The sequence below is a fragment of the Chitinophaga ginsengisegetis genome, assembly GCF_900168065.1.
Taxonomy (GTDB): domain Bacteria; phylum Bacteroidota; class Bacteroidia; order Chitinophagales; family Chitinophagaceae; genus Chitinophaga; species Chitinophaga ginsengisegetis.
The window spans coordinates 1-115,343 of record NZ_FUZZ01000006.1; the positions used below are offsets into that span (position 1 = coordinate 1).

A 115,343-nucleotide genomic window follows, 5' to 3' on the forward strand; every position below is an offset into this window, starting at 1 on the left:
TTGTGCGCGGATCTGATTTACGTAATATAAAACCAGTTCATCTGTAAGCAGTACTTGTTTATTATGCCAGCTGTATTCATACCAGCTATGCCTGGTTTTGCCAAACAATCCGCATAGAGTGGCCAATGCCACTCTGGAATAATCCTGTCTCATTTGGGTGACTGTTTGGCGCCAGATTTTTTTCTAATCTTAATTTTAAAATGCTGTTCAGCCAGGTCAATCATCGTTTCCAAAGCTGCTATTTTTAACTTTGCCTCTGCCAAAGCTTTTTCTAATTCCTGGGATCTGGGGTCCGGTAAGTTTGCGCTGGTCGGCAATTGTTGCATAATAGATGGATTTGTAGCGATTAAAGCTGTATCCTCCTGCCGGTACTTATGCTGCCAATTATAGATAGTGTAGGGTCCTGAAATGTTATATACGGACATGGCTTGCCGGATCGTCATTTCCCCCTGTTCAATATGTCGGAGAATACTTCTCTTCTGCTGGACTGTAAAAGAGCGGTGTTTCTTTTGCTGATATTTTTCTGAGCCATACAAACGCATCCAGTTGGCCAGACTGGACATTGATATCCCATAGTGTTCGCATACGGCCTGCCAACTTACTCCTGATTCTACGCTTGCCACGGCCTCTTTTATTAATTGTTTACTACACTTTTGACGACGATTTGTCCTTAAATCTGAACTTTTAAGACCTTGTTCTACTAACATAACACTTTTTTTAGTGTATAGTTTTTTCAGGACGGGTCAAAAACATGTTAGTAATATTTAGAATACGGCTTGTAGATATGGAATGTTTAAAAAGATTTTGAGGTTTAATTTTTTATCATAATTTAGTGAATGAATTGAAAGTGTTACCCAGATTTTTATGTGAAAGAGAATAGTTAGCCAATTTTAAATCATTTTTTTATAAACGTTAGCCCTGATCAACAGATAATGATGTAATCGATGGACTGCAGCATTAGTCTTGATTATCATTTTTATTTATCGACCCTGTACCGTAATAGCCTTGACTATGAAGTATTGTTTTTTATTTTTCTGTGCTTTTCTTGCAAGTCCTTTTACCTATTCCCAGAACATCTTTCTGTCAACCGGACCGGTAGGTATTGGTACTCACCTTATTCTTATCAGAGATCATATTACCATTTACATCAAAGCCCGCAAAGCCAGTGAAGCTAGTAAAGCCTCCTGCACCAACACCGGCACCTCCGGCGGAAACACCACCGAAGCCATCAACGCTGAGTGATATGTGTTATATTAGATAAAAATTAAATAAATGGCAAAAGGAAATGTTTTACTTCGAAAAGCTTTTGTTGAAATGCAAAAAGAATCCCCCGATTTAGGGGTTGCATTTAATCTTTTGGAACAATCTGCAAATAAGGGAAATGCAGAGGCACTTTACGCTATAGGCACTTGGTACTTATATGGAACATTTGTGAAAAAAAATCCTTCTTTAGCTGTTGAATATTTTATGAGTTCTGTAGAAGGGAATCACAGTAATGCATATTTTGATTTAGGCATTTGTTATGAAAGCGGAACAGGAGTTAAGAAAAACTATAAGAAGGTATTTGATTGTTATTTAAATGCTGCATTACTTGGGAATAATCAGGCAATATATGAGGTTGGGAGATGTTACTACTATGGAATAGGGATACCTAGAAATGAAAGAATTGCTGGCATTTGGCTTAGGCAGGCAAAGGAAAAAGGTGTAATAGACTAATTTGCGTCACATGGCACAATTCTCGATAACCTACCTGCTGAAAACCAAACCCACAGATCATGCTATCTCATCAAAATCCAATAATCCGGCATAAATTCACTGCCGATCCCACCGCAATAGTCCACAATAATACCATATACCTATACACCGGCCACGACGAAGCTCCCGTAGGAACGGAAGCTTATGTAATGAACGAGTGGTTGTGCTTCTCATCCACCAACCTCACGGAATGGACGGAACATCCTGTTCCATTAAAAGCAACAGACTTTTCATGGGCCAGCGGTAATGCTTACGCATCAAAGGTAATCGCGCACAACGATAAGTTTTATTGGTATGTGGCCGTAGCCCATGCTACCATTAAAGGTTCGGCCATTGGTGTGGCAGAGGCCACCAATCCGGCTGGTCCGTTTAAAGATGCCCGTGGATCGGCATTGATTACCCTTGATATGCTGCCATCAGGCGTTCATGAAAAAGCTAACCTGGATCCAACCGTGATGATCGACGACAACGGGCAGGCATATATTTTCTGGGGGAACGGACAGTGTTTTTATGCGAAGTTGAAACCCAATCTCACTGAACTGGACGGGCCGGTAAACACACTGGACCTGCCGGGGTTTGAAGAAGGCACACACCTGCATAAACGCAACGGCTGGTACTATCTTTCCTATGGCTACCAGATGCCCGAAAGAGTGGCTTATGCCATGAGCCGGAGTATGGAAGGCCCGTGGGAGTTTAAGGGAATATTAAGTGAGCTGGCAGGAAATTGCGAAACAAACAGGCCGGCGATACTGGATTTCAAAGGAAGGTCTTATTTTATTTATCACAACGGCGGACTGAAAAATGGAGGAAGTCACAGGCGCTCGGTGTGTATCGACTATCTGCATTACAATTCCGACGATACCATGAAACGGGTTATCATGACCTCCGAAGGAGTACAGATGGCATATTAAATGCAGTGCCTGTTATTATGAAAGTAATAGGCTCAGCCTGGAAAAGAAATAATCAACTCCAGTGAAAGGCTGCTTTCACCAGCGCTTCGTTGCTTTCTGCAATGGCGCCGGATGGGTCCAGCAAGGTATCTTCAAATCCTATTCTCAGGTCGTAGCCCTTATATTTAGCCACTTTCAGTATTTCCCAGCAGGTGCTGTCAAAACCATGCAACACCACGGTTTGATGCGGCTGCTTATCGGTAAGCTTATCTTCAATGGCTTTCACCGTTGCCAGTGCTGCCGTAAGCTCCTGCTCTTCCGGTTCAATTAACAGCCGGAAACATTCCTTCAGTAACCCGCTGCTACTGAAATTAGTGGCTGCCTGTGCGGAGTTGAGACCCGCTTCCACACCTATCTTCTTATCGAGTATTGCCTGTATGATGCGTTCAAAACCAGCTTCATGCCCGTTTACAGACACAAAGTTGGGCAGTACTTCCCACTCGCGGATATATGCAAGCCGCTGGCTGATATCGGGTACTATCCAGGCGCCGGTGCTGATGCCTACCGGGATTTCCGGCACAGCTGCCTTTACGGCTTTTACCTGTTCATTTACAAACTGTGGTTCCAGGGTTTCTTTACCGTTGTGGTCACGTACATGAAAATGAATAGCGCCCGCACCGGCAAGAACAGCGCTTGTGGCGGCTGCCACCAGTTCTGCTGTGGTAACCGGAATATCCGGATGATCGGCTTTGGACCTGGAACCATTTAATGCTGCTTTTATAAACATACTTCGTGGCTTTTTTGAGGTCACTGCATAAATGATACCTGTATTTTGATGATCAGCTTTTTCGCCGGTACCGGCGAAAGCAGGAGCGCCAGCGCTGTGGAGGAGGGTGATCAGATTGCAGTATTTTTTCCCTGAAGTGGGTATTTACCTGCTGCGGCAGCAGGGCAGGGCTTGTCTTCTTTCATCATTATTTTTAGCATACCGGTTGAGCTTTTTATCATAGCTTTAATCGTTTAAAAAGCTGCTGATGACGGATAATATTCTTACACAATCGTTAAAAGACATTACGGACCAGGAGATAAGTATCAACAAATTTATTGGAACGCAGAATAAAGAAGATTTTTACAAAAAAGCAGCACATCGCAGGGATGACCATTACCTGTTTATCTTTCAAAAAAAAGGCAGAAGTACGATCGTTATTGATTTTAAAGAGGTGGAATTAATTGAAAGTATGGTGTTGTGCGTGTTACCCGGACAAATTCATTATGGCATTGCAGCAGATAATAATACTGAAGCATGGCTGATCACACTGGATACTAATTTTGTAGAGGAAGATTACAGGAGAATTTTTGATGATTACTATTTTCAAAACACACCAGTAGCCTTATCCGGCTTAGAAAGTGCTTCTCTGAATGATTGTATTGAATTGATGGCGTCCATAGCGCAAAACCGCCGGCAATTGAATTTTATGCCCCAGGTAATGTATTCATTGATCAGCACCGGTATTGGAATGTTCGCTTCTGCTTATCGCCGGCAGGAGAATAAGGACGCATCTTTATCACGCACGCATCTTTTAACACAGCAATTTAAACGGCTACTTTTGCAACAGTTTAAAACACATAAAACTACTTCTGCTTACGCTACCCTGTTAAATATAACCCCTGCATACCTGAACGATGCCGTAAAACAGACAACAGGATTCACAGTAAGTTTCTGGATACAACAAACTATTATCGTGGAGGCAAAAAGACTATTGTATGCAACAAATGCATCTGTTAAGGAAATAGCCTGGCAGTTGGGTTTTACTGATCACGCTTATTTTACCCGCTATTTTTCTAATGCCGAAGGCCAGCCGCCACTGCAATTCCGCCACAATTGCCGCAAATAATCCAATAGTTCCCCTTATCCGTCCATTTTACGGGTGAATAGCTGCTGATAACTTTGCAGGAAAATAACAAATGGGAACCCACATCATTCTTACAGTCGGGGTAATATGCCTGTTATGGCTTTTATTCAGAGGGATAAAGTTTGTTTATCCTTATATCCGTCGCACAGATCTTAAAAAGTACCTGACGCCGGGAGCCTTTGCTGTTGTTACCGGCGCAACCGACGGAATCGGGAAGGCTATCGCTATGGCACTGGCAAAGAAAGGCTTTAATATCGTTTTACATGGCCGGAACGAAGATAAATTACAGGCGGTGAAACTGGAAATTGAAACGGATAACCCGCAGTGCAGGGTAGTTCTCCTGTTACATGATGGAAGCAGGAAAAGCCGGGTGAATGTGGAAGAAATTGAGCATTTACCTGTGACGGTACTGGTTAATAACGTAGGGATAGGGCCGATGAATGCACTCGCGGATTTTTCTGCTGACGAAATTGATGAAACAATTACGCTTAACATGGCCTTCCCATCACAGCTGACCCGTAGTTTGCTGCCACAACTGGGAAAACAGGCGCTTATATTAAATATTTCGTCGTATGCGGGCCTGTTCCCACCGCCCTATTTAGCGGTTTATGCAGGCTCAAAGGCATATAACAATGCCTTTTCCATTTCGCTGGCCCGTGAATTAGAAAATGTGGAAGTGATTTCAATAATAACCGGTAGTGTAAACACCGGGACAAATAAAAAGCCTGTCACCTTTATGAGGCCGGCCGCGGCCACCTATGCAAAACATGTGCTGGCCATTGTGGGTTGTGGCAGAAAGAGTATTATGCCCTATTGGCCTCATGCCATACAAACTTTTCTGATATCCCTGCTGCCTGAAAAGCTGATCGATAGCGCAACCAAAAGAGCCATGCAGCAGGAGTTAAAACGTCCGGGGGCTTAACCTGGCAGGCGTTTTAGTATAGCCAGAAAGGATCACATTCATCCTTTCTGGCTTACATCTTCCTGAAAAAATAATTATTTCGCTGCTACAACAGGTTTCTCATACCCATCTTTCTTCGCTTTCTCCGCCATTGTATTCATTCTTTTTTCTGTATCAGGGTGAGAAGAGAATAACTGGGAACCTTTCTTTTTATCACCACTGCTTTCCTGTGAGGCCTTCCACAATTTTTCAAAAGCCATAGACATGCCCCACGGATTGAGCTTTGCTGCTTTCAGAAATTCATAACCGTAGTTGTCGGCCTGGCTTTCCTGGTTGCGGGAATACGCGGAGTTAGCAACTGCTTCTCCCAATTCGCCGAGCTGTGAATCGCTCAGGGTACCGGCAGTACCGCCCTGTGAAGAAACGCCATCTTTCAGTGCGGAGGTCATCAGCGCTGTTTTGAACGCATCTTTGGAATCCTTGTTTTTTACATGTCCGATTTCATGTCCTATTACACCCATCACTTCATCATCTGTCATGGTTTGTAATAACCCGGCGCATACACGCACGCTGCCATCTGCACAGGCAAAAGCGTTGATATCCCTTACCAGGTACACTTTAAAGTTAAGGTTCATGCCCTCATAGCTGGTTACATGGTCGGTGAGCTTTTTCAGCCGCTGTGCCATCGGATCATCAGCCGGTGCAACGGGGTTGTGCTCATCCATCCACTGGATATACTCTTTGGTATACCTGATCACATCATCATCTGTGAGGGTGGCTGCTTTCACTGCTTTGGCGCCGGCGCCCAGTGTTTTTGCGTTTAATTTCAATTGTGCATTTGAGGCTAACGCAAATGACATAGTCAAAGCGCATACGAAACCGAATCGTGCGTAAACAGACATAATAAAGGTTTTTATTGTTGAAAAGGGTTAAATACTTAATGACTGCATTCAAGGTTACGGCGCGAAGATAAATATTGTTATGGTTCCATACAAACAATTTTAACGCCGTAAACGGCTCAAATGTTTTTAAAATATATTAATTTAGGGCATGTTGAAGATCCCTCTTTTCCCTGAATACGCAACCGTAGCAGCATTGCTCAAACTCTTGAACGGAACCACCGTTGCCTCATTTAAATCCATGTGGAACGCCATATGGGAATTGACCGGCACACCTCAAAACTCCGTAACCTGGACTGATCCCGATGCCTGGATCGAGGAACGCCTGAGCGGAACCGATAAAGCAACCGCGCTTAACATCTGGTTAGGTAGTAACAAAACCGTAAACCCCCGCTGGATCCGTGGCGATCAGTTTCTCATTAATGGTTATAAACTTATTGAAGAAGTGTCGGGGTTGTATAGTCTCACCGACAGAGGTAAGGTTTTTATCAGCAAAAAGGATAATGCAATTGCCCGGGAAATTGACAAGGAGGAAGGGCTGATTCAATTATTACTACAGGCAGCTGCACTGGATAAAGGGAAAAGGGCCGACTTCCTCGGGGAGTGGAAGAGTTACCTCGATACCAATAGTAACGTGAGAGAAGATAATGTAGTGAAGGAATACCTGCGCAGAAGGTTGATTAACCTGAAAAGCAGGGCTTACCTGAGCCGTGAAGGTAATAGCTATGCGATCACCGGCGAAGGACTGGCATATCTTAAAGCTGTCAATGAAAATAACCAGGATACTACATTATCACGATTAACGGTACTGAGCAGGGATGTGGAAAAATTTAATAAAGAACAGCGTGACCTGTTTCGTACCTACCTGGAGAAAACCACTCCTGCGCAGTTCGAGCGACTGGTAAGGGATTTGCTCAATGCAATGGGTTATGAAGATATTAAAGTCACCGCTATAACAAACGACAAAGGGGTGGATGTTACCGCCGTAAGTCAGCAGGGCATCACCACGGTGAAGGAAGTTATCCAGGTGAAAAGATTTACTAAAGCCAACGTGCAAAGGCCGGTGCTGGATAGCCTGAGAGGAAGTCTCCACCGGTTTGATGCTTTCCAGGGAACAATTATTACGCTGTCAGATTTTGCCAAAGGAGCCAGGGATGCGGCTTATGAGAAAGGGGCTGCACCCATAACGCTCATCAACGGGGAGAAACTAATTGATATGCTGATTGCTAATAATCTTATTATAAAGAAGAAACATCTGGAATATTATAGTATTGATGAAAGTTATTTTGATCATGATAGTGAGATGGAGATAGAATAAACGCATTATAAAAAAGGCACCAGCGCAGCCGGTGCCTTTTTTATAACAAGCCCAGGTAATCTACTTCAGATACACTTCTTTCAAATAATCCTTTAACGAAACAGGCGCCCGACCCAAAAGCTGTTCAAGTGTAGCATCATACACGTCATATTCGTTATTCTTTATCCCCGCAGCAAACATCGTGGAATAATAGATATCCTCCTCGCTAACACCATATTCCTTCAGCTGCAGTTTAAACACCAAAGGGTCAGGACTGGCATAGGTAATTCCTTTTCCTGAAACTTCGGAGAGCAGCTGGGCTATTTCCCTGAAAGAGTAGGACTTGCTTCCTGTAATAAGATAGGTTTGGCCTTCATGACCCGCTGATGTGAGCACATTGGCAATCGCTTCTCCCATTTCGGCCCGTTTCGCAAAAGCAGACTTTCCTTCTCCCGCAGGAAAAAAAATACCGTTGTCAAGTACCTGTTCCCCAATAAAAAATGGAATAGTTTCCGCATACAGGCAGTTCTGGAATATAGTGTAAGTTAAGCCGCTGCCGGTGATGATATCTTCCGTTAACCGGTAAGAATCCTGCATCTGACCAGGGTTAACGGGGTTCACCTGTTGGTTCAATGCCCCACTTGTATAGAAGATGTGCAGTACGTCAGCGATTTTCGCTGCTTCTACAACATTACTATGCTCTCTTAATCCATCATGGCTATTGGTAGATATCAACAGTAATTTATCCACACCCCGGAAAGCGCTGATCAATGAATCTATATTGGTGTAATCACCAATTCGCACATTTATTCCTTTTTCTTTCCATTTTGCCGCTTTGCTTTCATCCCTGGCCAGTGCAATTATTTCATCCGGATTAACGGATTTCAACAAATGTTCCATCACCGCTGTGCCTAAATGGCCGGTGGCTCCTGTAATTAATATCATGAGTTATTGTTTTTAGTTTATTCCGCCACCTAACGCCCTATAGAGATCCGTTACTGCATTTAATTTTTCCCGCCTGATAGCAATCGTTTCCAGCTCATTTTGAAGGGAGTTGTTCTGGGCTGTAATTACTTCAAGATAGGTGGCCTTGCCGCTTTGGTACAATAGTATGGCATCCCTTGTTCCTTTGCGGAGTGAAGCAGATTGCTGATTGACCAGTTCCAGCCGCTCGTCCGCATATTTCGATTTCGCCATTGCATCGGATACTTCGGCAACAGCCGTTAATACCCGCTGTTTAAATTGTGCCACCATCTTTTCCTGCTCAATAGCAGCTACTTCATACGAGGTTCTTAATGCGCGTTTCTGAAAAACAGGCTGCGCAATGTTGGCGCTGATGTTCTTCACCAACGAACCCGGCAAGTTGAACCACGTGTTAAACTTGAATGAATTAGCGCCTATGGAAGGAGTTAAGCTAAATGTGGGATACATGGCTGCTTTGGCTAAGCCCGTTTTTGAGTTGGCTGACATCACCGCATATTCAGCGGCCTTTACATCTGGCCGGCGACTCAGCAGCTGTGCGGGAACACCCGAAGAAAATGCCTCGTCGCTAACCAGGTTCGCAAAATTTCCGGTGCGCTCAATACTGCCGGGATAACTGCCGCATAAAATACTCAGCGCATTTTCCTGAACGGCAATTTGCTGTAAGGCAAGCGGCACCAACAGTTCGGCGGTTTTTTTCTGCGCCTCCGCCTGTTCTATCGCTAAAGAACTGATCAGTCCTGAATTGAATTGCAGCTGCATCATAGACAAGGTACTGTCGCTGAGCTGAATGTTATTCTTCGCAATCCTTAACTGTTCATCAAGGGTGAGGAGGTTATAGTAGGCCTGCGCAACCTGCACGATGATGCCGGTTTTTAAAGCCGACAGATTTTCTTTCTGTGCAAAAAAATCAGCCCTGGCAGCGCTTTTTTGCATTTTTGCTTTTCCCCAGATGTCCGCTTCCCACGAGAGCCGGAGTGTTGCGCTGAAATCATCCATATAGTTGGTCCCTAAAATCTGGTCGGTAAGGGAACCATTTAATGAATTTTTTGAGAGATAATTTCTGGTTGCACCAACATTAAGATCGGCTACAGGCAGTAATCCCAGCATAGCCTGTTTATAGGCCAGGTTTAACTGCTCCATATTCATCATGGCAATAGCCACCTCGTTATTTTTGTCCAGCGCTTTTTCTATCAGGCCGGTCAGTTGCGGATCTTTGAAGAAAGTACGCCATGGCAGTATGATGGTATCGCCTGTTACTGCTACTTCCTGGCGGAAGGTAGCAGGCATGTTGAGCGATGCCCGGGTATATTTTTTACTGACCGTACATGAAAAGATCGGCGACGCAACTACCAGGCTAATCGCTATGGTTTTGATATTAAATTTCATTACGCATGATTTATAGCATGAACATTCCCGGTTTTTGGAGAGATACGTTCCTGTAAGTATTGGAAAAGCATAAACAACAACGGGATCACAAATATTCCGAATACTACGCCCGATAGCATCCCGAAAGCCGCCCCGGTGCTGATCGATTTATTGCCCGCAGCGGTGCCGCCCTGCGCAATCATCAAAGGAATCATCCCTGCAATAAAGGCCAGGGAAGTCATGATGATAGGCCGCAGCCTCGCTTTGGCGCCATCGAGCGCAGCGTCGATGATACTCCACCCGGATTTACGCCGCTGCACCGCAAACTCCACAATCAGGATTGCATTCTTTGCGAGTAAGCCTACCAGCATGATCAGCCCCACCTGCACATAAATGTTATTGTCCAGCCCCGCGAGCTTAATGCCTAAAAAGGCGCCGAGTAAACCGGTGGGAATAGATAGAATCACCGACAACGGCAACAGGTAGCTTTCATACTGCGCTGCCAGCAGGAAGTAAACAAAAAGCAGCACCAGGCTGAAGATGATAAAGGTTTGGTTACCGGCAGCCTTTTCTTCCAGGCTTAACCCGGTCCATTCATAACCATAATCAGCGGGTAGTTTACCTAATACCTTTTCAATGTTTTCCATGATCTGCCCGTTGCTGTAACCAGGAAGACCAACAGCAGTAATGCTCACGGAATTGTAAAGATTATAACGGTCTACCGTTTCAGGGCCATACACTTTCTTTAAGGTGATGAGCGATTTGGCTGGTACCATCTGCCCGTCGTCGGTTCTCACAAATATTTCACTAAAGGCATCTTCGTCCATTCTGAACACGCCATCAGCCTTTACATTTACCCGGTAGAATTTGCCAAACCGCGTGAAGTTGGCCGACTGGTCGCCGGCGAAATAAGTCTGCACGGTACTCAGCAGATTTCTCACGCTCACACCCATTTGCTTTGCTTTGTCTTCATCCACTTCCAGTTCCAGTTGCGGATAATCGGCGCGGAACAACGTGTATGCGTATTGAACGCCGGGCTGTTGCATGATTTCACCAATCAGTTTGTCGGCGGTTGCTTTTAAAGCGCCGAGGTCACGACCGGCTTTGTCCTGCAATACGATCTCCGCACCACTGCTCACACCAAATCCTTCTACCGGTGGCATTCTTAAAGCCATCACCGATCCCTCTTTGATAGCGGCCAGTTTACCACTGATAATACCCATTACCTGGTCAATATCTTTAACAGCACCCCTTTCTTTTTTAGTTTTCAGTTTAATGAATCCCATCGCGTAAGCCGGACTGGCACTGTTACTCAGGATATTAAAACCGGTGATGGTTGTATTATTTTCAATCGCAGGGATATCACTCAGCAGGGTATCAATTTCCCGCACCACCTTTGTAGTGCGGTCAAGCGCAGTACCTGCCGGCATGGAAACACTGTAAACAATAAAATTATCGTCTTCCATCGGCACAAAACTTTTGGGCGTGGAAATCATCAGCCAGATAGCTACCCCGCTGATCAGCACCACGAAACCAATTGCCAGCCCCTTTCTCCGGGCAAGAAACCTAACGCCATTTACATATTTGCCGGTCAGGTTGGTAAAGCCGGAATTAAACCCGGTAAAGAAACGCTGACGGAAAGTTGTTTTGGCTTTCGTATCCCCGGCATGATTATTTTTGAGGAACAAAGCGCATAGTGCAGGCGTGAGTGTTAATGCGTTCAACGCAGATATAATAATCGCAATCGCCAATGTGTAGGCAAACTGCTTATAGAAAATACCGGAGGAACCTGTCATAAACCCAATAGGGATAAACACTGCCGACATTACCAGTGTAATGGCAATAACAGCCCCGGTGATCTCGCTCATAGCGCTGTGGGTGGCTTCCCTCCCGGAAAGATGAGTGCCTTCCATTTTACTGTGTACGGCCTCCACTACCACAATAGCATCATCTACCACAATACCGATGGCCAGTACCAATGCAAATAGCGTCAGGATATTAATGGTGAATCCAAATACAAGCAAAAAGAAAAAGGTACCTACAATGGCAACCGGTACGGCAATAGCCGGGATAATGGTGGAACGGAAATCCTGCAGGAACAGGAACACCACAATAAACACCAGTACAAATGCCTCTATTAAAGTTGATTTTACCTGGTTGGTGGCTTCATCCAACCGTTCTTTGGTACTCATCAGGCTGATGTATTTTATGCCCGGCGGAAATGCTTTCGACAGTTTTTTAAGTTCATTCCGCACACCGGTTTCAATTTCATTGGCATTGGAGCCGGTAGTTTGGATGATGGCAAGCGTAACCGCATTTTTACCGTTCGATTTATTATCGCCGCTATAAGTGATGGCCCCAAATTCTACCCTGGCTACATCTTTTAAACGTAACAGGTTACCACCATTTCTTTTTACCACTATATTTTCATATTGTTCAGGAAGATCTTTTTTGCCCTGGTAGCGCATTACATACTCCAGTGCTGCATTGGATTCCTCTCCCAGTTTGCCGGGGGCGGATTCCAGGCTCTGATCTGCTATGGCCAACCTGATGTCGTCGGGCACCAGCCCGGCATTGGCCATTTTTCTCGGGTCCAGCCAAATGCGCATGGAATAATCCTTAGAGCCAAATACCTGCGCCTGTCCCACACCGGGGATCCGTTTGATCTGTGGTATCAGGCTGATGTTCGCATAGTTCTGGAGAAACAGTTCGTCATACCGCGTATTATCATCGGTATAAAGATTAAAGATCATGATCATGCTGTTCTGCTGCTTGGAAGTAGTAAGCCCCATTTGTACTACTTCCTGCGGCAGTCGTGGCGTGGCCTGTTGCACCCTGTTCTGCACGTTCACGGCTGCCTGGTCGGCATTCACGCCCTGTTTAAATACCACGCTGATGGAAAAGGAGCCATCGTTACTTGCAGTGGATTTGATATACTGCATGTCTTCCACGCCGTTGATCAGTTCTTCCAGTGGTGTAACCACGGAACGGATCACAGCCTGGCTATTACCGCCGGGGTAGGAGCCGCTTACCATTACGGTAGGTGGCGAAATATCGGGAAACCTTGTTACGGAAAGCCGCGTAATCCCGATGATACCCAGTATGAGCAGTACCACGGAAATCACGGTGGCCAATACGGGCCTGTCTATTATCTTTTTTAACATCCTGATTAGTTTTGAGAAGAATGAGCGGAGGTTTGTTTGGCAACGGCTGGCGCAACAATTTTAGGCACCACCGGCATGCCGTCGCCCAGTGTTTCTATATTGTTTACGGCAATCCTGCTACCGGGCCTGATGCCATTACGCACCAGGTAATTTTCACCCACTCTTCCGGATATTTCAATGGGCTGCATCGTAACCTTGTTGCTGTCTGCCAGCACGAAAACAAAAAATTTGTCCTGGATATCCTTTACGCTGGCCATTGGAACCTTCAGCACGGAGGAGAGGGTTTTATTCACTACAATCCTTGCTGAACCACCGGAACGGAGCAGTTTATCCGGGTTTGGGAAAACGGCTTTAAGGGAAATGCTCCCGGTAGACCGGTCGATGTTCCCGCTGGCGGTTTCCAGTGTGCCTTTGTGGTTGTAAACACTGCCGTCTGCCATGATCAGTTCCACGGTGTTGCGGGCAGCGGTTTGCTGCTCTTTCACATAGGACAAGTATTCCGCTTCACTCATAGAGAAATAAACAAACACCTGGTCGATTTCAGAAAGGGATGTCAGCGGCACGGCATCCGCAGGTGTAACCAGGTTGCCGGTACGGTTGGGGATTCTTCCAATGTAACCGCTCACGGGTGCCTTTATGATGGCAAATGCTGCATTGATCCGGGAAGAACCTAACGTAGCCGCGGCTTGTGCCACCTGCGCAGTGGCTGCATCGTAGGCCGACTGCGCAGTTTTTAGCTGCATTTCGGATACTACTTTGCCGGCTACCAGTGGTTTTAGTTTTTCTATCTCCAGGCTGGCATTCGCCTGGGCGGCCAGCGCCGATTTCAGCGCAGCCTGGCTGCTGTTCACCTGTTCATTAAATACATCGCCTTTGATCCTGAACAGCGACTGCCCCTTGTTTACAAAATCCCCTTCTTTTACATAGATGGCTTCCAGGTAACCAGACACCTGGGCTTTGATATCCACATTCACACTTCCTTCTATGAGCCCCGGGTATTTCTTCTCCACAGTAGCATCGGTTGCAGAAGTCTGGATAAAGGCAACTTCAGGCGCACCCTGCTGCCAGGCCCCTGATTGTTGCCCGCCGGAGCCACAGGAAGCAAGTAGGCCGAGCGCTATTATACCGGGTAGCACCCTGAATTTCACCGCATTGAAAGGCTTTATAATTTGATGTGTCATCTTCATAAAAAATTAATTTCCGGAGCAAAGGAAGCTGTTAATAAGGGGGGATGATGGTTGAAATCAACTGAACCGTGAATTTTGACAGCTGAACCGATGACGGTATTACCTGATCCGGGGGAGATACAGGTGGGTTGGGCGCCTGTTTTAACGGTTCAGGCGCAGGGTTTTACAAATCAGTATCATCCTTATCGATGAAAGAGCTGATCTTCACTTATCTTTGCCCTCATTATTCTAACAAGTGATAAATTGATCTTTTGAGATGATAAATCTATATCGTAAAACAGCATTGATCGAAGCAGTATCTTATCTGATATTATTATTTGTGGCGATGCCCATGAAATACATCTTCTCTGTTCCCGAACCGGTAAAGTATTTTGGGTGGCTGCATGGTGTATTATTTATCGCATTTATTGCGCTCCTGCTTTCCTGCTGGATTAAATACAGGTGGAGCATAGTTAGGGTGGCCGGCTTTTTCGTGGGATCGCTGCTGCCGTTTGTACCCTTTATATTTGAAAAGAAACTGAAGGAAGAATACGGAAACTGATACACCTGATCAGGAATCTAACCAGGCTTTTATTAAATGCGCTTTATCCCGGCTCACAATCACTTCCACATCAGGATGTTTCTTAATCATGATTTTTAATTTCCCGTGGAAGTAGTTATGCACATGCTGGATGGAATCGATATGAAGAATGAATTGCCGGTTGGCCCGGAAGAATAATTTAGGGTCCAGCTGCAGCTCCAGTTCTTCCATACTCTGTGGAAGAATTTCTTCCATTCCATTTTTCAGCCTGGCCCTGGTGATCTTTAGTGCGGAATAGAAATATACCACTTCCTCTACCAGCACTGTCTTATAGCCGTCGCGGTACGGTAACAAAAAGCGGCTTCTGTAATCTTTGGGGCGAAGGAAATTGGCAATTCCGGCTATTGATTTATTGAGATCTACCTGTGTGTAGCGCTCCAGTTTCGAAAAAGCCGCTTCCAACTCTTCTTCTTCCACAGGTTTTAACAGGTAATCAACACTGTCAAATTTAAAAGCACGCACGGCATATTCATCATAGGCTGTGGTGAAGATGATGGCGCAATTTATTTTTACGGCATCAAAAATGTCAAAACTTAACCCGTCAGAGAGTCTTACGTCCATCATCACCAGATCCGGTGCATCGTTTTCTTCAAACCACTTGATGCTGTCGGTAATACTTTCCAGCACCGCCAAAACAGAGGCCTTCGGCCGGATGTTGCCTATCAGCCGCTTTAGCCTGTCGGCATTGGGCTTCTCATCTTCTATAATTAATACTTTTTCGATCATAATTTTATCAAGGGAATAATTACTTTAAATGAATCTGCATCATGCACAATTTCCGGCAGCCTGTCGGAAAGCAGCTGGTACCTGCTGATGATATTATGTATACCGATACCGGAAGAACTTACCTGTTTCTCAATGGGGATCAGGATATTCTCCACCACTAAATTTTCATTATCAAGATATACTTTGATGATGAGCGGATTATTTTTTACGGTCTTATTATGTTTAAGGGCGTTTTCAACCAGCAACTGCAGGGTGAGGGGCGGTACATGTAAATTATTGTTGTTGGTATCCACATTAATTTCAAAGTGTACACCGCTGCCTACCCGGTGCTCAATCAGGAAAATATAGGCAGTTAAAAATTTTAGTTCATCTGAAAGAAGAATAACGTCTTTCCTGGAATTTACCAATAAATAGCGATACACTTTGGAGAAATTCTCCGCGTACTGATAACCCAGTTGCTGGTTTTCGAGAATGAGTTCAGACAGTACACTCAGGTTGTTAAAAACAAAATGAGGATCAATTTGAAGCTTCAACGCCTGGAGCTCGGCCTCTGTGGCCGCCTGTTTATGTGTGGCAGCACTGAATTTATATTCTGCCGCCTCCATCGCCGCATTTTTCCAGTTTAAAATTAAGAAATCGCCCGTATGGATGGCAATGATCACAAATGAAATAATAACGCTGGTGACAACCCATTGAATAAGCCCCCTGATTTCTTCAATAGGCCAGTCAACATATCTTGTAACAGACTCGCCGTTTACCAGGCTATAGCAGAGTAAATTCGCCATGATGATCAACAGTACACTCACCATATTAAGACTGGTTTCTATTGCCAGCCGCTTTCCGGGATGTTCGGGCCACGGCAGGAGTTTATTGAGTTTGGCATGAATAGCAATACCAGACTCAGAAATCAGCAGGCAGGAAATGAGAGAAACCAGCCACTCTGCCAACAGCGTGAAAATATTTCTGTCGAAGTAACTCTTCCAGAAAGATGCATAAGGATCTATCACATAGGAAACGAGGTACATTAATATGAAAGCAAAAAAAACGAATAAAATCCGCTTCCCTTTGTTACTTAAAAATGTTTCCCTCTTAGTCATATGTTCTTTAAATTTTGTAGAAAGATGTGGTCCTTTATCAAAAGTTAAACGCGGTAAAGGTACATCGAATAAATTCCTGACGGCTTATCTCCGGCCGGCAGGAGTCCCTGTTCAATCCGGCAAATGTTGCATTTTACCCGCTGAAAGTGTCCACTTTATTGCCCAATCGCCGGAAATGGCTCCTGAATGTCAGCATTGGCGTATCTGAAGCAGCAGTCATCAAAAAAAACAAGCGGCAAATGGCGGTAACCGCCTTGCAGGGTGTCTACTCTAAAAGCCGTCATCACGCAATGCAGATACCACGTATAAGAAACGCCCGCCGGTTTTTTACCGGCTTACTTTGCAGCTTCTCCCTCGCCACAGCTGCGCAACAAAAAGAGCTGGTCGCCTATGCCAATACATTACAGGGCACCAATTCCGAATTTTCACTTAGTAATGGCAATACGCATCCTTCTACAGCACTGCCTTTTGGCATGCATGCCTGGTCTGCACAAACAGGCAAAAACGGCGACGGCTGGAAATATCAATATAAAGCCACTACCATCCGCGGCTTCCAGCAAACGCACCAGTGCAGCCCCTGGGTGGGCGACTATGCCGTATTCAGCCTGATGCCGGTAACGGGAAAGCTCACCGTTGGAGAAGAGGAGCGCGCTACGGCTTTCAGTCATGCGGATGAAATAGCCCGCCCGGACTACTACAAGGTAACTTTCGCCAATAAAATCACCACCGAATTATCGCCTACGGAAAGAGGTGCACACCTGCGTTTTTCTTTCCCGGCAAAGCAACCAGCCTACATTGTGCTGGACGGCTATGATGCCCTGAGTGGTGTACAAATATTTCCGTCAGAAAGAAAAATTACCGGCTACGTCACCAATGGCCGCTTTATTCCCAAAGGCTTCAGGAACTATTTTGTGATCGTGTTCGACCAGCCCTTTGAAGCCAGCGGCGCCTGGGAAAATACAAACAACCGGATCTTTGCAGATACGCTATCCGCCGAAGGAAAAGGCGTAGGTGCATTTATACGTTTTAAAAACGGCGCTGTGGTACAGGCCAGGGTTGCTTCTTCCTATATCAGTGCCCAACAGGCGGAACTTACCTGGCAACAGGAACTCAAATCCTTCACCAGGCTGGAACAAACAAGGGCGGCTGCCGCCAGAATCTGGAACACCCTCTTTGGCAGGGTGCTGGTGGAAGGTGGAACGGAAAAAGATAAAGCCACTTTTTATTCCTGTCTTTTTCGCGCCAATCTTTTCTCACATACATTCTTTGAATACAACAGCAAAGGAGAACCTTATTACTTCAGTCCATACGACGGTAAGATACACAATGGGTACATGTACACCGACAACGGCTTCTGGGATACCTTTCGCGCACAGTTCCCGCTAAACACCATCCTGCACCCCACTATGGAAGGGCGCTATATGCAGGCGCTGCTGGATGCACAACAACAATGCGGCTGGCTCCCTGCCTGGTCGTTTCCCGGCGAAACAGGCGGTATGCTCGGCAATCACGCCATTTCCCTGCTGGCCGATGCCTGGGTGAAAGGTATCCGCACCTTCAATCCCAAACAGGCGCTGGACGCCTATTTCCACGAAGCCATGAACAAAGGCCCCTGGGGCGGCGCCAATGGCCGCGCAGGTTGGAAAGAATATTATCAGCTGGGCTATGTAAGTTTCCCGGAGTCGCACGGCAGCACCTCGCAAACATTGGAATACGCATACGATGATTTCTGCGGTTATCAACTGGCGAAGCTCACCGGCAACGATTTCTATCAGTACGTTTTTGGTCGCACCATGTATAATTATAAAAACCAGTACGACAGTCTCACCGGGTTTATGCGTGGCCGTAAGCTGGATGGCGCCTGGCTGGAAAACTTTGATCCGTATGAATGGGGCGGCCCCTACACAGAAGGAAATGCCTGGCACTGGCAATGGTCGGTATTCCACGATGTACAGGGCCTGATTAACCTGATGGGAGGAAATACACCCTTCATCACAAAACTGGATTCGGTTTTCAGCGCCCCCAATAAAGTAAATGTTGGCGCTTACAAACAAACGATCCACGAAATGACGGAAATGGTAAATGCCAACATGGGACAATATGCACACGGCAACCAGCCCGTGCAACACATGATCTATCTTTATAACTATGCCGGTCAACCCTGGAAAACACAGGCGCACGTACGGAATGTAATGACCAGACTTTACAATGCAGGCGAAAACGGGTACCCCGGTGATGAAGACCAGGGGCAGATGTCGTCCTGGTACGTGATGAGCGCTATGGGCTTTTACAGCGTGTGCCCCGGCACGGATCAATACGTGATCGGCAGCCCGCTGTTTCCGAAAATGACGGTAACACTGGAAAACGGGAAGCGGTTTGTAGTGGAAGCCCGCAACAACAGCCCGGAAAATGTATATATCCAGTCGGCGGTGCTCAACGGCAAACCCTGGCCGCATAACTGGCTCCGGCATGCGGATATCGTTAATGGCGGCGTGCTGCTGCTGGAAATGGGCAATAAACCGGCTACCGGCCGGGGCATCACAAACGAGGATAAACCTTTTTCGTTAAGCAGCCGGTAATAACACGGCTGCAGGTAATTTCGTACCGACATTAAGAATTTCGTACTGAAACGATTAAATTAGCCCGTAGTTCGAATTCATGTCGATGCGAAAAGATTTTTCCACGTATACAGATGAAGAGTTGTTCCTGTTTGTAAAGCAGGGGCATAAGGATGCGTTTGAGGATATCTACAGGCGCTTCTGGCAGGAGTTACTGGATGCCGCTTACCGGCGCGTAAAAGTGCAGGAATCCGCCATGGAGCTGGTGCAAAGCCTGCTGGTAGACCTGTACCTGAAAAGGGAAACCATTTCTCTGAACACCTCGCTCCGCAATTACCTGCACACGTCACTGAAAAACAGGGTACTGAATACCATCCGTTCACAATTGGTGCGTAACACCTATCAGCAACACGTATTGAACGACAACAGCCACTATGCGTCCGATGCCGCCAGCACCCTGCAATTAAAGGAATTGCAGCGGCATATAGATGAGTCCTGCGCCAGCATGCCCGAAAAATGTAGGGAAGTATTTTACCTGAGCAGGAGAGAGCAGTTGTCGTACCAGCACATCGCGCGGCAACTGAATATTTCGGTGAACACCGTAGAGAAACATATGGTGAAAGCGCTGAAAATACTGCGCTCTCACCTGAAACAATACCACTACATCGTGTTCTGGTGCGTGGTATCCCTGTTGCTGCTGTGGGGGCAAATGTCAAACTATTTTGAATCGTGATGGCGGTAAGCCATTTTTCAGGTGTCTAATGTTAGAGAGACTATGGATATGAACAACACCCGGTTAAAAGAATTATTGGATAAATACCTGGACGGTACAGCCACTGAAGTTGAAATCAGTGAGGTGGACAATTGGTACAGGTCTTTCGAAAATGATCCGGCCTTCACCGCGCAATTCAGCCCGGAGCAACGCGCTGCGTTGGAACAGCTGATCTTCCTGCGTATCAGTCGCCAGGTAGACGCAGCGGAACCACGGGTGAGCTACCGGTCTGTTCGTTGGTGGGCTGCCGCTGCTGCTGTGGCTTTGCTCATTACCGCAGGCGCATTCTTCCTGATTCGTAAACAACCGGTTCAACCGGGAAAAACGATAGCAAGCGTAACAGAACAAACAACTAAAAAAGGTATAAAAAAGATCAGCCTGCCGGATAGCAGTATCGTGTGGTTGAATATAGACAGTAAGATCCGGTATGAAGAAGCTAAAGGCCGGGAGATCTGGCTGGATGGAGAAGCCTACTTTGAAGTAGCACCCAAACAAGGCGCTCCCTTTTTGGTACATGCCGGTACACTCAATATTAACGTACTCGGAACCAGCTTTAACATCGACGCCTATACGCCGGATGCAAAAGTAACCGTAACGGTAGCCAGCGGAAAAGTAGCCATTGGCAATGATCAGCGTAGCCATACTACATTGGCCGCCAATCAGCAGGCTATTTACCACGCTGCAAAAGATCAGCTGGAAACAAACAACATCGCTGCCGCCGACATCAGCGCCTGGACACAGGGGCAGCTGATCTTTAAGAAAGCTTTGTTCCGCGATATTGCACAAAAACTGGAACGCAGGTACGATGTACGTATCCTGTTTGCCAGCGAACAAATTGCCAACTCATTGCTCACCGCCCGGTTCGATGCCAACGTGCCGTTTAAAAACGTACTGGGTATGCTGTGTGATATCTATGGGTTTAGCTACCGGCAAACGCCGGGCAAAAACGAATACCTGGTTTACAAAAAAAGTCAACCAAATAAATAATCCGGAAGGATCAGCCACGAGGCGTGATAATTTCAAGTTATGAAAGTGAAAACAGCGGAGTGCTTGCACATGACGCCCAGGTGGCTCGCCTGCCTGGTGCTGGCATTGTGTTGCCTGTACCCGCCGCGGATCACGGCCCAACCGGGAACAACAGAACTGAAACGGACTACGGTAGATATATACGTTGTGAATGAAACACTCGATAAAGTGTTTGAACAGGTGGAAGCAGCCACCACATTCCGGTTTGTATATAACCCGTCGGAAATAGCAAAAAGCGGAAAAGTAACGATCAATAAAAAGAATATTCCGGTGGAACAGGTGCTGAAATTATTGCCAGCTGTATTACAATATGAACTGCGTGGCAGGAACCTCCTCATCACCCGGAAGGAACCGCCGCCTTTGAACCAGGCTTCGGTATTAACAGGAAAGGTAACGGATACCAACGGCAACCCACTGCCGGGTGTATATGTGATGAAGAAAGGTTTGCAGCCCCGCATCGTAACAGATCCGGACGGCTCCTTCAGCATCCATGCCGATCCGGGCGATACCCTGCGCTTCAGTCTTCCGGGCTTTGGCGAACAGGAAGTGCCGGTGGAAAGAGTGAATATGCTGTACGTTTCCCTGCTGGCAAAATATGCCTCTCTCAAAGAAGTAGTGGTGATCGGCTACGGCACTTCCAGCAAGGAAATGCTCACTACGGCCGTGGGCACCGTAAGCGGCGATGTATTAAAGGAACGCGCTACTACCATGAACCTCATGCAGGGACTGGCAGGAAAAGTTGCCGGCGTAAGCGTGATGATGAATTCCGGAAAACCCGGCGGTAACCCGATCGTAAAAATCAGGGGCACGGGTTCCATCAACGCTTACAACGGCCCGCTGTATGTGGTAGACGGGATTGTGGGCGCCGATCCGCTGATCCTTGATCCGAATATTGTGGCTTCGGTAGACGTGCTGAAAGATGCGGCTGCCTCGGCAATTTATGGCGCAAGGGGATCCAATGGCGTGATCGTGATCACCACCAGGAAAGGAACAAAAAGCAGCCCGGCTATTTCGTTCCGCAACACCCTCAGCTTTGGCTCACTGGCCCGCAAAGTAAAGCTGATGAATGCAGAAGAAGCACTGGAGATGTTTAAACGGGAGTATGAATATCTTCCCGGCCGCACAGCGCCGCATCTCGATGCCTCCTGGCAGTTTCCGCGGAAGGAAGAACTTTTCAATGCGGATGGTACGCCTAAATATCATACGGACTGGCAAAAGGAAGCAAGTCGCCTCGCAGTGTCCCACGAACATTCGTTGTCGCTGTCTGCGGGAAAGGATGGCTTCTCTGCCCTTGTCAATCTTTCTTACAACGACCAGCAGGGAATCCTGATCAATAGCTACTCCCGGCAAATCAACGGCTTTATCAACCTCGGCTGGGATGTTACAAAATGGCTGCACGTACAGGCAGTGATCAACAGCGGCGCCGCGAAACAAAATAATGTCGACATCAATACATTCGGACTGAATGCTGTGCGCCAGATCTATGAGTTTCTGCCCTTCCTGCCGGTACGTTATGCCGATGGCACGTATTCGCGCAAAGGGGATTACCCGGGTGCAGAGGATTCTGAAAACCCGGTAAGACTCATGCGGGAAGTGAAGTCGGTGGCCGGCCGCACGTACACGATGGGCAACCTGATCACTACCATCCGCCTGAACAGTAAACTGCATATCACAGCAGGTTTGAGCGGGCAAACAGGCGCCACCTACAACCTGTATTATTCCGGCCGGGATATCCGTGGCTATTCTGATACACAACAGGGCGTGGCCACCCGTGCAAATGGAAATTCCGGTTCGTGGACTTCGGAAGATTACCTGACCTGGAACAACCAGTTTGGCAAACATAAAGTCACCGCCGTGGCTGGCGCCAGCTGGTACTATTTCGGGAACATGAGCACCCAGGCAGGAAGCGAAGGCTTCTTCGATGATTTCTTTTCCTACAACAGCCTGCAAACAGGGCTGGTGCCGCAACGGCCACAGTCGGGAACAAGCAATACAGCGATGAACTCCTATTATATGCGGTTTAATTACGACTACGACAGCCGCTACCTGTTTGGGTTTTCTTTCCGCGCAGATGGGTCTTCGCGTTTCGGCGCCAATAACGTGTACGGCTATTTCCCCAGTTTCTCAGGCGCGTGGCGGTTGTCGTCGGAGCCTTTCCTCCGGCACGTGCGCAGCATCAACGACCTGAAGATACGCGGCAGCTATGGCATTGTAGGCAATGCGGACATCGGCGATTATGTAACGCAGGACAGGCTGAGGAGCGGCCAGGTAGCATTCAATGGTCAGGCCGCACCGGCCGTGATGCTGGAAGCATTGGGCAACAAAAATCTTAAATGGGAAAAAGCCCACCAGCTGAATATCGGCGTCGATGTTTCACTGCTGGATAACAGGATACAATTTACCGGCGACGTTTATAACCGCGTAACAAAAGACCTGTTGTATTACAGGTTGATGCCTGCTACTACCGGCTACGAGGGCGTGTTTGACAATATCGGTTCTATCCGCAACAGGGGCGTTGAACTGTCGCTGGTCACCAACAACATCCGGCGCAAACAGTTTTCATGGAACACTTCCCTGATCTATTCCATGAACCGCTCCCGCGTGCTGGAACTGAATGGCGATATCATGTATCCCTGGGGTGGCCGCATCATGGAAGGACGCCCGTTAAACGAATTTTATGGCTACCGCCGGCTGGGCACCTGGGGCACAGCTGAAGCGCCCGAAGCAGCTGCCTATGGCAAAAAGCCAGGCGATGTGAAATATGCAGATGGAAACAATAATAAAGTGAAAGATGCCAACGACCGTACGGTACTGGGCAACGGCATGCCCGGTTTTGAAGCAAGCCTGAGTAATACGTTTACCTATAAAAATTTTTCGCTGTTGGTAGATGTGCAAACGATTTATGGACACAGCCTGGCAAATTTTACCAGGATGCTCATGGAAAATGCAGCGCCCACCACCAACAGCTACCGCAACCTCCTCAACGCCTGGACGCCGCAACAGCAGGGTGGCATGAACCCGGCGCTGCGGCTGCCACAGGACGGACTGGATAATGAGATGGACAGTTACTACATAGAGAAAGGCACGTTCCTGCGTATACGCAATATCGCGCTGGCGTACCGGCTGAAGGAAGACTGGCTCGCACGGTATCATATAAAGTCCGCCGCCATCAGTGTCAGCGCAGAAAATTATTTCCTGTTCACAAAGTACAAAGGGTATGATCCTGAAGCCTCCTCATTCGATGGCGACTTTAACCAGGGAGTGGATATGTATCAGTACCCGAAAGCGAAAACACTGGCGTTCACATTAAATGTTACATTCTGAATAAAGGAATTGAAATATGAAACAACTGGTCCTGTTGGGGATGATCATATTGATTACTTCCTGCAACAAATTCCTGGAAGAGGAACCCTCAGGTTCTCTCAGCCTCACACATTACTACAAAACACGGGAGCAGGTGAGCGCCGCGGTAAACGGTACATACGATGGTCTTGCTACTCCTTTCGTAGTAAACATCGGCGTAGCCGTAAGCCCTGTGTATTCACTGGAATATATCACCGGCTACAGCCGCCGGCCACGGCCATCAGGTTTTGAGGACGACCAGTTCCTGCGGTTAGACAGGCTCGATAATGCCAATTCAAAATTACAGGCATGGTGGAATGCTACTTATTACCCGGTGGAAAACTGCAACAGCGTTATTGAAAACGTGAGCGTAACATTGGTGGTAGACGAATTAACAAAGCAGCGTTATCTCGGTGAAGCGCATTTCCTGCGGGCATGGTATTACTTCCAGGCAGTACGGCTTTTTGGTGATATCCCCCTGAAGCTGACCACTACGAAAGATATTAATGATGTGAAGATTCGCCGCTCGCCAAAAGAAGCCGTGTATGAACAGATTGTGAAAGACCTTACAGCAGCAGAAAACGCTGGCCTCTCCTGGACGGATCAGAGCGGGCATGTAAGCCTGGGCGCTGTAAAATCTTTGCTGGCGAAAGTATACATCACCATGGCAGGCTATCCTTTGCAGAAAGGAATGCCCTATTACCGGATGGCATATGATAAAGCGATGGAAGTGATCGACAGCCACCAGTTTTCCCTGTTTGAGCAATACAGCGATCTGCGCAACCCCGCCGTGCAAAATACGAGGGAGCATATTTTTATGCTGCAACGTCATCCTACGGTGGCAGTGAGTAATATTCACTGGGCGTATCTTCCATATCCCGGTCAGCCGGTTTCTATTCAACCGGCCTATGGCGGGGCAATGGCGCCGGCCCCTGCATTCTATAATTCATATGCAGCAGATGATGGACGCAAACAGGAAAAGGCTTTTTTCTACACAAAATATCCGCGTTATGGCAATCCGGCCGAAACCATCTTTTTCTCCGAACCCTACATCTTCAAATTCTGGGATGAAGAAGCAGAGAAAACCGGCCGCTCAGGAGCTAACTTTCCGCTGATACGTTATGCAGATGTACTGCTTTTATGTGCAGAAGCAAAAAGCATGATCGACGGTGGTACTACTTCGGATGCCGCCGCTATCGACGCGTATTATTCGGTGCGCCACCGGGCCTTTCCCGCGGCGCCAAAACCAGCAACTTTAACAACAGATGATATCCTGAAGGAACGATATTGGGAACTGTGTTTTGAATTCCAGACCTGGTACGATATGCTGCGCACCCGCAAAGCCTTTGATGTGGCGCATGGCAGCATGATCAACCTGGTTGGATACAAAGCCCCCAATCACCTGCGGAGCTTCGAAGAAACTGATTTTCAATTTCCATTACCATTAGCTGAAGTTCAGAAAAACCCGGACTTGGCCCTTTAACAACAGCATGAAACGAATGAATATTTGCCTGGCGGTTTTACTCACCGCTGCGGCACAGGAATCTTTTGCCCAGCAGCCTCACTTTATCGATGGCTATCACGGCGGCGTTTACGGACATTATCCCGCAGGATACACCCGGTTTATCACCGGCCAGCTGCAGGCGAATCCATACTGGAAAATTAACCTGGAAATAGAACCCGAAACCTGGGATATGGTGAAGGTCCGCGAACCGCAGGCGTATGGTGTTTTCCAACAACTGTTTGCCGATCAATCCGGCAACGGCCGCATAGAATATGTGAACCCGGGATATGGCCAGAGTTATCTTTACACCGGCTCCGGCGAAAGCATGATCCGCCAGTTCAGCTACGGCATGCAAAAAGTAAGGGAACATTTCCCCGGCGCCGTATTCACCACCTATTCAAGTGAAGAACCCTGTTTTACCAGCGCATTGCCGCAGGTGCTCCGCTCGTTCGGATTTAAATACGCTTCCCTGAAAAATCCCAATACCTGCTGGGGCGGCTATACCCGCGCATTTGGCGGTGAACTGGTACAATGGGAAGGCCCCGATGGCAGCCGGTTGTTAACCGTACCCCGATATAGTTCAGAAGCCTTATTACCCAATTCTACCTGGCAAACTACTGCGTGGAATAACAGCAAAGAATATTTAGCATCCGCCCGCGCAGCCGGCATTGCCAATCCCATTGGTATGTGCCTGCAGGATGCCGGCTGGCACAACGGCCCCTGGCTGAAACGTAATGCACAGTATGAAACGTGGCGGAATTATATCGGCAACGTGGCAAACAAAACAAATGTGCCATCGTGGAGGGTGAGCCAGGAAGATATCCAGGTAAGCCTGGTGTGGGGCGCTCAGGTATTGCAACGCATTGCGCAGCAGGTTAGAGCCGCGGAAAATAAATTGATAGCCGCCGAGAAATATGCCGCTATCACCGCTTTATATGATCATGTTCCGTGGCCGCAGCAAAAACTGGATACCGCCTGGAAATCGCTGCTGCTGGCCCAGCACCACGACTGCTGGATTGTGCCTTACAATGATACCTGGATCGATAAAGTGCAGCATTGGACAGATAACACCATCGCCGTAAGCGACAGCATCTTACAAAAAAATAATAGCGCCACTTATATACGCGTATTGAACACCACGGCACTTCCCCGTGAGGAGTGGATTGATTTGCAGGGTAATTGGAAAGTAATAGATAGTAAAGGAAGACAGGTGCCTACAGTGCCGGGAGCCGTTAAAGTTTCGGTGCCACCAATGGGATTCAGTGTTTACAGGTTGCAGCCGGTAACAGGCGGGGAAAATTACATCACGCCGGAAACCCTGGAAACAGACTTATACCGCATAACGATAGATCCCGCCAGGGGTGGCGTTATCAGCAGTTTGATTGTGAAAGCCACCGGCAAAGAAATGGTGGACACAAAAAACAACCGCGGCTTCAATGAACTCCGGGGATACTTTTACCAGGAAGGCGCCTGGCGCTCCAGTATGGACACTGCAGCGAGGATCCGCATCACGGAAAATAGCAAAGCCCGCGTGTCGGTGGAAATCAACGGCTTTATTGCCGGTCATCCATTTACGCAACAGGTTACACTCACCAATGGCCAGCGTAGAATAGATCTGAAAGTGAAAATAAACTGGAAAGGGAACCCCGGTATCGGCGCATATTCACAGGCAGATAATTATAGCACGGAAGCATATCGCAAAGCATTTTATAACGATAGCTGCAAACTGCAGGTACTGTTCCCGCTTTCTCTCTCTCCGCAAAAACTCAGTAAAGACGCACCATTTGATGTAACAGACAGCCGCCTGGAGAATACTTTCTTCAGCAGCTGGGACAGCATCAAAAATAATGTGATCCTTCACTGGGCGGATGTAACCGACGGCAATACCGGGCTGGCCCTGTTTACCGATCATACTACCAGCTACGTGCATGGGAAAGATTATCCATTGGGCCTTACGCTGCAATATGCAGGCCGTGCGCTCTGGGGGCGTAATTACGATATTACCGGACCTACGGAAGTGAATTATGCCATCGTACCGCATAATGGTAACTGGGAATCAGGAAGCATCAGCAACGAAGAAACGCGCTGGTGCGAACCGTTGCAGGTACTGTCTGCCACCGGAGGAAAAGATTTTTCATTGCTCGCCTTGCAGGACAATCATTGGCAGGTATCCACCCTGCTCATGGATGGAAAAGATTTGCTTATCAGGTTGTATAACGCCGGTGGAAACAGCGGGCAACAGCAACTGTCTTTCAACGGTAAAGCCACGCAGGCTGTGATAGAACAACTGGATGGCCAGGCTGTGGAAACCCTGCAACGCCGGCTGGTGGCCGGTAAAACAATCATCCGCCTGGCAATACCCCGTTTCGGTATCCGCACCATCCGGCTAAAAAATGTAATTGTAAATAATTAAACCACTATATGAAAAAGTTCGTGTATTCTATCGGGTTATGCCTTGCCACCTTGTTCGCGCAGGCACAGGTAAAGCCCTTTCAGCAAAATGATCGCGTGATTTTTGTAGGCAACAGCATCACCGAAGCAGGCGCCTATGTCTCGTATATTTATCTCTACTACATGACCCATTTCCCCGGAAAAAAACTGGTGATCCTCAATGGTGGAATTGGCGGCGACAAAGCCTCGGATATATACCGTCGCCTGGATTACGATATCCTGGCGAAAAAGCCAACGGTACTGGTGCTTACTTTTGGCATGAACGATACCGGCTATTACGAGTTTAACAACAGCGATGCCGCTAAAACCGCCGCTGAGCGCATAGCCGCTTCCCGCCGCAGTTACGGGCAAATAGAGCAACGGCTCCTCAAATTACCGGCGATACAAAAAATAATGATGTCGTCGCCGCCATACGATGAAACCGCGAAGATCCCGGGAAATTATTTCCCTGGAAAACAGCAGGCGATGCTGGAAATAATAAAGTTCCAGGAAGAGGCCGCACAGAAAAACAACTGGCCTTTCACTGACCTGTTCCGGCCCATGAAAGCACTGAATGAACAACTACAGCAAAAGGATTCTACTTTCACCATGATTGGCCCGGACAGAATCCATCCCGGCAACGCAGGACACCTGGTAATGGCATCCCTCTTCCTGAAAAGCCAGGGACTGAACGGCAAACCGGTTGCGGAGGTAAGCATCAACGCAGGCGCCGGTAAATTGCAGCAGGCAGTGAATTGCAGTATCAGTCAGCTCACGGCTTCTAACAACAAAGTAAGTTTCGGTTACCTGGCCGCATCATTACCTTTCCCTATAGATACGGTGGCCCGCGTTTGGGGCAATACGCAGAAACAATCTGACGCACTGAACTGGATTCCTTTTACGGAAGATTTTAACCGGGAAATGTTACAGGTAGCAGGACTATCCTCCGGAGATTATACACTGCTGATAGATGGTCATGCTATGGGGAAATGGTCCGCGGCTGCATTTGCAGAAGGTATTAACCTCGCCACATTAACCGAAACGCCGCAGTACAAACAGGCATTTTCCATCATGCAGCTCAACCTCCGCCGGGCAGAGCTGGAGAGCCGTTTACGCCGTTACTACTGGATACAGGGCAACTTTTTTGATAAAAAGAATTTATTATTGCATGATGACGCAGCTGCACTGGATAGTGTACGCACCTATGCAAAAACAGATGGTATGCTGCGTTACCACGAAGAAAATTATGAAACAGCCATGTACAAAGAACTGCGTACCGCCTGGCTGCAGGAGATCGATACCATCGTTAAACTGATCTACACTATCAACAAACCGGTGATTCATAAAATAGAGATCGTTAAAATTTAAAGATGAAAACCACTGCTTCCATATTCGTTTCGGCACTCTTCTTTGTTGCAACTACCGGCAAGGCGCAAGGTCCCGCCGCTTATGTAAATCCTTTTATAGGCGCCAGCACCAGTGAAGATGCGGCCGGCAGCTATCACGGTCTTGGTAAAACATTTCCCGGCGCCGCCACGCCTTTCGGCATGGTGCAGCTGAGTCCCAATACCATTACCGGCGGCGACAACGGCTCCGGGTACAGTTATGAACATACCACTATCGAAGGCTTTGCTTTTACGCAAATGAGCGGCATCGGCTGGTATGGTGATCTTGGTAATTTCCTGGTAATGCCTGCCACCGGCCCGCTGCAAACCGCTGCGGGTAGCCGGCAACATCCGGAGGAAGGGTATCGTTCTACCTACTCAAAAAAAGAAGAGAAGGCTACCGCAGGTTATTACACTGTTAAGCTCACTGAAAATAATATCACCGCAGAAATGACCGCTGCTCCACACAGCGGCATCATGCGCTTTACATTTCCCGCCAATCAGCAATCACGTATACAAATCGATCTGGCCCGCAGGGTAGGAGGTACTTCCACCTGGCAGGAGGTAAAAGTGATCAACGACAGCACCATTGCCGGGTACATGCAGTGTACGCCGGAAGGCGGCGGTTGGGGAAACGGCGATGGGAAAGGCAATTACACCGTATACTTCTATGCGCAGTTCAGCAAGCCGCTTTCTAAATATGGCGTGTGGAGTGCAGACATCCCCGACGGTTGGTCACGGAAACGCGAAGATGTTGAAAGCGCCCGCTATCAGCAACAGATCGCAAAGGCAACGGTAATACCCGGCGTTAAAGAAAAAGCAGGTAAGCATCTTGGCTTCTACACGGAATTTGCTACCAACGCACAGGAAGCGGTACTGATGAAAGCTGGCATCTCTTTCGTGAGCATCGACGGCGCAAAAAATAACCTGGAATCAGAGATCAGGAACTGGAACTTTGATGCCATCAGGCAACAGTCATTCGACGCATGGAACAAAGCCCTCGGCAAAATAACCGTAGCAGGAGGCACAGAAGAGGAGAAGAAAATATTCTATACGGCACTGTATCATACCATGATAGATCCCCGCAATTTTTCTGATGCGGATGGAAAATATATAGGGGGAGATGGAAAAGTTCATGCCGTGAAAAACTTCACCAAACGCACCATCTTCAGCGGCTGGGACGTATTCCGCAGCCAGATGCCCCTGCAAAGCATCATCAATCCCCGCGTGGTAAACGATATGGTAAATTCGCTGGTAACGCTGGCAGATGAAAGCGGTAACCATTACCTGGAACGCTGGGAATTCCTGAACGCATACAGCGGTTGTATGATCGGCAACCCCGCAGTGTCGGTGATGGCCGACGCGTGGGCAAAAGGGATCCGTAATTTTGATATTAACAAAGGATACGCCTTCGCCAAAAATTCTGTAGAGAAATTCGGCAATGGCAGCAAAGGATATTCCACCGGCGGGTTAAGCGTATCGCTGACTTTGGAATACGCCTATTTCGACTGGTGCCTCGGCAAACTGGCCGGCGCACTGGGCAAAAAGGAGGACGCAAAAAAATACCTGGCCCGTGGCGCCAATTATAAAAATGTATTTGATACGGGCAAAGCGTGGTTCCGTCCCCGCAACGACGACGGCACCTGGCAACCCTGGCCGGAGCAGGGCCGCATGCAGCAGGGATACGGCACTATTGAAAGTAGTCCTTACCAGCAGGGTTGGTTTGTGCCGCACGATGTACCAGGCATGGTGGCGCTCATGGGCGGAAAGGAAAAGGTATTGGCAGATCTGACTACATTCTTCGACAAAGTACCGCAAAACATGATGTGGAACGATTATTACAACCACGCCAACGAACCGGTACATCATGTACCGTTTTTATTTAACCGCCTGGGCGCCCCCTGGCTTACCCAGCAATGGACCCGTGAAATCTGCGCCCGTGCCTATCATAATTCTGTAGAAGGATTGGTAGGGAATGAAGATGTAGGACAGATGTCGGCCTGGTATGTACTGGCCGCCAGCGGACTGCATCCTGTATGTCCCGGAAGTACGCGGTACGAGATCACCAGCCCGGTGTTTGATAACATTACCATCGCCCTCGATCCTGCCTACGCCAAAGGCAAAACGTTTACCATCAGCGCCCGTAATAACACGCCTGCCAACCGCTATATTCAGCGTGCCTGGTTAAACGGGAAACCATACCAACACTGTTATATCAACCATGCCGATATCACCGCCGGCGGTACACTGGTGCTGGAAATGGGTAACCAACCGGCACAAAACTGGGGAATTAAATAAAATTTAACGGAAGAATGGCGGTACTGTCTTTTTAAGGTGTCATACCATAGGGACAAACAGTAACCAATCAAAAAAAGATCCCGCAGCACAAGCCACTGTAGAAGACTGCTTTTACAGACAGGCGATGTCATGCCACGTATGTAAATTTTTATCACCAAAAGCTGGATGCTAACACGTATTAACGTTATGAAAATGAAATTCGCGTTCACTGCTCCTGTATGCCTGTGCATAGGAATTTTTACCCTTGCTTCCTGCGGTAAAAAAAACTTCCTGGATCAGACGGAAACGACTAACCTGAACGAGCAAACGGTATTTGCCGACAGCGCCCGCACCGTCGCTTTCCTCACCAACATTTACGTAGACATTGGCTTTGCAGAAAGCGCCACCCGCTTCGGCAACGGCGGCCTCGACGCCTCCTGCGATGAGGCGGAACCACAGAAATCCGCCACCGTCACCACCTCCATACAATTTGCTACCGGTACCGTCAATCCTTCCATCATCAGCGCCGATGCCTGGAACCTGCCCTATACCAATATCCGCAGGGTGAACCAGTTGCTGAAACACCTGCCCGGCTCACCCATCCCGTCGTTTATCCGCAACGTGATGGCCGCGGAAGCACGCTTCCTGCGAGCATGGTATTATGCCGATCTGCTGAAACACTACGGAGGCGTTCCGCTACTCGGCGATTCTGTATATAAGGTAGAAGACAAGATCCCCGCAGTGCGCAATTCCTATAAGGAGTGTGTGGACTACATCATATCGGAATGCGATGCCGCAGCCGCCGTATTACCGCTGGTGCGGATCCGCGAAGACTATGGCCGCGCCAGCGGAGGAGCAGCCCTGGCGCTGAAAGCCAGGGTGCTGCTATACGCTGCCAGTCCACTCTTTAATGGTGGCGGCATCAACCCGCAGGATGCCCCTACCGGGTACCCCGACAATGTTCCGGAACGCTGGAAACTGGCTGCCGATGCTGCTGCTGCCGTAATGAATACCGCCGCTTATTCTTTGAATGAAGACAATACTACCGCACCCGGTTATGGCTTTTACAAATTATTTACCCTGCGGGTGAACCCGGAATATATCTTCGCCAGGATGCAGGGCGGCAACCGTGAACTCGAAAGCGCCTGGCAACCACCATCGCGGAACGGCGCCCAGGGAGGCTTTCCTTACCAGGGCTTTGTAGACGCCTTCGGCATGGCAAACGGCAAATCTATTACGGACCCCTCATCAGGCTACAATGCAGCCGATCCATACAGCCACCGCGATCCGCGGCTGGCCTATTCAGTGATCCGTGATCAAACGCTGCTGATCCAGAACACCGGCCTGAAAGAACCTGTCAATATTTATCTCGGCCCCGATGGCAAAGGTATCAGTCAGGATGCAGTCCACGCCGGAACCCCCACCGGTTATTACACTAATAAAATGCTCGATGAAAATATTGCGGCCAACTTTATCCACGGCTCGCAACGCTGCTTTCCGCTGATGCGCTATGCAGAAGTCCTGCTAAACTTTGCAGAAGCGCAGAACGAATACGCCGGCCCGGTGCAGGAAGTATACAATGCGGTGGAGCTGGTGCGTAAACGCGCAGGGCTGTCGCCGTATGAATTGCCCGCAGCGCTTACAAAAGAACAGATGAGAGAGGCCATCCGTGCGGAAAGGAGAGTGGAGCTGGCTTTTGAAGGCCACCGCTTCTGGGATGTAAGAAGATGGAAGATAGCAGCGCAAACGGAGAATAAACAGATGACCGGCATGGAAGTAAAACGCAATGGCGCTAACGTTACCTATACCATCTTCCCCGTACGCAAACACAATTTCCGCGAGGCCATGTACCTGTGGGCCATCCCCCAGGGAGAAACCGCGAAATCGCCTGAGTTAAAACAAAATCCATCCTGGTAAAAAGCAACATGATGAAATCAAGATTCCACATATGTTTACTGATGCCAATACTGGTACTCTTTATCAACTCCTGCCACCGCAATGAAATACTGGTGCCAGAGCCGGTAAAAGATATTGCCGGCGAATGGCGCATCGTGAAAGCAGTGCGCAATGGCGTAGATATCACTACACTCACGGACTTCACAAAGTTCAGGATACGGTTCACCACAGATCTTCAATACACCATTGAAAATCCATTGCCCTTTATAGTCAGCAAAAACGGCAGCTATGCACTGGATGATCCTAAGTATCCTTTCCGGATCAGCTTCAGTCAAACAGGTATCAGCAACCCGGTCAGCACCACCTTCACCTACCCGGTGGTGAACGGGAAACGGAACATCAATTTTACGTTCAGTCCCGGCTGCGCCGCCAACACATACGACTACACACTTGAAAGATTGAATCCCTGATCCAACACAATACAACACGTTATGAAAAATTATACATACGGTATCGTCCTGTTCCTGCTGCTGCTGGCTGGCTGCGTATTCCTCGATGGGGTAGACGAGCCCTCCGCGGCGAAAGCAGGCGAGGAAATGACCATCACCATGCACAACCGGATCGATGTGGCGGATGGTGGCCGCACCGGCGTAAGACTGATCATCGGCTTCCTGGCGCCCAAAAGCTGGGCCGCCGCAGCTAATTCTACCATCACCTATACCACCACTTCATATGGCAACGGTAAAATGGTGCCCGTGCCTTCGTCTGTTCTTGTTGGGGGCTTGCCCTGGCCCGCTGCATTGAAAAACAGGTTCGGCATGGGCGGCAACTACATGACAGATAACCTCGAATGGGTGGTGTTCTGGACAGATCAGGCATATAATGTACCACAAGGCGTAAAAGATAAGATCGATGTAACAATGGTGATCAAACCCGGTCCGGATAATATACAGTTTAAAACGGGCTATTTCCTCGGCACCAGCAGCGATGGACTTAACGATGTATTCGGTTCCAACAACGTATACAAATGCATGTTCAAAGATTGCTTCTCCATTACAGATGGTCAGGGCGATATCATCGACTTCTGTAATCCGCAGATAGCGGCAGTAAGCCCCGGGGTAGCCACCGACAATGATTTCCTCACCCTGAGCTTCGACCCGGACGTAGTGCCCACAGCGCTCAATGGCGTAGGCAATATTTACCTCTGCGCAAAAGGATATACCAGCGATGGACATATCCTCGAAGTTTGCACGCAAACGGAAACCTCAAAACTGAAAAGTTATACCGGCAATAAATCTGCTATCACTATCTGGCCCCGCTCATATTTCAACATGCAGGAAGGACAAACGCTGGAGAAGATCGAATACTTTTTTACAGATGCCACCGGCACGGTGAAAGTAGGATTTAGCAATACTGCTGCTCCTTTTGTGTACACATTCAAATGTCAATAACAATGGCTCACAGCTACATCAAAAAATATATTTCAGCCCTTGCCTGTGGTGTACTTACGCTTTGCGCAAATGCACAGGCACAGCAAACCGGTATCATTTCCGGCCGGCTGATTGATAACTATGGCCAGCCACTTGTGGGGGCAGCCATCTCCGTAAAAAATACCGGCGATACCACCAGCAGCAGTACCAACGGTACATTCAGTATCCATGCGGCACTGAACAGCACCCTTGTTATTCAATATCCCGGCTACAAGGCAATAGAACAAAAAATACGCGACACCGCAGCGCTCACACTGCGCATGGATGAACTGTTTATTCCTTTACCACCACGTATTCCCGTACTCTATGGAGAAGCCTCCCCCAAAAGTTCAGTAGGCTCCATCGCTACGGTATACACCAATCAACTGTCCACTACACCGGCTACACTGTATGCCTATGCGTTACCGGGCCGTTTGGCAGGACTCTACACCCAACAGGTAAGCGGATTCCGGAATCCGGGTACGGGTAATAATTTCGATGTAGACATCTTCATCGGGAATATTCCTAAACCAGGTGCGTCGGAACCCAACGATAACACCGAAATGAATTTATCATTACGTGGACAGGTACCGGTAACGATTATAGACGGAATCCAGCGGGATGTGTTTTCCATCGATCCTGAAAATATAGAATCGATTTCAGTACTGAAAGATGGATTGTCTACTATCATGCTCGGCCAACGCAGCTCCCGCGGCGTATTGCTGGTTACCACCAAACGGGCCCGCGCCGGCAAGCCGCGTGTATCCTTTACTGCACAAACAGGTATCCAGCAGTCGCTTAGCCTGCCAAAGCCATTACCCGCATGGCAGTATGCCTACCTGCTGAATGAAGCGCTGCAGAATGATGGTAAAGCGCCACTGTACAAGGAAGCCGACTTCCTCGCATTCCGTGATCATACAAAACCTTATACCAACCCGGATGTGAATTGGTACAACACCATCCTGAAAGATAACGTGCCAATGTCCCGCTACAACCTCAACATCAACGGCGGTGGTAATGTGGCCCGGTATTCTGTGTCACTCAATTACACCGGTCAGCAGGGTATCTTCAAAACTTCTTCCGATAATAACTATAACACCAACGCAGGATTAAAGCGTTACCTGATCAATACCGATGTGAACATCGACGTTACCCGTAACTTCAATGTAGGCATGCAGCTCTTTGGCCGCCTCCAGGAAGGAACACAGCCGGGCGCAGGAGCGAATAATATATTGAAAACACTCCTGGGAACACCCAATGGCGCATATCCTGTTTACAATCCTAATGGCAGCTGGGGCGGTACCAGTAACCTCACCAGCAACCTCCTGTCGCAAACCATCAACAGCGGCTATATACAGGACAACAGCAAAGATGTAATGGCAAATGTGGATCTGCGCTACAACCTCGGCGACTGGCTGCCCGGACTGTCCGTGAAAGGGAAAGGCAACCTGTCTATACAATCAGCAAATGCAATAGACCGCAGTAAAAATGACCTGGTATACCGGGTAACCATAACAGATGAAGACACCCTGTATACGAAGGCAGGTAATGCCGTGGCGCAGCAGAATAATTTCATCTCCGTTTTTAACGCGCAGTATTTCTTTGGACAGGTATCACTGAACTACGACAGGCAGTTTGGTCCCCACGGCGTGAATGCCGTAGTACTGGCCGATACCAGGCAAACCATCTTTAATTATGATCTGCCAGGTAAGTCTACCAACATATCAGGTAAAGTAGCTTACAACTACGCCAATAAATATTTCATAGAGGGCGCCCTCAACAGGAGCGGCTTTAACCGGTATCTGCCCGGTAAACAATACGGTACCTTCTTTGGCGGTGGTATTGGCTGGGATCTTGCGCAGGAAAGTTTTCTTAAAGAAAACAACGGTTGGTTAAACCAGTTGAAACTAAGAGGTACTTATGCACACACCGGCAACGGTATCGATAATTCCGGCTATTACATCTGGCGCCAGGATTTTAGCGAAGACAATGGCATTGGTGGCGGCATATACTCCCAGGGAACGGCGCGCTCCCCGGCTTCCGGCTTCAAAGAGAACGGCCTGGCCAATGTGAATATCTCCTGGGAAACAGCACGCAAACTGGATGTGGGAATGGACCTGTCACTCTTCAATAACAGGTTGCAGATAACAGGCGATTACTACCACGACCGCTACGAAAACCTCCTGCAGATACGTGGAAAAAGTATTGCACTCTCCGGCGCCGCTTATCCCCCGGAGAATATCGGCATTAACCTTTACCAGGGCGGAGAACTCACCGCCACTTACCAGGGCAGGATAAAGCAGCTTAACTTTTTTGTTACTGCCAACGGAAGTATTGAAGGAACCAAAGTGATATTTATGGATGAACAGCGCCGCGATTACGACTGGAACAAAAGAACCGGTCAGCCGGTAGGCATGCGCTTCGGATATGTAGCGGACGGCTTTTTTGCGTCAGCAGAAGAAGCCGCCGGCAGCGCTACCATCGCCGGTTACAAGCCATTGCCGGGCGACATACGCTACAAAGACCTCAATGGCGATGGCGTCATCAACCAGTTTGATGAAGCGCCCATAGGTACTTATAAGCCACGTATTTATTATGGCGTTAACATCGGCTTTTCGTGGAAAGGAATAGAAGCAAGCGTACTGTTACAGGGCGTTGCCAACAGGATTAATTATGTAGATAATTTTGCCACCGAAGCAGGTTTCCAGTTCCAGAACTTTACGTACGGACAGGCATATGAGCAGATCACCGGCCGGTGGACACCAGAAACAGCAGGTACCGCAACCTATCCGCGGTTAACTGCCGACGCGAATAATAACTACAATAAATTCAGCTCCTCTTTTTGGGTACGCAATGGTAATTACTTCCGTCTGAAAAATATAAACATCGCTTACAATCTCCCTTACAGCTGGACAAGCCGCGTGCGGCTCGGCAGCGTAAAGGTGTTTGCCAATGCGCAAAATCTGTTTACACATGCTGCATACGATTTCGTTGACCCCGAAGTAGGCGTGGGAGCCTATCCCATCCAGCGGGTACTGAACACCGGTATCAACATAAAATTCTAGTCAGCCATCTAAACAACGCACCATGAAACATTTCCGCATATTGATCTTCCTGGCCGGCTGTATGACAGTTGTCATCAGCTGCAGAAAAGATTACGAAGTTATTCCACTCGAAAAGGTAACCATCGAGTATGTATTTGACCAGGATGATTCACTGGGTACCTATGCCAACAAATTTCTCAACAGCATCTATTCTAAACTTCCCGGTGGCTACAACCGCGTGGGCGGCGATTTGCTCGACGCCGCATCGGACGATGCTATCTCCGGTTTGGTGGGTACCTCCGCGGTATCGCAGCTCGCAACAGGCGCGTACACTTCCTATGCGCCTATCGCCGATGAATCGCCCTGGAACAATTGCTACGCGGCCATCCGTGCTGCCAGTCTTTTTGTATCCAACATCGATGTATCGCCGGTAAAAGAAAAATTACCCAACGGCGCCTCTATTCGCTACGCATGGAAAGCAGAAGCCCGCTTTATCAGGGCCCTGTTTTATTTTGAACTGCTGAAACGCTATGGTGGTATACCATTGATGGGAGATAAAGTAAGAGAATTGGGAGATGATGTACAGATACCACGCAGCTCTTTTTCAGACTGTGTAAACTATATTGTAAGCGAATGCAATGCTATCAAAGACAGCCTGCGACCCAATCCTGTTGTGGCGCCGGAGCTGAACAGCCACCGCGCTACGAGGGGCGCTGCACTGGCTTTAAAAGCGCGCGTGTTGCTATACGCGGCCAGTCCCTTGTTCAATGGACAAAATATTGAGGCCAGTAATCCGCTGACAGGTTACAACAGTTATGATAAAGCACGCTGGAAACAGGCGGCAGATGCCGCCCGTGAACTGATCAATGAAAGAACTTTTGCGTTGGTGCCCAATTTCAAAGACGTATTCATCACCCAAAACAACAGTGAGGTTATCTTCTTCCGCCAGGGGGGAAACACTACGGAAATTGAAAGTACCAACGGACCGGTAGGTTTTGCCGCGGTAGCGAGAGGGCGCACCAATCCCACGCAGGAACTGGTAGATGCCTTCCCTACCAATGCCGGGTTGCCCATCACTGATCCTGCATCCGGCTACAACTCCAATGATCCCTATGCCCGCCGCGATCCGCGCCTGGCCATGAGTATCCTGTACAATGGCGCCCGCTGGCTCAATACAGAACTGCAAACATTTCAGGGCGGTCAGCACAGACCGGGCGGCGCAGAACCCGGCACACAAACATCTTATTACATGCGCAAGTTCATGGGCAACTTTGAAAATGCCACGCAATACAGCAACACCAGCCACGACTGGATCATCCTGCGCTACACGGAAGTATTGCTCAATTTTGCCGAAGCAGAAAATGAGTCCAACGGCCCCACGGCAGAAGTATACCAGGTGCTGAAAGACCTGCGCGCACGTGCAGGTATCGCAGCCGGCAGTAATGGTATGTACGGACTTAAAGAAAATATGACAGCAGATGAAATGCGCAACATCGTGCGCAACGAAAGAAGGATAGAACTGGCCTTTGAAGAACACCGCTTCTGGGATATCCGCCGCTGGAAAATTGCGCAGCAGATGTATGGAAAATCACTGCACGGCATGAACATCATCAAGGATGGACCAGCCTTTAACTACAACGTGGCAGCAGTATTCAAACCCGTGTTTATAGCGCCTAAAATGTATCTGTATCCCATTCCATACGATGAAGTGGTGAAGAATGATAACATGCGTCAGAATCCGGGCTGGTAAAGTCATATTCCTTACAAGAAATTTAACTGACTGAAGATGAAAAATATTATACTGTTTCTCCTGCTGCTGGTTGTTGCACCATTCTTCGCAATGGCCCAGCAAAAAAATATAAGTGGTACCGTGAAAGATGTGAATGGGGTACTGCCCGGCGCTTCTGTTTCGGAAAAAGGCGTACCCACTAACGGCGTGATAGCGGATGCCAATGGCCGGTTCAAACTCGCCCTGAAAGGTAGTTCTCACACATTGATCGTAAAACTGATCGGGTTTTCTGCCCAGGAAGTGGACATAGCCGGCCGCGATGCGGTGGATGTAGTGCTGCAGTCTTCCACGCAAGGCATCGATGAAGTAGTGGTGGTAGGGTTCAATACCGCTAAACGTATCACCAGCACCGGCGCGGTAAGCGCTATTACCGGTGCTGAAATCAGGAACGTACCTACCGCCAATGTGCAGAATGCACTGATGGGGAAGCTGCCGGGATTTGTTTCGCAACAACGTTCCGGTCAGCCGGGAAAAGATGCTTCCGATTTTTTTATCCGTGGCGTTAGCTCGCTTAACAGCGATGGTAATAAACCGCTGATTATTGTAGATGATATCGAATATTCTTACGATCAGTTGCAACAGATCAACGTGAATGAGATTGAAAGTATCTCTATCCTGAAAGATGCTTCCACCACGGCGATATATGGTATCAAAGGCGCCAACGGCGTACTGGTGGTGGCTACCCGCCGCGGTAAAGTGGGACTTCCGCAGGTAAATCTCCGCGTGGAATCAGGGCAGCAGTCGCCGGTTAAAACGCCCAGGTTTTTGAATTCCTATGATGCGGCTACGCTGGTAAATGAAGCTTACAAAAACGACGGATTAGCGCCGAAGTTTACCGCCCAGGACCTTGAATTATTCAAAACCGGCGCCGATCCCTACGGTCACCCGGACATCAACTGGTATGATGCCGTATTCAAAAAACACGCTTACCAGGCTAATACCAACGTAGATATTTCCGGCGGAACGGAAGCGGTGAAATACTTTATCTCCGGCGGGTTCCTTACACAAAACGGACTGGTAAAAGATTTCTCTGATCCAAGAAACGAAGTGAATACAAACTACTTCTTCCGCAGGTATAATTTCCGCTCCAATCTCGATATGCGCGCTACCAAAACGTTAACCATGCGGCTCAATCTCACCACCCGTTTCGGTGATATTAACCAGCCGCGGTCGGCCAACGTGGTATCGGAAGTATACAACTTTGAAAAAATACATCCCTACTCGGCGCCGTTAATGAACCCCAACGGCAGCTACGCTTATGCCGTGGATACAAAGGATGCGTTGCCCACACTCAACGCGCGGCTGGCCAACGGCGGCTACAGCCGCACCAAAAGAACGGACTTCGATGTGCTGTACGACATCACGCAGCAACTCGATTTCCTGACGAAAGGATTGTCGCTCACAGGTCGTGTGGCATACGGCGGCATCGAACAGTATGCAAGAAATTTATTCCGCGAAGCAGAACCGCCTTCGTATTATTATAACCCGGCCGATCAGTCGTATACTCTCGACCCCCGCGGTAACTACCGCCTGCAGAAATACAGGGTAACAGGGAACACAGACCTCTACAGCCGGAATGTGAATACACAGGCTTTCCTTAGCTACAACCGTATTTTCGGCGATCATACTTTTAACGCATTAGCGCTGTATAACAGGCAAAGCTATACGTCGAAGGCAGATATTCCTGCCAACTTCAGGGGTTTCTCCTTTAAGGCAGGCTACAACTACAAACAGAAATACCTGCTCGATTTTAATGGCGCCTACAATGGGTCCGACAGGTTCCAGGCGAAGAAACGCAACGGCTTCTTCCCCGCTGTGGGCGTGGGTTGGAGCATTTCGGAAGAACCCTTCTTCAAACGTAACAACAGCTTTGTAAGTCTCCTGAAAGTGCGCGGCTCATACGGTGTGGTTGGTTCCGATGTTACCTCCGGTAACCGTTACCTGTACCGCCAGGAATATATCAATGGCGGCGGTTATTCTTTCGGGGAGAATGATACACAATCCGGCTCCATCTATGAAGGCGATCTTGGCAATATGGACGTGAGCTGGGAAAAAGCAAAAAAAGCAGACGTAGGGATCGATGTAAATCTTTTTAAAGACAAACTATCTTTTACGGTAGATTATTTTCACGATATCCGCTTCGATCAGCTGGTACGTAAAGGCTCTGTGCCCAACATGATAGGCATTGGCTACAGTCCCACCAACGTGGCCAGAACCAGCAACCAGGGCTTCGACGGGCAGATCAACTACCGGGGAAATATCCGCCAGGTGAACTTTAATACCAGCCTCGTATTCCAATACTTCAAAAATAAAGTACTGTTTAAAGATGAAGCACAGCCCGCCTATCCCTGGCTGCGGCAAACAGGACTACCTATCGATCAGCCATTCGGCTACACCTTTATTGGTTTCTACACACCCGAAGATGTTCAGAAGATCCAGGCCAATACGCATGATAAACCCGCCACACCACTCAGCGAATATCCCATCCAGGCGGGCGATCTCAAATACAAAGACATTAACGGCGACGGCATAATTGATAACAACGACCAGGGGCCTATTGGCAAACCCAATCTGGCCAGCACGGTGCTGGGCCTTACGCTTGGCGCCAATTACAAAGGCTTCAGCATTAACCTGCTGTTCCAGGGTTCTTTCGGATACAGCTTTAGTGTTGTAGGCACTGGTATTGAAACTTTCCAGAGCCAGTTCCAGCCAATTCACCAGCAGCGATGGACACCGGAAAATGCAGATAAAGCGCAGTTCCCGCGACTCACCAGTAACCCTACTACGGTAAACAGTGCGCGTACATATATGTCTGATTTCTGGCTGATAGATGCGCGCTATGTAAGGCTGAAAACGGTAGACCTGGGCTATCAGCTGCCCAGCCGCTGGCTGCCGGGCCGGTTGAATAATGCGCGTGTGTACCTGAGTGCGTATAACCTGTTTACATGGACCAACTACGATAAATACCAGCAGGATCCCGAAGTGGCAAGCAATTCCGCCGGTGATGCCTACATCAATCAGCGCGTAATAAACCTGGGTCTCCAAATCAGCTTTAAATAAATAATCTTATGAACAAAATGCTATTGCTATTGATCACCGGCGGCATTTTCACTTCCTGTGTGAAGAACCCGCTCAGTGGTTATCAAAGCCAGGAACGCGCCATCATCTCTTTCCGGCTGCCGGAAGGCCAGGTGGGTACTTCAGAGATAGTAAACGGAGCAGATTCTGCTACCGTTACCGTTTGGGTAGAAGATGATGCGGACCTGAGCGCCGTCAGTCCTTTGGTAATGGTGTCTAAAAACGCTACGGTACTGCCGGCGCCGGGCGTGAAGGTGGATTTTTCTGCCAACAATAACCGTTATGCTTACCGGGTTACTTCCGAATCAGGGGAGCAAAAATACTGGTATGTGCGCATCCTGAAAAAGAACCAGGCCACAACCGGCCCGCGTTTGCAACTGCTGCAGAACAATGGTAAGTGGAACCCGGCGGTAACGGTATACAGCGATCTTGATTACAACGATTATCTCACGCGCTACCAGGGCTGGAACGGCGGCGATGGCTGCTACTCGGTATTACTGCCGGATGGCCGCCTCTTATGGTCATTCCAGGATAGCTTCTTCGGACAGGTAAGCGCCGACCGTAACCGCACCAACAACGTGATGCTCCGCAACGCTGCACACCTGCAACTGGATACCTCATTGCAAAGCTTTGTTCAGCTTAACCCCGGTTCAGGCAATGCCAGTCAAACCTGGATCAAATATGGCACCGCTCCTGAAGACCAGGACTGGTACTGGCCCGGCGCCGGACAGGTATATAATAATAAAGTGCAGATGCTGTTAAGTCATGTTAAGAAAACCGGCAGCGGCACCTGGGATTTTGCACACGTAAGCACAGATCTCGCTATTTTCGATTTGCCTTCCATGCAGCTGAACCAGTTGATCCAGGATAAAGATGTACTCAGTAACTACAGCGCCGGCAGCATGAAAGCCCCCGACGGCTATACGTATATGTACAGCACCGAAAATGGTTTTCTCACCTCCTCTATGTACGTAGCACGCGCCGCTAATCATGATCTGACAGGAACCTGGGAATATTACAACGGAACCGGATGGAGTACCACCCCGGTAAAGTACAATGTTTGTAATGACATCAGCCAGCCGAATGTGTTTTATAAAAATGGGAAGTATTACCTCGTATCACAGCAAATTATCTTCGGACTGGATATCTATATTCTTGAATCAAATACGCCGGTAGGGCCGTGGACGAATAAGCGGACACTATACCATATCCCGGATCAATACAGCGTAGGTTTCATCAGTTATAATTCGTTTGTGCATCATGCATTAAGCAGGGAAGGGGAGTTGGTGATTTCTTACAATATCAATCCTACTGATTTTTCTACCAACTTCAACAGTCCTGGTAGTGCAGACAGGTACCGGCCGTATTTTGTACGGGTGTTTAACTGGCAATAGTATTTCCCTGGAAAATTGGCTTTATTTTCGCTCTTTTATATGAATTCCGGAAAATAGAGTGAAATTAAAAGGCTTTTTACCATTGCTATTCCTTAAATAATTTAAAAAGGTGAGCGGCATTTATACAATGATGTATTGAATGCCGTTCACTCACTTTTAGCACCCCTGTTTCACTTATAGGGTCGTATAGTCTACAACGCCGGATATTTTTTCGTCTGTAAAGCCCTGTGGTAAAGGGTCCTGTGATCAAGTCCACGTCCCCTCCACGTCCCCTCTGGGTTATCTCCATGTATTAAGCATGTACTAAGTATATGCTAAGCGTATGCAAAGTAACCATGAAGCACCTTGCAGCCAATGTTTAAGCACGCTCTGTTCAGCGTGTAATTCCCGTTAATTATATATATGTATACTGCATCTGCCTAACGTTTTATTTTACTACTAAGATGAGTACCCATAGCTATCCTGTGTAAAATTTGTTAATAAAAGGTTACGAAAAAACGATACATTCATAGTCAACCAAAATCAACTGCTGCTATGAGAAATCCAGTTCTTACCGGATGCCTTATTCTGTTATGCCTGTTTATAAGCATACTAACCCATGCGCAGGTAACCACTGCCACCCTGAGTGGTACTATTCAAAGTAAGGAAGGCAAACCACTGGCCGGCGCCACCGTAAAAATTGAATACCGCGAAGCGGGCATCAGCAAAGTCATTATTACCCAGAATAATGGCTCCTTCCAGGTACCTAACCTCCGGGTAGGCGGGCCTTACAAAGTGACCGCTTCTTTCGTGGGTTATTCAGAAAAATCGGAAGAGAATATTTTCCTTGAACTGGGGCAAAACACAGCGCTGGACTTACAACTGGAACTCAGCTCTGCTAACCTGTCGGCCATCACTGTTACCGGCCGTTCCAAAATTTTTGACAACCAGCGTACAGGCGCCTCTTCCAATATCAGTTCACGGCAATTGCGTCAATTGCCAACCATTTCCCGCTCTGCGGACGATTTTACGAGGCTCACTCCCTCCGCTTCCGCAACGATCAACGGTACCTCTTTCGCCGGCCGCAACGGGCAATACAACAACTATTCACTCGATGGCGCCGTATTCAATAATCCCTTTGGCCTGGATGCGCCTACACCCGGCGGACAAACAGGCGCTCAACCCATTTCCCTGGACGCTATCGACCAGATACAGGTGAACCTGGCGCCCTATGATGTAACCCAGGCGGGCTTCACCGGCGCCGGCGTTAATACCGTTACCAAATCAGGTACCAATACTTTCGGCGGTACCGTTTATGGTTTTTATCGCAACCAGGGCATGACCGGCAAAAAAGTGGACGGCAACAAAATCGCGGTACCCGACCTCACACAGCTACAGGCCGGCTTTGCAGTGGGAGGCGCCATTGTCAAAAATAAACTTTACTATTTCGCCAATTTTGAAACGGAACAACGGGAAGATGCCGCCAGCAGCTATGTGGCCCGCACTGCCAGCAACGGCAACAATAACAATACTTCCCGTGTGCTGGAATCAGACCTGATAGCCGTAAGCGATATCCTGCGGGATAAATTCGACTATGAAACCGGTCCCTGGCAAGGTTTTAATCTCAAGCAAAAAAATTATAAGTGGCTGGCAAAACTGGATTGGGTAATCAACGAAAATCATAGCCTCGCTTTTACCTATAACGGTTTGCAGGCAACGAAAGAAAAACCAGCCCATCCCAACGCCATCCGCGATCGTGGCCCCGATTACCAAACCTTGCAATTCAGGAATTCCGGTTATGAAATCGAAAATAGATTGCAGTCGTTCGGTGCCGAGTTGAAGTCCAACTTCGGCAACCACTACGCCAATAAGCTGAGAGCGGTGTATACCACCTTCAAGGATAAGAGAACGCCTTTCTCGGAACCCTTTCCGGTACTGAATATTACCAAGTATGGTACCATGTACATCGTAGCCGGGCATGAACCGTTTTCCATCAACAACCGGCTGAACCAGGACGCCTTCCAGGTAACAGATAATTTCAATATCATTCTTCCAAAACATACTATTACGGTTGGAGGATCTTATGAGTCCTTTAAATTCGGGAACTCGTTTAACCTCACCGGTTATGGCGCCACCCTTTTCAGTGATGCGGATATCCAGGTTTTCAAAGACAGCGTTCCGGTGAGCGGCAAATATGTTTTTGGCGCATATCCCCTGGATGTTGATGTAGCGGCCGCAAGAGCCGCAGGCGCCGCCGATAAATGGAACTGGTATTACATCACTGTGGCACAGTTATCAGCCTATTTGCAGGATGAATGGAAAGCGTCCGATAACCTGCGCGTTACCTTCGGTCTCCGGATGGACATTCCGCTTTATATGAATTCCTCTTTTCAATCGCCGGACGGCAAAAAAACTTCGCCAACCATTCCTAATAATGATAACCTGACCCTCTTTGATGAACACGGAGAACCGGTTACAAACGGCCAGGGGAAACAACTGGATAATACCAGGCTTCCTTCGTCCAAGCCCCTGTTATCCCCGAGGGTTGGTTTCAACTGGGATGTAAAAGCCGACAAGAGCCTGCAGTTAAGAGGCGGTTCCGGTCTCTTTACCGGCCGCTTTCCGTTTGTTTGGATTGGTAACCAGATCGGTAACCCCACTTCCGGTTTTTATTGTGCCACCGACCGCGATTTTAAATGGCCGCAGATCTGGCGGACCAACATAGGCGCCGATATCAGAGCCGGACTGGGAACTATTTTCAGTGTGGATGTAGCCTACTCGAAAGATGTAAACGCCATGATGGTAAGAAACTACAAACTGGGTACGCCTACCGGGTCATTGAACAGCGGCATCGGTGATACACGAAGCATTTATAAAGACACCGACAAAGGCGCTGTGAATGCGTATATTTTCACCAATACAAAAACAGGCGACCAGTTCAATACCAGCTTCACCGTTCAGAAAACGTTCAGCAACAACCTGTTTTTATACGGCGCCTATAATTACCTGGTGTCGCGCGATGCAAGCTCTATTTCAGCAGAGATCAGCGGCGACGCATTCGACCGGAACCCTATTCTCAATAACGCCAACGAGGCCAGGAATACGCCTTCCCTCTATGGAAACACGCACCGCTTCGTAGTAGCCGCCAGCAAAAAGTTCAACTACGGAAAAGGTAAATATGCCACCACCGTTTCCCTCTTCGGTAACTGGAGCAGTGGCAACCGCTTCGCCTATATCTATGGAGGAGACATCAACAACGATGGTACTACCAGCAACGACCTGCTCTACGTTCCAAAGAATAGCGAAATCGACTTAATGCAGTTTGCACCCCTTACTGACGTAAACGGTGTAGTGCAGAATGCCGCAGCCCAGAAAGCAGCGTATAAAGCATTCATCGAACAGGATCATTACCTGAGAAGCCGGCGGGGGATGTATACCGAAAAATATGCAGGAGTAAGTCCCTGGTTCAGCCAGGTGGATATGCGCGTATTACAGGACTTTTATTTTAAAACCGGGGAGAAAATCAGGACGGTGCAAATCAGCCTGGATGTAGTTAACCTCGGTAACCTGATCAGCAGTAAATGGGGAGTCCGGAAGTATGCGAGCAACTCGGGGTATTTCCAGCCGATATCTGTGACCGGCGTAACCAATGGAGTACCCACTTACCAGTTCGATCCTTCCTTGAAAGAAACCTTCATTGCCAGCCCGGATTTGTTAAGCCGCTGGCAAACGCAGCTGGGGTTGCGGTTTATTTTCTAGCGAAGCAGGGTTGGCAGGAATCTTTAAATAAGTAAGCAAAAAGAAGCTACCTCGTTAATAAATGAGGTAGCTTCTTTCTTTATGTTTGCTTTAGTTATTTGGGATAACAATGAATGACAGGCCGGCTACTCTATCAGGAATTTAACAGACAGATAGTAGTATTGATCTGTAATCGGCCTGTAAGTGAGGTTTTCTTCAGATCCTGGTTCAGGAGAACTAAGATCTGTCACCGTAATAGCCGCGCCTAGTTTTCTATTGATTGCCTTTGCAATGCTGGCGGCCTTTTCTTTGCTGTCGCTAAATGCGGTCTCATACAGTTTTTTACTGTCTTTAACAGGCTTAAATTTTGACCTCGTGCTTATTATATTAACTACAACTCCGTTTGCTAATTTTGCAACTTTTAAAAGTTCATCTTTGGAGCGGGTTTCAAATGTGTATAAGCTGCCTTCCCTGTAATATTGCAACGTCTGATAACCCATTTTATCTTCTTTAAACCGGCTTTCCTCAAAACCTGCTGCTTTAGCCTGGGCAAAGAATGCCTTCTTAATATCTTCATAAGTTTTTTTTCCATCATCTTCTCTCAGTTCGTCTATTATGGCAAAATCTATCAGGTAGGATTCAACTTCCCGGTCTATTTTGGCAATACCCCTCACTTCGATAGAGCTTTCCTTTTCCTGGGAGTAGCCATTTAATGCTGCAAACAATATCATTGCAGCCAGTAGTATTTTTTTCATTGGTTTATTTTTGACTTACTGGAAAATATATACTTATGCGATCGTAAATATTAAAGAAGCTGCGATCATCCATACGCCTACGATAATGCCCAGTATTCCGAGCTTCCCTTGTTTTGGAGCAATTTTCGCCCTGATCTGTACTGCCTTTTCCATGGCTTTTTCACTTTTGGAAAGGAATAATTTGGTGATGAGCGGATATCCGAGTAAAAAACCCAGGCAGGCTTCTACCAGGCTGCCCGCCACTAACGTTCCCCACCAGATGGGCGCTGCTGTAAGCCAGCCCATATGCAGTACGGCGGTTACTATGCCCCAGATTCCCCAGAAACAGAAAATAATTCCTATCCATCCCTGGTATGGTTCCACTTTTTCCAGCAGTTCCTTTGCGTTGGGCTTTCTTGACAGTAACAGGGAAGGGACAGCGATGATGCTTAATAAGATCAATGAGATTCCGTAAATCATAGTTATTATTTTTTAGTATTAGAAATGAAAATTGCGAAAATGATGAACAGCATTACCAGGCCGGAACCGGTAAACAGGTACCAGGGGATCTTTGCCTGTTTTTTAAGGTCGCCGGCTTTTGCATGTAAGTCAGGCGGCATTTCGTTGCTGGTTAGGGCCTGCCGGCAATTGCTGCAAATGCTGTAAGTTTTTTTATAAACGGGGAATGCAGGGATCCAGAACACATGGAAGTAAACGCAGCTCGTTTGTATGTACAAACTTTTCCTTTGTGAACAATGATTGCAGGAGTGCTGGTGCACAGGCTCCAGGCTGATCTTCTTTTCCCTTATTCCAAAAAAAACTATCATGCTGTTTTATTTGAAACAAAGGTAGACCTGCACGTTGTGGGCAACAACATGGTTTCCAGTGAAAATCAATACCCTGTTTTCAGGGGGTTAGTTGAGTAGTCCCAGCTTGACGGCATACCGGGTGAGTCCTGCCAGGTTGCGTACTTTTAATTTGAGGATAAGTGTTTTGCGGTAGCTTTCAATGGTGTGTTTGCTTAAAAAGAGTTTATCGGCAATTTCCTGGGTGGTGTATTCTTCTGCAATTAATTTCAGTACATCCTTTTCCCGCGAGGTAAGCATTTCAAGGGTTTCTTTTTCCTTATAGAAAGCACTGTTGAGGTAACTCTGTTTTACGGCGTCTGAAAAGTATTTTTCACCTTTCAGGATCATTTTAATCGCTTTAAGAAATTCGTCTGAATCTGCGTTTTTTGATAAAAAGCCATCTACCTGGTGCTGAATAAGGGCATCAATCATGTTATTGTCCGTATGCATGCTTACCACCAGTGTGCTGATTTCCGGTCTTTTTTCTTTGATGTGATTATTAAGCGTTATGCCATCCACATCCGGCATACTGATATCCGTGATTACCAGGTCTACCTGCTCCTCCGGATGCTGATCCAGGTAATTCATCACCAGTTTGCCATTGTGTGCATAATACAGAACATGCAGGTCGCTCTCTTTTTCTATGAGCCTGATAAGACCTTCCAGGAATAATTTGTGATCATCTGCTAGAATAATATTATGCTTCATACCATTCTGGTTTTAAGGATATTTCAATATCTATTACCGTGCCTTTCGATGGGAATGAGTCAATAGAAAGTGCCCCATCGAATAATTTTAACCGCTCCCGTATATTCTGGAATCCAATACCATGTTTGGTTGTTTCCACAGAAAAACCTTTGCCATTGTCTTCAAACAGCAGCTTTAGCAAGCCATCGATCTTCGTTAGTTGTATTTCAACTTTTGATGCCTGGCTGTGCTTTTGTGTATTGGTGATCAGTTCCTGTATTATCTTATAGATCTCCACTTTCAGCGTAGTGCCAATCAGGTCTATTTCTTCCCTGGGATAAGCCTGGAAAGATATCTTGGCGTTCCCCGGAACATCAAATTGCCTCAGATAGCCGGCAATCAGTTCTGTAAATCCTGTATTGTTGAATTTCTGCGGAATGAGATCATGCGAAAGATCACGCACCTGGATGTAGGTGTCATCAATCTGTTTTATTACTTCTTTTAATCCATTCACACTATCCTGGTTCGAAAGGCGAAGCTTAATGGCGGCCAGGTTCCCGCCAATACTGTCATGCAATTCTTCCGCTATCCGCTTTCGTTCTTTTTCCTGTCCGCTCACAGAAGCTTTCAGCAGTGCCAGTTCTTTATCTTTTAACAGCACCGCAATTTTTTGCTGATTCATTTCATCCATTGTTGCATTCAGCTTGCTTTGTGCCTGCAACTTCTGATAATACATATACAGCAGGCCGATAACGGGTAACAGGATCACCAGGAATCCAATTAACAGGCTATATTTTATTGTTTTCTGGTGTTGCAGTTCGTTTTCTTTATTTAATATCTCTTTTTCTTTCTGGACAGTGTGGTATTTTATTTCCAGCTCATTGATCTCTTTTTTATTTTGCAGGTTTAACATTTCCCTGGAGATGCCCATATACTGCGTCATGATGGCATAGGCATTTTCATAGTCGCCGGTGGCTGCATGCACGGTTCGCAGGCTGTTCAATGCCTTCAGCTGTGCTTTCATGTCGTTCCACTGGATAGCATTTGTATATACCAGCGAAAGTAAGCGTTTGGCATCTTCATATTCCTTGTTGATAATAAGCAGATCACCCAGTCGTTGTCCTGCGTTAATATAGATATCAAAAAACTGTTGGGCTTCTGCATTATTTTTTACTTCGTTGTATATGGAAAATGCTTCTTCCGTATGCTGATTAAGTTCAGCGATAATGCCCAGAGCCAATTTTGTCTGAAGCTCGTTTTTTAGCTGGTGTTCCTGCCGGAAAAATAAGAGCGCCTTTTCAGTATACGCTTTCGCCGTGGCCAGGTCTTTTTTCTCCAGATAAATTATACCCAGTTGCTGATACGCAATATGTATCAGTTGCTCATCGTGGGAGGTATTCAGCAGATCGTTGTATGCTTCAATCGCTTTGTTGTATTCGTTCCGCGCAAAATATACATTTGCTATGCCCAGTTTATTTTCGTTAACAGCCGCATTATCGTTCAGCGCTTCTGCACACCTGATCCCTTCCAGGTAATAACGCAGCGCTTCATCATGCAAGCCCTGTTCGCTATAAGCTTTCGCTAAAGTATGATATAGTGTGGATTGATAGGAAAGCTTGTCGTGATCCTTCACCGCACTATTGTTTACCGCATCGATCATCTGCCGGGAATAAAAGATAACCGAGTCTGTTGTGCCGTGAGCAGCATGGAATGCCGTTAAAGACTGTGTGGCAAGCATTCTGGCTTTAATATCACCGGCCTGCTTCAGATGCCGCAATAACGAGTCAGGGGTTTTTACCGGAAGATTACCAAACCCCACAAAGGCTCCCTGGTTTTGCGCCAGGCAGGAAATAGAAACCAGGAGAAGACAGATAGAAAGCAACGCTCTTTTATTCATTCGCTTAATGCTGATATGATACCATTGTGTTTTGTTTCAAACATGGAAGATAATTAAACAATCCATTCCTGACAAAAGCCGCTCATTTTTACTGAATTGAATATTTTTTCTGCTGATAGGTCCTAAATGCCCGGTTACACGTCTGTTTTTACGAAAATGCCACGTTTGAAAAGATGAAACAAATGAAACATATTGGATTGCTGATCCTTAGCCTGCTGCTATGCCTCCTCGCTTCAGCGCAACGCGTAAAAATTATTTTCGATACTGATATGGATTCCGATGTGGATGATGTGGGTGCCCTGGCGATGCTCCACGGTTTCGCCAATCTCAGGGAAGCGGAAATACTGGCGGTGATGGTGTCCAGTCTCAATCCGTGGTCGCCGGGAGCAGTGGATGTGATCAACACTTATTACGGCAGGCCGGAGATTCCAATCGGTGCTGTGCAGCGGTTTGGCGTGTACCATAAATCAAAATATGCACGCCGGCTTTGCGAAGAATTTAAGCCAAACGCCAAATTGGGCGAGGATATGCCGGAAGCCACCACGCTGTACCGGAAGGTCCTCGCATCACAACCGGATACAAGTGTGGTGGTAGTGACGGTGGGCGATCTGACCAATCTTTCCAAACTGCTGGAAACGGAAGCAGACCAGTTTAGCAGCCTGAAGGGAATTGACCTGGTAAGAAAGAAAGTGAAGCACCTGGTATGTATGGGAGGCAGATACCCCGCAGACCAGGACCCGAGACCCTGGGGGAATTTCAAGTCCGATCCGCGTTCTACCCAACATGTTGCTGCAGCATGGCCCACCCGCATATACTTCACCGGCGGTGGCGCTTTCGCCGACAGCGTGCCTACCGGGAAAGTTTTTTTCAATGAAAAATATAAGCACACCCCGATGGCTCATGCGTATAAACTGTTCCTTGAAAGCTGGAAAAGAAACTGGCATCACAGCGCCGATCTCATTGCTGTTTATGTAGCGGTTAAAGGCCCCCGGCCTTATTTCAGGCTGGAAGAACGGGGGTATAACCATATTTTCGAAGACGGAACGAATTTGTGGCGTTTCGCGCCAAACGATGAGCGGCATTTCCTGGTCAGTGAATTCGCCGGGGGAATTGATCCCATGGCGATTGCCGAAAGATTCGATTCACTGATGGTGATACCCGGGCAGGCGAAATAATCTACAGCCCCAGCAATCTCTCCGCATTTCCGCCCGCTATCTTCGCTACCTCTTCAGGAGGCAGCGGAATGCTTTCCAGCAGTTGCTTTCCTGCTTCGTTTGTGCTGAAAGGATAATCTACTGAAAACATGACATTATCGATACCAAAAGTTCCCAGTGCAGCCATCAGTGGAGGTAATGTAAAAATCCCACTGGTGGTAATATGTACCTGGTCGCGTAGGGTTTGACTGACAGAACGCTGGTGATAACCTGTGCTGCTAACATTGAATTTTTCATCTAGCCGGGACATCATCATCGGTATCATTTCTCCCATATGCCCAATGATGATCTTTAACCGGGGATACCGGTCTAATGTTCCGGTGATAATTAAACGCAGTACCTGCAGGGCTGTTTCAGCATGCCATCCCCAACCGCCGCATGCAAGCATAACCCCTGTTGATCCCGGCAGATCGTTGTAATAGGCTTCGGCCACCGTTTCAGGCGGCATGCCGGGATGCAGGTAGAGAGGCATTTGTAATTGTTCCGCTTTTTGCAGCAATGGCCTGAATTCCGGGAGGTCCAGGAATTTACCATTTGTAAGCCCGTTGATCAGGGCGCCACAGAAATGATGTTCCTCTTTTGCTCTTTCCAGCTCGTTTGCCGCCGCCTCCGGGGAAGACATCGGCAGATGTGCGAATGCCTTAAACCGGGTAGGATGGGCGGCAATTCTTGCGGCAAGGATATCATTGTACCTGGAGGCAAAGCTCAGCGCTTCCCGTGTTGGTAAACTTTCTGCGCCCCTGCCTACTACAGACAATACCTGCATGTCAATACCGTTATCGTCCATCGATTTTAAGCGGGTGTCACTGATGTCGGCGAGTTGCTCCACTGCCTGCTTAGGTAGCGGCCATTGCTGTATCTCATGGGCAAACTCAGGTAAGGCAATGTGTTCTTCTAATGATATAATACGCATAGCTGATTGAATTGAGCTACAAAAGTCCAGCTATTCAGTAGGTATATTATTGATCCTGATCAAATAATCGTATGCCGGATTTTATTCTGCTGAGGGCCTCCTGGGTAATATTGAGATAATTTGCCACCAGCTTATTAGGTAAACGGAGCACCATCTGGGGATTTTCTTTCAGCAGCAATTGATAGCGCTCCCGTGGATTTAGTGTAATAAGATCTTCCAGTCTCCTGGTATTGGTTAAATAGGCAGATTCAAGAAAACCGCGATAAAATATTTCCCAACCGGGAATAGTATCCAGGAGGGAGTAAAAATCCTCGCGGTGGATATACAGCAATTCCGATTGCTCAATAGCTTGTGTATCTTCTTTGAGCAATGTACCATCAATAAAAGATGTCAGCGAAGTAGAGAAGGAGTTTTCGAAAGCAAACCGGCGTGTGGCTTCTCTTCCGTCGGGTTTTATAAAATATACCCGTAAGCATCCTTTGTTTACGAAAAACATACGTCTCGATGGTTCTCCAGTTCTTCCTACCAGCTCATTCTTTTTTGCTTTCAGGAGGTTAAAACAGGATAGCACCTTCTGCAAATTGGCTTCACTTAATTGAACCCTGTCTGTAATATATTTAGTCAGCTGTTCATACATACGGCAATATACTAAGGTAAAAGCGCATTTAACTGTTCATTATCTTTATCCAGTCTTTTACTATTTTCTGAAGATTAGCTTTGTGCTTTTTTACCTCCTCCATTGACCGGAATTTAGCATATGCTTTGCCTTTCGGCCCGGGTTCGAGAAGCCCGGTATTGTCATTTAACAGCTCACCTTTGTGAAAAATTACGGCTACAAAATCAGTCATTCGTGGATTTAATGTAGCCATTGGTTCTTTGTAGTCGAAACTAGGGCCGCCCCATTTTACGTCTTCTTCCATTTGCGGACTGGCTTCACGGATTATTTTTATGACCGATTCCATTTCGGTTTTTAGGGGATGCTTAAGCTTACTTAAAAACTCATCAATTTTATTTGTTTTGCTCATGATTATTTGTTTTTTGATTTGGTGATTTGATATGTTCTCCTTGTGACACAAATATGAGGGATCTGTTTTTTTAAAACATTTACATTTGTTGAGAAAACAAAAAAGATTATAACAAGAATTATTTTTTGGCTGAAAATATCCGGCTCACCTGGGTTGGAGTAATTCCCAGGTAGGAAGCAATGTGGTGTTTTTTTATGCGCTTAGCCAGGTGAGGGTATTTTTTAATGAAGTCTTCATACCGGTCTTGTGAAGTATCTTGTCTGAAACTAATTTCCTCTGGTTCTTTTTCAATGATCCAATGACGTTCCATGTAATGGATATAAAATCCCGCGATATCCTGATATTGCTGCGTAAGTGCTTTAAACAATCCAAAATCATATTCCCAGACTGTTGAGTTTTCTAATGCCTGGATGGTGGTTGCGCTTGGGGTTTTGCTTAAAAGTGATGTTGTAGACGCTGCGAAATAACCTTCAGAAAAGAAACGTTTGATATAAATGTTTCCATTCTCATCTGACCAGTATTGGGAAAACAAACCCCGGGAAACGAAAGAAACATTTCTTGCAATATCACCAGCTTTAACCAGGAAGCTACCTTTTTTGTATTCTTTCCGTTTAAGAATTTGTGCCCATGCAGATTCTGCCCCGGGAGTTAACTTGTGATAGTTATTTACTTTTAGAAAGAACTCTTCCATTGTATTTGAGATCAGATATCTAACTTAAAGATAAGTTTTCCGGTTAGATCTTCTAACCCTTTGTGGTATAGAGTTACATAGCTCATGCTGGTATTTACTGAATCCCTGCCAGTCGCTATTATTCTGAGGAAATAGCGCACTTTTTTTATCGCGGCTTTTAACTGCTGGTTATACTCCTGCATTTCTTTACTGGGTCATCTTCACTCCCCATTTGGCTAAACAGTCTAATAAAGTATACAAAAATAATTTAGAAATGAGTACAGTAATATAGCCTTATGAATTAATAAGGAGGTATTTTTCAGTGAATATATGTCATGAAAAAGTCATGAGATGTCTTAGTCGAATCTGCCTTTTTGCTTTGTATTTCAATAGCCGTTTGATTTTTCGTTTTAAACGCATGTGTGAATAAGTTAATGTAAATAACACATTTTGCATACTAAATACAATGATATTTGTAAGCAAAAATTGACTACATTTAATCTCGCCAGACTAAACTAATTCCGTCTAATTATTTATGCGCCTGCATTCCTAAGTAAAATGTTGTGAGTCGAGATCTGTAATTATTTTTTTATCAACCAAACCAATGACTTATGATGAAGTCAAAAAGATGTTTATTTCGAATCATTATTGCCCTTGCGGCAATCTGTAGTCCGTTCCACACGTTTGCACAAACTTCAAGAGAAGTCACCGTGAGGGTAACAGATGGAGCCAACCGGAGCCCACTTTTGGGCGTGAACATTATCGTAAAGGGTACAAAATCGGGTGGTACCACCAATGCGGAAGGACAGTTAAAATTAAAACTGAAGGAGAACGACGTATTAGTTGTTTCTTTTACCGGTTATGGCACCGCACAGGAAACGGTTGGTGGAAGAAACGTAATCGATGTTGTGCTGTCTTCCAAAGAATCTGCTTTAGGAGAGGTAGTAGTAGTCGGCTATGGTACACAAAAAAAGGTGAACCTTACCGGCGCTGTTTCCACCATAGATGCTAAAGCTATTGAAGGCAGGCCCGTAAGTAACCTTGCCAGTGCGTTGCAGGGAACTTCGCCCGGATTGATTGTTACACGAACGTCAGGACAGCCCGGAAGCGAAAACGTTGCTCTGCAGATCAGAGGCGCTACTTCTGCCAATGGTAATGTTGACCCACTGGTACTCCTGGATGGAGTAACAGTTCCTATAAGCACATTGCAAACCATGAATCCTGAAGATGTTGAAACCATGAGTGTGCTGAAGGATGCCGCCGCCGCCGCCATATATGGAGCGCAGGCTGCCGGTGGCGTTATATTGATTACCACCAAGAAAGGGAAATCAGGGAAAACAGTTTTTGAATATTCCGGCAGATATGGGAAAAGCTGGATGCAGGATGTTCCGCAAAGAATGTCTTTGCTGGATGAAGCTACTTTTGCAAACCTGTCTAACAAAAATGCTGGTATCGGACCTTCTTACGATTCAGCTACACTGGAATATATCAGGAAGGGTATTGAATATTTCGTTAACCCGGCAGATACGAGTCAATATATCTATCTCAATCAGAAGAGCTTTGTGGATCAGTTAATCCGCGACTTTACCACTATGCAAACACACAACATTTCTGCCCGTGGGGGTTCGGATAAGATAAACTACATGGCTTCTTTTGGTTTTATGGATCAGAATGGCGCTTTTAAAATTGGCCCCGATAAGCTGAAACGATATAATGCACGTATCAATATTGGCGCGCAATTATCCGATTATCTTTCCATGGACGCGAGGATGGCTTATTCAAACTCAGATCAGGAAGCTTCTTCGCAACCCGCTTCTTACTTAATGAATATGACATTACGTTATAGGCAGCGGTGGCCTATATTTACTCCGGACGGAAAGCTTAGTGGCGCTGGTGGCGGATCCGCCAACATGGCTTATGCGTATTTGAAAGAAGGTGGCTATAATAACTATAAGAACAACAACTTTGACGGGGTTGTAACCTTTAAGCTGGCTAATTTAGTAAAGGGGCTGCAAGCCAGGGCTGTATTAGGCGGACAATATGTAAGGGGAGACAGGGACTTGTTTAATAGAACTGTAACCACCTGGCAGCGTTACACGCCTACCTATTATTTGAATACCCCCAACTCATATGAAGTAACAAATGACTTAACTACGAATAAGAACGTGCAGCTGATATTGGATTATGATTTACACCTCGGGAAAAATCATGATTTTCATATAATGGGTGGTTATCAGTTTGAAGATTACAGGTATTCACAGGTATATTCAACTGCCAGAAGCCTCGCGAGCAATGATATTCCGGCACTAAACCTCGGAGATGACGCTACCAAAACCAATAGTCAGTCTATAAGTACTTACGCGAATCAGTCTTATTTCGGCAGACTGAATTATAGCTATTTCAGCAGATATCTTTTTGAGGCTACAATGAGGGTGGATGAAAGCTCAAGACTGGCGCCCGGATTAAGAACAAAAGCATTTCCCGCCGTTTCCGCAGGCTGGAACATTAACAAAGAAAACTGGTTTCCACAATCAGAACTGATTTCGGCACTTAAGTTAAGAGCATCATGGGGGCAGCTGGGAAGCGCGTTGGCCAGTATTATTGGCAACTACGATTACCTGAATATGCTCGCCAGGGCCAACTCGCTTGTTTTAGGCGGCACCAGGGCTATGTACTTTTATCAAAATGTAGTCCCTTCTTCCAGCCTGGCATGGGAAACCGTGGAAACGACCAATGGCGGTCTGGATCTGGGTTTGTTTGGAAGCAAATTGACCGTTTCAGCTGACTACTACGTTAAGTACAATCGTAACATGCTTACCCCACAATTGCTGCCTTCTACATTTGGAGTAAACACGCCCAGGAAAAATAACGGCGAATTAAAATCATGGGGCTGGGAATTAGAAGTTCAGCATAAGAATAAGCTTAATGAAAATTTCAGTTACAATATTGGATTTAACCTGTCAGACAATAGAAACAAGCTGTTACACTATGCAGGGCAGAAAGTAATATCAGCCGGCATTGTAAATATTCTGGAAGGATATCCGCTTAACTCTATCTGGGGATATAGAACCAACGGTTATTTCCAGTCTGCTGACGAAGTGCACAACGCTGCATTTCAAAATGCTTTAACAGGTCCGGGAGATGTTAAATATGTAGATATCAATGGTGATAAATTAATTAATGTAGGAAAGGCAACCCCGGAAGATCATGGCGACCTGGTTTATTTGGGAACAGACCAGCCGAGATACACTTTTGGTATTACCGGTGGATTTGCCTGGAAAGGAATTGACTTCTCCTTTTTCTTCCAGGGAGTAGGCTCAAGGACCTTTTATCCCAGTTCCGAATACATCAACCCCCAGGATGCACAATGGAATAATCCAATGTCTTTTCAAAAGGACTACTGGACAGAGGATAACAGGAATGCTGCATTTCCACGGCCGTTCCTGGGTGGAGGACATAACTACCTGAAATCGGATAAATGGGTGTTAAACGGAAGATATGTCCGCCTGAAAAACCTGCAGATCGGATACTCCCTGCCAACTACATTTATTCAGAGAATAAAAATATCCAATGCCAGAGTATTTGTAACAGGTCAGGATTTGCTCACCTGGTCAGATCTTGGAGTTTTCAAAGGTGCATTCAGCCCTGAATATAGCAATGAGGAAGGATACCAATATCCTTTGTACTCAAATATGTCTATAGGTTTAAATATCACCTTTTAGGATCATTGGTTATGTATTTCCTTAAGCAAACAATCATTAAGATGAAACTACTTAAATTTCGAAATATACTTTTCATTTTGGCGTTGCTCTCATCATGCAATATTGATAGAATGCCGGAAAATGTGGTGAGTGATGCGTCATTTTGGAAAAGTGAAAGTGATCTCAAAGCGGCAGCCAACTATCTGTATACTTTTCTGCCCACCATGCCACTTACGGCGGATAATATGTCCGACGACGGATTTGCAATGGTTGCCAACGAAATCAGTTCAGGAACATGGCAACCCCCGGCTACGTCATCAGATTTTACCACACCATATCAGTTAATCAGGGCAGCTAATAACATCATAGAAAAATCGGTTAATGCTGTTGCTGCCGGCGTGGTACCGGAAACGGTTGACAGGTATATAGCTGAAGCAAAGTTCTTTAGGGCATGGGGATATTTTTCGCTGGTACAAAGATATGGAGATGTTCCCCTGATAAAAACTACGTTGAAAGAGGATGCAGCGGAACTTACGGCCGCCAAATCCCCGCGTGAAGAAGTTGTGAGCCTGATTTATTCAGACCTGAGCGAGGCCGCCGCAATACTTCCTACTCCCACTGCGCTGGGCGCCGGATCTAACTATGGCCGCATCTCAAAAACGGCTGCTTTGGCTTTTAAAGCAAGGGTGGCATTGTATGAAGGTACCCGTGCTAAATTTCATAGCTATGGTAATCCAACCGCTCATCTTACCATTGCCGTGCAGGCAGCAAAAGCCGTAATGGAAAGTGGGGAGCACGATTTATTTTCCAATTATTTTGATTTGTTTCAATACGCGGGAAAAGGAAGACAGAATCGCGAGAATATTCTGGTAAGACAATATGGTAGCTCCATGACCGACCAGATCCTCAGTCACAATATCGGTGTTATTATCAATGGCGCCTGTAATCCAACCAGGTCGCTTGTGGATGCTTACCTTATGAAAGACGGTTTGCCTATAGATAAATCTCCTTTATACGTGGCGCCAACCCGTCACTCCGAAATATTCGTAAATCGCGATGCACGTTTAGCTGCGTCTGTTATGAAGGAAGGAGACCAGTATTTTCAAAATACGCCATATACTTTTCCACAGCTGGTGTATCAAACTACCGGTTTCTGCTATCGCAAATTCGTAAATGCAGCAGATCAGCTGCCGCCTAATAACAACCAGTCTTTTATCGACCTGCCTGTTATCAGGTATGCGGAAGTACTGTTGACCTATGCAGAAGCAACCTATGAATTGAATGGAAATATTACTGATGCCGATTTGAAAATTTCCATCAACTTGTTAAGAGCCAGGGCAAGCCTGCCTGATCTTACAAATGCCTTTGTGGCTGACCATAGCCTCAGTATGCGGGAAGAAATAAGAAGGGAACGCAGAGTGGAACTGGCTATGGAAGGCTTCCGGTATTGGGATATTATCCGTTGGAAAATTGCAGAAACTGTACTGCCAAAACCAATATTAGGTTGCTACTTTTTTCCGGGAGGATTTGGAACAGCCACTCCACAACTTACGGCCGACAATTATATTCTGGCACAAAGCGGAGCATCCCGTTCATTTAACTCTCAGAGAGATTATTTGTGGCCTTTTCCTGTAAATGAACTTGCGCTTAATCCTAACCTGGTACAAAATCCGAATTGGTAGTTATTGTATAATTTTTCTCTTATCAGCGCCTGGCATAATTAGTTTTATGCCAGGTATTCTTATTAAACATATCGCAAAAAAAATAAGCATAATGATTAAGTCCGGTTTTTTTTATAGTGTTCTTATTGGACTGCATATATTGATACCAACCTGTGTGTTGGCGCAGGAGAAAGGAAAACCGGCGGAGATTCCTGCCTATGTTGCAAAGCCTGAACGTGAGCCCGGATACCCGTTGAAGCAAAACCGGATGATTTACACAGAGAAAGATGTGCAGGTAGCTTTGAACAACATACAGCATTATGTTAAAGCTGGTAATATAAGAGATGGAATTGTACAGGAGGCAAATCAATGGCTAGGATGGAAGGATGAAGATTTAAGGTCGCTGCTGACAGATGCAGTGGTTCCCCGTGCTTTTGATTTAAATCCCCTGGGCTGTCCGCAGCATGGCGATGCCGTATTCAAAAAGGGAGGCACATACCCGTGGATAATTGATCCCCGCGAGCCCTTTAAGGTTAAATGTCCTGTTGGCGGTGAAACCTATCCGTCTAACGACTACGGAGCATATTATAAAAGCGGTTTTACTCAGAAGAAAGGATGGGATGGCGACTATACCGACAGTGGCTGGGGCTGGATAGCGCCGGATGGTGAACGCTATTGGTTTGTAGCATATGCCAATCATTGGTTATGGAAAAGTTACATTGAACCGGCAATATTAAACCTGGGCCGGGCATACCTGCTTACCGGAGATAAAAGATATGCACATAAAGCCGCCGTAATGTTATACAGACTGGCAGAAGTGTATCCTTCGATGGACCACGCGAATCAATCCAGGTATGGTTACATATTAAAGCAGCAGGGAGGAGTATATAACGGAAAAATTTTTAACCTCATTTGGGAAACCGGGTTTATACAAAATATTGCAGAAGCCTATGATGCCGTATGGGATAGTATTGATGACGATGTTGCCCTGCAAAAGCTGTATGGTAAATCGGGCAGGCAAATAAGGGCCGCTGTTGAAGCTAATGTGCTGGAAGAAGCGGTGGACGCATACCAGGAATTTAAGATACAGGGTAATTATGGTATGCATCAGGCGGCATTATTATATGTGTTGCTTGCCCGGCAGTTTATGGAAACCGGAAAGTATATCCATAAAATGGTCGACGAGCCAGGCGTAAGCCGGGTACAAACCGGTATTCGATATGCTTTGTACAATATGATTTTCAGGGATGGTACGCCACTCGAATCTCCCGGTTATAATATTCTAACAGTGGAGAAACTTGCTGTGCTGGGCGCATTGTTAAAAAGGGCCGGGAAAGACCTGTTTGGAGAAACCAGGATGAGAATGATGTTTGAAAGCCCTTTGCAGATGGTGGTCGCAAAAAAATATACGCCCGATATCGGCGATTCCGGCAGTACCCTGGGTGGCATTGTAGGATTAAACAGCAACATTTACCAGGTAGCTTATGAAAATTACGGAACATCTGAATTTTTAAACTGGTTGAAGTTCATGGATAAAACCGGTGATAACTCTTTTAATTCCTACCAGTCATTATTCAGACATGTAATTAAAGATACGCTTCGGGAAAAAATAGCGCTTGCTCCGGAGAATACCCGTTTGCTGGCAGGATATGGCATGGGGATTCTTAATAATAAAAATGATAACATAGGTGTTTCATTTAATTATGGGTATAAAGGAACGCATTATCATTGGGATTTTTTAAATGTGGAATTGTTTGCAAATGGCCAGAAAATGATGCCTGATTTGGGTTATCCGGATGCGATGAATGAATTTGTAAAGGAAGTTTATACCTGGTCCACGAATACCGTTTCTCATAGTACTGTGGTGGTAGATGCACAGGAGCAATACCTTAACACAGCGGGAAACCTGCATAGTTTTTCTGATGGTACTTTTGCAAGAAGTATGGATGCATCAACATTACCTTACGGCCAGGTCAGCGAGTACCGTAGAAATGTTGTTATGGTGGATGCCGATACCGGAAGGAGTTATTTTGTTGATTTTTTCAGAGTAACCGGAGGGCATCAGCACGATTACTCCTTACACGGACCTCCCGGGACGGAGAAAGCCATTCAGGGAAAATGGAGTGGAATACAGCCGGGAACTTTTGCCGGACCAGATATAAAGCCTGGTGAAATATATGACAATCAAAAAATGAATGCGCCGGGATACACCGGCAGTTATGGGTCATACCGGGGATCTGGCTATCAGCACTTGTTTAATGTGCAGCAGCTGAAAAGTAACTATTCTGTTACAGAATTTGCACATATCAACGATAGCAGCGCCAGGTTACGTATACATGTATTGCCCGACAAAGAACAAAGGGTTTTTAAAGCGGACGCTTTTAACAAACCACGTGCGAAAGATTATATTATTAAATACCTGCTGGTACAAGGTAAATCCGCTGGCGAACAGGACACTTTAAAAAGTATTTTTACAAGCGTATGGGAGCCATTTGCTGCTGTTCCCTTTATCAGCCATTTGGAGAAACTGCCCATTCGGGGCGGAGATGCCCGTGCTGTGAAAATAAGCAGAGATCATTTTGTTGAAATTGTTATAAACGATACCGGTAATGCTGTGAAGTATATTCCTGCGTTAGACATAGAAACAGATGCTACTACTGCAGTAGTAACACTGGGCGCCGGGAAAAAACTACACCGGGTATATTATACAAACGGTACTTTCCTTAAATGGAAAAACCGGGTGTTCAGATCATCTGTAGTGGAAGGTATTATATCTGCTGTAGACGTTAAAAATAATACTATCAGTATTATGCCCGGCAGGCCCGTTACAGATGCCGCGAAATATGAGCAGCAAATTGTGCACGTTTATAATACTTATAGAAAAACAGTACATCCTGTAGCCATCGCTGAATACAGGAACGGTATATTGAAGATTAAAACTTCAGATGATCTGTTAATTGGCAGATTAACCGCTGACAGCATAGATAACAGGAAGATTTATACGGAAACTACGCTTCCCTTTGCAGCTTTGTATAAAGGCGCTACACTGCTGGATGCCGGCTTTCAGCCGCAGGGTGTAATTACGCGGTTAACAGAAGACGGAGAAATTGAAACGACGGGGAAACTGACTATACGTAAAGGGAATGATCTATGGATCAGCAATGTGGGAACAGGCGAAAAAATTATTATACACCCCATGTTTTCATGGGTGGAAAAGTAGTGTAGTTGCGGCGAAGTGAATCTCGGAAATTTATGTTAAGATGGATAATACGTTACTCATCCATCTTAACATACTTCTGAAGGAAATTCAGGGAATTACTCCATCTGTTAACCAATACTTTTTTTTATTTGCTCAGCATTGGCATGCGTTTTCTCAATAGCTGCTGCAATATCGTCCATATCTGACCTGTTTCCCAGCAACAGGTTTTGAAACAGCCATACCGCCTCTTCATTACATAGTATATCATTTTCCGGGCAATGGTTGTTGCTGTTATATGATTGAATGTTCAGCATTTTTTTCGGATATACTTTTTTATAAAGCGACGATTGAAATACCTCGCTTAGATAAGGTTGTGTATTCAACGGTGTATAGCCGGCGGAAGCAGGTATGCCTTCTGCATTCAGCGCATTGATAAAGCCGGTCCGCGATAAACCACCAAAGGCTTCTTTTTGGTACCGGAACGCAAACAGGTGAAAAGTAGGACGCGTAACACCAGGTGAAAGCTTATAAGGGATAATACCAGGGAGGGACTCAATTTTTGAACGCAGATAGGCCGCATTTGTGTTGCGGAGATTGGTTTGTTCCTGGAAGCGGACCAGTTGTGCCAGCCCGATGGCTGCCTGGTATTCGGTCCATCTCAATTTGTTCCCCTGTCTCAGGGCGCCGGCGTCCGGTGCCCCGGTAACCGAACCATACGGATAGCCGAAATTGTGGTACGAATAACATCTGTCGATGAAGTTTTCGTTATTGCTCACAATAGCGCCACCTTCCCCCACGGGCAGATTTTTAGAATTTTGAAAACTATAACAGCCTGCATTTCCAAATGTACCTACCTGCTGGTTATTGATTTCTGCCAATGGCGCCTGGCAGGCGTCTTCAATTACAAACAGGTTATGTTTTCGTGCAATAGTCATTATCGCATTCATATCGGCCGGTAATCCCAGTACATGTACAGGCAGAATAGCTTTGGTCCGGGAGGTGATTTTTGCTTCAATTTTGCTGACATCTATCTGAAAGGTTTCCCTGTTGGTATCTACAAATACGGGCATTGCGCCATTGTTAATAATGGCAACGATAGTGCCTATAAAAGTATAGGGTGGAACCAATACTTCATCTCCCACAGTAACACCAAGCTGATTAAGTGCTACTGTTAAAGCATTTGTTCCGTTTACAACGGTTACACATCTTCTGGCGCCTACTGTTTCCGCCCATTTTTTTTCAAATTCACTCACCACAGTTGCGCGCGACCATACCCCACTTTTTAAAACTGCATCAATACGGCTGCTGTCTGTTTCCGGGTTCCAGATAGGCCAGTCGGGCCAGGTTTTGCCTTTTCTTATTGCGCTGCCGTCCAGTATTGCTGGCCTTCCTTTAATATTTGTGCAATCGATAATTGTATTGGAGAGCAAACTGGAAGCAGCTAATAAGCCCAATCCCCCCAGGCCATTTTTCCTGATGAATGCCCGCCTGGAATATTTTTGACTTGACATGTGAAAGCTGTTTTAGAGCATTGTTAATTATTATGGATGTAAAGCCCGTAATTGTACGCAAGACTTGGTACGGCATTGCGTTAATTCAGGCCAGTTTGGCCAGCTGATCACGATTCTTATGTACCTTCATGATCGCTGCTATTATGGAATCCATGTCTTTTCTTGTTCCCAGCAATGTGCCAACAGCATAAAGCCCTGCCATCTGCCCACATGCTTTATCGCATTCCGGCAGATACAGGCTTTCCTTCCATTGCTGCAGCCTCTTTTTTCCAAACATTGATTTATATCCCTGTTGCTCCATAATGTAGCCGGTCCAGGGTTCTCTGTGTAATCCCTGGGAAATATATCCTGAGAGACCTACGCCTTCTGCTCCAATGGCTTTCAGGAAGAGGCTCCTGTCTGCATTATTAAAATGCTCTTTCTGATAACTCATGCCAAACAGGTAATAAGAGGCACTATCTGTTCCTTCAAACATTTTTTGCACTTTCAGCCCCGGGAAATCCTTTAATTGCTCACGGAGATAGATGGCGTTATTATTTCGTGTGTCAAAGCGTTGCTGGATGGTGTCCTGCTGGCCATTCAATACGGAGGCCTGAAATTCATTCATCCTGTATTTTGGACCGATACGCACATGATCACCGAGAATTTTCCCATTAGCGTCCACCATCGGGGTTCTGGCAGTACCGTGATTCATCACGGTATATACTTTGTCCATCAGTTGTTTGTCGCTGCCGATAACAGCTCCGCCCTCGCCACAGGATACCTGCTTGCTCCCCTGAAAGCTGAAGCAGCCAAGGTTACCGATATTTCCCACCTTTTGACCTTTGTAAGACGCCAGGTGCGCCTGCGCAGCATCTTCTACTATATAAAGCCGGTGTTTTTTTGCAATGGCCATAATTGGTTCCATTTCACAAGGTGCGCCTAACATATGCACCGGTATAATTGCTTTCGTCCGCGCTGTTATTTTATTTTCTACATCTTTTGCATTCAGTTGAAAAGACAGGGGATCAAGATCCACAAATACAGGGAGGGCGTGACAGGTAATGATGGCTGAAACGGTGCCCATATCCGTGTATGGAGAGGTGATTACTTCGTCCCCTGGCCCAATGCCTAAGGCAAAGAGGCTGGTACTGAGAGACTGTGTACCGGAGCCGGTAGCAACAGCATATTGGGCACCTGTCATGGCAGCAAAATCTAATTCCCATTGGGATACCCTTGTTTTGTCTGCGTCAATACGGCTCCAGATGCCACTTTTGGTGGTTTCTGTCAGGTTATCTATCATTTTCTGGTTCCGGTATGGCCACTGTGGCCAGGTCATATTATCCCTCACCGGCACGCCTCCCAGTATGGCAAGTTTGTCCGGATCATTGGAGGTACGCGCAAAAGAAGGAATGCTATATGCTGCCAGGTAAGCCAGTGTGCCGGCAGAAACTTTTGCAATAAAATCTCTTCTGTCAGAATTATATTTCATAAAAACATTTTTTGAATAGGCAGATTGAATTTTAACTGAATTTTTTATCCTTGTTTCAGGCAATACAGCTTTGATTTAGCAGAGTAGTATACGGTTCCATCCGGTAATACTGTAGCAGCTCCTACTTCGCCGGGAACTTTACATATCTCTGCCATTGCGCCGGTTCTTACATTTAAGGAAATAAGTGCATCATTCGTGAAAATACCCACGGTGTCTTTGCTTAATCTGATCAGCAGATCTGTATAGTCTTCAATCGGGATTGTTTTCATGATCTCTTTTTTGCCCGGATCATAAATACTTAATTCCTTTTTATGTGAAAAGACCACCAATCCATCAATAGCCAGCAGTGCCCTGTTTAAGGCAACACCTTTTTCAAAAGGGATGTCTTTTACAATACCGGTACCTGGTTTCCAAACTACAAAATGACATTGTATACCTTCGTTATAAGGCAATCCGCTGGCATGTCCGTTAGTGGTGAAATAGATATTTTCATTATCAGCAGCGATGCCGGTTATCTGTTGTTCCGGAATAGGGTCGTACCATGATTTTACTTCCTGTGTAACGGGATTTACGCTGGACAAGCCTCCTCCGTATACGCCATATTTGGCCGACCAGCCGGTCCAGACATTTCCATCCGGCCCGAGGATACTTTTGGCTTCAGGTCTTATGAGATCAGGCGCCACGCTTCCAACCAGCTTTGGGTTTTTATTACCCAGTTGATCCCACGGTTGTTTGGGATCATAAATCATCAGGTCGCCTCCTACGTAAGCGGATAAGTGCAGTTGTTTGTTGGCGAAAACCATTCCATAGACTTCCCCTCCATTTTTGCAAACTGCCGCTGAGTTCCAGTATTTTTTTGTTTTAGGGTCAAAGGAAAAAATGGTTTGGCCAAAACCGCAGGAGCCCCATATTTTGCCGTCTTCGTCATGTGTCAGAGACATGATGGTTGTGGGGGGAGCTTCTACTGGTATGCGTTTTAATGCTACATTAACCGGAGTGGAATAGTCTGCATTATTTTTCGGAGCATCGGTAATGAAATAGTCCTGCCCGCGAACCCCCGCCAGCCGGCCATTTTTCAAAGTAATGAAAGAACACCATTCACCATTCTGAATCTTTATATGTGTTTTTTCCATTTTTTCTTCGTAGCCTTCTGTTGGTAAAGGTTGTAGCGTTTTTGCATCATAAAATGCCAACCCTGCCTTTCTCTCAACACAGATGAACTCAGTGTTCACTTCCTTGATCGTATCATCCGGTTCGCCGAAGTCTTCTATTTTCCCCGAATTGATGTGATATACTTTTATGCCTTTCGTATTGAAACCATACCAGACAAACACATATCCGGGCGCCTGGCAATACACCGGCCGGCTGTATTGGTTTTCAGGATTGTTACTGACCTTACCCAGGTTCCTGAATTCGTTGGTAGCAGGATCATATTGCGTTAGTGTGCAACCAGGATAGGTGCCGCCATAAACTTTGTCATCTGATGCCAGGCCCATTTGCCAGAAGTATGATTCTCCCTTTGAAATAATCGGCTCTGCCCATTTTCTTTTCTTCAGATCAAATACGTGAAGATATGCCTGTTCGGTGCAGGTGCCGACAATGATTTTATTATCATGCCAGTTAACAAGTCCCCAGGCGCCAGCTCCTACAGGTAACGGGAAATTTTCACCCTTTCCGGTTTTAACATCTATGAGGATAATGTTGCCTGTTTCACCATCCGCAAAGTTGGAAAGCAGGAATTTCTCCCGGTTGTCTTTGGGATCTATCACGGAAGTCCGGGCCAGGATATTGAAGTTGCGGCATGGTTGGCCAGCCAGCACAGGTTTTCCTGTTTGTGGTTCAGCGGCAAAAGCAAGGTCGCCGGCCAGGGATAAAACCATTATAGAAAGGCCTGCTTTTCCGGTCTGGTTTAAGAAGTTTCTTCTGTTCATGTTGTGTGGAAGGTTTACTTGTTATTTATAACCGGTCTGTTGTATTTTGGAAGTCTGTCCATACATGGTTTTATGACCTGCATGGCATTTTCGCCAAGTACCTTGCGTTTGATGGCAACAGGCAAGCGGGAAAAAACAACCCATCCCAGTTGTGGTCTTGGATCTCTCATGGGCAGATCTGAGCCATATAATACCTTGTCTGCTCCGGCGCCCGCAACGAGGTAATCGATGATGCCCGAAGGAACAGAGGTTAGCGTGATCTCCGCATAGATGTTCGGGAATTTTTTGATCGCGGCAATTACTTTATCTGCATAGTCATAGCTTTGCCCGGAATGTGCGACGAGCCACCTGACGTTCTTATATTTGGCCGCCAGGGTTTCATATTCTCCCATGTCACCGCGTTGGGAATGCAGCAGGGCATAGAAATGATGATCATTACCATATTTCCACCACTGCTCCCAGGAAGGATCGTCATAGTTTACACCAATATAGTGATAGGGCTTCATGCCAATGAAACGTGCGTCCTTTTCATACAAGGCCGGGATCATTTTACTTAATTCATTCTGCGTATAATGCGTGGGGTCAAAGTTCGCCAGTCCCCAGTATCCCGGGGGAGCTATGTCCAATGCTTTGCCGGTAGTGATATTTCCGGCTGGTGTATCTACGCTTACCACGCCGTTCCAGCTCATGAATCCTCCGCCCGCATAACCCAGTTTTTTGGTAAGGGCGAAAACTCCTTTAGGGTCCCCGTTTTCCATTGTATAGCTCCAGCCTGCGCCATTCATTCCTTCATGGAGCATATGCATATGCATGTCTATGATAGGTGAAGGCACTGGCCTGCCATGCCTGATGGCGGCCATCAGTTCATCTTCCTGTTTGTTCACATATTCTTTTTCAGGCTGCTGGCCTTTCAGTAACCTGGTAAGATTGCCTCCTGCGATCAGGGCTCTCGCGTCTTCCGGAATTTCTGCATAGTCGATAAATGTCCTGTGGGCGCCAACAGACATGATAGGGGCATTGGTGCCGAACACCATCTGCTTTACCAGTCCTTTACTATACATGTATTCGATTCCGTACATGTTCTGCAAACAATCAAATGTGCAATGCAGATTAGAATGGTTTTCCATCATCGGAATGAGGTTCCGCTGGTCACTCCAGTAAACGCCCGTTATCAGTACCGGTATTTTTGGGAATTGCAGAAGCAGTTCCTCCAGGTCTTGCCAGTCACCAATTTCAGATAGCTGTATAATGGTCAGTACCTGTTGCTCATTCAGCCAACGAAGAATATCCTGTTGATAGGTTGCTTTCCAGTTCCAGCCATTTGTAGCCGGATGAATGGAAACGGCGCGGACATTATGTTCCTGCATTTTGCGGCCGAGTTCCTCCGCAGAAGGGAATTCATTGGTAAGAGCGGGCATAACATTCCATACAGCAAATAGATGGGAGTATGGCTTTAGCATATTGCTCAGCTCCAGGTTGGAGTACATGGCATCGTAAAAAGTACTCATGGTATACGACACCAGTGCGCCCGATACCGAACAGTGTTCCATTTCCGAAATAAGTTCGGAAAGTTTCCAGGGCTCAGCAAGATGTTTGTATTTACGGGGACCAATGCACGTAAAGGCATCAAAATAACGTACTGGTTTGTGGCCGGCATTTGTTTGCAGGTTGTTAGCCAGTGCAGAGAATGGTATTGCCTGACTGAGTGCTAAGCCGACGCCCGCAAGAGAGTTGATCCGGAGAAAGTTCCGTCTGGACAAATTGTTTTCTGACATATTTTTCCTTTTTGAAGATGAATCGATCTCAGGGGAGTACGACTAATAGGTAGCTCTGCCTCCTGAAATATCGAAGATGAACCCCGTGTTGAAACTGGCTTCCGGCGAAATGATCCACGCTGCAATGGCGGCTACTTCCTCCACTGTGCCCAGTCTGTTCATGGGTATTTTAGCGGTCATATAAGCAAGTTGTTCAGGGGAGGTGTTTTCGTTCATGGCAGTTTTAATCACTGCAGGCGCTAATCCGTTTACGGTAATGTTACGGGTTGCATATTCTTTGCCGACACCTTTTACAAGGCCAATTACACCTGACTTCATGGAAGAGTAGCCGCACATGTTAGGATTTCCGTCTTTTCCACCGATAGACGCCATGAGCAATATCCTGCCATACCCGTTTTTTTCCATTGCCTGGACTGCATATTTCGTCATGAGGAAACTGCCACGGAGATTAATGTTATATATCTTGTCAAATGCATCTGCAGGATAGTCTGCAATAGGAGTAGAGGTTGGACCAACGATACCGGCGGAATTCACCATGATATCCAGTTTTCCATGATCCTGTAGTACCTTGTTAATGGCATCACTCACTTCATTTTCATTGGCAATATCCGCGATTTGTGTAGTTACACGATAACCCGCCTCACGAAATTCCGCTGCCGTTTTTTCCAGCAGGGATCTGTTAATGTCCAGCAGCACAACGGTGGCGCCTTCTGATGCTATACGTGCTGCAATTGCTTTGCCAATGCCGTCTGCAGCACCGGTAATTAATGCTACCTGGTTGTTAAATCTTGTGTTCATATATTATGATTGAATGAGTGTTTGTTTCTGATATCCGAGCCCCTCTGCCCATAACTCAACAATATCCCCGGCTTTAAGGAACCGCTGGGGCTTAAGTCCAAGTCCCACGCCGGGAGGTGTACCTGTGGAAATAAGATCTCCTGCTTCCAGTGTCATGAATTGAGAGAGATAGTGGACGATATGATTCATGGAAAAAATCATTCTGGACGTATTTCCTGACTGCATTTGTTCTCCGTTAACAGTAAGGCGCATGGATATGGATTGAGGGTCCGTTATTTCGTGTGGAGTAACCAGGAAAGGGCCTGTTGGGTTGAAGGTGTCGCAGGACTTCCCTTTTGTCCACTGTCCGCCCCGTTCCAGTTGAAATGCCCGTTCAGACACATCGTGGGAGATGCAGTATCCGGCAATATGTGATTTTGCATCTTCTTCGTTTTCAAGATAGGTGGCGTTTTTGCCGATGACGATCCCGATTTCTATTTCCCAGTCTGTTTTATTACTGTTCCGTGGGATGAAAACCGGGTCATAGGGCCCCACCACGGTGTTGGCTGCTTTCAGGAAAACGATGGGTTCATCCGGAATGGGCATACCTGATTCCATGGCGTGATCCGAGTAATTAAGCCCAATACATATCACCTTGCCGGGACGTGCAATACAGGCTCCCCACCGTTCACTATCAGGTACCACGGGGAAAGAAAGGAAATTGTCTTTCTGTTGTATCGCCATCAATTCACGTATGCCCTCGTGCTGGAAAAAGGAATGGTTCCAGTCTTCGAATATGGCTGACAGGTCCCGCCTGATGTTTTTCTCGTCTAGTATGCCGGGTTTCTCTTTACCGGCTTCCCCAAAGCGGATAAGTTTCATATAAAATATTATGGTTGATAAATTATTAATGCCTCCCAGGTAACTGTAATGTGGATGGCTTTTATTGTGTATGTGATTATTGACTATAAATGTATACAAAAATAAATTTACTATGAATACAATTAATGGCCAAACAAATTAAAAGTGTTGTTTTTCCATAGATGGCAAGTATTGTTTTATAGCACAAAAGCACCGGCTGTTATGATTGTGCTATGGACTATAGCAGGCGTGTAGCCAATTTTAATGGCTTTTTAGGTCTTTCTGTACCGGAGAATATATAACGTAAAAAATAATGTGATTTATTTATAAAAAACTAAAAATGTATTCAAAAGTAAATTATATTTGTAAGCAATAGATGAATGTTAGACAAAAGAGGATCGCGATCCGTTTGTAATTAAAAGCATCAACCAACGTCTCAAGTACAATTTAAAACCTGTAATCAGGCCTGCGGGAATAGTATGTCCGGCAGAAAAAAAACGGCCAGAATTTTAACAGCAAGCACTGTTCTTCAATACCTAGTATTTATTCAACAATAAATAGATCATGAAAAAACATCTATTCCGCCTGTTGGCGTTTATGCCGATGCTCGTATTCTTTCAATTTCTTGGAGGCTATGTAATAGCACAGGATGTCCCTCACACCATCCGGGGGAAAGTAGTAGATGCTCAAACCGGCCAGCCTGTAATCGGCGTAACCGTGCGTCTGCAAAATAAAAAGACCGGTGCTGCAACTAATCAGGAAGGGATGTTCACAATTGAAGCATTGTCTTCTGATATATTGCAGTTCACCTCTATCGGGTACGAAGTCTTATTGATCCCCGTTAAAGACCAGACTTTTATTGCTGCTAAACTAGGCGCCTCTAAATCCACCCTGAATGATGTGGTAGTTGTAGGCTATGGCACGCAGAAAAAAATCAATATGACAGGCGCCGTATCTACAGTTAACGCTAAAATGATTGAAGACAGGCCCATCACAACACTGGCAGGCGCATTACAGGGATCTGCTGCAGGATTGGTGATTACCAGGACTTCAGGACAGCCCGGCGCAGAAAATTTTGGGATTCAGATCCGGGGAGCCACCTCAGCAAATGGAGGCGTAAGCCCCCTGGTAATATTGGATGGAATCGCAGCATCAACTACCGTATTACTTACACTGAACCCTAATGATGTTGAGAGTGTCACCATGCTGAAAGATGCCGCAGCTGCATCCATTTATGGCGCACAGGCAGCCGGCGGTGTTATGATCATTACTACAAAAAAAGGGAAAGCCGGGAAACCTGTGTTTGAATATTCCAATCTGCTCTCCGCCCAGAAGCCACAGAACGTTCCGGAAAAATTAAGTCTGCTGGAAGAAATGTTATATGTGAACGTTTCTGCCGCCAATTCAGGCGGAAGCCCTGGCTATTCCTCCACCGATATTAACCGCGTCCGTTTAGGCTTACAGAATTATGTAGACCCCAATGACACCACCCGGTATGTTTATTATAATTCCAAAAGCCAGATAGGTCAGATACTTCGTGATAACAGTGCTATGTCTACCCATAATTTTTCCGTAAGAGGAGGAACAGAGAAAACACATTATCTGATGTCTCTCGGGTTATTTAATCAAAATGGGCTCTTTAAAATAGGTCCCGATAAGTTTAAGCGGTATAATGCGCGCATAAACGTTGGCACCCAGATCACCGATAAAATAACTTTTGATGCAAGGGTGGGTTTTAATGTTACGGATATGTTGCAACCTACGATTACACCTGATGGCACCTGGAGCACCAGCCTGTTAAACGTAATTTACCGGTTCCGCAACCGTAATCCTTTACGGACACCTGAAGGCCGTTATCACGACAATTCTGCTTCGGGTATCACCTCCTATGCTATCCTGGATGCAGGCGGACAGATTAAATCACTGGGCAGGAACCTGGATGGGGTTTTTACGATGCAGTCAAAAGACTGGCTGGTTAAAGGCCTGGACCTTACGGTGAAATATGGCGGACAATATTACAATAACGAAACGGCAAGTTTCTATAAAACAGTACAAACCTGGTTCAGATCTGTGCCGGGAGAAAAACTCCAGGACCCCAATTCATTTGACCGAAGCGTTTCAAGTAACTGGAATAGTAATGTGCAGTTTTTGGCTGATTACGACTGGTCATTTGGAAAGGATCATAGTTTTCATCTGTTGGGAGGCTACCAGTGGAATGATAACCGGTATCAATATCTGGGCGCTTCGGCCAGCAGCCTGGTGAGCAATGATCTGGGTACCCTCAACCTGGGAAATAGTCTCACCAGGGGTAATTCGGATTATATCAGCACCTCCGCCTTTCAGTCTGTATTTGGCAGGTTTAATTATGTGTTCAGGGACAAATTCCTGGTGGAAGCTACGCTTCGGTCAGACGAAAGCTCCCGCCTCTCTCCTGGACGAAGAACAAAGGTATTCCCTGCAGTATCTGCCGGATGGAAGTTACAGAATGAACCCTGGTTCGCAACGATGAAGTCCGTGTTCTCGGAATTTAAAATCAGGGGTTCCTGGGGCCGTCTCGGAAGCGCTGAAGGTGGCATCATCGGACAGTACGATTTTATTGATAAATTGTCTCAGGGCTCCAATGTTGTTTTAGGAAACACAGAAACAAAGTCCACTTATTTCTATAATGGCGCCATTCCGTCGGCAACATTAACCTGGGAAACACTGGAAACTTCCAATATAGGAGTTGATCTGGGATTGCTCAGGAGCAAACTGAATGTCAGCTTTGATTATTATGTGAAACATAATAACAACATGCTGGTGCCCCAGCAATTACCGGTGATATTAGGAATCGATGCCCCCGTTATCAACGGAGGCCGGCTCCGTTCCTGGGGCTGGGAAGTGCAGTTGACCTATGCAGACAGGACAGAAAGTGGTATCGATTACGGCGTCTCTTTCAACTTATCCGACAACCAGAACAAGCTGCTTAAATACAACAATAACAATAGCGTGTGGCTGGGAACAGTTTCGTTACTGGAAGGGTATCCTTTAAATACTATCTGGGGATATCAGACCGATGGATATATTCAGAATCAAAAAGATCTCGATAATTCACCTTTCTACAGCAGCCTGATTGGCATCGGCGATGTGAAATATGTAGACAAAGACCGTAATGGTATCCTTAATAACGGCGCAGGAACCGTTAACAAACGGGGCGACCTGGTGTATCTTGGTACCAACCAACCACGTTATACATTTGGCTGGACAGGCTCTGTTGGCTGGAAAGGAATTGATCTCCAGGTATTCTTGCAGGGAGTGCTGCAGAATACTTTCCTGGCTGAAACAGATGCTATACATCCCTCTACCGGCAGTTGGATAATTCCGCTGAAAATGCATCTTGATTACTGGACGGAAGATAACAGGAATGCGGCGTTCCCCCGCCCCAGAACCGGCACTGCCAGCTACCTGACTTCTGATAAATGGACAATGAACGGAGCGTATATGCGCCTGAAGAACATCCAGGTAGGATATAGTTTGCCTAAGCAGCTACTGGAGAAAGTACATGTTAGCCGGCTTCGTTTATTTTTCAGCGCACAGGATATCCTGACCTGGGATAAGCTGGGTATTTTCTCAAATACTTTCAATCCTGAAAGTATGAACAGTGTAGGACACAATTATCCTTTATTCGGTACCTATTCCTTTGGGGTGAATCTTTCTTTTTAATCCAGTAAAAATTCAAGAGATGAAATACATTAAATATCTGATTCTTGCAGTTATGCTAACGGGTGCGGGATCTTGTTCAGTAGACCGTGTTCCGGAAACGCAGTTAAGTGATGCTACTTTCTGGCGAAGCGAAGGGGATCTGAATTCGGCAGCCAATTACCTGTATACGTTCCTTCCTTCACTTCCTGTATATGACGATAATATGTCTATAGATGGTTTTGCAGTTTATCCGAACGAAGTTAGTAACGGAACAAGGACCGTACCTAACTGGGACGATGATTATGCAAACGCTTACAAGCTGATCAGGGCTGCCTGCAACATTATTGCCAAAGCACCCAGGGCTACATCGGCGGGGGTGGATCCGGGGATTGTAGAAAAATATGTAGCGGAAGCGAGATTTTTCAGGGCCTGGGCATATTACAATCTTGTAAAGCGGTATGGAGATGTTATCCTCGTAACAACCCCGCTTGCCAGTGATGCCAAAGAATTGACAGCGGCCAGAACAAACCGCGAAATAGTATATGATACGATCTATGCAGATCTTGAATTTGCAGCGGCCAAACTACAACTGCCCTCTGCTATGGGAGAATCGAACTACGGAAGGATTTCACGTACTGCAGTGTGGGCTGTTGAATCCAGGGCGGCGCTTTTTGAAGGCACCTGGAATAAATTTCACAATGCAGGCGAATGGCGTACCCACCTGGAAAGGGCAAAGAATGCAGCCGAAAAAGTGATCCAGTCCGGCGAGCATAGCTTGTATACAGGAGGCTATTTCAACCTGTATCAATACCAGGCGGAAGGCATGGGTAATAAAGAGAATGTTATGGTAAGACGCTATGGGGCAAACGATGCCAATATTATCAGTTATCACAATATTCCCATGGCAATAATTTCCGGCGGTGTGGTAAATCCCACCAAATACCTTGTTGATGCTTATTTAATGAAAGATGGATTACCAATTGATAAATCGCCCCTCTATAATACACCGGATTCAGCGAACCATGTGTTCAATAACCGGGATAAAAGACTGAGTGAAACGGTAATGAAAAGAGGTGATAATTTTAGTCTTACAGGAAAATTTGTGGTTTCTACCAGTTCTACCGGGTATAATTACAGGAAGTATGTTATTCAGGAAGACATGGGTAAATCCAGATCTTATATAGATTATGCCATTATCCGCTATGCAGAGGTGCTGCTGAATTACGCTGAGGCCAAATATGAGCTGGATGCCGGTATTACAGACGCCGATCTTGACCGCACAATAAACCAGTTGCGTGACCGCGGTGAAGTAGCCCACCTGACCAACGCATTTGCAACTGCCCATGGATTGAATATCCGTGAAGAGATCAGGCGGGAACGCAGAGTAGAACTGTCTATGGAAGGCTTCCGCTATTGGGATCTGTTACGCTGGAAGACGGCAGAAACTGAACTGCCGAAACCCGTATTGGGCGCTTATTTTTTTAAAGATGAATTCCTGGCGCTGGGATATTCCCTGACGCCGAATTTGAATCCGGATAACTACATTATGCCGGAATCCGGTAACATGCGCACTTTCCTTCCGCAAAGAGATTACCTGTGGCCCTTGCCGCTCACTGAGATCAGTATGAATCCAAATCTTGTGCAAAATCCTAACTGGAACTAATAAAATTTTAAGAGATGAAAAAATCAGGCTTTCTATTATCAGTAGCGCTATTGCTCGCGATAGCATGCATCGTGGGTTGCAAAAAAACTGATATTCACAGCAGTCTCCAGCCCAAGGTAGATAGTGTTAATAATATTACGCTCATCACATATACCAGGGTTAAACTGGGAGGAAGTGACAGTGTTACACTCGCCCGTGGCCGGGGGCTGGCAGCAGCTGTATCCTATGCATACAAGAACCTGGCGGGTGGATCATCCAGTATAGATCTGATATTTGATCAGGGGAAATTCTGGAATACAGACCCTCTTACCGGTAATGCTTTTACCGGAGGTAAATTCCTCGTCACTGATCTTACGCCGGCAGCATTTGATGCCCTCAATTCAAAAAGCGCGCTGGAAGCTTACGGGTTCAAAGCTACGCAGGATGCAGTTCCGCTGTCTGCAGGCAAAGTGATATTTGTTCACACAAAAGAGGGCTATGATTGCCTGGTTAAGATCATAACGCTTTTCCCGCCATCAGGCAGCGTCACTTTTGATTACAAGATCGCAGTGCTATGAGATTCTCAAAAAAACAGTTTCATTTTAACTTACTCACTATGAATAGGAAAGTATTTACGTTGGCTATCGCTACTGCATTTGCCTGGTTTGCGTTACCAGGATGTAAAAAGGATAAATCGGAAGATCTGATCCTGCTGGACTCATATGATGAAGTATGGCTTGGAGGATGGGATGGGGCCAATGGCAGCGGTTTGGATGCTGATAACGGACAAGTATATGGGTATGGCTCCTTGAGCGGCGCCAGTCGTTATGTAGATCTGTTCTTTGACCGCTCGGCGTTTTTTAGCTACGATGCAGATGGGAATGAGCTGCCGGACGTGGGAACAAGATTCGCTGCTACGAACTTTACTCCGGCACAATTTGATGCGATGGCGGATGATAGGGATTTTAGACTCCTGGAACCAACTGCTGCCAATGATTCTATCAGGTTTGCACTTAATGATGTGGTATTGTTCAAAACCAGGTGGGGTAAGAAAGGACTAATCAAGATCATTTCGATGACTGGTCCTACGGGCGATCTCAAATGTGCACTCAAGGCACAGGAACGTTAGAAAGTATTTTATCGATAAGAAGAAATTGAAAACTGATGATGATGAGATCCATAACCCGACGTTTGATACTGTTGCCAGTGCTTTTGTTCTCTAAGCCAATCGTAAATAACAGCTTCGCACAGGATAAGACGAGGTTTGAAGATTGCAGCGTATTGCTGGTTTCGGATACACTAACAATAGGGAACTCAAAAATAGAAAGAAGATTTCTCTGGAATAATGGCAACCTGATCTCCCTGGATATTACGAACCGGCAAACAGGACGGAGAACGGTGTTCGGGAACAGGGATACTGATTTCTCATTACCCGGTAAGATGCACGCCAGGGATGGAGCAGGCTCGCTGGAAACGAAGATCGGCAGGGAAGAAGATTTCCGGGAACGCCGGCTGGAAGCAATAGTACTTACAAAGGTGAATGATCTTGAAGTAAAACGGGTGTTTCGGATTTATCCGGAAACACCCGCCATTGCATGCGATTATTATTTCAAAGGTACCATGGATAGCACGGTTCAGCTCCGCTTGTCCAGCCCGGGAGATCTGGTGAACGTGGAGAATATTTCTGAAGTCAACAAAGAACAGCTTCCGGTAATGCGATTGGATAGAATGGGGTTATCCGGTAATCACTGGAAGGTAAGGGCTGTGCAGTTTTTTGATATCACTGACCGGCATACAACGACCGTAAAATTCACAGATCAGCTGGCCTATATTTTTGGAAACCAGCTGGTAGGTAATCTGTTATTGATGAACAGTGGAATAGGTAAGGAAGGGCTCTTCTGGTTAAAGGAGGGGCCCTCGCCTTCCGTTCAGCATGCATATCCCGGATTTGATTTCTCAGTAAAAACGGGTTCATTTCAAATGACCGGAGCAGGTGTCGAAGGAAAAGACATAGATACGCTCGAATGGATAAGGGGCTACGGCTTTGTTTTTGGGGTGAGCGACGGTTCGGAAATTGGCCAGCTGACTTCATTGAGGGAATATCAGCGGCATATCAGGAAGTATGTTCCCGCCAGGGATGATATGGTGATGATGAATACATGGGGAGAAAGGGGAGAGGGGGAAAATTTAAATGAAGCTTTTGCATTGAATGAAATCCGTACCGCCGCCAGGTTAGGGGTAAATGTATTCCAGCTGGATGCGGGGTGGTATCAGGCGGGAACTAAAAATATGGACTCTTTCTGGCTTCCCCACAAACAAAAATTTCCAAACGGACTGGCGCCCCTGATTGAAGCTGGCAAAAAAAATCATGTGGAAATCAGTCTTTGGTATGAACCGGATCCGGAAGATGATTATGCCCACTGGAAAAGGGATGCCGGGATACTCACACGGATTTATAATAAATACGGGATTAAAATCTATAAGATAGACGGCGTTCAGATAACTTCAAAAAAAGGAGAGATCAATTTCAGGAAGTTGCTCGACTCCGTAGTGACTGCCACCGGTAACAAAGCATTTTTTAATATTGATATCACAGCAGGAAGAAGGAATGGCTATCATTATTTCAATGAGTATGGCAATTTTTTCCTCGAGAACCGGTATACCGATTGGGGTAACTATTATCCTTATCAGACGTTACGCAATGCCTGGAATCTCTCACGGTATTTCCCTTTGCAGAAGTTATTGATAGAATTTCTGAATACAGAAAGGAACAAGGATAAGTATTCTGCTGATGATGTTTTTGCGCCAGGGCATATTCCATTTGAATATACTTTTGCGATTACCATGATGGCTCAACCGCTGGCGTGGCTGGAAGCCCATCGTCTTTCCGCCGGACAGCTGGCAGCTATAGCTCCTGTAGTGGCAAAGTACAGGAAGTACCAGCACGACATTCACGCAGGCAACATTTTTCCCATTGGTGAGGAGCCTGATGGACGCTCCTGGACCGGGTTTCAATCTATTCAGAAGGGACGGGGCTATATTATTGTATACAGGGAAGATAACAGCAGGAACGCTGCATTTCTTAAAACTTTCTTTAGCATGGGGAGTCGCATAAGTTTTAAGCCGCTGACAGGCAAAGGGAAGGCGTTTGTTGCAGTGGCAGGAGATGATGGGCGGATTAAATTTTCCCTTCCCGCTCCTGATAGCTATGCTTTATATGAATATAAAATTCAGTGACGGAGTCATTTTACGATTCCCTTGTATGCATTAAAATGAAAACATGAGTAACACAAATTGGAGCAGGCGGTCTTTTATTCAGCAGGGCGCAATATTGGGCGCGGGGTTGGGTATGTTGCCTTTAATATCATGGAAAGCGCCCGGTAGCGGCGATTTTGTAGAATTCATATCCCCGATTGATGGAGATATGCTGCATGTCCGGGACGGCAAACAGTTGAAAAACGGTGTTGGGGTTAAGGTGAAAATTAAACCTGTCGCTCCGGGAAAAATAAACCTTACCATTAATAATATACAAGCCAAAGAAGAGAGTGGTAATTATACAGCTGATATTATACTGAAGGGTTTTGAGAATAAGATCAGCGTGTGCGACACGCTTACCGGCCGCAAAAGCACTATCACCGTTTTCTACCTGAGTAAACTGAATAATCAGTACAGGCTGTCTGTAGATGATGCTATTTGGTTCCTGAAAGACATTCACATTAACGCAGCTGTATACACATCGGTTTTTGATAACCCGTTTATGGGTTTGCTGCGAAGTCTTCATGAAGCATATGGCACAAAGGTGCATATTAACCTGTTTTATGAAACGGACGGCTTTAATCTGTCGCAGATGACAGATAAGTTCAAAAAGGAATGGGCACGGAATGCAGATTGGATAAGACTGAGTGTGCATGCAAAAGCCGAGTTTCCGGATGACCCATATATTCATGCAGGCTATGGGGAAATGTACCGCGACTGCCATGCCATCAGGACCCAGATACAACGTTTCGCCGGGAAAGAGGTAATGGATAATACAACAACGCTTCATTGGGGACAGGTGCCGGTAGAAGTGTGCCGGGCTTTAAGAGATGAGGGATATAAGATCCAGGTATGTGACTTCAATGTAGACAATGATCTGCCGCCATGTTCTTATTATCTCGATGTTCCTCACCGCCGGCATATCAATAAGAGATTCATCTGGAGAGATAATAAGGAGAAAATTATTTTCGTGAAAAGCAGCATTATCATTGATACCGTTAAGTTGCAACATATTAAGGGCTTCCTGGATAGCTACGGCGAAAACAATATTATCCCGCCATATGTGGATTTGCTTGTTCACGAACAATATTTTTATCCGGATTATAAAAATTATCAAAAGGATTACCGGGAGAAACTGACTGCTGCTATTGAATGGGCGCAGATGCACAACTATACCCCCGGTTTTCTTAGTGAATGTGTTATTTAGAAAAGCAGAATAAAATGACAGATCAACAGGAATGGTTCGTGGTAGAGAACGAATCAAAGATAGACTCACCGGCATTGCTGGTTTTTCCCGAATATATCAGCAGGAATATATCAGCAATCATAGAACTTACCGGTGATTTAAGTACGCTGAGGCCACACGTAAAAACTGATAAAACACCCGAGATTATTCAATTGATGCGGGATGCAGGTATTAATAAATACAAATGTGCAACTATTGCCGAGGCAGAGATGTTGGCTATGATGGGTGTTAAAGATGTATTGCTTGCCTATCAGCCTACTATCGTTAAAGCGCAGCGGCTCTTTGCATTGATGCGGGCATATCCGGGAACCAGATTTTCCTGTCTCGTAGATAATCTCAGATCGGCAGAAATGCTTTCTTTCCTGGTTGGTGAAAAGAAGCTGACTGTGTATATAGACCTGAATGTAGGGATGAACAGAACCGGTATTCCGGTAGGGGGCGCTTTTATGTTGTATATGAAGATCAGTAAACTTCAGAATATTGAGATTGCCGGATTACACGCTTACGACGGGCATGTAGATGATGCAGATCCAATAACAAGAACAGAACGGGCGAAGGCTATTTTTGCAGCCGTAATGGCACTTAAAGGAGACATAGAATGGAAAGAAAAGGAAACTTTGGAACTGGTAATCGGTGGTTCTCCCACCTTTGCCGTTTATAGTGAGATGGCAGGAAAGAAAGATGATAAGTCCATACAGGTTAGTCCCGGTACATTTACCTTATGGGATGCCGGGTATCATAAGCTGTTGCCGGATTTACCTTTTAAGGTAGCAGCGGTATTGCTTTGCCGGGTAGTATCCATTATTAATAACAACCTGCTATGCATTGACCTGGGGTATAAATCGGTTTCGGCAGAGAACCCGTTGGATAAGCGCGTAGTGTTTCCGTGGGCGCCGGAAGTTGTGCCTGTTTCCCAGAGTGAGGAACATATGGTGATTTCCGTTCCTGATACAAAAAAATTTAATGTCGGAGATACGCTATATGGTGTGCCCTGGCATATTTGTCCAACATTGGCGCTCTATGAAAGAGTACACGTGGTGAAGAAGAAAAGAATGGCCACCACATGGAAGGTGGTGGCAAGAGACAGAATGATTAATTATTAAGCAGGCTATGGAACATAAGCGAAAGTTAATTATCGATGCCCACCTGGACCTGGGCATGAATGCAGTGGAATGGAATCGTGACCTCCGGTTATCTGTGCAGGAGATTCGTAAACGGGAATCCGGTATGACTGATAAACTGGACAGGGGGAAGAATACCGTATCCCTGCCTGCGTTGCGGGAAGGCAATGTTGGACTGGTGGTAGCCACTCAACTGGCAAGATATATCCCATCAGGACGGCCCGATGATGGGGACCCGTATTGGAATTCGCCGGAAATATGCTGGAGTATCACACAGGCACAGCGTAGCTACTATAAAGCAATGGAAGATCTGGGAGAAATGGTACAGATCACCGGTAAGAAAGAGTTGCGCGCCCATCTGGACACCTGGCTGAAAGGAGATAGTGCGGACAATAACCATAAGCCGGTAGGATATATTCTTAGCCTGGAAGGGGCCGATTCCCTGGTAAACCTGAGTTTCCTCGAAAAAGCATATGCTTATGGACTCCGTGCCATTGGGGTGTCTCACTATGGTCAGGGAAGGTATGCCGGGGGAAGCGGAACGGAATCCGGATTTACCGGCATCGGCCGCGAATTACTTCGTGAAATGGATAGACTGCATATGATCCTCGACGTAACGCATTTAACGGACCAGGGTTTTATGGAAGCGGTTGAATGGTACAAAGGCCCTGTTTGGGCCAGTCATCATAATTGCAGGGCCGTTATCAGTGGTCAGCGACAACTATCTGATGATCAGTTACGGATACTGATAGACAGAGGGGCTGTAATCGGCGGTGCATTGGATAACTGGATGCTGGCTGAAAACTGGGTGCGTGGGGTCGATGATCCGTTAAAACGTCAGGTTGGGCTGGAGAAATTAATAGACCATTACGACCATATCTGCCAGTTGGCCGGCAATAGTTTGCATTGCGCCATAGGCAGTGATCTCGATGGTATGTATGGAACAGAACAAAGTCCTTACGACCTTGATACGATTGCAGACCTGCAAAAAATAAGCAGTCTGTTACTACAGCGTGGCTATAGTGAAGAAGACGTTGATAATATATGCTATGGTAACTGGATGCGTTTTATGGAGGCCAATTTGCCATGATTTTGAAATATTATCTACAAAAAACACTTTAAATTGTATACAAAATTAGAAATGTTTGTTTACTTTTGTAAGAAGTCAGAAGGTAGAAGCTTAGAGTATACCTCACACCCGCCAGATCAACCAATGTTTTTGTATACAATTTTAAATAGTATTTAATGAATATCGTCGAAGTAAAAAGCACTGTTAAAACGGCTGATACAGGAGCATATTCAGCAGCTGTCCTGGTAAATGGCTGGCTTTACATAAGTGGTCAGGGACCGCTTGATCTTAAAAGCGGAGCGGTTATAAGCGGTTCAATTGAAGAAGAAACAGCGTTAACGTTATCCCATATACGTGAAATTGTGCAGGCGGCAGGAGGGACCATGCAAAATATTGTAAAGTGTACGGTTCATCTCAGTGATATCAATGATTTTGATCGTTTCGATAAAACTTATGCCGCTATTTTTCCGGGGATAAAACCTGCAAGAACAACCGTACAATCTGTTTTGTCAGATGGGATAAAGATTGAAATCGATGCGGTAGCATTTATTGGCTAAAATAAATATCTTCCAATGGACGGAAAAATAAAGATAGGTACAGTAGGTCTGGGACTAATGGGCAGCAGTATCGTTACGTGTCTGCTGGCGGCAGGACACCAGGTAATTTCCGTTGTGAAAAGCATTGATGAGGCAGGCCCCGCCAGGGAAAGAGTCCTGGGGTATCTGAATGAAATGCAGCAGGAAGGCCTTTTATCGGCGTCACCAGCTGAACTGGCCGATAATCTGACCATCACTGACTCACTGAAAGATTTATCTGCAATGCCGGTGGTCATTGAATCTGTATATGAAGATGCGTATGCCAAGAAACAGATTTATGCTGAACTGGAGAAGTACATACAACCGGATGCCATCATAGGCAGCAACACTTCTGCTATACCGGTTTCCATATTACAGGCAGGTTTAAATCATCCCGGGCGGTTTTTAGGTATACATTGGGCGGAACCCGCTCATATCACCCGTTTCATGGAAATTATCTGTGGCGATAAAACAGATCCGGCAAACGCGGAAAGAATTAAAATACTGGCTGAACACTGGGGGAAGGAACCTTCTGTTCTCCGGAAGGATATCCGTGGATTTATTACAAACAGGATCATGTATGCTATGATCAGGGAAGCGTTTCACCTGGTGGACAAGGGATACGCTACTTATGAAGATGTAGATCGTTCTCTCCGCAACGATCTTGGCGCGTGGATTACTTTTGCGGGACCGTTCCGTTTTATGGATCTGACCGGGATACAGGCTTATGCAACTGTAATGGAAGAACTGTTTCCCGAACTGGACAATTCTGCCGAAATGCCCGTATCGATGCGTAAACTGGCAGATGCCGGGGCACAGGGCGTAAGAAATGCACACGGTTTTTATCCTTATTCCAAAGCATCTGCGGAAGAGTGGGAAAGATGTTTCACCCGCTTTAGTTTTGATATACGCAAGCTCGCTGAAAAATACCCGGGCAATATTGGTGACCGGATTAATAACGCAGATAACTCCGCAGAAGAATAATGAAAAGGATCATCATATCATGGGGGTTACTGTTGCTTTGTAACCTGATGTGGGCTTTACAGTTTACCTGCATTAAGTTGGTGCAGGATCAGGTTGGACCCTATTTTACTGTATGGGCGCCTATGACAATGGCCGTTTTATTGCTGCTGCCTTTTATTCTCCGTGAACGTAATGATCAGAAGAGATCTGTATCTGATTTGCTTGTTTTTGTGAGACTGGGCCTGTTGGGGGCTTTCCCCGCACAGGTACTGATGACCTGGGGAACACAATATTCTACCGCCACCAATGCCGCTGTATTAACACTCAGCCTGCCGGTAATATCGACGCTCTTTGCTTTTCTCATGCTGAAGGAGAAAATGAACCCGGTAAGGTGGATCAGTTTTGCGGTAGCCATTATAGGTGTCGTACTATGCACGTTCGGGGATATAAGACAGGCTGATTTTACGGCTGGCTATACAGTGGGGAACCTGCTCATTTTCCTGGCAATCGTGGGAAATGCATATTATAATACCGGTTGTAAGGCCATAGCCTCACGCTATTCTGAAATAGAAATGGTATTCTACACATATGTTGTCATGATCATTTTTCTGACACCGCTTGTACTGTTTTATGAGCCGGAAGTGTTCGGAAGAATTAGTGTATTCACTGTGCAAACATGGACGGGGTTAGCATTGCTTACACTCTTTCATAATTTCTTATCCATGGTGCTCTTTTTCAAAGCACTCAAAACGCTGGATGCCATGCAGGTGGCCCTCTCCAATTATATGATCACTTTCATGGGATTACCAATTGCAGCTATCTGGCTGGGGGAAGCACTCAGTGGTTATGCTATTGCCGGTGGTATGCTGGTATTGGCAGGTACATTAATCGTCACTATTGTAGATTATCGAATGAGTAATCATACAGCCATCATAAAAAACTAAAAAATGGAAAATTTTAAACCCTTGAAAGGTGTAGTACCAATTATACCAACCCCGTTTACAAAAGAAGAAGAGATCGATGAAGAAAGTTTACGGAATCTCGTGGATTTTGCTGTTAACGCAGGTGTGGAAGCGGCGTGTTTGCCCGCTTATGCAAGCGAATTTTATAAATTGACAGATGATGAAAAACTAAGGGTCGTAAAGATAGCTGTGAATCAGGCAGCGGGAAGGATTAAGATCATCGGCCAGTCCAATCATGCATCACTGAAACTGGCAATTAAATTAGCACAGGCGAACGTGGAAGCCGGCGCAGATGTAATTTCATTGGCGGTACCGCGTATTTTTAACCTGCCGGAATCTTCCATTGAGGAATACCTGGGTGAATTTATGCAATCTATTCCCAATACGCCGGTACTGGTGCAGGATTTTAATCCCGGTGGCCAGTCTATCAGTGTGGAAATGATTTGCAACCTGATGAAAGAACATAGCAACTTCAAATACCTCAAACTGGAAGAACCCCTTTGTGCGCCCAAGTTTAAAGAAATCATTGATGCTACAAATGGAAATATCGGGCTATTTGAAGGCTGGGGAGGCTTATATATGCTGGAGCTGATACCTACCGGTATTACCGGCGTGATGCCTGGCTTAGGAGTATCCGATATATTGCAGAAGGTTTTTCTGTTGAGAAAAGGAGGGGATAATGATAAGGCAATGCGGCTTTTCGAGAAGGTAATGCCCCAGATATTCTTTTCTCTGCAGAACATGGAATTGTTCCACTATGCGGAAAAAGAATTATTAATGGCACGGGGAATATTGAGAAACAGCCATGTCCGCAAGGCATCTTACACACCGGATGCTTCTACTGCAAGCTATATCAGGGAATTGAATCAAAACATCCTGGAACTGGTAGGGGAAGGAGTTATGCAATAAATTTTTGCTTTCAGATAATCACATATAATGAAAAGAATTTTCACCATCCTGGTTATATGCATGCCTGTTATTTTTTGCTATGGCGCACAGGCCGGCGATAACGGGAATGCCGGTAAGTTCCGTCTGTTGCCGGCGCCACAGAAAGTGGAATGGAATAATGGTACAGGCTTGAAAAGCAATGAACTGAAGGGGATTTTTCTGAAAGGTGATTTGAAACGACCCGCATTGGTTTATCCCTTAGACAACCTGCCGCTGGCAGATCATCCGGGCAAAGGGATACTCACATTGGAAATCTCAAACAACAAAGAGCTGCCGGCTTCCAATGAATCCTATATTCTTCAGATACAGAACGGCGAAGTAACTATTTCCGGTAAAGACGATGCGGGGGTATTTTACGGATGTCAAACCTTGTTGCAGATGCTGGAAGATGCAACGGATCAGCGCATAGACATACCTGCGTGCAGGATTACAGATTTCCCGGATATCCCGTACAGAGCCGTGCACCTGGATCTGAAGTACCATCTTGAAAAAATGGAATATTACTACAGGATGATGGACCGGTTGGCGGGCATAAAAGTAAATGCGGTGATCATTGAATTTGAAGATAAGCTCAGGTATAGAAAAGCAGATAAGGTGGGATCGGGAAATGCGGTGTCAATAGACGAATTTGCGGCATTATCCCGTTACGCAAAGGAACGGCACATTGAAATCAGCCCGTTGGTGCAGGGCCTGGGGCATGTGTCCTTTATTCTTAAGCACGATATTTATACACATTTGCGCGATGACAGGAAGATAGACTGGGTAATTGATCCCCTCAACCCGGAAACTTATGACCTGCATTTCAAAATGTATGATGATGCCATGGAGGCAACACCCGGTAGCAAATATTTGCATATAGGAGGAGATGAGGTGTATAACCTGGGCGCTTCGGAGTTATGCAAACGTTCCGGCATGAAGCCCTTTGAATTGCAGATGTACTGGTTAAATAAAGTTTGTAAATACGTAACCGATCATGGCCGTACGCCTATTTTCTGGGACGACATGGTATTTTCACTCTCCGATTTGTACGGAACCATGCGTAATGACAAAATGCTTGATTCTGCCTGGGTGGAAAAGGAATGGGCAGAGAAACAACATCTGCTGGATGAGAATGTAGGCCTATTCCCTAAGAATTGTATTTACATGCGATGGAATTATAACTTCCCGAAAATACAGGGAAACACTAAAGCCATTGACTGGTTTATGGCCAATGGCATGCAGGTGTGGGGCGCACCAGCCGCGCAGGACATGTCGGCTATGTTGCCAAGACAAAATTCTATTTATCAGCCAACAAAAGATTTCTGTGAGATTGCCGTAGAGAAAAAATTGCCCGGCATGTTATTAACTGCCTGGGATGACTCCTCTCCGCATATGGAAACTTTCTGGCGCGGCTTCTACGATTATGCAGGTTTATCGTGGAACTACCAGGATATGGATGCCGCTGCTGCTCATAAAATATTCCGTCATCGGTTTTATGCACCCGAACTGGCCGCCCCGCAATTTGAATTCCAGGACTCTCTGGAACTGGCACTGGATTTCTGGGACGTGGCATTGATCAATCAGGGACACCGGAGACATTATCCGTATAAAATGGATCTCATTTCTCTGCCGCATCGCGACAGTGCAGGCATCTGGAGCAAAAAATATGCAGATAAAGTGGAACGTGCGCAGCTGGAATTAAAACGATATTCAAATATCAGGACTGTGATAGCTGAAAATAAAAAAAGAGTACGCAGGAACAGGTATTCGTTGGAGTTATTAACAGTGATGAATGAGTTACAGATCTATCCATCCAGACTATTATTGCTGTTGCAAAACTATGATCAGGCGAAGGACAAGGACAGGATAAAGAAAGAAATCGGCAGCCTGGTTAATTCCTTCCCGGCATTGAGAAAGCAATATGAAGATGTGTTTTCAGAACAGCGGTTCCTCTCAAACCCTCCCGGATATATATTAGATCAGAACAATGATCCCATGTTGGGGAATGGAACAAATAACAGCGACTGGATGCATGTTTTTGAACTTGCCTTCAATGATAAATTGTTAAAGTGGTTGAATGAAAAATAACATAGCTAAACTTCTGTTTGTTTTTTTTGAGATTTTGCTGATAGTGCCTGTGCCGGCATTTTCATCGCTGCCAGGAGGACCTCCGGGTGGCGATGAGGCAAATCTCCTTAAACATTTCAGGTTGGTTCCGTTGCCGCAAAAAATAGTCCTCGCCAAAGGGGCAGGGCTAGCCTGCAATGCGCTGGGAAGTATATTTCTGGAAGGCATCGCGCGCCGGCCTGTATTGCAGGCGCCCTTGTCAACGCTACCAGATGCGGAGAGGCCAGGGGAAGGAGTGCTCACTTTACGATTAAAGAACGATCCGTCATTACCGGCTTCCCGGGAAGGATATAAACTGGAAGTTACTGCCAGGCAGGTTGTGATAACAGCAAAAAGCGAGGCCGGTATTTTTTATGGTTGCCAGACGTTGCAGCAATTGCTGGAAGATGCCAGGGATCAGTCACTGCTGATTCCTGCATGTACTATAACTGATTTTCCGGAGATACCGTACAGGGCTGTACACCTTGACCTGAAGTACCACCTGGATAACCTTGACTATTATTACCGGATGATGGACCGCCTGGCGGCCGTTAAAGTGAATGCAGTTATCCTGGAATTTGAGGATAAGTTAAGGTATCGTTCAGCGCCGGTTATCGGAGCGGAGAATTCCATTTCAATAGATGAATTTGCGGCGCTCAGCAGATATGCCAATGAAAGACACATTGAGATCAGCCCGTTGGTACAGGGTTTAGGACATGTGGCCTTCATCCTGAAACATGATGAATATGTAGGTTTGAGGGATGATCCGCGGAAAGACTGGGTGTTTGATCCGTTGGATTCCGGTACTTATGCTTTGCAATTCAGGTTATACGATGAGGCGATTGCCGCAACTCCCAATGGCAAATACCTGCATGTAGGCGGGGATGAAGTGTATAATCTGGGACGGTCGGCAGCCAGCAGAAAGTCGGGCATGACTACCTTCCAGTTACAAATGTACTGGCTGAACAAAGTTTGCGCCTATGCACGGGAACATAACAGGATCCCTGTTTTCTGGGATGATATGATCTTTTCCCTTTCAGGACTTTATATGTCTATGCACGATACCCATACACCAGCCGATTCCGTCAATTTATTATGGGAAAAGAATGCACCGAAAATTGAACAATATCTGCATCTCTTTCCTAAAGACTGCATATACATGCGTTGGCACTATACATACCCGCGGTTGCAGGGTAATCAGAACGCCGTAAACTGGCTTAAATCCCACCAGCTGAAAGTAATGGGCGCCAGTGCAGTACAGGAGATGCATCCCATGATGCCGCGTAACCAGTCACTTTTTAACCCCATAAAAGATTTTAGCTGGGTAGCTGTTACGCACGGATTAGAGGGCATGCTGGCAACTGCCTGGGATGATTCATCCCCTCACTTCGAAACATTCTGGCGTGGGATATATGATTATGCGTGGTTGAGCTGGAAATATACTGATATCGGGCCGGATGAAGCACATGCCGCATTCCGCCATCGTTTCTATGGACCGGCTTTAAGTAATGAGAGATTTGAATTTCAGGATTCACTGGAATTTTTAATGAATTTCCAGGACACCGCATTTGTGAAAAACAGCACCAGGATCACGGTACCGGAAAAAATTGACCTCATAGAACTTCCCGGTTCAGAACTTCCCGCAGATGTATGGCGGACCGTTTACAGGAACCGGGTTAACCTTGCCCGTAAAGAAATTAAACGGTATGAAACAACCCGCGGCATTATTAAAGACAATATAAAATTGGCAAGACGTAATCACTATGCCTTGCGCCTTTTTGAAAGGATAAATGAATTACAGATCTATAATGCAAAAATACTGGATCTGCTCGATGACTATGCAGGAGAAACTACACCAGACGGCCGACAGCGTGCGGTATTAAAGATCAGGTCTGCAGCGGACGGATTTGCAGACTTGAGAAAAGAATATGAGCAGGTGTTTTCGGAAACAAGGTTTTTAGAAAGGCCACCGGGGTACCTGATGGATGATAATTACGACACAATGCTGGCAAATGCCACACAGACAAGCTCAGACTGGATGTACCTTTTTGAATTGAAAATGAATGTAAAACTTGAAGCATGGCTTAAATCCATGCAGTAGCGCATCATCATAGCAAACTAATTCCCGTACACATAAAAGTTATACTAAAAATGGATAATTTAAAGTCAGGTGCATTGCTTATTATTTTCTCCGCCGGTATACTTTTTACCGGATGTAAGCAGAAGCGATATGCAGAGGCGAAAACCGTGGAAAATGAACTGAAAAGTTTTGTTTTGGAAGATGGGTTTGAGATTGAGAATGTCGCCGCTGAACCACAGGTGGTTATGCCTGTTTCCATGGCAATTGATGAGGATGGTAATACATATGTGGTAGAAATGGAGGATTATCCTTTCGTAGCTGATGCAGCAGCCGGAAAAGGAAATATAAAAATGCTGCTGGATGTTGACGGCGATGGTAAGTTCGATTCTGCTTACGTATTTGCACAGCGGATTCCCGATGCCACATCTGTACTTCCCTACAAAAAGGGTATCCTTGTTACGGCTGCCCCGAACATTCTATTTATGAAGGATACCACCGGCGATCATAGAGCGGATGTTATTGATACCATATTCACCGGCTTCTTTACCGGAAACTCAGAAGCACAGATCACCAGTCTCACATATGGGATCGACAACTGGATCTACGCCAATAATCATGGTCAGGCAGGACAGGTGAAATTTTTGAAAAGGCCTGACCTGGCGCCGGTATCAATGGGTGGTCACGATTTCAGGTTCAGACTTGATAAAGAGCAGTTTGAAGCGGAGTCCGGAACGGGGCAGTATGGCCTGGCCATCAATGACTGGAATCATCGTTTTTATACGCAGAATACACTGCATATACAAACGAATCCAATTGCCTGGAGATATCTTCACAGGCATGCCTATATGCCATCCTATAGCGGCGACTACAATCCATCTGACCATGAGATTGAAATGTTCCAGTTAACGCCACCCCCTTACTGGAGGAAAGAACGGAGCGAAAGACGCCAGCGCCAGTATGATTCGCTGAAATTAGACCAGGTGGAGTGGATTTCAGGACATTTTACAGGTGCCTCGGGCGCCACATTTTATGGTGGAGACAATTTCCCTAAAGAGTATTATGGTTCCATTTTTACGGGAGAAGTTTCCGGAAATCTTGTGCACAGAGATGTTTTAACACGTACACCAAATCAATCGTTATATACCGCCAGCCGCGGACCACTTGAAAAAAAGAAAGAATTTCTGGCATCCAAAGATTCCTGGTTTCGTCCCACTTCGTTTTATTCCGGCCCGGATGGTAACCTGTATGTGATTGATATGTACCGTCAACATATTGAAACACCGGTTTCTATACCTGACGACCTGAAAGCTGATATGGATTTCCATGCAGGTAATGACAAAGGCAGGATCCACCTGATTTATCCAAAAGGGGGAAAGAAAGTAGTTAAACCACAGATGAACGCCTTGAGTAGTGGGGAACTGGTGAAACTGCTGACACATCCCGCTGCCTGGTGGCGTACCCAGGCACAACGCCTGTTAATTGACCGCCAGGATCAATCCATAGTGCCGGCTGTCAGAGCTATTTTGGTTTCCAATACAGATGCCAGGTATCGTTTACGGGCATTATATACGCTGGAGGGCCTTCAGGCACTCACAGCAGCTGATGTAAGGGGGGCCATGAATGATGCGGACGCCGGTGTGAGAGAGCATGGCGCCATCTTGTCTGAAAGGTTTCCGGAACTACTGCCCGAACTGTTGAAACTTACAAATGATAGCGTGGCATATGTTGTATTTCAGGCAGCCCTGAGCGCAGGGAATGCGCCGGCTGATAAAGCAATACAGGCATTAAGCCTGACACTGACCAAACACAGCGCAGATTCAATACTGAATATTGCTGTGTTGAGCGCCGAACCCTGCACATCTTTGAAGTTTTTGCAGGCATTGAAAAATAGCGGGAATTATTTTGAAACACCCGGCAAATACAAACTACAGTTTTTAAAGTCATTTGGCTATATCAATGGAGTGAGGAACAACGGTGCAGAAATTGCTGCACTGGCAGGATTCTTACAGGATCCGGTTATTGTAAAAAATCCGGGATGGGCGGATGCGGTTACTACAGGATTGTTGGAAGGTCTTACCGCTGAGGAAAAAACATTATCCGCAGACGCGTTGAAAGCCTTGAAAAAATACGAAGCGAACATAACTGATCCGGGCATAAAAAATACGGTAGCAAAACTATTACAACCGGTAACTTCTTCTAACTAATTTAAAAAGAACTATCATGAATGAAATCGAGAGAAGACAGTTCATCAAAAACGGGATACTTTTTTCAGCCAGCTTTTTAGCAGGAGGCTTACTGTTATTGGGTTGCGGAAATAGTCAGAAAGAAAATGCGACGGGGGACAGGAAAGCAAAAGAAGAAAAGAATGACGCTCCTGCAAAGGATCCCTGTGATGCATCGGCACTGTCTGCCGAAGACCTGAAAGCCCGGAAGGCATTGGGATATGTGGATCAAACGCCCATGAAAGAAAAACGTTGTGGAAATTGTAAGCTGTTTGTACCGGCGCAGGGAGAGAAGTCATGTAATACCTGCCCTTTATTCAAAGGTCCGGTTTCACCTAAAGGATATTGCACCTACTGGGCGCCCAAAGGCATCTGATTTTTCAAACATAAAGCATCAACCGTGAGTCATCATATTTTTTTCAGATTCAGCAAATGCCTGTTACTATTAATTTGCTTTTCGGTAACGGCATTTTCCCAGAAAATACGCGTGGGTGTTTTTGAGGTAAATGCTTCCCCGCCGATAGGCAGCCCGGTTGCTTATGCGGTTACACGTTCCATTACTGATTCCTTAAGTGCGCGGGGTATTGTAGTGTTGTCGGCAGACAAGCCCGTGGTACTGTGTGTGGTGGACTGGATTGGCATTTCCAATGAGGGGCAGGATCGATGGCGCCGGCAGGTGGCAGCCGCAGCCGGAACAACTATAGACAGGGTTTCTATACATACCCTGCATCAACATGATGCCCCCCGTTGTGATTTTACGATTGAAAGAATTATGGAGGAATATGGCCTGGGAGGAAGAAGCATTGACAATACTTTCACTACAGACGTGATCCAAAGAACAGCTGCAGCTGTAAAGAAGGCAATCAGTAATGCACAGGTTGTAACAGCTGTTGGGTGGGGGCAGGCTAAAGTGGATAGTGTAGCTTCCAATCGCAGGATAATGGACGCGGATGGTAACATTACCACGCGCTGGAGCAGCACAAAGGATAGTGCCATGCGTGCAGCACCGGAAGGATTGATAGATCCCTGGCTGAAATGCATCAGTTTCTGGAATGGGAATAAAGCAATTGCGCTGTTAACTTATTACACAACACATCCACAAAGTTATTATGGTACAGGTGATGTAACCTGTGAGTTTGTAGGTATCGCGAGGAATGCCATAGAAAAGCAGCTGGGAATACCCTCTATTCATTTTAACGGCGCAAGCGGCAATATTGCTGCAGGAAAATATAATGATGGGTCTGCCCCGCAGCGTATTGTCCTTGCCCGTCACGTAGAGGAGGGTATGAAGAAAGCATGGCTGAATACCAAAAAGTATCCGCTCCGGAATGCTTCCGTTGCCTGGAGTAACGTAGAAGTGGCACTGCCACTTGGCGCAAACATCATTGAAGCAGATCTTCGCCACCGTATGACCAACGACAGTCTCAATATTCATGAAAAATTCAGGGCGGCAGAAAAACTGGCCTGGTATCAGCGTAGCACCGAAGGGCACAAGGTTAATATTTCCTCACTGAAATTGGGCAATATCTGGTTGCTGAACATCCCGGGTGAGGCATTTGTGGAGTACCAGCTGGCAGCACAAAAAATGCGGCCTCAGGATGTTGTTTGCACTGCTGCATATGAAGAATATGGGCCGGGTTATATAGGAACAAAGGCATCTTATTTTCAGAAAGGCGGATATGAAACCAGCGATATTGTTTCCGGTGTTTCTCCTGATGCGGAATCTGTGCTGTTAAATGCCATTCGTACCGTGCTAAAATGATGAGCATATGGACCGGAGAAAATTTCTGGCAAATTCGGCTATCCTCACCATTGGAAGCCGCGTTTATAAAACACTAGGTATGGGAAAAAGTGCCCCCTCCGTTGCAGACCTTATCCGGTTAACGGCAACCGCTTCAAATTTTGAAAGAGAAAAATTAAGGATACCATTCGGGTTTAAAGGAGGCTACCTAACGGAGCTTTGGCAAACAGCTGTGCAACTGAAAACAGACCGGGTTAGCGGAATTGGGTTAGCCACACAGAGCGTATTGTATGGAGATGCTGATCTGTTTGCGGCCTATTCTGAAGCAGCTGCCAACTCATTGATGTTTGCATTGACGGAAAAAGCCTTACATCTGGCAAAAGATATCCCTTTCAGGACACCGGTCGACTTATTTGAAAGACTGCTTCCGGCTGTAACAAATGAAGCAGTATCATTAACCGGTAAGAAGGATATCAATCCAAACTTTGTTCTGAACGCATTAGTGAGCCTTGATAACGCAGCCTGGTTGGTGTATGCTGCTGAGAATGGTTTTAAGGATTATGAACAGATGATCCCGGAAATATACAGACCGGCACTAAGCACACATAATAGCAAAATAGGCGTAATGTTCCAGGTATCTTATAAGATGCCTGTACAGGATATCGTGAAGGCTGCAGACGAAGGGTACTTTATCATTAAGATAAAAACAGGGCAGCCGGGAACGCAACAGGAAATGGTGGAAAAAGATGCCGCCCGTATCAAAGCCATTCATGATGCCCTCCGGTTGAAAAGTACACCTCATACAAAACATAACAGAATTCTGTATACGCTGGATTGTAATGGCAGATACGAAAAGAAATCGACCCTGCAACAGTTAATAGAACAGATTAAAGGGAACGGCCTGATGGATCACTTATTACTGATTGAAGAGCCTTTTCCGGAAACAAACGATGAATATGTAGGTGACCTCGGTGTGCGCATTGCAGCTGATGAAAGTGCGAACAATGAAGAAAATACACTGAAACGTATCCGGCAGGGATATAAAGCGATTGTATTGAAGGCAGTGGCCAAAACGTTAAGTCTTACCTTCAGGATCGTGAAGGTGGCGCATGCGCATCATATACCCTGTTTCTGCTCGGACTTAACGGTAAACCCTATATTGGTAGACTGGCATAAGAACCTGGCGGCAAGACTGCTTCCTTTTCCGGAATTGGGAATTGGCATGATGGAGACTAATGGAAAGGAGAACTACATGGGCTGGGAAACCATGAAGCAATATCTTCCGGCAAGAGATGCATCATGGGTTAATGCAAAACAGGGAGTGTTTGAACTCGATGATAGTTTTTATCAAACCGCCGGAGGAATATTCCGGCCTTCGGATCATTATGTTGAAATGTTTAGAAAAACGTAAAGTACGCGGGTATGTATTCCTGTTAGTGTTCCTGCCGGTTATTTTTTATGGCGCCTGTATGCCCTGCAGCAGTGCCGGAAAGCCAGATGTAACTGCCAAAGCAGTTACATCTGCAAAAGCAGTTACATCTGCAAAAGAACAGGAGGAATACAAGGCCAGGATAGTGGCCTGCAGTTTTGTGAAAAAACACCTGGGTGTTACCATTGGTTTGGAAAGCATATATCATTTCAAAATTACCGGCAGACAAACATATACAATGAAAGGAGTTATCAAGGAGAATGATAATGTCTGCTATTGGTCTGTTACCCTGCTTTTTAACGGAAGCGACTGGAACAATATTAATAACTGGGCCGAATTGATGTTCAATACAAATTATCCGGGGAACGATGGTTGATTTGTTTAATAGGCATTTTTAGGATATTTTTGTATACAAATTACTATTTTTATGAAAGAAGGTTCGTTAGCAAATATGGCATATGCTGAATTCAGGAAAATGATCCTGTCTAATCAGTTAACCAGGGGATCCAGACTTGTGGAAAGTTGGTGGGCGCAGAAATTGAATGTAAGCCGTGTAGCTGTTAGGGAAGCTCTGATCAGGTTGTCAGGCGAAAGTCTGGTTGAATTTGGTGAAAAAGGTGGATGTTTTGTGAAATCCATTACGGCAGAAGACGTTGTGGAAATAAAGGAGTTGCGGGAAGTATTGGAACTGGGTGCATTAAAATTGTTATCGGAAAGGTATGACAAAGAAGTAATAGCAAAGTTGGAAAGAATCTGTGAAGATTTCTCACTGATGGTCAGTGGCGGATATTTGAGTGGTGCCTGCGAAGCGGATGTGAAATTCCACGAGGCTATCATTGAGGGGTCAAAAAATGCCCGCCTTTTACATATTTATAAAAGTAGCAATATTCCCTTGTTTCATTTCAAACTTGGCAGTACGCAGTCTGAAATGAATGACTATGAATTGACGGATGTAGAGCATAGAAAAATTGTGAAGGCTTTAAAAAAGAAGGACTATGAGACGGCAAGGGAAACGCTGATTATGCATCTGGACCGTGGAGAGAAAGCCATGCTTGGAATGGTTCCGGAAAACAACACCGTTGCAGGGTAATGTACGCTGCCGGTCAGAACTTCAGTTCCGCCAGTGATATCTCTCTCCCGTGTTGCCTTTTACTTACGTCCGCAGCTTCCATAAAGGCATACAATTCTATTGTTTCTTTTGAATTGACCGGAGATATGCCTGTCCTGTAGAAATCTATTATCTTTTGAAGCAATGGCTCGTAGCCATGATATCCTGTGATAGGCACATTTCCTTTTTCGCCGAAGGCCATTCCTCCATAGGCATAAACACCGCTTCTGGTTCCCCGGAAAATACCTACCCTTCCGTCTTCCCATACACCTGTAACAATATCCGTAGATGCAGTATGGGTTCTTTGTACTGTGCTGCACCCCAGTCCCATTACCGCAAACAGCATTTCCACTCCATGCACGCCATACCAGTACAAATCAGTATGGGATGGTTCAATTTCACAGGGACTAAAGGTTTCTGCACCGAGTATTTTGCCAATTAGGGAGCCATTCTGCAGCTTTTCCATATTCTCAACATAACGTAAAGTAGACGAAGAGAAAACCGGCACTTTGTGGCGTTCCGCTAATTCATAAATACGGACCACATCCCGGTAAGATGCTGCTACCGGCTTATCAATGAATACAGGTTTGCCTGCTTCAAATATCATTTTTGCCTGTTCCAATCGTAATCTGCCATCATTTGTTTCCAGCATTATTACGTCAGTTACCTTTAAAAGTTCAGCGATGGAGGATGATATGGTGACGCCATACGCTTTTACCTGTTCTGTATATCCGGAGATTCTGCTGTAGCTGCTTTTTATTTCGCGGCTTCCATAAGGGTAGGCGGCTGTTACCCTGTACCCCCCATAAGTATCGTTAGCTTCCGTTGCATTTAATGTTTTTACAAATTCAATGGAATGAGAAGTATCCAGGCCAATGATACCAACTCTTTTCCCTTTCTGTGGTACCGGGAACGCTGCATAGGCTGAACGGGGGTATAAACTTATGCCTATGCCCAGCGTTGCTGCTGTTTGCAGGAAATTACGACGGTTAATATTCGATTTGTTTTTCATCCTGTAGTTATTTATTTATTCGCAAGCCGTCTCAGAGCAATGTAAGCCATAAGGCCGCTGCTCATATTGAATACGTTTTGCTCGTCAACATCAAAAGTGGGTGTATGAAGGGAAGAGTTTATTCCCCGGGCGGTGTTTCCTACGCCTAATCTATAGTAGCAACTATCGGCCAGCCGGGAAAATTCTCCGAAATCTTCCCCGGCCATCCAGATATTCAAGGTAGAAACATTTTCCTTTCCCAGGTATTCAATGGCATATTGAAATACCTGGGCTGTTAGGTCCTCATTATTTTCTACTCCCGGAAATCCCTGTATTTTCACATCAGAAGTGGCGCCCATACTTTCTGAAATGCCTTTGACTATTTTATTGATATGGGCGTGTACTTCTTTTCTCCATGTTTCATCAAGTGTTCTGAGCGTACCTTCCAGGTATACTTCTTCCGGGATAATATTAGTAGATCCGGCGGCGGTCAGCTTCCCTATTGAAAGAACAGTTGGCATCGCTGGGTTAGCCATTCTGCTTACAATTTGCTGCAGGGCAATAATTACATGACCGGCGATTACCACCGGATCTATATTTAAATGCGGTTGCGCGCCGTGTCCTCCCCGGCCTTTGATGGTAATATACAGCTCGTCATTTGAGGCCATATATCTTCCGGGTTTCAATCCCACCTTTCCTGCTTCCAGTTCTGGCATAGTATGCTGACCGATAACAGCGACCAGTCCCGGGTGATTTAATAATCCTTCTTCCACCATGGCTTTGGCGCCTCCGGGATATTTTTCTTCTGCCGGCTGGAAAATAAGTTTGATCTGTCCTCCAAAATCATCTTTCAGGGCCTGTGCAATGCGCGCTACGCCCAGCAATGATGCGGTGTGTACATCGTGTCCGCAGGCATGCATGATACCTTCATTCTCAGATTTATACGGTACATTATTTTCTTCATTAATGGGAAGTGCATCAATATCTGCCCGTAATGCAACTGCTATTGAAGATGGTTTGTTTCCGGTTATGGTGCCGATAACGCCGTTGCCGGCAGATGTCTGCCAGGGAATATTCATTTGGGTTAACCGCTTTTTAATATAGTCAGCTGTTCCCTGTTCGTGAAATGAAAGTTCCGGATGCCGGTGCAGATAGTGTCTGTCTGCAATGATTTCACCGGAAAATTGGTGGCATAGTATTTTAATTTTGTCTATGAGCATCAGCGTGAGTGCTTGGTTAATGATGGATAAGCCTGCAATACACGGTCTATTTCGGAAGACTGTCCCGGGGAAAGACTTTCATGTGGATTGAGACACCAGATGCCTTCAAGAAGTTGCTCGCGGCGGAGCACTTCATGTATCCCGGAAATACATCCGTGAAACTGGTTCGAAGGATCAAAGATGGCCGCATTCATATCGGTGATCATGACGCCGGTAGCCAGTAAGTCTGCTATCCCTTCATTATTGTTGGCGATGGAGTGCTTTATTTTATTAAACAGCTCAACCGCCGGTTTTGTCCAAACAGACCAATGACCCAGCAACCCGCCAACAAATCTTTTTTCAACCGTTGCCCCATTCACTACAAATCTGAAAGGGGTAAGGAGGTCTGCTACCAGGTTGTCGTCATTGCCTGTATACAGGGCAACTTCTTGCATCCGGGTGGAGTCGCACACTGCTCTTACCACATCCAGCGTTTGGTAACGGTTGAATGCAGCAACTTTTATCGCCTCCACATTTGGAATTCCGGCGAAGGCTTTCCAGAATTCGTAACTAAGGATCCGGCCTCCCACAGCAGGTTGCAGATAAAAGCCAAATACAGGCAGGATATCTGCAATTGTCCTGACATGTTTTATCAGGGCTTCGTCCGTCCAGTCGTTTAGCCCGCCAAGACTTAATAAACCGATGTCATAGCCATATTTAACTGCCAGTTCAGCCTCTTTAACTGCCTGGCTGGTAGAGCCGCAAATGCCGGCAACTTTGACAAGTGTTTTTCCACCTGCTGAACGCTGTATCTCATCAGCTGTTAACTCCAGTACCCGTTCCAGCAGGTTAAATTTCGGGTCCCTGATTTCAAATTGCGTAGTATGCACACCAATAGCAATACCTCCCGATCCGCTTTCGAGGTAATATCTGGTCAGCGCTCTTTGCCGTTTTTCATCTATCCTTAATTCGCTGGTAAGCGCAAGTGGATGTGCAGGTATGAAAGTACCCTGGTGCAGCAACGTTTTAACTGCCGGGCTCAATATTTTTGCAGCCATATCTTTAAAATTTTCCTTCCCGTTCCTGAAAATGAGTAGGCTTATTGGAGATTTTTCCGCCGTATTTCAGCCATTCGGCAATCATATAAATCATTTCCTTGAGTGACACCGATGGATAGCCAAATAAATTAAATGCCTCCGCTGAATTGCTCAACAGGGCAGTGGCTTGTTCTTCTCCGCTGAATACCGGTGGCAGGTTGAACAGCTTGCCAAATTCTCCCGCAATCCATCTTACAGAAGCGGTTTCCGGACCTGAAACATTTAAGAACTTTGCAGGTGTGCTGCAATGTAGTAATGAGCGGATAGCAATTTCGTCCGCATCTTTTTGCCATATCACATTTACATGACCCATACGAAGATCAATGCTAATGCCTTCTTTCACACATTTAGCAATTTCAAGCAACACGCCATAGCTGACATCATTCGCATAATTCAATCTGTAAATCAGCAATGGAGTGCCATACTTCGACGACTGGTATTGAAAAATCCGTTCCCGCCCAAGACAGGACTGTGCATATTCTCCAACAGGTGCTGCCGCCATTTCTTCTGTGGCGCCGCCTGCAATAACAGGAGTCAGCGGATATACGTTACCCGTAGAGAAAACAACGATTTTTGAGTTTTTGAATTTTTCCGCTACCAGCCCGGGAAGGAAGCTGTTCATCGCCCATGTTAATGATTCATTACCTGTAGTCCCAAATTTTGTTCCTGCCAGGTATATCACATTAGGCACTTCCGGTAAAGAAGCCAGTTGCTCAGGCTCCAGTAAGTCGACCGGGTAGGTTTCAACGCCATACTGTTCCAGCTCAGACTGAAGGCCGGGTTGGGAGAATCTGGACGCGCCCAGTACTTTCTTTTTCAAACCTGCAATGGCAATAGCGTCCATTGCTAATTTGGCCATAGAGGGCCCCATTTTCCCTCCAACACCAAGTAAGAGAATGTCCCCGTCAATTTTTGCAATGTCTTCGATAAGCGCATCTGAAGGCGTTAGAAGACGACTGTAAATATCATTGATATCGGTCATGTTGTGAAATTTATAGAGATAGTTAAAAGAAGAGTTTTTGAATATTCAGACCGGCCAGGATAAATACGAGAAGAAGCCCCGCTATAGCTGCTATGTTGACGGCCGTTGAATTTTTATATTTGCCCATGATCGTTGCATCATTACTAACCGCAAATAATGCTATTCCGATCAGTGGTACGATCAATACGGTGATGCTTTGTGCAAAAACGATCAGTTCAAGTGGAATATGCCCGAAAAGGATAGCTATTGTTGCGCCGATAATAATGATCAGGGCAATGAAGCTTTTTGCTTTTGGAGAATCCATGCTGCTGCCGAAGCCGAGGGAATCTGCCAGCAGCGTTCCGCCAAGTGTGGCATTGCCGATAAGGGAAGAGAAGGATGCGCCATAAAGGCCTATCAGGAAAAACATAGTAGCCTTCTTGCCGAAAAGGGGCGTAAGCGCCCGGCCCATATCTGCGGCTGTATTCACCTTTATATGGTTAACATGAAGAACGGAGGCAGCGCAGACCATCACAATGACACTCATTAACCCAAGCAAAAGGATACCTGTAAGGCTTCTATCCCTGATCTCATTTCCGCTTTTGTTATTTCTTGCCCTTTCCTGTACAAGATAAGACTGATAAAATGCGCCCACCAGTGAAAAACAGGAAGCGATAAACGCAATGATCAGGCCCTGGGATCCCATCAGGACCTGCGGGCGTAAACCGGCCAGACTCTCTGACAAGGAAGGACGCGCTACGATGCAGGTGACCAGGAACGAAAGCAGCATGGATATTACAATGCCTATCATCACTGTTTCAAGGATCTTGTAGAAACGGCGAAAGAATAACAGGCTTATGCCTATCGCGCTGGAAAGGACCACCCAGAAGCCGGTGGACGTATTCGTTAGTTCGGCCAATGCTACACCGGATCCGATTGCGTTGCCAGCCTGAAATGAAACGGTAACCAGGAAAATTCCTATACCTATGATCGCAGAAAATTTGCTGCCCCACTTCATTTGAATAGTATTTAACAACGATTGTTTGGTGGCCATGCCTATCCTGGCCGCCATAGATGTGTAAATGGCCATAAAGAATATGGCAACTGCCACAATCCATAGTAAACTATATCCAAATTCAGCCCCGAGTTTAGTGGTAATAGTCATTTTACTTGGCCCAAAAACAACGGCCAGCGTAATGATGCCTGGAATAAGGGAGCCGCTCCAATCTTTTAGTTTTGATGACATGCGTCCTGGTTTGGTTGAATAAAATGTTATTTGATTACAAATATATTGTAGTTTTGTATACAAAAATACTTTTTTTGTGTATGCAGAAAAAATAAAGCCTATCCGCCAATGAAAACGCGCAACCGCTGAGAACTGATTTTTTTATAGATATAATTGCCGGAACCCGGCACCTTAGATGATTTATTTATTCAAGTGATATGAGATCGTACCTGACATATGTATGCTGCTGTTTAATGGGCTTATATGCCTGTTCGGGAAGCAGGGGTAGTAAGAAGATTGTATTGTTTGCCACTCCGGCTGTTACCGACAGTCTGAAGCAACAACTGGAAAGAGCAGCAGCCAGCAATGGCTGGCTGCTGCAGGTTACCACAGACCGGCACTTTTTCCAGGAAGATTCCCTGGCCGGATGCAGCGCCGTGGTATCCATGCTGTCGGATGTCGATAGCATGGGCCACCGCGAAGTGGTATCGTTGCGGCGCTACCTGGAAGCAGGCGGAGGCTGGATGTTAGTAGCCGATACACTGCATCACCCAACAGGTTGGCCCTGGCTCGATTCATTGAACGGGCGGAGGGAATTTACGGAAGAGAAGCCTGCCAGGATCTTTATGACGCCGGCACCATTAGCAGCAGGGGTATTGGAAAAAGGTGTGAAATATGCGATCGGGGATAATACCGCGCCGGATTATAAACTTTGTGCCACACTTCCTATACCTGAAAATAACCGGTACGCCTATACGATGTTGGGTCAGGGACTGGATGAACCTATGGAAATGGCCATCATGCCGGGCAACGACGTATTGTTTGTAGAACGCAAAGGTGGCGTAAAATTGTATGAGCACGACAGCAGGGAGATAAAAACCATTGGGCATTTCGACGTTTTCAGTGGCATAGAAGATGGCTTGCTGGGCGTGGCCCTGGACCCGGATTATGAAAAAAATAACTGGGTGTATTTTTACTATGGGGTGGCAGGCAGCAAGGCAGTGAGCCGTTTATCCAGACTGGAGCTGAAGAAGGGGCAGCTGTTGATGCAAACAGAAAAGATCATGATGGAAATTCCTTCACAACGGCAGTATTGCTGTCATTCTGCAGGATACCTGGAATTTGGCCCTGGCGGCCTGTTATACCTTTCAACCGGGGATAATACAAACGCGGAGGCTACCGAAGGTTATACACCGGTAGATGAAAGACCAGGACATGAACTGGCCGACGACCAGGGCACGTCTGCCAACAGCAATGATCTGCGGGGCAAGATACTGCGTATAAAGCCAAAGCCGGATGGAACCTACGAAATACCAGACGGCAACCTCTTTCCTAAAGATGGCTCCGCGGGCAGACCTGAAATTTACGTAATGGGATGCCGCAATCCTTTCCGCATCACAGTAGATCCGCACAACAACTTTCTTTATTGGGGAGATATAGGGCCGGATACTAAGGTGCCCGCTGCTGAAGGCGGTACCCTGAGCTTTGATGAAGTGAATCAGGCCAGGAAGCCCGGATACTTTGGCTGGCCTTATTTTAATGGCAACAATGAAGCATATCCTCTATGGGACTTCGCCGGAAAAAAAGAACGCCCCCGTCAGAACCCGCAGCATCCGGTCAACAACTCACGGAATAATACAGGAGTGCGCAACCTCCCGCCCGCTCAACCGGCAATAATTTGGTATGCCGATGGCAGTTCACCCATATTCCCGTTGGTCGGCAAAGGCGGTGAATCCGTAATGACAGGTCCCGTTTTTTACAGCGATCAGTTCAAAAATGCTAAATACAGGTTATCGTCGTATTATGATGGCAAACTGTTTATTTACGATTGGGTGCGCCGTTGGATCATGGCAGTTACATTTGACAAAGATTATCATTATCTCCGCATGGAGCCATTTCTTGAAAACCTGGAGCCGTCCGCGCCTATAGATATGAAGTTTGGTGAGGATGGTGCGATTTATTTACTGGAATACGGCACCAACTGGTTCGCAAAAAATATGGATGCGAGACTGGTACGTATTACCTATGCAGAAGGTAACCGTAAGCCATTTGCCAGCATCCGGTCTGATAACAACTATGGTGCCGTGCCTTTTACCGCACACCTTTCAGCGGCAACATCCGGCGACTTCGATAAGGGAGATGTGCTGCAATACAACTGGGAGCTGGAGGGCAAAAATTATAGCGGACCAACGCTGGCGCATACATTTAACCAGCCGGGTAAATACAGGATATACTTAACAGTAACGGATAATCACGGCGCCACAGACACCGCCTCATTGACGCTCGAAGTAGGCAACACGCCGCCGGTTGTCCGGATACAGACCAAAAATAACCGTAGCTTTTATTGGGATAATACCTCACTCGATTACCAGGTAAGCGTTACCGATCATGAAGATCCGCAGATCGATTCTTCCGCCATCAGGGTGAGTTTTGATTATCTGGCCTCGGGCCGCGACTTAGCGGTGGTATTAAACGGTAGCAACAGCAGTGCCAGTCCACAGTACGCAAGAGGCCATGAACTGTTTTATTCATTGGACTGTAAGGCCTGTCACACAGAAAACACAGCCTCCGTAGGGCCAAGCCTGCTGGACATCTCACACCGTTATGCTGGTAAGGAAGATAACATCGGCAAGCTGGCGGCTAAGATCATTGCCGGCGGCAGTGGCAACTGGGGCACGCGCACAATGTCTTCCCATCCCGATCTGCTACCTAAGGATGCCAGGGAAATAGTGAAGTACATTATCTCGCTGGGAGCCACCACGCCGTCATTACCCTTGCGGGGATCATTAGCGTTGAAAGCTCATGAAGGAAAAGGAAACAATGGTGTTTATCTGCTTACCGCTTCTTATGCCGACAAAGGAGCCAATAATATAGCACCTCTCACATCGCAGGCTATCGTTGTATTAAGAAACCCGTTACTGGAGGTGGAAGATTTTGATGACAGCAAGGTGAGCTTACAACCCATCGCCACCGCCGGTCTTACCTATGCCTATGTAAAGGATGGGGATTTTGTAGCCTACAAACAACTTGACCTGGCAGGCATCAGCAGTATAAAGTACAATGTGCAATACAGGGGCAGTGGTGGTGAAATCCTGTTACATATCGATAGAAAGAATGGACCGGTAGCAAGCAGGATCACTATACCTCCCGGAAATACGCCCGACTGGAAATCGGGCTGGAAACAGGTGACAGCAACATTGGATGAGATCAGCGGATTACATGACTTGTACTTTGAATTTAAAAGTCCGCACGGCGACAAAGGATATCTTTTCAATATTGATTGGATTTATTTCACAAAAAACAAATAAAGATCCTTATGCCACTATCCGTGAGATACCGATTGTCGGTAATGATGCTGCTGGAATATTTTGTGTGGGGCGCATGGTATGTAACTATGGGAACCTACCTGCTGGTGACGCTGAAAACGGGTGCTGTGCAGGTAGGTGCGGCATATGCCAACCTTTCTATCGCAGCCATAATTTCACCCTTGTTTATAGGCCTGGTAGCCGACCGTTTTTTTTCTGCACAGCGGCTGCTTGGCACACTGCACCTGCTGGGGGCAGCGGTCCTCTTCTGTATCAGCTATGTGCATGAATTTAATGTCTTCTGGTGGCTGATACTGTTGTATACTTTGTTATATATGCCCACCATTTCTTTAACAAATGCTGTTGCCTTCCGGCAGATGGCAAATGCAGGCAGGGAGTTTCCGGCTATACGGGTTTGGGGCACGGTGGGCTGGATAATAGCAGGTTTGCTGGTCGGTGGCCTGCATATCGAAAACAGTATGCTGACTTTTCGTATAGCCGCCGCCAGTGCTTTCTTATTAGGCATCTACAGCTTTTGGTTACCGGATACCCCTCCTGTAAAACAACAGGCGGATCTGCGGGGAATATTGGGAGTGGATGCCTTGAAGCTTTTCAACAACCGTTCCTACACGGTATTCTTCATCACTGCTGTTGCCATCTGTATTCCCCTGGCTTTCTACTATAGCTTTGCAAACCCTTTCCTGAACGATATGGGTGTGCGGAATGCCGCAGGTAAAATGACGATGGGGCAGTTGTCGGAACTGCTGTTTATGCTATTGATACCATTGATGTTTGCACGCCTGGGTGTAAAGAAGATGCTTCTGCTAAGCATGTTGTGCTGGGTGCTACGATACCTTGCTTTTGCATGGGGCAACAATAACCACGAGGCCTGGATGCTGTATGCGGGCATATTACTGCATGGCATCTGCTATGATTTCTTTTTTGTAACCGGACAGATATACACAGACAAACAGGCAGGCCTTGCAGTTAAAAATTCGGCACAAGGGCTGATCACCTTTGCCACCTATGGTGTGGGCATGCTTATTGGCTCTTTTGTATCAGGTTTTACAACAGGCGCCTACAGTACGAACATCAACGGTGCGTTGCTGTATCAATGGCGCAATATATGGCTGGTGCCTGCGGGCATCACTGCTGTGTGCATCCTGTTTTTTACTTTTTTATTCAGAGATAACCAACACAAATAATTAATCTAACATCTAAACAGAATATTTATGGGAAAAAGAATAGCTATGCTTGGAGCTGGATTCATTGCTCGTTTTTATGCAGATGCCATCCAGGGGCAGAGAAGCAGGGACCGTATCACAACTGTGTATTCCCGCAAAGAAGAGAGCGCCGGGAAATTTGCCGCAGATTATAATGTACCTCATTATTCCACCAGTCTGGAGGCAGCAGTAAATCATCCGGATGTGGACGTGGTATGTATTGCGCTGCCTAACCACCTGCATGTAACAGCGGTACTTGCCTGCTGTATGGCAGGTAAGGCAGTAATCTGCACCAAGCCGCTCGGCCGTAATGCCGCAGAGGCCAAACGAATGCTGGAAGCGGTAGAAGCAGCTGGCGTTTTTCATGCTTACATGGAAGATCTGGTATATACGCCCAAGTTTTCAAAGGCATTACAAAGTGTGACAGCGGGAGCGCTGGGCCGTATTCTTTGGGCAAAGTCGCGTGAAACGCATCCTGGTCCGCACAGCGAATGGTTCTGGAATAAAGAGCTGGCCGGCGGTGGTTGTATACTGGATCTGGGCTGTCATTGTGTGGAAATTACCCGTAGTTTTATCGGCAAAAATATCAGGCCGATGGAAGTAATGTGCTGGGCGGATACACAGGTAAAACCGATTGATGCGGAAGATCACGCCATTGCATTGATAAAGTATGAGAACGGCGCTATCGGACAGTTTGAGGTAAGCTGGACCTTTCGGGGCGGCCTCGATCTGCGCGATGAGGTAATGGGCACGGAAGGCACCATCTGGATCAACAATTTTTTACGCACCGGCTTTGACATGTTTACCACCGGGAAGGGAGCTGATTATGTGGCGGAAAAGGCAGAAAGTAACAGTGGATGGGTATTCCCGGTAGGCGATGAGCTGAATGATCTGGGCTACAACCATATGTTTGCTGACATGTTTAACGCATTGGAAGAAGAAAGGGAGCCAAGAGAGACCTTTTATGACGGGTATGTAGTAAATGCAATATTAGATGCGGCTTATGCTTCAGCAGCCAGCGCCCGCTGGGAGCCGGTTAAACTAGAGGTCTGGCGGGGACTCATGGGAACGGGTAAGGCCAATACACTGATTGATTATGATGATCATCATTTTCTGATAAAAGAAGAGATGACACATTTTGGCAGCACCAAGTTAATTCTGAAAGAAAAAAACAGTGGGAAGATCATTGAAATTGTAAAATAACAGCATCATGGAAACGTCAGGGAATAGCCGCAGACAATTTATCAGGACGGCAACCATTGCAGGAATAGGACTTGGTTTCGGTGGAACCTTAAGCCGTGTTTTTGCTCAAACACCAGTATCTGTTGGAAGAAGGATTGGCATTATTGGGCTCGACACCTCACACAGTGTTGAGTTTACTAAAATGTTCAACTCGCCCGATGCTGACCCTGCATTAAAAGGTTTTCGTGTAACCGCAGTATACCCTCAGGGAAGCAGGGATATCAAATCCAGCCTGGATATGGTACCTGGTTATCTCAAAGAGATAAAAGAAATGGGCATTGAAATAGTTGATTCCATTTCTGCGTTGCTCGAAAAAACGGATATGATATTGTTGGAGTCCAACGATGGACGAGTGCACCTGGAACAGGCCTTGCCTGTGTTGAAAGCCGGTAAGCCTATGTTCATCGATAAACCGGTTGCCGCTTCACTCGCTGATACCGGGGTCATTTTTAAAACAGCCCGGCAATATAAGGTGCCCGTTTTCTCCTCCTCAGCCCTGCGTTACATGGATAGCGTGCAGCAGGTGCTGAAAGGTAAAATTGGTAAAGTAACCGGAGCGGATGTATATACACCGGCTTTCCTGGAGAAAACACATCCTGATCTTTTTTGGTATGCTATACATGGAGTAGAAGTATTATTCACCCTTATGGGCACCGGCTGCCGCAAGGTAACCCGCATCTCCGGACCAGACATTGATGTGGTAACTGGTGTATGGGAAGATGGTCGTATAGGTGTGCTCCGCGCCATAAAAAAAGGCCCCTATGGCTTCGGAGGCCATGTATTCGGAGAAAAGGCCATTGCTCCTGTCAGCGACTTCGATTCTTATAAACCACTGGTATACCAGATTGCCGCCTTTTTTGACACCGGTATAGTACCGGTAAAACCAGAAGAGACGCTGGAAATAATCGCATTTATGGAAGCGGCGGATGCAAGCAAAAGGAAGAATGGAGCTACTATAAAAATGGGGAACACCATTTTTTGATCATGGGAAAATGATTGATAAAATTTGAGAGGTGTGCTTGATAACTGATAAAAAGGCATCGTTTTTAACGATGCCTTTTTGAATTTTGGAACGTCACTCCGGTGTACATGAATCCGTCATGTATGTGTTAAGTTTTACAACATCATAAAATGTTTTCATCTTGTTGATTTCGTTTTAAAACTTTTGTAACATGCTATCCTGCTGGTAAGAGAGCTCCCTACCCAAATTTCGGCTCCAACGGCGATTGCCACTGTTCCCCATCCAAAGTCCCGGTCACCTCCATCAATCAGGGAATTAGCGGTAAATGTTACTGGATTAATTTCCGCAACTGAAAATTGATTACCGCCTACTGCCTGTTGGAGCGAATGCGCTTTAAAAAGAATAGCGGGACTTGCTTTTTGACCGGCCAGAAGCAGATTCCCTTTTTCCGTCCAGCGTAAATTGTCGGTGAGAAAATCCAACTGGATATAGGAATCAACGATGGCTCTATTCAGTGAAAACCTCCATAATCGGCGCGTTGCCCATTCTGAAACATAAAGAATTTGTCCATCCCTGGATATTTCAATGCCATTGGCCCCTGATAGCAATTTGCCATTAAGCGTTTGCCATCCTTGGCCAGAGGTCCATTTCCAAACCTGCCCGGTAGGCTTGCCCTTTTCGAATTCGTCAATGAACTTTTTATCTGCCGGGTCATACATACTGGTCACGAAAACCGTTTCGTCCGGAGATACCACAATGCCATTGGCCCATACTGTTGTTGGAAGCCCGATACTTTTGCTCCAGGTAATCTGCAGGTCTTCGGACCGTAAATCAACATCAAAAATCTCAATTGTCTCTTCGCTTCCATGACTTATAACAAATAGCCGGTACTGATTGATTCCGGTTTGAAGACAATTTATTCCATGCGGTCTGAATAGTTTATTGATAGGATTATTATCAGGTAGATTGCCGTTTTTGAGAGGTGTCGGGCCTGGAAAAACTTCTAGTGGCGCGGTACCCTGTTTATCCAGATCAATAGCCATAAGCTTCCCGGATTTAGTCGTCGATGAACTGTAGCAACTGACAATGATCCAATGAGTCCCTGGTAATTGGAGCAGATCCTCCGGGTTTTGTACGCCGGTCAGAAATCGCTCTGGTTGATCCTGGGCCATCAGTTTTTGCCAGGAACCCGCTATTAGCAGGAGTGTAATCACCGGCAGTAAACTGGCGATAAATCTTTTTGTCATTAATTAATATATTATTTGAAAATCAGGTTATCAGTGATTAACCATTGCCATAGCACCTTCGCTGTAACGGGCGCCAATATTCGGATATTTCGCAGCTATTGCATCAATCAGTGCCAGCTCCTGATCGGTCAATTTAATCTCAACCGCACCGGCATTTTCTTCGAGATATTTTCTCCTTTTGGTTCCGGGGATCGGGATGATATCGTCGCCTTGCGCAAGTACCCAGGTTAACGCCAACTGGGCGGGAGTGCAGTTTTTATCTTTTGCCAATAGGGCGAAATCAGCAACAAGCCGGGCATTATTTTCTGCATGCTCGCCATGAGAGCGTGGCAATGTTCGCCTGAAATCATCTTCGGCGAGACTATTGAGATCGAGTACATTGGAAAATAGCCCTCTTGCCAGGGGAGCATAGGGAATCAGACTGATTTGTAACTCCCTTGTAGTTTTCAGGACTTCGCCTTCTACATCACGGGCCAGCAATGAATATTCGCTTTGCAGGGCTGCAATCGGGTGGATCGTATTTGCCTTTATAATGGAAGCGGGTGATGCTTCGCTCAAGCCGATATAACGGACCTTGCCTTCTTTGACCAGATCGGCCATTGCACCTACCGTTTCTTCAATCGGTACATTCGGATCAACCCGGTGAGCATAGTACAAATCAATGGTGTCAATTCTCAGGCGTCTCAGGCTTTGCTCCACGGCAATTTTAATCCAGGCAGGCGAACCATCGAAAAATGTATTTGCTGCTCCGCTATGCCCTGCTACACCATCTTTAAACCGAAAACCAAACTTTGTCGCGATGAATATTTTTTCGCGGTTAGGGACCAATACTTTTGAGATTAGCTCCTCATTCGCTCCATTGCCGTACATATCAGCCGTATCCCAAAAGTTGATGCCCAGATCTAATGCCTTTTCAAGTGTGGCTATGTTTTCTTTATCATCTGCCGGGCCATAAGCAAAGTTCATACCCATGCAGCCAAGACCGATAGCTGACAGCCGTTCATTGGTTTTTCCCAGATTTCTGTATTGCATAATCCTTAAATTTTATTCTATGCAAAAGTAGAAATAGGAAAAGCCTCCTGTTTATAACAATCAAACGGATTCTTACACTATTCAAACAACCATATTACGAAGTTGGTTGGGCGACATGCCGGTGTGTTTTTTGAAGAAATTGGTAAAATACGACGGGTACTCGAACCCCAGGCTGTATGCGATGTCCGCAATATTCCAGTCCGTATGTTGCAAAAGGGCGCCCGCTTCTTTAGTTATCCGGGCAGCGATCTGTTCGGAAGTCGTTTTTCCCGTGGCTTCCTTTACAGAGCGGTTCAGATGATTAATATGCACTGATAGCGCATGAGCGTAATCAGCAGGCGTTTTCAGTGACAGACTTGCTAATGGCGAATCTATAGGAAATTGTCGCTCCAGCAACTCCAGGAATAGCCCCGAAACCCGCGCCGAGGCATTGGCATATGCTCCAAAATTTTCGGCTGGATTGGATTTCATAGCCTCATGGATCAGCAAGTGCAGATAACTACGCAACACGTCATATTTCTGAGCGTAGCTGGAAGCCATTTCCGCCATCATCTTTTGAAAGATGACAGAAATTTCCTGCAGCTGTGCTTCTTCGGGAAAGAAAATGGGATTGCTCCCTATTTTAAAGAGTGGGGAATCCCGTAGGCTTTCTACGCGTTCAGTGTGCTGGATAAAGCCTTCAGTAAATAGACAGTACCATCCGGATTGGTTCTCGGACTCCGGTTCCCAGGAATAGGGGACTACCGGATTTGAGAAAAGCATTGCAGGGCGGTCTATCTGTACCCACTTGTCTGCATAATAGAGCTTGCCCCTCCCAATGATCAGAGATGCCTTGTAAAAATCCCTGCGACTATAGGGTGAAACAACAGAACAAGACTCCCGGCTGAAGACATTGAAATGACCTATCCCCGCATTATTTGTTGATTGCAGCGAGGTAACCTGCCTGGGCAGTCTTTTGTAAAAATCCTCAACACTTTCTGTCGTTTTCATGATACAAAATTATAAAAATCAAACATAATCCCAAAAGAAGATATAACGATGTCTGGTAAAAACGCTTTTTGGAATGGCGGGACGGGATCAAATTAAAAACCATCATACCATCAGGGAAATTAGGGCATATTCCTGTACGTGTTCAAAATAGTTACTCCGCTTCTTCAAAACCATCCCAATAATATTCTCCCTCATAAATACCTGAGTCAATGTAATAATCAAATCGGAGTGGCAGCTACGAAGAAAATTTGCCCCTGTTTAAAGGTTTACTTATATTAGTTCAATCACTGTACTAACCAGCCCTAAGGCCCAAATAAAGTATAATGAAATTAGCACCTATCCAGACGTTTGAAATCCAGGATGCCGGACAAAAACAATTTCACAGGATCGTACTCTTAAATACAGGAACCGTTGTGGGATATTATTCGC

Annotated in this window: 84 protein-coding genes and 1 pseudogene (1 of these 85 running past the window's edge); 53 read left to right on the forward strand and 32 right to left on the reverse strand. The window is 46.2% G+C overall.

Translation table 11 applies throughout. The annotated features are described in order from the left end of the window. Window positions 1–149 precede the first annotated feature (149 nt). Window positions 150–707 carry a transposase gene (locus B5Z18_RS29275; RefSeq protein ID WP_079472503.1) on the reverse strand — a complete coding sequence of 186 codons (558 nt, stop codon included), beginning with the start codon at window positions 705–707 and terminating at the stop codon, window positions 150–152. Between the two features lie 304 nt (window positions 708–1,011). Between B5Z18_RS29275 and B5Z18_RS29280 the strand changes: the two genes are divergently transcribed. Genes B5Z18_RS29280 through B5Z18_RS29290 form a run of 3 tightly spaced genes read left to right on the forward strand, consistent with a single transcriptional unit; the run spans window position 1,012 to window position 2,666 of the window. Then, complete coding sequence (locus B5Z18_RS29280) at window positions 1,012–1,242, forward strand: hypothetical protein (protein ID WP_079473133.1); 231 nt, start codon at window positions 1,012–1,014, stop codon at window positions 1,240–1,242. Between the two features lie 30 nt (window positions 1,243–1,272). Then, the gene (locus B5Z18_RS29285; protein ID WP_079473134.1) at window positions 1,273–1,716 is read left to right on the forward strand and encodes a tetratricopeptide repeat protein; all 444 of its coding nucleotides are present in this window, start codon (window positions 1,273–1,275) and stop codon (window positions 1,714–1,716) included. A 59-nt stretch (window positions 1,717–1,775) separates the two neighbouring features. After that, window positions 1,776–2,666 carry a glycoside hydrolase family 43 protein gene (locus tag B5Z18_RS29290; protein WP_079473135.1) on the forward strand — a complete coding sequence of 297 codons (891 nt, stop codon included), beginning with the start codon at window positions 1,776–1,778 and terminating at the stop codon, window positions 2,664–2,666. 52 nt (window positions 2,667–2,718) lie between these two features. Here B5Z18_RS29290 and B5Z18_RS29295 read toward each other — a convergent pair whose 3' ends face one another. Continuing rightward, window positions 2,719–3,432: a 3-keto-5-aminohexanoate cleavage protein gene (locus B5Z18_RS29295; RefSeq protein ID WP_079473136.1), complete on the reverse strand. Its 714-nt coding sequence runs from the start codon at window positions 3,430–3,432 to the stop codon at window positions 2,719–2,721. A gap of 247 nt (window positions 3,433–3,679) precedes the next feature. On the opposite strand from B5Z18_RS29295, the gene B5Z18_RS29300 reads away from it, so the two are divergent. After that, the gene (locus B5Z18_RS29300; RefSeq protein WP_079473137.1) at window positions 3,680–4,540 is read left to right on the forward strand and encodes an AraC family transcriptional regulator; all 861 of its coding nucleotides are present in this window, start codon (window positions 3,680–3,682) and stop codon (window positions 4,538–4,540) included. A 70-nt stretch (window positions 4,541–4,610) separates the two neighbouring features. Continuing rightward, entirely contained in the window at window positions 4,611–5,480 is an 870-nt protein-coding gene (locus tag B5Z18_RS29305; protein ID WP_079473138.1) for an SDR family oxidoreductase, read from the forward strand. 74 nt (window positions 5,481–5,554) lie between these two features. On the opposite strand, the gene B5Z18_RS29310 is transcribed toward B5Z18_RS29305, so the two are convergent. After that, entirely contained in the window at window positions 5,555–6,319 is a 765-nt protein-coding gene (locus tag B5Z18_RS29310; protein WP_079473498.1) for a M48 family metallopeptidase, read from the reverse strand. A gap of 190 nt (window positions 6,320–6,509) precedes the next feature. On the opposite strand from B5Z18_RS29310, the gene B5Z18_RS29315 reads away from it, so the two are divergent. After that, window positions 6,510–7,676 (forward strand): restriction endonuclease, encoded by a 1,167-nt coding sequence (locus tag B5Z18_RS29315; RefSeq protein WP_079473139.1) that lies wholly within the window; start codon window positions 6,510–6,512, stop codon window positions 7,674–7,676. 60 nt (window positions 7,677–7,736) lie between these two features. On the opposite strand, the gene B5Z18_RS29320 is transcribed toward B5Z18_RS29315, so the two are convergent. From B5Z18_RS29320 to B5Z18_RS29335, 4 genes are read right to left on the reverse strand one after another with little or no spacing between them, the layout of a single operon-like run. Next, complete coding sequence (locus B5Z18_RS29320; RefSeq protein ID WP_079473140.1) at window positions 7,737–8,600, reverse strand: SDR family oxidoreductase; 864 nt, start codon at window positions 8,598–8,600, stop codon at window positions 7,737–7,739. 12 nt (window positions 8,601–8,612) lie between these two features. Continuing rightward, window positions 8,613–10,025, reverse strand: a complete 1,413-nt coding sequence (locus B5Z18_RS29325; RefSeq protein WP_079473141.1) for a TolC family protein — start codon at window positions 10,023–10,025, stop codon at window positions 8,613–8,615. Then, entirely contained in the window at window positions 10,025–13,168 is a 3,144-nt protein-coding gene (locus B5Z18_RS29330) for an efflux RND transporter permease subunit (RefSeq protein WP_079473142.1), read from the reverse strand. The genes B5Z18_RS29325 and B5Z18_RS29330 overlap by 1 nt, the downstream gene beginning before the upstream one ends. Before the next feature lie 5 nt (window positions 13,169–13,173). Then, entirely contained in the window at window positions 13,174–14,349 is a 1,176-nt protein-coding gene (locus tag B5Z18_RS29335; protein ID WP_079473499.1) for an efflux RND transporter periplasmic adaptor subunit, read from the reverse strand. Between the two features lie 262 nt (window positions 14,350–14,611). On the opposite strand from B5Z18_RS29335, the gene B5Z18_RS29340 reads away from it, so the two are divergent. Further along, window positions 14,612–14,896 (forward strand): DUF3817 domain-containing protein, encoded by a 285-nt coding sequence (locus B5Z18_RS29340; protein ID WP_079473143.1) that lies wholly within the window; start codon window positions 14,612–14,614, stop codon window positions 14,894–14,896. 9 nt (window positions 14,897–14,905) lie between these two features. Here B5Z18_RS29340 and B5Z18_RS29345 read toward each other — a convergent pair whose 3' ends face one another. Both B5Z18_RS29345 and B5Z18_RS29350 read right to left on the reverse strand, forming a co-directional pair. Next, on the reverse strand, window positions 14,906–15,661 hold the full coding sequence (locus tag B5Z18_RS29345; protein WP_079473144.1) for a LytR/AlgR family response regulator transcription factor: 756 nt from the start codon (window positions 15,659–15,661) through the stop codon (window positions 14,906–14,908). Next, the gene (locus B5Z18_RS29350; RefSeq protein ID WP_079473145.1) at window positions 15,658–16,758 is read right to left on the reverse strand and encodes a sensor histidine kinase; all 1,101 of its coding nucleotides are present in this window, start codon (window positions 16,756–16,758) and stop codon (window positions 15,658–15,660) included. The genes B5Z18_RS29345 and B5Z18_RS29350 overlap by 4 nt, the downstream gene beginning before the upstream one ends. Before the next feature lie 146 nt (window positions 16,759–16,904). Here B5Z18_RS29350 and B5Z18_RS29355 point away from each other — a divergent pair, with 146 nt between their 5' ends. From B5Z18_RS29355 to B5Z18_RS29430, 16 genes are all read left to right on the forward strand, one after another. After that, window positions 16,905–19,337, forward strand: coding sequence for a GH92 family glycosyl hydrolase (locus tag B5Z18_RS29355; protein WP_235016078.1), 2,433 nt, complete (start codon window positions 16,905–16,907; stop codon window positions 19,335–19,337). 85 nt (window positions 19,338–19,422) lie between these two features. Next, window positions 19,423–20,049, forward strand: a complete 627-nt coding sequence (locus B5Z18_RS29360) for an RNA polymerase sigma-70 factor (RefSeq protein ID WP_159454476.1) — start codon at window positions 19,423–19,425, stop codon at window positions 20,047–20,049. A gap of 42 nt (window positions 20,050–20,091) precedes the next feature. Then, complete coding sequence (locus B5Z18_RS29365; protein ID WP_079473147.1) at window positions 20,092–21,075, forward strand: FecR family protein; 984 nt, start codon at window positions 20,092–20,094, stop codon at window positions 21,073–21,075. A gap of 39 nt (window positions 21,076–21,114) precedes the next feature. Further along, a complete protein-coding gene (locus B5Z18_RS29370; protein ID WP_079473148.1) occupies window positions 21,115–24,438 on the forward strand; it encodes a TonB-dependent receptor in 3,324 nt (1,107 codons plus the stop codon). Window positions 24,439–24,454: 16 nt separating this feature from the next. Beyond that, on the forward strand, window positions 24,455–25,939 hold the full coding sequence (locus B5Z18_RS29375) for a RagB/SusD family nutrient uptake outer membrane protein (RefSeq protein WP_079473149.1): 1,485 nt from the start codon (window positions 24,455–24,457) through the stop codon (window positions 25,937–25,939). A 7-nt stretch (window positions 25,940–25,946) separates the two neighbouring features. Continuing rightward, a complete protein-coding gene (locus tag B5Z18_RS29380) occupies window positions 25,947–28,373 on the forward strand; it encodes a glycoside hydrolase family 38 C-terminal domain-containing protein (protein WP_079473150.1) in 2,427 nt (808 codons plus the stop codon). A gap of 8 nt (window positions 28,374–28,381) precedes the next feature. After that, entirely contained in the window at window positions 28,382–29,758 is a 1,377-nt protein-coding gene (locus B5Z18_RS29385; RefSeq protein WP_079473151.1) for an SGNH/GDSL hydrolase family protein, read from the forward strand. Between the two features lie 2 nt (window positions 29,759–29,760). Next, window positions 29,761–32,073: a GH92 family glycosyl hydrolase gene (locus B5Z18_RS29390; protein ID WP_079473152.1), complete on the forward strand. Its 2,313-nt coding sequence runs from the start codon at window positions 29,761–29,763 to the stop codon at window positions 32,071–32,073. Window positions 32,074–32,259: 186 nt separating this feature from the next. Then, the gene (locus B5Z18_RS29395) at window positions 32,260–33,969 is read left to right on the forward strand and encodes a RagB/SusD family nutrient uptake outer membrane protein (protein WP_235016080.1); all 1,710 of its coding nucleotides are present in this window, start codon (window positions 32,260–32,262) and stop codon (window positions 33,967–33,969) included. An 11-nt stretch (window positions 33,970–33,980) separates the two neighbouring features. Further along, window positions 33,981–34,418, forward strand: coding sequence for a DUF5004 domain-containing protein (locus B5Z18_RS29400; protein WP_159454477.1), 438 nt, complete (start codon window positions 33,981–33,983; stop codon window positions 34,416–34,418). A gap of 21 nt (window positions 34,419–34,439) precedes the next feature. Then, on the forward strand, window positions 34,440–35,399 hold the full coding sequence (locus B5Z18_RS29405) for a DUF4961 domain-containing protein (RefSeq protein ID WP_079473154.1): 960 nt from the start codon (window positions 34,440–34,442) through the stop codon (window positions 35,397–35,399). A gap of 2 nt (window positions 35,400–35,401) precedes the next feature. After that, window positions 35,402–38,482: a SusC/RagA family TonB-linked outer membrane protein gene (locus B5Z18_RS29410; RefSeq protein ID WP_079473155.1), complete on the forward strand. Its 3,081-nt coding sequence runs from the start codon at window positions 35,402–35,404 to the stop codon at window positions 38,480–38,482. A gap of 22 nt (window positions 38,483–38,504) precedes the next feature. After that, on the forward strand, window positions 38,505–40,211 hold the full coding sequence (locus B5Z18_RS29415; RefSeq protein WP_079473156.1) for a RagB/SusD family nutrient uptake outer membrane protein: 1,707 nt from the start codon (window positions 38,505–38,507) through the stop codon (window positions 40,209–40,211). A 36-nt stretch (window positions 40,212–40,247) separates the two neighbouring features. Next, a complete protein-coding gene (locus B5Z18_RS29420; RefSeq protein ID WP_079473157.1) occupies window positions 40,248–43,310 on the forward strand; it encodes a SusC/RagA family TonB-linked outer membrane protein in 3,063 nt (1,020 codons plus the stop codon). 8 nt (window positions 43,311–43,318) lie between these two features. Further along, window positions 43,319–44,722 (forward strand): DUF5005 domain-containing protein, encoded by a 1,404-nt coding sequence (locus B5Z18_RS29425; protein WP_079473158.1) that lies wholly within the window; start codon window positions 43,319–43,321, stop codon window positions 44,720–44,722. A gap of 534 nt (window positions 44,723–45,256) precedes the next feature. Continuing rightward, the gene (locus tag B5Z18_RS29430; RefSeq protein WP_079473159.1) at window positions 45,257–48,460 is read left to right on the forward strand and encodes a TonB-dependent receptor; all 3,204 of its coding nucleotides are present in this window, start codon (window positions 45,257–45,259) and stop codon (window positions 48,458–48,460) included. A 125-nt stretch (window positions 48,461–48,585) separates the two neighbouring features. Here B5Z18_RS29430 and B5Z18_RS29435 read toward each other — a convergent pair whose 3' ends face one another. Both B5Z18_RS29435 and B5Z18_RS29440 read right to left on the reverse strand, forming a co-directional pair. Continuing rightward, complete coding sequence (locus B5Z18_RS29435; RefSeq protein ID WP_079473160.1) at window positions 48,586–49,194, reverse strand: SIMPL domain-containing protein; 609 nt, start codon at window positions 49,192–49,194, stop codon at window positions 48,586–48,588. Between the two features lie 33 nt (window positions 49,195–49,227). After that, window positions 49,228–49,653, reverse strand: a complete 426-nt coding sequence (locus B5Z18_RS29440) for a hypothetical protein (protein ID WP_079473161.1) — start codon at window positions 49,651–49,653, stop codon at window positions 49,228–49,230. Window positions 49,654–49,677: 24 nt separating this feature from the next. On the opposite strand from B5Z18_RS29440, the gene B5Z18_RS32875 reads away from it, so the two are divergent. After that, entirely contained in the window at window positions 49,678–49,839 is a 162-nt protein-coding gene (locus B5Z18_RS32875; protein WP_227024719.1) for a hypothetical protein, read from the forward strand. 14 nt (window positions 49,840–49,853) lie between these two features. On the opposite strand, the pseudogene B5Z18_RS33060 reads toward B5Z18_RS32875, so the two are convergent. The 3 genes and pseudogenes from B5Z18_RS33060 to B5Z18_RS29455 all read right to left on the reverse strand — a co-directional run. Further along, window positions 49,854–50,000 (reverse strand): annotated as a pseudogene (locus B5Z18_RS33060) (hypothetical protein); the annotation flags it as partial. A gap of 87 nt (window positions 50,001–50,087) precedes the next feature. After that, window positions 50,088–50,729 carry a response regulator gene (locus B5Z18_RS29450; protein ID WP_079473163.1) on the reverse strand — a complete coding sequence of 214 codons (642 nt, stop codon included), beginning with the start codon at window positions 50,727–50,729 and terminating at the stop codon, window positions 50,088–50,090. After that, entirely contained in the window at window positions 50,719–52,605 is a 1,887-nt protein-coding gene (locus B5Z18_RS29455) for a tetratricopeptide repeat-containing sensor histidine kinase (RefSeq protein ID WP_079473164.1), read from the reverse strand. The genes B5Z18_RS29450 and B5Z18_RS29455 overlap by 11 nt, the downstream gene beginning before the upstream one ends. 173 nt (window positions 52,606–52,778) lie before the next feature. On the opposite strand from B5Z18_RS29455, the gene B5Z18_RS29460 reads away from it, so the two are divergent. Then, on the forward strand, window positions 52,779–53,780 hold the full coding sequence (locus B5Z18_RS29460; protein WP_079473165.1) for a nucleoside hydrolase: 1,002 nt from the start codon (window positions 52,779–52,781) through the stop codon (window positions 53,778–53,780). 1 nt (window position 53,781) lies between these two features. Here B5Z18_RS29460 and B5Z18_RS29465 read toward each other — a convergent pair whose 3' ends face one another. From B5Z18_RS29465 to B5Z18_RS29480, 4 genes are all read right to left on the reverse strand, one after another. Then, window positions 53,782–54,732, reverse strand: a complete 951-nt coding sequence (locus B5Z18_RS29465; RefSeq protein ID WP_079473166.1) for an amidohydrolase family protein — start codon at window positions 54,730–54,732, stop codon at window positions 53,782–53,784. A 46-nt stretch (window positions 54,733–54,778) separates the two neighbouring features. Beyond that, window positions 54,779–55,369 carry a Crp/Fnr family transcriptional regulator gene (locus B5Z18_RS29470; RefSeq protein ID WP_079473167.1) on the reverse strand — a complete coding sequence of 197 codons (591 nt, stop codon included), beginning with the start codon at window positions 55,367–55,369 and terminating at the stop codon, window positions 54,779–54,781. A gap of 28 nt (window positions 55,370–55,397) precedes the next feature. After that, window positions 55,398–55,757 carry a DUF1801 domain-containing protein gene (locus B5Z18_RS29475; protein ID WP_079473168.1) on the reverse strand — a complete coding sequence of 120 codons (360 nt, stop codon included), beginning with the start codon at window positions 55,755–55,757 and terminating at the stop codon, window positions 55,398–55,400. A gap of 118 nt (window positions 55,758–55,875) precedes the next feature. Continuing rightward, window positions 55,876–56,448 carry a Crp/Fnr family transcriptional regulator gene (locus tag B5Z18_RS29480; protein WP_079473169.1) on the reverse strand — a complete coding sequence of 191 codons (573 nt, stop codon included), beginning with the start codon at window positions 56,446–56,448 and terminating at the stop codon, window positions 55,876–55,878. A 590-nt stretch (window positions 56,449–57,038) separates the two neighbouring features. On the opposite strand from B5Z18_RS29480, the gene B5Z18_RS29485 reads away from it, so the two are divergent. The 3 genes from B5Z18_RS29485 (at window position 57,039) to B5Z18_RS29495 (ending at window position 65,009) form a co-directional block, all read left to right on the forward strand. After that, the gene (locus B5Z18_RS29485; RefSeq protein WP_200817388.1) at window positions 57,039–60,149 is read left to right on the forward strand and encodes a SusC/RagA family TonB-linked outer membrane protein; all 3,111 of its coding nucleotides are present in this window, start codon (window positions 57,039–57,041) and stop codon (window positions 60,147–60,149) included. A 110-nt stretch (window positions 60,150–60,259) separates the two neighbouring features. Then, window positions 60,260–61,810, forward strand: coding sequence for a RagB/SusD family nutrient uptake outer membrane protein (locus B5Z18_RS29490; RefSeq protein WP_200817389.1), 1,551 nt, complete (start codon window positions 60,260–60,262; stop codon window positions 61,808–61,810). Window positions 61,811–61,949: 139 nt separating this feature from the next. Further along, complete coding sequence (locus B5Z18_RS29495) at window positions 61,950–65,009, forward strand: heparinase II/III domain-containing protein (protein WP_159454479.1); 3,060 nt, start codon at window positions 61,950–61,952, stop codon at window positions 65,007–65,009. A gap of 107 nt (window positions 65,010–65,116) precedes the next feature. Here B5Z18_RS29495 and B5Z18_RS29500 read toward each other — a convergent pair whose 3' ends face one another. The 6 genes from B5Z18_RS29500 to B5Z18_RS29525 all read right to left on the reverse strand — a co-directional run bounded on the left by B5Z18_RS29500 (window position 65,117) and on the right by B5Z18_RS29525 (window position 73,335). Continuing rightward, window positions 65,117–66,499, reverse strand: a complete 1,383-nt coding sequence (locus tag B5Z18_RS29500) for a DegT/DnrJ/EryC1/StrS family aminotransferase (RefSeq protein ID WP_079473172.1) — start codon at window positions 66,497–66,499, stop codon at window positions 65,117–65,119. 85 nt (window positions 66,500–66,584) lie between these two features. Further along, the gene (locus B5Z18_RS29505; protein WP_079473173.1) at window positions 66,585–67,970 is read right to left on the reverse strand and encodes a DegT/DnrJ/EryC1/StrS family aminotransferase; all 1,386 of its coding nucleotides are present in this window, start codon (window positions 67,968–67,970) and stop codon (window positions 66,585–66,587) included. Between the two features lie 44 nt (window positions 67,971–68,014). After that, window positions 68,015–69,901, reverse strand: coding sequence for an NHL repeat-containing protein (locus tag B5Z18_RS29510; RefSeq protein WP_079473174.1), 1,887 nt, complete (start codon window positions 69,899–69,901; stop codon window positions 68,015–68,017). Window positions 69,902–69,915: 14 nt separating this feature from the next. Then, window positions 69,916–71,676, reverse strand: a complete 1,761-nt coding sequence (locus B5Z18_RS29515; RefSeq protein ID WP_079473175.1) for an amidohydrolase family protein — start codon at window positions 71,674–71,676, stop codon at window positions 69,916–69,918. A 42-nt stretch (window positions 71,677–71,718) separates the two neighbouring features. Beyond that, complete coding sequence (locus tag B5Z18_RS29520) at window positions 71,719–72,474, reverse strand: SDR family NAD(P)-dependent oxidoreductase (protein ID WP_079473176.1); 756 nt, start codon at window positions 72,472–72,474, stop codon at window positions 71,719–71,721. Window positions 72,475–72,477: 3 nt separating this feature from the next. After that, the gene (locus B5Z18_RS29525) at window positions 72,478–73,335 is read right to left on the reverse strand and encodes a fumarylacetoacetate hydrolase family protein (protein ID WP_079473177.1); all 858 of its coding nucleotides are present in this window, start codon (window positions 73,333–73,335) and stop codon (window positions 72,478–72,480) included. 543 nt (window positions 73,336–73,878) lie between these two features. Between B5Z18_RS29525 and B5Z18_RS29530 the strand changes: the two genes are divergently transcribed. The 20 genes from B5Z18_RS29530 (at window position 73,879) to B5Z18_RS29625 (ending at window position 99,423) form a co-directional block, all read left to right on the forward strand. Next, on the forward strand, window positions 73,879–77,016 hold the full coding sequence (locus B5Z18_RS29530; RefSeq protein ID WP_079473178.1) for a SusC/RagA family TonB-linked outer membrane protein: 3,138 nt from the start codon (window positions 73,879–73,881) through the stop codon (window positions 77,014–77,016). A gap of 19 nt (window positions 77,017–77,035) precedes the next feature. Next, window positions 77,036–78,658, forward strand: coding sequence for a RagB/SusD family nutrient uptake outer membrane protein (locus tag B5Z18_RS29535; protein ID WP_079473179.1), 1,623 nt, complete (start codon window positions 77,036–77,038; stop codon window positions 78,656–78,658). A 14-nt stretch (window positions 78,659–78,672) separates the two neighbouring features. After that, the gene (locus tag B5Z18_RS29540; RefSeq protein WP_079473180.1) at window positions 78,673–79,215 is read left to right on the forward strand and encodes a hypothetical protein; all 543 of its coding nucleotides are present in this window, start codon (window positions 78,673–78,675) and stop codon (window positions 79,213–79,215) included. Window positions 79,216–79,253: 38 nt separating this feature from the next. Further along, window positions 79,254–79,766, forward strand: coding sequence for a hypothetical protein (locus tag B5Z18_RS29545; RefSeq protein ID WP_079473181.1), 513 nt, complete (start codon window positions 79,254–79,256; stop codon window positions 79,764–79,766). A gap of 41 nt (window positions 79,767–79,807) precedes the next feature. After that, window positions 79,808–81,874: an alpha-galactosidase gene (locus B5Z18_RS29550; RefSeq protein ID WP_159454480.1), complete on the forward strand. Its 2,067-nt coding sequence runs from the start codon at window positions 79,808–79,810 to the stop codon at window positions 81,872–81,874. A 43-nt stretch (window positions 81,875–81,917) separates the two neighbouring features. Continuing rightward, entirely contained in the window at window positions 81,918–83,099 is a 1,182-nt protein-coding gene (locus tag B5Z18_RS29555; protein ID WP_200817390.1) for a hypothetical protein, read from the forward strand. Between the two features lie 14 nt (window positions 83,100–83,113). Further along, window positions 83,114–84,241 carry a D-TA family PLP-dependent enzyme gene (locus B5Z18_RS29560; RefSeq protein ID WP_079473183.1) on the forward strand — a complete coding sequence of 376 codons (1,128 nt, stop codon included), beginning with the start codon at window positions 83,114–83,116 and terminating at the stop codon, window positions 84,239–84,241. Window positions 84,242–84,248: 7 nt separating this feature from the next. Next, window positions 84,249–85,349: a dipeptidase gene (locus tag B5Z18_RS29565; protein WP_079473184.1), complete on the forward strand. Its 1,101-nt coding sequence runs from the start codon at window positions 84,249–84,251 to the stop codon at window positions 85,347–85,349. Between the two features lie 155 nt (window positions 85,350–85,504). Next, entirely contained in the window at window positions 85,505–85,885 is a 381-nt protein-coding gene (locus tag B5Z18_RS29570) for a RidA family protein (RefSeq protein ID WP_079473185.1), read from the forward strand. Window positions 85,886–85,900: 15 nt separating this feature from the next. After that, the gene (locus B5Z18_RS29575) at window positions 85,901–86,887 is read left to right on the forward strand and encodes a 3-hydroxyacyl-CoA dehydrogenase family protein (protein ID WP_079473186.1); all 987 of its coding nucleotides are present in this window, start codon (window positions 85,901–85,903) and stop codon (window positions 86,885–86,887) included. Beyond that, window positions 86,887–87,810 carry a DMT family transporter gene (locus B5Z18_RS29580; RefSeq protein ID WP_079473187.1) on the forward strand — a complete coding sequence of 308 codons (924 nt, stop codon included), beginning with the start codon at window positions 86,887–86,889 and terminating at the stop codon, window positions 87,808–87,810. Before B5Z18_RS29575 ends, B5Z18_RS29580 begins: the two co-directional genes overlap by 1 nt. A gap of 3 nt (window positions 87,811–87,813) precedes the next feature. Next, entirely contained in the window at window positions 87,814–88,737 is a 924-nt protein-coding gene (locus B5Z18_RS29585; RefSeq protein WP_079473188.1) for a dihydrodipicolinate synthase family protein, read from the forward strand. 27 nt (window positions 88,738–88,764) lie between these two features. Continuing rightward, window positions 88,765–90,843 (forward strand): family 20 glycosylhydrolase, encoded by a 2,079-nt coding sequence (locus B5Z18_RS29590; RefSeq protein WP_079473189.1) that lies wholly within the window; start codon window positions 88,765–88,767, stop codon window positions 90,841–90,843. Continuing rightward, a complete protein-coding gene (locus tag B5Z18_RS29595) occupies window positions 90,833–92,962 on the forward strand; it encodes a glycoside hydrolase family 20 zincin-like fold domain-containing protein (RefSeq protein ID WP_079473190.1) in 2,130 nt (709 codons plus the stop codon). Before B5Z18_RS29590 ends, B5Z18_RS29595 begins: the two co-directional genes overlap by 11 nt. Window positions 92,963–93,012: 50 nt before the next feature. Then, on the forward strand, window positions 93,013–95,145 hold the full coding sequence (locus B5Z18_RS29600; protein WP_079473191.1) for a PVC-type heme-binding CxxCH protein: 2,133 nt from the start codon (window positions 93,013–93,015) through the stop codon (window positions 95,143–95,145). Between the two features lie 16 nt (window positions 95,146–95,161). Then, on the forward strand, window positions 95,162–95,539 hold the full coding sequence (locus B5Z18_RS29605) for a high-potential iron-sulfur protein (RefSeq protein ID WP_079473192.1): 378 nt from the start codon (window positions 95,162–95,164) through the stop codon (window positions 95,537–95,539). A 24-nt stretch (window positions 95,540–95,563) separates the two neighbouring features. Next, window positions 95,564–96,925 carry a hypothetical protein gene (locus B5Z18_RS29610; protein ID WP_079473193.1) on the forward strand — a complete coding sequence of 454 codons (1,362 nt, stop codon included), beginning with the start codon at window positions 95,564–95,566 and terminating at the stop codon, window positions 96,923–96,925. A gap of 7 nt (window positions 96,926–96,932) precedes the next feature. Then, window positions 96,933–98,315 (forward strand): enolase C-terminal domain-like protein, encoded by a 1,383-nt coding sequence (locus tag B5Z18_RS29615; protein ID WP_079473194.1) that lies wholly within the window; start codon window positions 96,933–96,935, stop codon window positions 98,313–98,315. Further along, window positions 98,290–98,709 (forward strand): hypothetical protein, encoded by a 420-nt coding sequence (locus B5Z18_RS29620; RefSeq protein WP_079473195.1) that lies wholly within the window; start codon window positions 98,290–98,292, stop codon window positions 98,707–98,709. Before B5Z18_RS29615 ends, B5Z18_RS29620 begins: the two co-directional genes overlap by 26 nt. Before the next feature lie 51 nt (window positions 98,710–98,760). After that, window positions 98,761–99,423 (forward strand): GntR family transcriptional regulator, encoded by a 663-nt coding sequence (locus B5Z18_RS29625; protein WP_079473196.1) that lies wholly within the window; start codon window positions 98,761–98,763, stop codon window positions 99,421–99,423. A gap of 13 nt (window positions 99,424–99,436) precedes the next feature. Here the strand turns inward: B5Z18_RS29625 and B5Z18_RS29630 are convergent, their stop codons facing one another. Genes B5Z18_RS29630 through B5Z18_RS29650 form a run of 5 tightly spaced genes read right to left on the reverse strand, consistent with a single transcriptional unit; the run spans window position 99,437 to window position 104,935 of the window. Next, window positions 99,437–100,453, reverse strand: a complete 1,017-nt coding sequence (locus B5Z18_RS29630) for a Gfo/Idh/MocA family protein (RefSeq protein ID WP_079473197.1) — start codon at window positions 100,451–100,453, stop codon at window positions 99,437–99,439. 11 nt (window positions 100,454–100,464) lie between these two features. Beyond that, complete coding sequence (locus B5Z18_RS29635) at window positions 100,465–101,652, reverse strand: M20 metallopeptidase family protein (protein ID WP_079473198.1); 1,188 nt, start codon at window positions 101,650–101,652, stop codon at window positions 100,465–100,467. Continuing rightward, window positions 101,652–102,689: a dihydrodipicolinate synthase family protein gene (locus B5Z18_RS29640; protein ID WP_079473199.1), complete on the reverse strand. Its 1,038-nt coding sequence runs from the start codon at window positions 102,687–102,689 to the stop codon at window positions 101,652–101,654. The genes B5Z18_RS29635 and B5Z18_RS29640 overlap by 1 nt, the downstream gene beginning before the upstream one ends. Window positions 102,690–102,693: 4 nt before the next feature. Further along, window positions 102,694–103,710, reverse strand: a complete 1,017-nt coding sequence (locus B5Z18_RS29645) for an NAD-dependent epimerase/dehydratase family protein (RefSeq protein WP_079473200.1) — start codon at window positions 103,708–103,710, stop codon at window positions 102,694–102,696. Window positions 103,711–103,732: 22 nt separating this feature from the next. After that, window positions 103,733–104,935, reverse strand: a complete 1,203-nt coding sequence (locus tag B5Z18_RS29650) for an Nramp family divalent metal transporter (protein WP_079473201.1) — start codon at window positions 104,933–104,935, stop codon at window positions 103,733–103,735. 197 nt (window positions 104,936–105,132) lie between these two features. Between B5Z18_RS29650 and B5Z18_RS29655 the strand changes: the two genes are divergently transcribed. From B5Z18_RS29655 to B5Z18_RS29670, 4 genes are read left to right on the forward strand one after another with little or no spacing between them, the layout of a single operon-like run. Next, entirely contained in the window at window positions 105,133–108,222 is a 3,090-nt protein-coding gene (locus B5Z18_RS29655; RefSeq protein WP_079473202.1) for a PQQ-dependent sugar dehydrogenase, read from the forward strand. Window positions 108,223–108,230: 8 nt separating this feature from the next. Next, the gene (locus tag B5Z18_RS29660) at window positions 108,231–109,424 is read left to right on the forward strand and encodes a nucleoside permease (protein WP_079473203.1); all 1,194 of its coding nucleotides are present in this window, start codon (window positions 108,231–108,233) and stop codon (window positions 109,422–109,424) included. Window positions 109,425–109,451: 27 nt separating this feature from the next. Beyond that, window positions 109,452–110,645, forward strand: a complete 1,194-nt coding sequence (locus B5Z18_RS29665) for a Gfo/Idh/MocA family protein (protein ID WP_079473204.1) — start codon at window positions 109,452–109,454, stop codon at window positions 110,643–110,645. A gap of 7 nt (window positions 110,646–110,652) precedes the next feature. Further along, window positions 110,653–111,666: a Gfo/Idh/MocA family protein gene (locus B5Z18_RS29670; RefSeq protein ID WP_079473205.1), complete on the forward strand. Its 1,014-nt coding sequence runs from the start codon at window positions 110,653–110,655 to the stop codon at window positions 111,664–111,666. A 155-nt stretch (window positions 111,667–111,821) separates the two neighbouring features. Here the strand turns inward: B5Z18_RS29670 and B5Z18_RS29675 are convergent, their stop codons facing one another. From B5Z18_RS29675 to B5Z18_RS29685, 3 genes are all read right to left on the reverse strand, one after another. Continuing rightward, complete coding sequence (locus B5Z18_RS29675; protein ID WP_079473206.1) at window positions 111,822–112,892, reverse strand: SMP-30/gluconolactonase/LRE family protein; 1,071 nt, start codon at window positions 112,890–112,892, stop codon at window positions 111,822–111,824. A gap of 30 nt (window positions 112,893–112,922) precedes the next feature. Beyond that, complete coding sequence (locus B5Z18_RS29680; RefSeq protein WP_079473207.1) at window positions 112,923–113,924, reverse strand: aldo/keto reductase; 1,002 nt, start codon at window positions 113,922–113,924, stop codon at window positions 112,923–112,925. Between the two features lie 81 nt (window positions 113,925–114,005). Then, the gene (locus B5Z18_RS29685) at window positions 114,006–114,914 is read right to left on the reverse strand and encodes a helix-turn-helix domain-containing protein (RefSeq protein WP_079473208.1); all 909 of its coding nucleotides are present in this window, start codon (window positions 114,912–114,914) and stop codon (window positions 114,006–114,008) included. Between the two features lie 323 nt (window positions 114,915–115,237). Between B5Z18_RS29685 and B5Z18_RS29690 the strand changes: the two genes are divergently transcribed. Next, window positions 115,238–115,343, forward strand: the beginning of a protein-coding gene (locus B5Z18_RS29690; RefSeq protein WP_079473209.1) for a hypothetical protein. 881 nt of this gene lie beyond the right edge of the window; 106 of the gene's 987 nt are visible here — the first part of the coding sequence; the start codon lies at window positions 115,238–115,240; its stop codon lies off the right edge, out of view.

Coding starts and splice junctions, on each gene's coding strand:
- B5Z18_RS29275 (WP_079472503.1), bottom strand. CDS start 707: ATGTTAGTAGAACAAGGTCTTAAAAGTTCAGATTTAAGGACAAATCGT.
- B5Z18_RS29280 (WP_079473133.1), top strand. CDS start 1,012: ATGAAGTATTGTTTTTTATTTTTCTGTGCTTTTCTTGCAAGTCCTTTT.
- B5Z18_RS29285 (WP_079473134.1), top strand. CDS start 1,273: ATGGCAAAAGGAAATGTTTTACTTCGAAAAGCTTTTGTTGAAATGCAA.
- B5Z18_RS29290 (WP_079473135.1), top strand. CDS start 1,776: ATGCTATCTCATCAAAATCCAATAATCCGGCATAAATTCACTGCCGAT.
- B5Z18_RS29295 (WP_079473136.1), bottom strand. CDS start 3,432: ATGTTTATAAAAGCAGCATTAAATGGTTCCAGGTCCAAAGCCGATCAT.
- B5Z18_RS29300 (WP_079473137.1), top strand. CDS start 3,680: ATGACGGATAATATTCTTACACAATCGTTAAAAGACATTACGGACCAG.
- B5Z18_RS29305 (WP_079473138.1), top strand. CDS start 4,611: ATGGGAACCCACATCATTCTTACAGTCGGGGTAATATGCCTGTTATGG.
- B5Z18_RS29310 (WP_079473498.1), bottom strand. CDS start 6,319: ATGTCATTTGCGTTAGCCTCAAATGCACAATTGAAATTAAACGCAAAA.
- B5Z18_RS29315 (WP_079473139.1), top strand. CDS start 6,510: ATGTTGAAGATCCCTCTTTTCCCTGAATACGCAACCGTAGCAGCATTG.
- B5Z18_RS29320 (WP_079473140.1), bottom strand. CDS start 8,600: ATGATATTAATTACAGGAGCCACCGGCCATTTAGGCACAGCGGTGATG.
- B5Z18_RS29325 (WP_079473141.1), bottom strand. CDS start 10,025: ATGAAATTTAATATCAAAACCATAGCGATTAGCCTGGTAGTTGCGTCG.
- B5Z18_RS29330 (WP_079473142.1), bottom strand. CDS start 13,168: ATGTTAAAAAAGATAATAGACAGGCCCGTATTGGCCACCGTGATTTCC.
- B5Z18_RS29335 (WP_079473499.1), bottom strand. CDS start 14,349: ATGACACATCAAATTATAAAGCCTTTCAATGCGGTGAAATTCAGGGTG.
- B5Z18_RS29340 (WP_079473143.1), top strand. CDS start 14,612: ATGATAAATCTATATCGTAAAACAGCATTGATCGAAGCAGTATCTTAT.
- B5Z18_RS29345 (WP_079473144.1), bottom strand. CDS start 15,661: ATGATCGAAAAAGTATTAATTATAGAAGATGAGAAGCCCAATGCCGAC.
- B5Z18_RS29350 (WP_079473145.1), bottom strand. CDS start 16,758: ATGACTAAGAGGGAAACATTTTTAAGTAACAAAGGGAAGCGGATTTTA.
- B5Z18_RS29360 (WP_159454476.1), top strand. CDS start 19,423: ATGCGAAAAGATTTTTCCACGTATACAGATGAAGAGTTGTTCCTGTTT.
- B5Z18_RS29365 (WP_079473147.1), top strand. CDS start 20,092: ATGGATATGAACAACACCCGGTTAAAAGAATTATTGGATAAATACCTG.
- B5Z18_RS29370 (WP_079473148.1), top strand. CDS start 21,115: ATGAAAGTGAAAACAGCGGAGTGCTTGCACATGACGCCCAGGTGGCTC.
- B5Z18_RS29375 (WP_079473149.1), top strand. CDS start 24,455: ATGAAACAACTGGTCCTGTTGGGGATGATCATATTGATTACTTCCTGC.
- B5Z18_RS29380 (WP_079473150.1), top strand. CDS start 25,947: ATGAAACGAATGAATATTTGCCTGGCGGTTTTACTCACCGCTGCGGCA.
- B5Z18_RS29385 (WP_079473151.1), top strand. CDS start 28,382: ATGAAAAAGTTCGTGTATTCTATCGGGTTATGCCTTGCCACCTTGTTC.
- B5Z18_RS29390 (WP_079473152.1), top strand. CDS start 29,761: ATGAAAACCACTGCTTCCATATTCGTTTCGGCACTCTTCTTTGTTGCA.
- B5Z18_RS29395 (WP_235016080.1), top strand. CDS start 32,260: ATGAAAATGAAATTCGCGTTCACTGCTCCTGTATGCCTGTGCATAGGA.
- B5Z18_RS29400 (WP_159454477.1), top strand. CDS start 33,981: ATGAAATCAAGATTCCACATATGTTTACTGATGCCAATACTGGTACTC.
- B5Z18_RS29405 (WP_079473154.1), top strand. CDS start 34,440: ATGAAAAATTATACATACGGTATCGTCCTGTTCCTGCTGCTGCTGGCT.
- B5Z18_RS29410 (WP_079473155.1), top strand. CDS start 35,402: ATGGCTCACAGCTACATCAAAAAATATATTTCAGCCCTTGCCTGTGGT.
- B5Z18_RS29415 (WP_079473156.1), top strand. CDS start 38,505: ATGAAACATTTCCGCATATTGATCTTCCTGGCCGGCTGTATGACAGTT.
- B5Z18_RS29420 (WP_079473157.1), top strand. CDS start 40,248: ATGAAAAATATTATACTGTTTCTCCTGCTGCTGGTTGTTGCACCATTC.
- B5Z18_RS29425 (WP_079473158.1), top strand. CDS start 43,319: ATGAACAAAATGCTATTGCTATTGATCACCGGCGGCATTTTCACTTCC.
- B5Z18_RS29430 (WP_079473159.1), top strand. CDS start 45,257: ATGAGAAATCCAGTTCTTACCGGATGCCTTATTCTGTTATGCCTGTTT.
- B5Z18_RS29435 (WP_079473160.1), bottom strand. CDS start 49,194: ATGAAAAAAATACTACTGGCTGCAATGATATTGTTTGCAGCATTAAAT.
- B5Z18_RS29440 (WP_079473161.1), bottom strand. CDS start 49,653: ATGATTTACGGAATCTCATTGATCTTATTAAGCATCATCGCTGTCCCT.
- B5Z18_RS32875 (WP_227024719.1), top strand. CDS start 49,678: ATGAAAATTGCGAAAATGATGAACAGCATTACCAGGCCGGAACCGGTA.
- B5Z18_RS29450 (WP_079473163.1), bottom strand. CDS start 50,729: ATGAAGCATAATATTATTCTAGCAGATGATCACAAATTATTCCTGGAA.
- B5Z18_RS29455 (WP_079473164.1), bottom strand. CDS start 52,605: ATGAATAAAAGAGCGTTGCTTTCTATCTGTCTTCTCCTGGTTTCTATT.
- B5Z18_RS29460 (WP_079473165.1), top strand. CDS start 52,779: ATGAAACAAATGAAACATATTGGATTGCTGATCCTTAGCCTGCTGCTA.
- B5Z18_RS29465 (WP_079473166.1), bottom strand. CDS start 54,732: ATGCGTATTATATCATTAGAAGAACACATTGCCTTACCTGAGTTTGCC.
- B5Z18_RS29470 (WP_079473167.1), bottom strand. CDS start 55,369: ATGTATGAACAGCTGACTAAATATATTACAGACAGGGTTCAATTAAGT.
- B5Z18_RS29475 (WP_079473168.1), bottom strand. CDS start 55,757: ATGAGCAAAACAAATAAAATTGATGAGTTTTTAAGTAAGCTTAAGCAT.
- B5Z18_RS29480 (WP_079473169.1), bottom strand. CDS start 56,448: ATGGAAGAGTTCTTTCTAAAAGTAAATAACTATCACAAGTTAACTCCC.
- B5Z18_RS29485 (WP_200817388.1), top strand. CDS start 57,039: ATGATGAAGTCAAAAAGATGTTTATTTCGAATCATTATTGCCCTTGCG.
- B5Z18_RS29490 (WP_200817389.1), top strand. CDS start 60,260: ATGCCGGAAAATGTGGTGAGTGATGCGTCATTTTGGAAAAGTGAAAGT.
- B5Z18_RS29500 (WP_079473172.1), bottom strand. CDS start 66,499: ATGTCAAGTCAAAAATATTCCAGGCGGGCATTCATCAGGAAAAATGGC.
- B5Z18_RS29505 (WP_079473173.1), bottom strand. CDS start 67,970: ATGAAATATAATTCTGACAGAAGAGATTTTATTGCAAAAGTTTCTGCC.
- B5Z18_RS29510 (WP_079473174.1), bottom strand. CDS start 69,901: ATGAACAGAAGAAACTTCTTAAACCAGACCGGAAAAGCAGGCCTTTCT.
- B5Z18_RS29515 (WP_079473175.1), bottom strand. CDS start 71,676: ATGTCAGAAAACAATTTGTCCAGACGGAACTTTCTCCGGATCAACTCT.
- B5Z18_RS29520 (WP_079473176.1), bottom strand. CDS start 72,474: ATGAACACAAGATTTAACAACCAGGTAGCATTAATTACCGGTGCTGCA.
- B5Z18_RS29525 (WP_079473177.1), bottom strand. CDS start 73,335: ATGAAACTTATCCGCTTTGGGGAAGCCGGTAAAGAGAAACCCGGCATA.
- B5Z18_RS29530 (WP_079473178.1), top strand. CDS start 73,879: ATGAAAAAACATCTATTCCGCCTGTTGGCGTTTATGCCGATGCTCGTA.
- B5Z18_RS29535 (WP_079473179.1), top strand. CDS start 77,036: ATGAAATACATTAAATATCTGATTCTTGCAGTTATGCTAACGGGTGCG.
- B5Z18_RS29540 (WP_079473180.1), top strand. CDS start 78,673: ATGAAAAAATCAGGCTTTCTATTATCAGTAGCGCTATTGCTCGCGATA.
- B5Z18_RS29545 (WP_079473181.1), top strand. CDS start 79,254: ATGAATAGGAAAGTATTTACGTTGGCTATCGCTACTGCATTTGCCTGG.
- B5Z18_RS29550 (WP_159454480.1), top strand. CDS start 79,808: ATGAGATCCATAACCCGACGTTTGATACTGTTGCCAGTGCTTTTGTTC.
- B5Z18_RS29555 (WP_200817390.1), top strand. CDS start 81,918: ATGAGTAACACAAATTGGAGCAGGCGGTCTTTTATTCAGCAGGGCGCA.
- B5Z18_RS29560 (WP_079473183.1), top strand. CDS start 83,114: ATGACAGATCAACAGGAATGGTTCGTGGTAGAGAACGAATCAAAGATA.
- B5Z18_RS29565 (WP_079473184.1), top strand. CDS start 84,249: ATGGAACATAAGCGAAAGTTAATTATCGATGCCCACCTGGACCTGGGC.
- B5Z18_RS29570 (WP_079473185.1), top strand. CDS start 85,505: ATGAATATCGTCGAAGTAAAAAGCACTGTTAAAACGGCTGATACAGGA.
- B5Z18_RS29575 (WP_079473186.1), top strand. CDS start 85,901: ATGGACGGAAAAATAAAGATAGGTACAGTAGGTCTGGGACTAATGGGC.
- B5Z18_RS29580 (WP_079473187.1), top strand. CDS start 86,887: ATGAAAAGGATCATCATATCATGGGGGTTACTGTTGCTTTGTAACCTG.
- B5Z18_RS29585 (WP_079473188.1), top strand. CDS start 87,814: ATGGAAAATTTTAAACCCTTGAAAGGTGTAGTACCAATTATACCAACC.
- B5Z18_RS29590 (WP_079473189.1), top strand. CDS start 88,765: ATGAAAAGAATTTTCACCATCCTGGTTATATGCATGCCTGTTATTTTT.
- B5Z18_RS29595 (WP_079473190.1), top strand. CDS start 90,833: ATGAAAAATAACATAGCTAAACTTCTGTTTGTTTTTTTTGAGATTTTG.
- B5Z18_RS29600 (WP_079473191.1), top strand. CDS start 93,013: ATGGATAATTTAAAGTCAGGTGCATTGCTTATTATTTTCTCCGCCGGT.
- B5Z18_RS29605 (WP_079473192.1), top strand. CDS start 95,162: ATGAATGAAATCGAGAGAAGACAGTTCATCAAAAACGGGATACTTTTT.
- B5Z18_RS29615 (WP_079473194.1), top strand. CDS start 96,933: ATGGACCGGAGAAAATTTCTGGCAAATTCGGCTATCCTCACCATTGGA.
- B5Z18_RS29620 (WP_079473195.1), top strand. CDS start 98,290: ATGTTGAAATGTTTAGAAAAACGTAAAGTACGCGGGTATGTATTCCTG.
- B5Z18_RS29625 (WP_079473196.1), top strand. CDS start 98,761: ATGAAAGAAGGTTCGTTAGCAAATATGGCATATGCTGAATTCAGGAAA.
- B5Z18_RS29630 (WP_079473197.1), bottom strand. CDS start 100,453: ATGAAAAACAAATCGAATATTAACCGTCGTAATTTCCTGCAAACAGCA.
- B5Z18_RS29635 (WP_079473198.1), bottom strand. CDS start 101,652: ATGCTCATAGACAAAATTAAAATACTATGCCACCAATTTTCCGGTGAA.
- B5Z18_RS29640 (WP_079473199.1), bottom strand. CDS start 102,689: ATGGCTGCAAAAATATTGAGCCCGGCAGTTAAAACGTTGCTGCACCAG.
- B5Z18_RS29645 (WP_079473200.1), bottom strand. CDS start 103,710: ATGACCGATATCAATGATATTTACAGTCGTCTTCTAACGCCTTCAGAT.
- B5Z18_RS29650 (WP_079473201.1), bottom strand. CDS start 104,935: ATGTCATCAAAACTAAAAGATTGGAGCGGCTCCCTTATTCCAGGCATC.
- B5Z18_RS29655 (WP_079473202.1), top strand. CDS start 105,133: ATGAGATCGTACCTGACATATGTATGCTGCTGTTTAATGGGCTTATAT.
- B5Z18_RS29660 (WP_079473203.1), top strand. CDS start 108,231: ATGCCACTATCCGTGAGATACCGATTGTCGGTAATGATGCTGCTGGAA.
- B5Z18_RS29665 (WP_079473204.1), top strand. CDS start 109,452: ATGGGAAAAAGAATAGCTATGCTTGGAGCTGGATTCATTGCTCGTTTT.
- B5Z18_RS29670 (WP_079473205.1), top strand. CDS start 110,653: ATGGAAACGTCAGGGAATAGCCGCAGACAATTTATCAGGACGGCAACC.
- B5Z18_RS29675 (WP_079473206.1), bottom strand. CDS start 112,892: ATGACAAAAAGATTTATCGCCAGTTTACTGCCGGTGATTACACTCCTG.
- B5Z18_RS29680 (WP_079473207.1), bottom strand. CDS start 113,924: ATGCAATACAGAAATCTGGGAAAAACCAATGAACGGCTGTCAGCTATC.
- B5Z18_RS29685 (WP_079473208.1), bottom strand. CDS start 114,914: ATGAAAACGACAGAAAGTGTTGAGGATTTTTACAAAAGACTGCCCAGG.